Below are 113,519 nucleotides of genomic sequence, written 5' to 3'. Positions count from 1 at the left end.
CATCACTACCACCGCTGCCGCCACCATTTCCGTTACCGCCGCCGCTTCCACCATGTCCGCCTGCACCTCCGCTTCCGCCGCCGTTTCCACCGTGGCCACCGCCGCCTCCATTTCCGCCGCCACTCCCTCCATTTCCGCCGTGTCCACCGCCTCCACCATTGCCATTGCCGCCGCCTTCTTTAGCGTAAGCACTGGAGCCATGAGAAATCGAATCCGGAACCAAAACGATGGACGCCGACAGCACACCACCAATGACCATCGCCAATTAAGCCCTGTTGAACAGCCTATGAATTTACATTTTCCGTCTCCTGGTCATTACCGTGAGAAACGCCAAATCAGTCGGAAATCGGTATAAATTTTTCGGCAACTTTCTCGTGGGATTTTTTCCCACGCTTAATAATTAGACCTCTTTAGACAGTGGTTCAAGCGGCACACAGAAAAGTCGACCAGTGGTTGGCCCGCAAAAAATTTAAAAAAGACTTACAACGAGATGAGCCTTTTCAGACGGGGTAGGCACCTACCGCCATAGGCAGCAGCTAAGCTTCAAGATGAAAGAAAACTGACGATTGGAGGACGTCTATTCAAGCTCGAAGTACAGTTTGGCAAGCGCCTGCTAAATGGCCGACTGCCATTCCTCATGATCGGCAGGAAGCGGCCAGCCTCTGCCTGTTGCCAATGTCGGCGTTGGATTGCAGCCCTTCACGACAGGCAGCAACCGGCCTATAGCGGTCAGTCGACTGACTAGCCTGAGATGGTTAAGCTGGCGTGTTTTCAAGCGCAGGGCTGGACGCATGACAGAGAAATACCAAGGAAGCTGTCTATGCGCAGCCGTCAGTTACGAGCTACTCACTCCACCAAAATCAGTGAGTCATTGTCATTGCAGCCAGTGTCGCAAAGGTCACGGAGCAGCATTCGCTTCGTACGGCAGCGTTCCCCGCAAATCGCTACGGATACTTGGCGGCGCCACCAGCATCAAAACCTATGCATCCTCTGAGACGGTGTTACGCGAGTTTTGCGAGACCTGTGGATCGACGTTGTTCTGGTCACGATTTCAAGGCGAATTTACCGACTGGGTTTCGATAGCACTGGGCACGCTCGACACGTCTTTCATGCCTCAAAAGCAAAAACACATTCATGTCGACTCCGCAGCCCACTGGTACACATCACCCAGATTATGTCCCTGGGTCGACTGACAGCTACCTGCCAACCGTTACCAGTATCGATGAAGGTGGGACGGACTATCTATATTGGGTTGTGGATTCAACCGGTCGACCATCCACTCGTAACCGAGGACGATGGCCGACGCGTCAGGCTGGTGGATGTAACGGGCGATTTGCGGCGCAATTTCGAAAGCGCCAGATGAAATGCTCACGTCACCCCTAGCGCTTGACGACCCGCCGATGACAATCGGCCGGGGTCAACACCTTGCCCGCCCTGGAACGTACGGCGATGGTTTCTACCGGCTCCGACAATTCATTGTCGAGCAGCACCGAGTAGCTCTCCCCTGTGTTGAACAAGTAGCGCTCCCCCCACTGGCGCATGCTGACGACGATGGGAAACACCGCGCGCCCCATATCAGTCAGCACATATTCTTTGTAGGCACTGCCGTCGGATGCCGGCTGGATGTTGAATACGCCCAACTCCACGAGCATTTTGAGCTTGACCGTGAGGATGTTCTTGGCGAGACCAAGGCGTTTCTGAAATTCACTGAAGCGGCGAACGTCGTCGAACGCGTCACGGATGATCATTAATACCCAGCGATCTCCGATTTCTTCGAGCGTGCGGGCGACCGGGCATTCGCTCTGCGCCAGTAATTGCTGTCTGGCCATGGATCTCCTGGAAGCGAGTCAGTAGGAAGGGGGGGAAAAGTTCTAACGTCAGACAAAAATGTTTTACAAAATGTGGTTGCATTTAACAACTTCATTTGATAAAAATCAACGCGTCGGTTTCCTTTTGAAACCACATATTCCAAGGATGGAGTGATGCCGTTCAAGTCTCATGCCCCGGTAAAGATGGACATCGAAGCCGAAAAATCCAGCGGTGGGCACACGCAAGCCCCTCAAACCCGGGACACCTCCAAGCTCAGTCGCTATCAGACTTTTCTTTTTGCAATTACCTGCGCCATGGCGGTCGCAAACGTCTACTTCGCCCAGCCATTGCTGGAATCGATGGCTGCCAGCCTGTCGGTTTCGCCGGGCACGATTGGTGTCGTAGTGACCGCGACACAAGCCGGTTATGCCGTCGGATTGTTGTTCATCGTTCCGCTGGGTGATTTGCTCAATCGCAAGAAACTTATCCTTACACAAATGCTGCTGTCGGCTCTGGCCCTGTGCGCAGTTGGCCTGTCGCAGGATTGGGGCATGTTGCTCGGCGCGATGGTGCTGGTGGGCCTGATGGCGGTCGTGGTGCAAGTGGTGGTTGCCTACGCCGCTTCGCTGGCGAGTCCCGAGCAGCGTGGCGAAGCCGTCGGCACCGTGACCAGTGGCGTGGTGCTGGGGATTCTGCTGGCCCGCTTCGTCTCCGGTGCAGTGGCTGATCTGGCCGGCTGGCGCGGCGTTTATTTTGTCTCGGCCGCCCTGATGATCGGCATGGCACTGGTGCTGATGCGCACCATGCCTGCCTCCACCACGCCACCGGCGAAAGGCGGCTACTGGCAATTGCTGCGATCGGTGTGCCAGTTGTACCTGACCGAACGCACATTGCGTGTCCGGGGCACCTTCGCCCTGCTGATCTTCGCCGCGTTCAGTGTGTTGTGGACGTCGATGGTACTGCCGCTCAGCGCGCCACCGTTGTCACTGTCACACACCCAGATTGGTTTGTTCGGACTCGCCGGTGTGGCCGGTGCGCTGGCTGCGGCACGGGCCGGACGGCTCGCCGACCAAGGGCTCGGCAATCGCACCACAGGCGTCGCGTTGGCACTATTGACCTTGTCCTGGCTGCCTACGGCGTTCGTTGAACACTCATTGTTCGCCATGGTGGTGGGTGTGGTGTTACTGGATTTCGCCGTGCAAGCCGTCCATGTAACCAATCAGAGCCTGATCTTTGCCGCACGACCCGATGCACAAAGCCGATTGGTGGGCGCCTACATGTGTTTCTACTCGGTGGGCAGTGGTCTGGGTGCAATAGCCGCTACTTATACTTATGCACACTTTGGCTGGGTCGCCGTTTGCATATTGGGTGCCGCCATCAGCGCAGTCGCCCTGCTGTATTGGATCTACCTGGAACTGACTTCCAAATAACTTTCCAACATCAACAAACTTCTCGCGATCGTAAGTTAACGGATGGCGTGAAGCAGTGGGCCTGCCACACACACTTTAATATCAACCGAGGTCAGTATGGTGTTGCACACACTCACTATTGCGTCGCATCAACTTGAGTTTCAATTACCGGTCAACTCGCCTATTACCGATATCGAGTGGGAAGCCGGTGGAAAGAACGTGATCCCGCTGGGCTGCCGCGTCGGAGCCTGCGGCGCCTGTCTGATCAAAGTCAAATCGGGTCTCGAGGCGTTAAACCCTCGGGACGGCGATGAAGAAGCGTTTATCGAAGTACTGGGTTACACCGGCGAAGAATACCGCCTGGCGTGCCAGTGCCTGATAAGAGGTGAATTAGCCATTGAAGTCATTGGCTGATAGTTGCAGTTGAAGTCGGTTCATTAATTAACGCGTTAAAAACAAACCCTAAACAGAGGCTTGATTATGCTTAACCGTGTAAAGAATGTTGGCTATGGTGATCGCACTCCTTTTCTCAATGCTGCCGCGTCGTTAAATCTGCGTGGGGAAGTTGACCGGATTATCGATGCACAAGTCGAGCAATGGTACGCAACCGTGCCTCAAGCCGCTCACCTGGAAGGCAAAGATGTCAACAGCGCGTACTACAAACGTCACCTGGTCGAAACCGCATGGCGCATCCGTCTGCTGCGCGTGGCTGAAGCAAAAGCCCTGGTCGAAGTGGCCAAGGTCAGCCCGGAAGCGGCACAGATCTGGGCCCACTACGAACAGGAAGAAATGCTCCACGACGACCTGTTCATTCAGGATCTGGAACGTGTCGGCGTAAGTCGCGAAGAGTTCCTGGCCACCGAACCGTACCTGTCCACCAAGTTGCTGGCGGGCTTCTTCTCCTACCTGCTGGACCACGAAGGCCCACTGGGCGTCGTTGCCTATTCGTACCTGGTCGAGTACGTGAACGTGAAGCTCGAACCACGCAAGCTCGAAGCCCTCAAGGCGTCGGTTGGCGAGAAAAACATCATCGGTCAGGTTTCCCACTCTCACACCGATATCAACGACGACCATCCGGGTGAAGTCTGGGCCGCTCTGCGCTTCCTGATCAAAGGTGAGCAGGACATCGAAGCCCTGAAACGCTACCTGGCCGAGCATCAGAAAATTCTCGCCATGTACTTCAGCGAGCTGTACATCGACACCCTGGCCAAGCCGCAAGACAAGGCAGCTTAAGCCATGGAGCAGGCAATGAATTCAAATCGACCCGGCGTTCTGATCCTGAGCCACTGCGGCTTTTCTTTTCTGGAGGACTTGAAGGAGGAGCTGCATCGCCGCCAGCTCCGGTGTTTCGTACTGACTTCATTGCCGCTTCCGGAACACGTGCCGGCCCGCCTGGAACAGATTCAGGGCTGGGCGGACCGGCTCTACACCGCAGACTCTCACCAGTTGAGACTGGAAGATGTGAACAACGCACTCCAGACGCTGCGCAAGTCCGGCGAGCAAGTCACCTGCTGCATCAGTGTGTGGGAAGGTTATCGACACCTGATGGCCGCAGCCAACGCTGCGCTCGGAACGTATGACATTGATGCCCGACAGGCTCTGGCATTGCGCAACAAGCTTGAGGTGCGCAACCAACTGGCCGAGGCAGGATTATCGCAAGCCAATGCTTATGCATTGACTGCACCGGTGCTGGAAACACTGCAAGCGCAGAACCAGCGCTACTTCATCAAACCGATCCACGGGATCGCTTCGTATGCAGCGTTTCCGATGCGCAAGGACACCACCTGGCAAGCGCTTGAGGAACTGCGCAAGGCTTCGGTCGAGGACACGGTGTATGCCTCGGCCTTCAACGACGGCTTGCAGTTCATGGCGGAGGATTACATCGCCGGCCAGGAATTCAGTTTCGAGACGCTGTTGGTCGATGGTCAGGCGCATGTCGTGGCCGTCCATGAAAAATACGAAGTGACCGAGACTGCTGACACGGTGCTGGAAGACAGCTGCACCACGCCGCCGGCAAGCCTTGATCAGGCGCAGATTGCGGCGGGCTTGCAATGGCTGAAGAACGTGCTGGGCTGCATGGATCTCAAGTGGGGCTGTTACCACGTTGAAGCGCGTTTCACCGGGCAACACTGGGACCTGATCGAGATCAATCCGCGCGTTGGCGGCAGCTTGATTTCCCACAGCGTCGAGGCCGTCACCGGCGGCCTCAGCATGCTCTCACTGTGGCTGGATCTGCTTCTGGCCAGTCAGGACGACGCCCTGCCCCGCGAAGCGCTCGTGCAACGCCTGACCCAATTTGGCTGGCAGGCGGACGGCAGCAGCGCACAGACCACAGCGACTTTCTTCCGGGTCTATTTCGCCAAACCGGGAACGCTGAGTTCAGTCACCCTCAACGACCTGCCCCTGACGCCGGTGGTGAAACACATCCTGCTCAAAGCAGGCGATGTGATTCCCGCGCATGCCCGCGAAGTGTTTTTGGGCCAGTTGCTGTGGACGTTCGACCGAGACCGTCAGGCAACGGAACTTGAGCGTCTGGCGCGTCTTTCCGCCACGGCCCTGGACATCCAGTACGACGTTGAGAGCCATTGAAAACCCGCTGAGCAAGCGCCTGGAACAGCAATGCTGTCCATGAACAATTCCATGCATTTGAGGATGACGAACATGCCGCTGCGTGCGCCTGTATTGTTAATAGTGGACTACAACCTGAGCCGGATCGGCGATGTTCTGCACATGCGCAACTATGCGCGCCAGCAATGGGGCGCCGAGACCTGGCTGGTCCGGGACAATCCTCAGGTTCATGACCTGCAGATCAGTGACCGGGTCATCGATGCCGACCCGCTGGACCCGGATTTCGTCCCCCATGCGCTGCGTCAGTTGGGCGAGGACGCTCGCAGAATCAGTGCTGGAATGGTGTTTTCCGACAACGCGGTCGCCAGCGGTGCGGCCCTGCTCGAACAACTCGGCCTGCCGGTGGACGACGCCGAGCTGGCGCTGGGGGCCTTTGACAAACTGGCCTACCGCATTGCCGAGCGTCGCGACCGTCCCCTGCTTGACCCGCTGGGGGTCATGCTGCCGGACTTCCAACAGATCGGAAGCATCAACGATGTGCGCAATTTCGCCCTGCGCCAGGAACGCGGCTTCGTCATCAAACCTGCGTGTGAAGGCAACAATCGCGGGGTGGTGATGGTCGCACCGGGGGGTGATTGCGAGCAGGCCTTTGCCGAAGTGGCGCCCTACCTGGAGGGCGGTGTGTTGGCAGAAGCGTTCATCACCTTCACCCGCGAATACTCTTATGACGGCTTGGGCGATCTTTGGTTTATCACGGAAAAAGTCAGCGCCACCGGACGTTATCCCGTGGAAGTAGCGCAGATCCTGCCCGCCCGCCTCAGCCAGCCAGAGCGTCAGGCGATTCGTCAGACCGGCGAGCAGGTCAATCGTCTGGTCGGCCAGCGAATCGGTCCGTTTCACAACGAGATCAAACTCAGTGATGCCGATTACCAAACGGCCGTGATCGAGCCTAACCGTCGTCCCGGCGGCATGAAAATCTGGACGCTGGCGCACGCGGTACATGGAGTCGATCTGTATGCGGCGTGGGTCGATTCGGTGTTCCGCGCGTCGGTGCCGCAGGAACTGCCACCGGCAACCTGCAGCGCCGCCACGGTGATGTTCGGCGTACCCGAGGACATGATGCTCGACGTGATCGAACTGGGCGAAATCCGCACCATGGTTGATGACACGCTGACGTTGGCCGCGCAGACCCTCGACTTGGCCAAGGACGATATAGCGCTGCTCGAATGCGCCTGGATCATCGGCCAGTCACGGCTGATCCATGCAACACCCAGAGACAACAGCGACTTCGTGGCCCATGCCTGCGTCGCGTTGCATGACGCGCGCATCGACATTCGCGATCTGGTGACGGTGCTGCGTGAACAGTGGCTCACGGTACTGAACCGTCACCTGTCCGCTGCGCAATTGTTCAAGGTCGCGTCCTGACTTCTCTCTAATACGCTTTGAGATCCCCGGCATGAAAATCCTGATTCTTCACCGTGTCCCGTATCCGCGTATCGAATACCACCGCGGGATTGACCATGACTTGCACGATGTCACGTACATCGGCAAACAATCGGCGATCGATACGCTCCCCGCCGACCTGCGCTGCCACAGCGTGGTGCGAGCCGGGCTGAACAGCGCCTTCGATGAAACGCTGGCGTGGCTGGCCGAAAGCCCACAAACCTTTGATCGCGTCATTTCGATGTCCGAGTACGAATTGCTCGACGCGGCGCGTCTGCGCGAAGTGCTGAATATCGAAGGTGAGTCGTTGCAGTCGGTGACACTGGCGCGCAACAAGCTGGAGATGAAAGCAGCGGTTCAAGCCCGGCATCTGCGTGTACCGCGCTTCATGTCGCTGGAGCGCTATCTGGCGCTGCAAGGCCATGTGCCGTGGACTGGCGCAACCGTGCTGAAACCTCACAGCGGCGCGTCGAGCGTGGACGTCAGCATTCATCAGCAACCGGCTCGCGCCTTCGATGAGATCAGGCACAAGATCAGCTGTCTTGCGCTGCGCGTTGATGAGTTTCAGGTCGAAGAGTACATCAGCGGCCCGATCCGCCATTTCGACGGTCTGGTATTGAACGGTCGGGTCATCACCCTGCTGTCCAGCGAATACGTGGGCACCTGCCTGGATTACATGGAGCGCGGTCAACCGCTCGGTTCGTGGCACATCGAAACCACGGCGTCGATGCATGAGTGGGTCAGCGCGGCGCTGCAAGCGGTGCAGATTCACAATGGCGCGTTCCATCTCGAAGCGATCATGGCGGACGACGAGCCGGTGTTCCTCGAGGTTGGTAACCGGGTCGGTGGCGCGGATGTGGTCGCGACCTATGAGCTCGCCACGGGCATCCACTTGCCGTCGCTGGAATTACGCATTCACGTAGACGGCGAGCTGGACCTTTCGGCCTTCAATCGCCAGCAGCACGACCTGGGTTTCGGCTGGTTTGTGTTCCCGGGGCACACCCATCCGGAGCGCATCTACCAGGGCCTGGACGGCGCCGAAGAGTTGCGCGCGAGTGCGCACGTCGTGCAATGGAACGAACTGTCAGTGGGCGCGCTGTTGCCGGAGCACGTGACGTATTCGGCGTTCGAAGCGCCATTGGCCGGCATTGTCAAAAGCGCTGACCCCCAGCAGACCCGGGCATGGATGCAATCGTTGTTTTCACATGTGCGCCTGACGCACAACCTGACCTCTGTGGCGTGACACCGACCTCCTTCATCAAGGCAAATAATCCATGAAACCACTGCACGTAGTGTTGGCTGTATTGATAACGGCAATCTGGGGTGTGAATTTCTCGGTGATCAAACTGGGACTGGCCACCGTCGATCCGTTCATCCTGGCGGGTATCCGCTTCAGTCTCTGTGCGTTACCGGCGATTTTCTTCATCCGTAAACCCGACGTGCCGTGGCGCTACATCATCGGCTATGGCCTGGTGTTCGGCATTGGTCTGTGGGGCGTGGTCAATCTGGGTATCAAGGCCGGGCTGTCGGCGGGCATCGCGTCGCTGGTGCTGCAGTTCAGCGCGTTCTTCACCATCCTGCTCGGCGGTTGGGTGTTCAAGGAAGCGCTGACCCGCTTCCAGGTGCTGGGCATGTTGATCGCCCTCGCGGGGCTGTTGTGCATCATCAAGATCAGTGACGGTTCGGTGAGCCTGACCGGCGTGTTGCTGGTACTGGTGGGCGCGGCGTCCTGGAGCGTTGCAAACATCATTAACAAGAAGGCCAGCACCAAGGATGTCTTCGGCTTTCTGGTCTGGTCCAGCGCGTTTGCACCGATTCCGCTGTTCGCCCTCGATTACGCGGTGAACGGCAGCGCCGGCTACACCGCGTTGGTCAGTCAGGTGAACACGACTGCCGTGTTGTCGATCCTGTTCCAGGTCTATCCCAACACGCTGTTCGCTTACTGGATCTGGAACTCACTGCTCAAAACCTATCCGGTCTCCACAGTGGCGCCGCTGTCTCTGCTGGTGCCGATCTTCGGCATGCTCGGCTCGGTAGTGGTGTTCAACGAAAGTGTGCCGGTGAGCAAAGTACTGGCGGTGGTGCTGATCGTGCTCGGCCTGGCCGTCGGCCTCTATGGTCAGCGTATTTTCAACGCTATATTCGCGCGTCCTGCGCGCACTTCAATGTGAATCGATAGGGAACCGGTATGAGTCTGGGAAGACGTGATTTTATGGGCGCCACTGTAGGAGCGACCCTGATTGGAGGCAGCATGTTTGCTGGAGTAGTAAACGCACAGGTGGGTCAAGCGCCTGTCAAGGATGAAACCGTGACGACGCTTGACCCCGCCGATTGGGCGTCGGTACGGGCGCAGTTCAAGCTGTCGCCGGAGTTTGTGCACATTTCCAATTTCTTTCTGGCTTCCAACCCCAAGCCGGTACGCGATGCGATGGCGCGCCACCGCCAGGCCTTCGACGAGAACCCTTACAGCTACCTTGAAGACAATATGTTCGCCAAACCCGAAGACATGGTTTGGCGCAAGGTTTGCGCTGCGGCGGCGGAGTACACCGGTGGTCGGGCCGAGGACATCGCGCTGACCACCAGCACCACGCAGGGTCTGGCGATGATTTACAACGGCCTGAAGCTGCGTCCCGATCAGGAAATCCTGACCACCCATCACGAGTGGTATACCCACGACGAGGCCATGCGCCTGGCAGTGGTCAAATGGGGTGGGAGCATCCGTCGCATCGACCTGTACGAAGGGCCTGAGGATGTCAGTGTCGACGCGATCGTCGCGCGCATAGAAGCGGCCATCAAACCCTCGACGCGCATTCTGGCCATGACCTGGGTGCACTCGGGCACTGGCGTGCGCTTGCCGCTCAAGGACATCGGTGCACTTGTGACCCGACTCAATCGTGATCGCGCTGAAGCCGATCGGATCATCTATGTGATCGACGGTGTGCACGGCTTCGGTTGTTCCGAGGCGCAGGTGGCCAGTCTGGGCTGCGACTTTTTCAGCGCCGGCACGCACAAGTGGATTCTTGGCCCGCACGGTACGGGGCTAATCTGGGCACGTGAAGGTCAATGGGCGCAGATCACTCCCACCATCCCTACCATCATGGCCGCCGAGCCTGGCAACGCCTGGCGCCAGCAACGCGATCCGCAAGGTGAAACGCAGGCCGCCTGGGTCAGCCCTGGAGGGTTCCTGGCGTTTGAAAACCAGTGGGGCGTGATCGAGGCATTCGAGTTCGTCAAGAAAATCGGCCGCAAGCGCATCGCCGACCGCGTCGCCGAACTCAACGGTCAACTGAAAGAAGGCCTGGCGAAGCTGCCCAATGTGCACCTGCATACGCCCCGCTCCGCCGAGTTTTCCGCTGGCATCGTGTGCTGCGACGTTAAAGGCTGGGCGCCCAAGGATGTCGTGGCGAAGTTGAAAGCGCAGAAGATCATCGCCAGTGCCACACCGTATCGCCATTCGACGGTGCGTTTCTCTGCCGGGATCATCAACACCCCTGAAGATATCGAGAAAACCCTCAAGGTCATGCGCACGTTCGCCTGACACCCGGCCACCCCGGATCGACGCCAGTCTTCTGCACTGCTCAATGCGGCTGCGGGGCTGACGTCGGCCGTTCAAATTCAATGAATCGCGCGTACTCAAGGGCAAGGATCGACGACATGAGTGAACACCCAAGCACCGCAAAAGAGTTGGCCATTTTCCTGTTCTGCTCGACGGTCTACCGCCTGTTTTCCGGCGCACTGCTGGTCTCGTTGACCTGGACCATTCTCAAACAGAACGATGGCGACTACCTGCCGTTGGCCCTGGCGATTTTCTGCTCGTTCATACCGGCGTTCATCACCCCGATGATGATCAAGCGCCTGTCGCGCCACATGACCGGACGCCAGATGAGCAGCCTGTTCGTACTGTGCCTGACGGGCCTGGCGCTGATCTCCGGGTTCTCGAGAAACTTTACCCTCGGCTTGCTGATCACCAACCTGTTTGTGTGGCTGATGATCATGTCGCTCGAGGCCAGCCTGGACATGTGGTTTACCCAGCTGCAACGGGGCATGGATGAAACCAAAGTACGGCGGATCAGTGGCGCCACCACGGCCACCAGCCAGGCGGCCCTGATGATCGGTCCGTTGTTGGCCGCGGGTTTGATGCCGATTCTGACCGGCATCGGTTTTTCCCTTGTACTGAGCACCGGTTTCTTGCTGGTTGCGGGTATTTGCTTCACGCGCAACGGCCTGCCCATGGATGTTCGCGAGAAGCTCGAAGTGGCGGCTCCCGCCAGACTGCCGATGACCTTGTTTGTGCCGATGGTGCTGATCTGGCCGATTCTAGGCGCGTTCAATTTCATGCTGCCCGTGTATGTATCGAATCACGGATGGACGCTGTTTGAACTGGGTGTCCTTGATGCCGTGTTCGGCTTGGGCATGGCGCTGATCGGTGTGCTGGTCATCATCGCCAACACCGGCCGTAACCTGCTGGTTTACCTGTCGGCGCTGACTGCGCTGGCGGTGATTTCCACCACGATGTGGTGGCTGATGCCGGACACGCTGTTTCTCAAAGCGCTGAGCCTGTTAATTCTGGGCATGGCCTTTGGCGGTGCTCGTGTGCATATCCGTGTCGCGATTGCCTGCCGTTACAGCGAAGCGGCCGTCGGTTTGTACGTGAGCAAGGCAAATGCCCTGGCAACGCCGATGCTGCTGCTGATCCTCAGTCTGCAGTTGGCGATCATCGAGAACGCCTGGCTGCTGCCGTTCCTGCTGGTGACCCTGTCGGTCGTGCTGTTGCTGCAGACCTCGGCGACGCGCTTTGCCCGAGGGCAAACGCCTGTCGAAGCCATGGGTGCCTGAACGCCGTACTACAACGGCAACGGCCGATCCTGAACCACCCGCTTCATCACCAACGTCGACGTCAGTCTTTGAACATTGGGCAATGTTGAAAGGCTGTCGTCGTACAGCCGCTGGAACGCTAATCGGCCAGAAGCAGCCGCTGGACGGAGCGATATCAATTGAGTAGCTATGCTTGGTCTACTGCCGGAACTGATTGAGCAGATTGGGCTTTGCGTCGATGGTATATCAACCCCATCAGCGGTCACCCGACTGTCACAATACCCGGCCTGGTCAGGGAGAGACGACAGAACAAGGAATGCTATCCACCAAGCCCGTGAAGGCGTTATCACCCCACTTGGGGTCCATTCAGAGTCAGGCCCAAAGAGGAGTCCGCCATGACCGTAATCGATCGCCTCAGGTATTTGCGGGTCGTTCTGGTTTTGGCTGGCCTCGCGTGCCTCGCTCTCTACCCGCTTATGTTGTTCTGGCCGTCCGGCTGGGCCTGGCACGTCGGTCACTCGGACTACCCGATGATGATCGTTGGCATCTACGCCACGCTTGGCGTGTTCTTGATCCTGGCCGCGCGTGATCCATTGGCCAATCTGAGCCTGATCTGGTTCACCGTGTGGTCCAGCGCCGTACACGGAGGCGTCATGGCCGTCCAGGCGGTCACCCAGCCGGGGCAAATGGGGCACTTGGCAGGTGACGTGCCGGCGCTCTTCATCGTGGCGGTTGCCTTGGCCATTTTGACGCCCCGCTCGCAATTGGCCGCTTGGCCCCGGACACACAATGGGGCCTGAGAGCAGGTTTGACTGTCAGGATCGGGAGGAAAATCGCGTCGCAGCGAACGTTGCTAGCGTTGCTAGGGTTGCTGATTAGGAATGAACAGCACCAACCCGACCTGATACCTGGACAACGCGAGGGGTGTGATGTCCAGATTGGACATGAACCGCCGGGCATAGACGAACGAGCTTCCGAGGCTGAGCGACCCCAGAATCATGTAGCCCACGCCCCATAAATCGAGCCCGCCAGCACCGGTATTTTCCTCGCCAGTGATGTGTCCAGCTACATGCTGGGGTCCGAAATGGTCGTCGATCCTTCCCTGGCTTTCACCCTTTCAATTCGTCAGCCCACGATTGCCCTTGTCATGAAATGAAAACTCTCTGTCGTGCGATGCGAGGTGGCCGCAGCCGTTGCTGCCCTAGAGTCGGTGCAAAACAACAATGCGCCCGGAAACACGAGAGCCGCCATGAGCAGATCCACCCGAACGAGCGAGACCGCAACCCCCACCCAACGTCCCCAGGCGACCGGCCGAAAGCGTCGCGCTCGCAAGGATGGCGATGTCCCGGACAACACCCGGCAACAAGAGCTGATCGGCACGGCCGCCAACCAGACCCTGGCAGGCAATCCGCTGGTCAGCGTGCGGGCGGCGGACCTGGCCAGTTCGGCCGGCTATCTGCTCAAGGCCGTGGGCAAATCGCCGCTCAAGGCTGGCGCTCATCTGGGTGGCTACCTGAAGGCGCTGCGCGGCATCGCCGGCGGTAATTCCAGCATTGCGCCGGACCCGAAGGACAAGCGCTTCGCCGATCCGGCCTGGCAATCCAACGCCTTTCTGCGTGCCCTGCTGCAGAGCTACCTGGCCGGTCAAAGTGAGCTGACCCGCTTCATCGATTCCACCGACCTTGCCCCGCTGGAAAAGAGCCGGGCCAGGTTTGTCGCAGAGCTTCTGGCCGATGCCGTTGCACCGAGCAACTCCCCGCTGACTAATCCAGTGGCGCTGCGCAAGCTGGTGGACACCGGTGGCATGAGCCTGGCCAGGGGTATGCGCCAATTCGGCCGGGATATGTTGACCAACCGTGGACTCCCGAGACAGGTCGACAGTACGCCGTTCAAGGTGGGGGAAAACATCGCCACGGCCAAGGGCCAAGTGGTGTTTCGCAACGAGATGTTCGAGCTGTTGCAGTTCGCGCCCACTACCGAAAACATCTATGCCCGGCCCTTGGTGATGTCGCCGCCGCAAATCAACAAGTACTACGCCATCGACCTTTCGCCGGAGAAAAGCCTGATCCAGTGGATTCAGGACAGCGGCGTGAACCTCTTCGTCATCAGCTGGCGCAATCCCACCCGCGAGCACCGCGACTGGGGCTTGGCCGAGTACGCGCTGTGCCTCGACCAGGCTGTGGACGTGGCGCGCCAAATCACCGGTAGCCCGGATGTGAACATGTGGGGCTCCTGCTCGGGCGGCATCACCCTGGCCGCCTACCTGGGCTGGCTGGCGGCCCGTGTAGAAGGCCATAAGGTGGCCAACACCAGTTGGGCCGTGTGCGTGCTCGATATGCCCTCGGCGCTGGACGACACCACCCTAGGGCTGTTCACCACCCCGTCCGCCCTGCGTGCGGCCAAGGCAAGTTCTCGGCGCAAGGGTGTGCTGAGCGGCCAGGGCATGGCCCGCATGTTCGCCTGGATGCGGCCCAACGACCTGATCTGGAATTACTGGGTCAACAATTACCTGCTGGGCAATAAGCCGCCGGCCTTCGACATCCTGGCCTGGAACAACGACACCACGCGTCTGCCCGCCCAACTGCACGCGGACTACCTCGACCTGATCCAGCAGAACCCCTACAGCAACCCGGGCTCACTGGAGATTGCCGGCGAGTCGATTGACATGACCCAGGTGAAGGTGGGCGCCTATGTGGTGGGCGGCACCACCGACCATATCACCCCTTGGCAGGGCTGCTACGGCACCGCCCGGCTGTTTGGCGAGGACGCAACCTACGTGCTGTCCAACGCCGGGCACCTGCAGAGCCTGGTGAACCCGCCGGGCAACCCCAAGTCGTTCTATTACGCAGCGCCTGCTGCCGCCGAGACCCCGGAAACCTGGCTGCAGAACGCCGGGGATCGCCAGCAAGGCAGCTGGTGGCCGCATTGGCGGGAATGGATCGGGCAGCGTTCGGGCGACAGCCGGCCGGCGCCGAAGAAGCTCGGCTCGCGCAAGTACCCGCCCCTGTGCCCCGCACCGGGCACCTATGTCATGGAGCGTTGAGGCTGCTCTCTCTTCCTTGAGCTGAAACCCACGCCACCCGTGGGTTTCAGCGCTTTGCGCAGGTGAGGATCGGCCGGGCGGCGCGGCCCTTGAATCGCGGCATGCAACTGTCAGTGCTAAACGAATGCAGGCGCGCTTCAACGGAACCCTCGTCCCTGGAACTATCCGGCGCGGGAAGGTAGCCCAGGCAAATCGAGAGTCACTTGATCTGATTCGACGGATAAAGCCCGGCAAGCCGCGCTATCACAACACCCACATAAAAGACGCCTGAAAATTCTTCGACCATCACCAGTGAACGGGCGTGGTTGGTCATTGGGATAACATCACCGTAACCGGTGGTCGTGAGCGTTGTGTGGCTAAAGTAGATCAGTTTGAAGAAAGTCCCGGGCTGTCCGAAGTCGAGGTGGCCAGGGCCGAATGAACCAGCGCTGGATATCTCGACCAGCGCATAGACGAAGGACCAAACGAAGGCCAGCATGATGTACCCCGCAAGCGCGCCATGCAGCTTGTCGGCGGTAATCGGTCCGCGCATGAGAATATAGCGAAGCACGCCGCTAAACGAGACTGCAAGAGACGCTGCGTAGGCTATCCCGGCAAGGTCGAGAATCGCGATACTCCCAGCCCACAACGCCGCCCATTGAAGGCCAACCCCAAGCAATGCCAGACCCAGTTTGAAGATGAAACCCTGCCGGGTCTGCCGGGTGGCGAAAGCGCCCACGAGCAGCACGATTGAAAACAGAATGCCGAGCAACGTGCGAGCAAATATTCCTTCCTCAAGAAAGGGGAACAGGAGGATTAATCCTAGTAAGAGCAGCAATAGATAGGTACAGGGCCCTCGTCCTATTACCATCTGAGCTAAATCCTCGTCGGATTCGGCTTTATCTTGTGGATTTGTCATACCGGTTTCCCTGGCCGAAATAAATAACGCTCAAGACCCGACGCTGCACGGTTGAAATCCGCCCGGGCTTTAGGAGAGTCGGCAGGGAAATTCTAGTCGCGAATGAACATGAAAGGATTCAGCCTGACAGCTATGGGTCATAACCGCCGTTCCCGACTATTTATGCGGCCGCTCCCCAGAACTTTTCTCTATCTATCGGTCTATGTGGATAGGCACATCCGCTCGGTAAACGCGAACTCGCAGACTTCCCGCAGCCGGATGGCCACTCGTCCAATTGTCAATCAGAGGTTGTCTTCGCTCATGAAATTCCATGACCCACGGATGGTGCTCTTCGGCCTGTTCGCGTTCGCGGCGGTGGGCTCGGCATCAGCAACACAGATGAAGACCTCAACCCCTGTTTTCGCAACTGAAGTCGCAGCCGTTCAGGCTCCGGTCCAGGCTGCCGGCAACCCTTGGCCGACCTTGGCCACTATGGCCGACAAACAGCCAGGGCCGTTGCTTGCCCATGACGACCGATACTGGCATGACGGCCGTTGGCACGATCGTAGAGACGATTGGCGCCGAGACGAATGGCGGAGAGAACAGTGGCGCAGAGAGCAAGCCCGCCGGGAAGCTGAGCGCCATCGTTATTGGGAGCACCACGAGGATCGAGCCATGCGGCACCGCTACGAGGACGAGCACCGCTACTATCGTCGCTAGTGCGACCCACGAGAATCCGCCAGCAACGAATCGGACATTTGTTCTGCGCTTGCCGGGCAATTTGGCAAAGGGCGGGCGGCTCGCTCGCCCCTTCTGATGTATGGATGGACAGGAGTGCCCGTCAGGAAGCACTCCTCAGACTATGCAAGTCCGAGGAACGACAGGACAACTGCAATGACCACTACCAATCCGACGATGTAAATGATGCTGTTCAAGGTATTCACCTCTCTAACTGTAGGATCGCGCTGCGATAGCACTTTCTTGCCTCGCTATTTGAATCGACCACAGCCAGGCTCAATAGCTCATTCTTTTATTTTCGGGTGACCGCCTGAACGCTGCTGGCGACCCTGGGCTGGGTAGCGACGGTCTGGCCTGGACCGTCGCAGTGGTGGGTGAAACGTCAGTCTGCCCTGCCATTTCCAGGGAAGCCGTTCATCAAGCCATCAAGAGCGCCCGACGGAACCTGTGACCGGTAGATTCCCCAACAAGTTGAGCCCGGTACTCTTCACGAAGGCCTCGTAGTCCATGGGTTTCTCGATACGGGTTTCAGCGTTGGGCAGTACGTAGGCCCAGGCACGCCTGGACGAGGCGTCGTAAACCAGCTTGAACAGGCGGGTCGGCACCCAGACCTTGTTGGTGCCGATGGTGGTGTGGTCCGGGTCAAAGATCGGGCCGGTAAAGACAAACACATCGCCATCGGCTCGCTTGGCAAACTTCCTGACATCAGACTCGACCTTGCTCCAGATTTTCCGGTTGTTGGTCGGGTCTTGCGGCACCATGTTCGACAGCGCAAAGGATTGGGCCATTGCATTGGGGTTCGGTGCATCGGCTGCCGGGGATTGATGGCCACGGTCCACGGCCGGATGCTGGCTACGGTAGTCGCTCAACTCAGCCCGCCCACTCTTGGGGATGCGCGGGTCCGGATAGAACTGGTTGGTGCGCTCCTCCCCTTTGGCATCCTGCAGCTGGGCGGCATTCAGGCGTTCGACCACGACCAGCGGCGTCTTGCTGGTTTGCGAGTACAGCACCGCGAAATTGTCGGAACACAGCGCAAGAGGTTTCATGGTGGCGGGCACAGTGGCCGTGTTGATCGGTTTCGCCGCCGGGAACAGCTCTGCGCAGCCGTCAAACGATGCCTGTTTCTGTTTGTTTGAATAGAGGTCCAGGGCCGCGCTCTGGCTGATCGAGCCTGAGTGGGACGCTTGTTCCTGATGCTGGGCGGGTGGCTTGAGGAGATCCAGCAGACTGCGGGCTTGCGCCCCGGTCGAGAGCAAAACAAGGGCCGACAGCCCAACTGCAATTTTGCGTAGGTGCATGCTTTAAATCTTCGAATTGGATTGAGGGATAAACGTACGGCGAGTCCCGATTCACGGGGCCCTTTGCAGGCGGTTGCAGATTAAATGGCGGCGAGCATGCTTTCACTGTCCTTGATCAAAATGCCGATGCGGATCCGGTCGGTTCCGAGCAGCACGAGCGCTGGCGCTCGTGCGGGACTTATTGACCATGACAAGGCACATTAGTGCTGGGCTGCGTTTACATTCTGTTGCCCCATGCACGTCGAAGAAGGGAGTGGCAGAGAACAATCGTTTGCAGTCTTCGGTGATAGGCAGCACACGGCCCTGGCAAGCCGGGACGACGCGTCGTAAGCGCAATCAGACCTGCGCCTCGCCCGGGGACGCCGACAGCCCGTACGTCAACGCAAGTTCCAAGGCCGGTTACAAGGGGTATAACTATCAGAACAAAAGGCAGGTCATCCAGAATAATTCCACCAAAGGCAACGCCCGGGCCAGGCGCCCCAGACCTGATCGGCGCCTGCGGCGCGGAGCAATGTAATGAGTTCCAGAGCATGGCGATGGGCTCGCAAGAGTCTTCTTGGCTGTATCGAGCTGGCCTTGCTGGTCGCTCCGCTGTGCGCCAGCGCCATGTTCAAGTGCCAAGCCAGGGACGGAGCCATCAGCTACACCAGCCAAACCATCGCCACCGCCCGCTGCACTCGCCTGAATGGCATGGCGGACGCCGGTGTCGGCGCCAAGACCATGGCCCTGCCACGGTTTGTCCGGGAAGACGACACGGACGCGGTGCGGATCCGGGTGTGGACCTTCATCCACAAGGGTGTTCGTCAATATGTGAGCCGGCGCCCCGTCGGGATCTCCGCACGGGTCGATGTCCTTGAGCTCTATTACATCAAGGGCTGCTATCTGTGCATGGCGCCGAAGGATTTCAAGGTCGCCTCACTGCGCCTGGACACCCAGTCCTATCGGCGGGAGATCGAAGCCGCTTCGGATCATTATGGTGTCGACAGGGCGCTGGTCCGCGCAGTGATGCATGCCGAATCGGCGTTTCGCCCCAACGCCATTTCCGAAGCCGGCGCCCAGGGACTGATGCAGTTGATGCCCGCCACCGCCGAGCGCTTCGCCGTGGATAATCCGTTCGACGCACGACAGAACATTCGTGGCGGCGTGCGCTACCTGGCCTGGCTGCTCAAGCGCTTCAACGGCAACCAGATGCTGGCGTTGGCAGGTTACAACGCCGGCGAAGCGTCCGTGGTCGAGTACAACGGGGTGCCTCCCTACGCCGAGACGCAATCCTACGTCACCCGTGTGCAGTCCTTGACCGAACGCTATCGCAACCATCGCTAGTGCCGCAGGGCGCATGGCCCGGGATAGGTAATACGCCGGACCCTCCACGGCGGATAACGCTGGCGCGCTCGATCAATATGCCAGGCGGGGAACGGCTCAACCGAACGGCCACTTCACCGGTAGCTATCAACCCATGGCAGCCCTCGGTAAAGGGCAGAAACCGGCCAGAAGTTGTCGTTCGAACACCAAGGTTAAACGGGCTTGTTCAGCCACCATTGCAACCTTACGGTTACTAATCCTTGCTAGTCAGGACTCATGACGAAGCATCTAATGATGCCTCGTCTTGAAGCTTAGGCTGGCTTGAAACAGTACGCGGCCAGCTTGTTCCCATCAAGATCCCGCGCGTAAGCCGCATAGGCGTCAGGTGCCCAGCCTCGCGGACCCGGTGCACCTTCATCGGTGCCGCCACTGGCCAGCGCCGCGGCGTGGAAAGCGTCAATGGCGGCACGATTCGGCGCCTCGAAGCTGATGGTGACACCATTGCCCACGCTGGCCGGGGCGCCGTTCGCCGGTTTCAGAACGAAGAAAGACGGCGCGCTCTCACCCCAGATCGAACCATTCTCGTCCAGATCAGCGATGCGTTTTTGGCCCAGGGTACCCAGGACATTGTCATAGAAGCTGCGCGCTTTTTGCAGGTCGTTGGTCCCGACGGTCACATGAGTGAAAATGGTCATCTTTGTGCTCTCTTTGGTGTAGATACGGTGAGTTGATGTTGCTGGTTTTCGCGCCTTTGACTGGCCCTAACGGGCTTCGCCAATCTGTTGAGTCAGCGATCGAAATGGATAACGGTGCGGATGCTTTCGCCTTTGTGCATCAAGTCGAAGGCTCTGTTGATCTCCTCCAGCCCCATGGTGTGGGTAATGAAACTGTCCAGCGGAATTTCGCCCTTTTGCGCGTTCTCGACATAGCTGGGTAGCTCGCTACGTCCCTTCACACCGCCAAATGCCGAGCCGCGCCAGACGCGTCCGGTCACCAGCTGGAAAGGACGGGTACTGATTTCCTGTCCTGCGCCAGCGACGCCAATGATCACCGACTCGCCCCAGCCCTTGTGGCAGCACTCCAGGGCGGCGCGCATCAGATGGACGTTGCCAATGCATTCGAAGGAATAGTCCACACCGCCCTCGGTCATCTCGATGATCACGTCCTGGATCGGCCTGTCGTAATCCTTGGGATTGATGAAATCGGTGGCACCCAATTGCCTGGCAATCTCGAACTTGGCCGGGTTGATATCGATCGCAATGATCCGGCCGGCCTTGGCCATGGTCGCACCGATAATGGCGGCCAGGCCGATGCCACCCAGACCGAAGATTGCCACGCTGGCTCCCTCCTCCACCTTGGCCGTATTGATCACCGCGCCAATGCCAGTGGTCACACCACAACCGAGCAGGCAGACCTTTTCCAGTGGCGCATCCTTGGGGATTTTGGCCAGGGAAATTTCGGGAAGCACGGTGTATTCGGAGAACGTCGACGTGCCCATGTAGTGGAAGATTGGGTGCCCTTCATAAGAGAACCGGCTGGTGCCATCGGGCATCAAACCTTTGCCTTGAGTGGCACGGATTTTCTGACAAAGATTGGTTTTGCCGGAGGTGCAGAATTTGCACTCGCCACACTCCGGGGTGTAGAGCGGGATCACATGATCGCCCACCGCCAGTGAAGTGACCCCCTCGCCAACCGCTTCGACGATACCGCCACCTTCGTGGCCAAGAATGACGGGGAAGATCCCTTCGGGATCGGCACCGGACAGGGTAAAGGCATCGGTATGGCAGACGCCGGTCGCAACAATGCGTACCAACACCTCACCGGCTTGCGGCGGTGCCACATCGACTTCGACAATTTGCAGAGGCTGGTTCGCCGCGAAGGCGACGGCTGCTCGTGATTTGATCATTTTCATGATTTCCCGGACGCGAAGAGGCGCCGTTCCTGTGTAGAAGCAGTCAAGAGATGGTGTTCTGAGTGGCGTTACAGAGGGCGGGCGTCCTTGCCCTGGAGGCCGACTAGAGCGATGCCTCAATCTTTTTTGCCGCGGCTTCGTCGACCCAGGCATGCCAGATTTCCGGGTGTTCCTTGAGGAACATCCTGGCCAGCTTCGGCGATTCGATGCGTTCCCGGGTCATCCTCGCCAGGTTCTGATTCAACAAGTCGATGGGAATGTTGACCTTCTCCAGTACCGTGACCAGTTCAGGAGCCTGTTCATGAAAAGCCTTGGAGAGTCCCACCATGGTGATGACGTTTTTGTTGGCGCCGGTCTTTTCCTCCAGCCTTATCGCATCGATCTGCCCCATCAGCGGCGTCGGTGACCAGTAGTAGAACAGTACCGGTTCACCGCGTTTGTAGCTGGACAGGACAGCCGCATCCAATGCGGCACCAGTGCCTGGACGGAAATTCGTGAACGTGTTTTCAAGACCGTACTCTTTCAACATCTCGGTATTGTCCTGCTCACAAATCCAACCCGCGGGACAGTTGTAGAAACGGCCTTTGGACGGTTCCTCCGCATCGTGAAAGACACTCGCGTACTTGCTCAGGTCAGCGACTGTCTTGAGGTCGGGCGCCTGCGCTGGCCGGTTACGTTTAGCGTCCCCTTCAACGACATAGCGCGGCACATACCAGCCCTGGGTCGCACCAATGATCGGAGCGCCAACCCCGACGACCTTTCCGGCGGCCGCCGCCTTTTTCCAGACTTCGCTGCGCTCCATCCACTCTTCGCCAAACACCTGAATGTCATTGCCGGCCAGTGCGGTCTCGAGAATGATGGTGTTACCTACCAACTGATCCGTTACACAACCATAACCATCCTTGAGCACGATCATCATGATGTCGGTAAGGAGCATCCCGCTCTCCCAGTTCAGCCCGGCAAATTTCACCGACTTGCCCGACTCACACCATCCCGTGGCCTGACTTGAAGCACTACCAACGAGCAAGCCAAACGTGAGTAACGAGGCCAGCAGACTCTTCCTGTTTTTCATGATCAGACGCTCCGAATCATTATTATTGGGGGCAGCGAACTGTTGTGTGCGACACAGGAACAAACGAGTCCATCAGATTCAGTATGGACAAGTGCGTGCGCAAACACGTTAGGCGAAGGCGTGAATCAATTGCTTTTATGGTTATTGGCGAAGCTCAAGCTAATGGATCAACAGACGTACGCCCGTAGAACAACTGGCGCGCATAGGCACTGAATTCGACATCGGGCTGGTCCACGTACGCAAACACCGCGTTGAGCCTCAGTCTGTCCCCTTCCACCGGCGTGACCCGGTGCAATGAATAGCGGCCGCGGAACAATGTCAGGGTGCCGGGCACTTGTGGCAGAACCTCTACCTGCTGTGTTTGCGAGTCATCGAGAAATTGCCTGACCACGTCATAACAATCGTCGCTTTCATTGCGCAGCATCCGCACGTACTCGAAATCCCCACCGGCGCTCGCCGCCTGAAGGGACAGCGTGACGCTGAAGTCGGAACGGTCAAAGTGCCACCCCAACTCCTGCCCTGCCGTGAAGCCCTGCAAGTTAAGGGCAGCCAATGGATCGGCATGACGATAGAGCGTGTCCAGAGCCAAAACATCTTTGATGAAAGCAAGGACGTCGTCCGACCCATAGATCTGCCGGATCAAATGATCGGCAGGAATATCGGCATAGGCAACGGTGTCTTTTGCCGTGTTCATCAAGCGTCGTAGCGGATGTTGCGGATCAACGCTTTCATCCTGAGGTTTGAAATAAACCGTGTGGTTTTCCCGAAAGTGAAACATGCGCGAGTGCAGTGCAAGTGTCTGCTGCGCCATCGCGACAACCGATGGATTGCGCACAAACCCCGGAAAGATCGCAACGCCCTCTTGTGCCAGCAACGACTGACTGTGAGTGACCAGTGCGAGATAAGCGGGGCTGGTGCGATCGGTAATGGGGTAACGCTCGAGATCGACGAGATCGCCCAGGGTTAGCGCAGGTGTGAAAGGCAGGGTAGTCATTGTTGTTGGTCTCCGTTGGCTCTGCTGGATTCAGATTGCATCGGCACCAAAAACAAGTCACGCTCATAATTTTACGCAATTTTGTGAATTATTTTCAGGTCGCGTACCCATGAGACTGACGCTGGATCACTTGGTGATGTTGCAAACCCTGTCGGAAGTCGATTCGATAACCGCGGTGGCCGAACGTTTATGGCTGACACCTTCAGCCGTCAGTCACCGCATACGCGAAGCGGAGCGGCGACTAGGTGTGAGCCTGACGGAAAGATCAGGAGGAAAGCTTAGACTCAGCCCTGCCGGCGTGCGCCTGGAACGGGCCGCCAAAGACATCATCGCCATCCTCAATGAGGCTGAGTCCGAGGCCCGGTCCATGGCCGGTGGCGTCACAGCGTTTGTCCGTATGGGTGTCACCTCCTACGGCCCGTTTCGCTGGATTCCAAAATTCATCAAGCACTACTCAAGTCTTCGGCCGGACATCGAAATCACACTGGTGACCGTACCCCGTAACGACGTTTACGCGAGCCTGATGCAAGGCAGACTGGATGTATCCATTATCGATGACGGCATGGTGCCTAGCGGTGTCGCCAAGTTGCCGCTTTTTCGGGACGACTTGATTGCGATCATGGCAACCGATCATCCCCTTGCGGGAAGGAAAAATATCTATGCGGAAGACTTCAAGACTTACAACCTGGTGACGTATTCGACCGATCGCGCCAGTGGCTGGGAGTATGACCGTTTCTTCGCCCCCGCCAGCATCTTGCCGCGCCGCATGATCACGGTGGAGTTGATCGAAGCCATCGTTGAACTGGTCCGCTCAGGATACGGAATCAGCATATTGCAACGGGATTTGGTAACCCCCAGTCTTGAGCGCGGGGAGCTTGTGTGGGCGGCCCTGAACGACGGCTTGGATATCGCCTGGAACGCAATCGTTCGCCCCTCGGAACGGGAAGATAGCGAGGTCAGTAAAATGGTTACGGAGCTTGATACCTGGATTAAAAATGCAGGAAAACCTGACCGCAGTTAATCGCTGGTTAGTGCGCAAAAATGTTTTTTGGGTCGATGGCAGCCCTCGCGACAGGCAGCAACCGCCAATAGCTGACCTTGCAGGTCGACTGCCAGGGGGTAGCTTTTCCACTGCTATGCTGATGACATCTGTTTCTATACCAGAGACGAGTAGCATGGCAGCACAAGGCAAGCACTCCCCGTTCATGTTCAAGGCCGTGGCCTACTCGGCTGGAATTTTCCTTGTCGCCGGGCTTGCCATAAGGCTGCTCGACATTTACTTCGACCTGACGTTGTTGGCAGATACCACGAACTGGCTGCTACGTTTTTTGGATTGGCTTTTGCTGGAAACGCCAATGCCGAATTGGTCGCTGCTGATGATTATCGCGATTGTAATCAGCACTCTGTCTGTAGCGATTTTCTACGCCCGCATCACGGATGGAACTTACAGCGAGTTACACGAGATAGAGCGAAAAATTTACAAAAAGAACAACCCTCAGTTTCCACAACTGACAGATAACCAAACGCTACTGATGGAAGCTTTGGCCTATCATGCGAACTTCAGAAAAATTGCAAATTTAAACTCGGTTTGCAAACTTGTCTCACTCAGCACGTTAGAAGTCGAAGAAGGGCTAAAACAACTCCAAGCCAAACGTCTTGTGAAGCAAAAGGTGACAAGGGGTACGTTCGGCGCCACCATTTTTGAACTTACCTTGGCAGGCAAGGATTATGCGTTAGAGCGACTTGAGCTAACGTAGGTGTGCGCTATGACTATGGATGCGAACTCCCTATTCTCCTCACTGGATTTGATGCCCGATTCGTATTGACGACTGGTAATAGTGTCAGGCGCTGGCAGGCATTGTCCGGCCTGGCGTATACCCGCCGTACTTCCTCCCCTCCCCGTTGCACTTGAACCCGCACTGGCAAGCAATCCAGCGTGGTTGCCAACCTGTCAAAAAATTTAAGTTGCGGGGAACAGCGTGAAAGGCCGTGAGCGTCAGGATGAGTCCAAGCCAACAAACAGTGTGTTGGCTCAACTCACTACTGGAGAACACTCATGAACAGCCTGAAAACCCTTTTGATCGTGACCCTGATGACTGCGTCTGTCGCCGCAATGGCAGAAGGCGGTGGCGATACCGTGATGGCCAAAATGGAAGCTGCAAGGGCAACCGCCATGACCACGCCTCAACAGTCCGCAGCTGCCACGGCGACAGCCACGGCCAGCAATCACAACACCGCCTCCAATGACGTCTCGCGCTCAAATTGACGGCGCGCAGGCCCCGTCAATTTTGAGAAGTCTTGCGCGGTATCGGTTAAATCATCGAGGCTCAACAGGTTATGAATCTTCCAACCCCAACGACAGCCAACTACAGCATTGCGTTGGTTAACTACAAAACACTTGATCTGACGAAAACCTGTCTCACGCTGTTACAGGAAGCTTTGCGGGGCACCGGTGTTCCAGTGATTGTGGTGGATAACCACTCGGACGACGCCAGCAGCGAGTACTTGCGCACGCTGGACTGGATTCAACTGATCGAACGCAAGCACACAGGCCCCGAAGCGGGAAACATGGCCCATGGCAGGGCTCTGGATCTCGCGTTGGCACAGGTTGAAACCGACTATCTGTTTCTGTTGCACACCGATACCTTCATTTACGATCCGGCAGTCTTCGCCATGATGATCGACCAATGTACGGGTCAACGCGAAGTGGCCGCCGTCGGATGCCTGGAACAACTGGATCGTGGCGTTGCTCGCTCGGCCTGGCGCCTGGCCTCACGTTTTTGCAAGCACTACGCCCGACGAAGCCTGCAGGCGCTCGGCTTTCAGGCAAGAGCGCCGAAGCCCTATCGAGAAAGGCATCTGAAGAGCTTTTGCACGCTGTGGAATGTGGCACTCATCAAGCAACACGGCTTTCACTTTCAAATGGATGAACGTAATCCGGGTTATGAACTGCAGGATCGAATGACTGCCCTTGGCTACCAGGTGCGTTTTATTTCACCGCGAAAGATGTTCCGTTACCTGGATCACATTCAAAGCGGCACCGTCTCGGCGATGGGCGGTTATGCGCGAAATCACCGAAGGGTCCGTATGTACGAGCAGATTACCCAAGGGCAAACCCTGAGAGCCTGGTGAATGGATAGAACCGCATGTTCGAGGGCGCCGGGAAAGTATGCCTGCTCACTGCTCGACCCGGAGTATCCGATCAAACAGTCAGTGCGGTTACACCATGCGGGTGGCAGCTGTCAGTGCTAAACGAGTGAAGATGCGCTACAACAATACATAGAACCCTGAGGTCCCGGCAGGAAGCGAGCGAATGTGGATGAAACACAAACTCTGTGTTGTCAGGCTGGCCCGGTTCGCATCCGCTTCACTCATCATAGTAGCCCCCAGTGCAGTCGCCGAGGATCTCGAACCCAGGTCCTACGCCAATACGCCGGTTGGTATCAACTTCCTGCTCATGGGCTACAGCGATCTGCGGGGTAGCGTGACCGCCAACCCCTCAGTCCCACTCCAGGATGCCAAGCTCGACATCAAGACTGTCGTGTTTGCCTTTGCCAGGTCGCTGGACGTTTGGGGCCGCTCCGGGAAGTTCGATATTGTCGTGCCTGAAGCCAGATTGACAGGCTCGGCGCTGTTCGCCGGTGAACCGAAGGAACGAAATGTGACTGGCTTGATAGATCCAAGATTCCGGTTCTCGGTCAACTTATATGGCGCCCCGGCGATGTCCCTGGCCGAGTTTCCCGGCTATCAACAGGATGTGATTATCGGCGCCAGCCTCGCAATTACGGCGCCACTTGGCCAATACGACTCCAGCAGGCTGGTCAATCTCGGCAACAACCGCTGGTCATTCAAGCCCGAACTCGGGATTTCCAAGCGCCTGGGCCCCGTGACCCTGGAATTATCCGGTGCGGGCACCTTTTACACCGACAATGACCAATACCTTGGCGACCATACATTTTCCCAGAACCCGATTTACCAGGTTCAGGTGCATCTTATCTATGCCTTCAGTAACGGTGTCTGGGCCTCGCTGGATGGCACCTACTTCGCTGGCGGGAGCACCTCGGTCGATGGGGTCGGTAATCACGACTTTCAGGAAAATACACGCTATGGGGGCACCCTCTCATTGCCGTTGAACCGGAATAACTCGCTGAAGCTGTTTGCGAGTGAAGGGGCGCATACTCGTACCGGCAGCGAATACGATGCTATTGGCGTAGCCTGGCAGTATCGCTTCGGGGGAGGGCTTTGAGACTTGATAAAATTAAAGACAGAATTACAACGGCAACTAAGGGTCCGACAGACACTGCACCCGAAGCCAGTCTCCAAGACCTGCCAGTCCTTCATATTGCCAACCCTATTCAGAGGAAATACCCCCAAAAGTGGGCTGTATTACCCGCAACCTATATCTGAACCACCCATAAAACTGGTCACCCGGCAGGACTTACAGGCTGCTGGGTATTGGCATAGAGAATGCTGTGTGTTCACTAACACACTCATTGAGAGCAACTGAGCAAGCAGCACTCCCAGGGTACTTCCTATGCATGAAACAGATGCATAAAACGCCTTCTCCGGAGATTGGCTGCTCATTGTGCCATGCCATTCCAGGGAGTCACCGTCATGCGTAATGAGTCGATCGTCCTTACGTTTGTACTGATTCTTTTCATCTTTACTACTGGGACAGCCTGGAGTCTTATCGGCTTGTTCGGCGATTAAAAATAATTGGCAAGTACTGTTGTCTTCGGACTGCCTTGATGCCCTGATCAATAACAGTCCTTCCCTGCCCGCAGTAGAAGGCGGATAGACTTTCTCCCATTTCCCTAACTTCATTTTTTCGTGGGCTCTTGCCATCGGGTATCGCACTGGAACTCGAAAACCTCGGGCCCAGCACTCCCTGACAAGAGCCCGACCCGGTCATTTCAACGGGTCATGCGCAATCAATGTCTTCGGTTCCAGATACGCGCTCATCCCCCACCGGCCCATTTCACGCCCAAGGCCCGAATGCTTGAATCCACCGAAGGGGGCACGCGGTTCGTGGGCCAGGGTGTTAATGAGCACGCGTCCCGAATCGATCTGACGGGCGACGTTCATACAGCGTTCGAAACTCTTTCCCAGCACCAGAGCACTCAGCCCATAGTCCGTATCGTTGGCAATGCTGATCGCATCGGCATCATCCTCGTAGGGGATGATCGTCAGCACGGGGCCGAAGATTTCCTCACGCGCGATGCGCATCCGGTTGTTGGCATCCGTGAAGATCGTGGGCTTGACGAACCATCCGGCGTGCAAGCCTTCCGGGCGACCTTCGCCCCCCGCCAGCAAGCTCGCGCCTTCCTCCTGGCCGATACGGATGTAGCGCTGCACCCGCTCCCATTGTTTCTGACTCACCATCGGGCCGATGTCGGTGTCGGCGTTGCGCGGATCACCCGATTGAATCTGTGAGATACCCTCCTTCGCAATCCGCTCGAACTCTGCCAGCCGGCTGCGCGGCACCAGAATGCGAGTGCCCGCGATGCACGCCTGGCCGCTGTTGAGAAATCCGGCTTGCAGCACCAACGGCATGACCGCCTGGAAATCCGCATCGTCAAGCACCACGGAGGGCGACTTGCCGCCCAGCTCGAGCGTCACGCGCTTCATGGTGTCGGCGCCGGTTCTTACCAGATGCTGACCGACAGCGGATGATCCCGTGAACGAGATCTTGGCAACGTCGGGATGACGGGCGATTTCCTCGCCGACCACATCGCCCCGTCCGTTGACGATATTGAATACACCCGGTGGCAGCCCCGCTTCGTGCAACGCCCTGACCACGACCTGAGTCTGCAACGCGCTCATCTCGCTGGGCTTGATGACGGCGGTGCAGCCTGCCGCCAACGCAGTGGCCAGCTTGTTGCAGATGAAGCCCGCATTGCTGTTCCAGGGCGTGATCAGGCCGGTAACACCCACGGGCGTCAGAATGACCCTGGCCGTGCCGACCTGTTCCTCGAAATCGAACGCCTCCAGTGCATCGATCGCTTGCGCAATCACATCAGCCGGATAAGTCGCCATCCAGCGCCCGCGGACCGCCGGTGCGCCGTATTCCACGAGGACGGCTTCCAGCAGCTCTTCCTCCCTGGCCGCCACGGCCCGGTGCATGCGTTGCAGTGCCGCCATACGCTCCTCCCGAGTGGTACGAGACCAGGCCGGGAACGCAGCCTTGGCGGCTGCGATGGCACGCTGTGCGTCCAGTGCATCGCCCAGCCGAACCTGACCGATGACTGCCTCGGTGCTCGGGTTATGGAGGTCGAACCATTCCTGACCGTGTGGAATGACGAACTCGCCGTTGATGTAGATGTGTTCAATGCGTTGCATGGCAACTCCTCGCTCAAAATGACTCGCCTGAATCGAGCCTCTGTGATGCGAAGTCTAAGAAGGGTTCATTGTTCCGATAAGCTATCCTTTGGCTCATGAAGCATCCGCATTTTCAGGACAATCCATGCACAGAACAGGAATGACCGAGCTGGAAGTGGTGCTGGCCGTTGCGCGCCGCAGCAGTTTTCGTGGCGCGGCACAGGAGTTGGGCATGTCCACCACTGCCGTGAGCAGCGCGGTGGCCGGTCTGGAAGCGCGCCTGAAGGTGCGCCTGTTCAATCGTTCCACGCGCAGCGTTGCCCTCACCGACATCGGGCAACGCTATGTGGAGCGCATTGCCCCTGCCTTGGCGCAGATCAAAAGTGCCGGCGAAGAGGCCAGCGTCGGCCCCGACGAACCCAGCGGCACACTGCGCATCAATGCACCCCATGGCGCGGCCTATCTGCTGCTGGAGCCGCTCTTCAAACAGTACGCTCAGCGCTTTCCCGACGTGCGCATCGACATCGTCAGCGAATCAAGCATGGTCGACATCGTCGCCGGAGGCTTCGACGCCGGGATTCGCCTGGCAGAGTCCGTGCCGCAAGACATGATTGCCGTGGCGCTGTCAGGTGACATCCAGATGCTCGTGGTGGCAACGCCCGAGTACCTCGAGCGCCACGGCGTGCCCGAGCACCCGCGAGACCTGCTCACCCACCAGAGCATCGGCATGCGCATGGCCCACGGAGGCCTCTACCATTGGGAACTGGAGCACGACGGCCAGAAGCTGCAGATGGATCTGCCGGTGCGCTTCGTCTCCAACGAGTTGCTGGCCATCAAACAGGCTGTGATGTTGGGCCTTGGGATCGGTTTCATTTCCGAGTGGTTCATCCAGGAAGAACTGGCCAGCGGCGCCCTGGTGCCGGTGCTGAGGCCGTGGTGCCCGTCGTTTGGCGGATTGAGGCTTTACTACTCGGGCCATCGCTTCGTCCCGGCGCGATTGCGTGCACTGATTGATCTGGTGCAGGAGTTGCGACCCGAGTGAGGAACTGGAACAGGCGAACATCCGGATATCCGCCTGCTCTTGCGCGACAGGATCAGTCGCCGTAGACATTGAAGCTGAAGTATCTGCTGGCGATTTTGTCGTATTCACCTGACTGCCGGATCGCGACGATCGACGCGTTGATTTTCTGCACCAGGTCGTCCTGCCCTTTTCGCACGCCGATCGCGACACCGTCTCCGATAATGCTCTTGTCCGTTATCGGTGGCCCGGCAAACGCGTAACCAGTGCCTCGAGGCGTTTGCAGTAAACCGATATCGCCTTGAACCGCCGCCTGGAAAGATGCTTGCAGGCGACCTGTGATCAGGTCCTGAAAGATCTGATCCTGAGTCTGGTAAGACTGGATACGAGCGCCTTTCGGGGCCCACACGCTTTTTGCGTACGCTTCCTGCAATGAACCCTGGATGACCCCGACCGACTTGCCTTTCAACGAGTCGTCGTCCGGCAGAATCCCGGAATCTGTTTTTGCAATCAATGCAGACGGGGCCACGTAAATCTTGTTGGTGAAGTCCACCTGCTGACGGCGCACGGGCGTGGCGCTGAATGCCGAGAGAATGGCGTCGAACTTCCTGGCCTTCAACGCAGGGATCATGGAGTCAAAGTTCTGCTCGACCCATACGCACTTGACTTGCAGGTTCGCGCAGATGGCCTCCCCGAGGTCAATGTCGAATCCACTCAGGGACCCATCAGGCATCTTCTTCTCGAAAGGCGGATAGCTTGGGTCTACACCGAACCTCAGCGTGGGCTCGGCTTCGGCGCCGAGTGCAACGAAGAGGGATGCCAGGGTGAGTGCTGATGCAACTTTCTTGTACATGTCAAAGCCTCGCTCTACGGGGTTGATGTTTCATGCATCTTTCTTGAGAAAGCACTCGGCCAGACGGACCCAATATTCCGCGCCGCGCATGAGTATTCCGTCGTTAAAGTCGTATCGGGGATCATGGATCATGCAGCCCCCCTCCCCATCTCCATTGCCCAGAATCAGGTAACAGCCCGGCCGCTCCTGCAAGAAATAAGCGAAGTCTTCACTGCCGTTGAAGGGGGTAATGTTTTCCAGGACCTCGGCATCGCCCAGCCAGTCCCGCGCCACGCTTGCGGCAAATGCCGTCGCGGCGGGATCGTTCACCAGCAAGGGATAATCCGCGCTGTATTTGATCTCTGCCGTGGCGCCGTAACTGGTCGCTTGCGACTCGATCACGCGAGTGATATCGATCTCGAGCTGATCGCGAACTTGCTGATTCAGCGCGCGCACCGAGATGAGCATGTGTGCGCTGTCGGGGATCACATTGGACGCCCGACCGGCGTGGATCGCACCCACGGTGATGACACTCATCTCCTGGGGAGAGACGGTTCTGGACACCAGCGTCTGCAAGGCCATGATGATGCTCGCGCACACCACGATCGGGTCGACGGCCAGATGGGGCATCGCACCATGCCCGCCCTTCCCCCGAATGGTCACATCGACCTGATCGGCCGATGCCATGAAAGCGCCCGGACGGAAGCCGAAAGTTCCGGTTTTGTAGCCCGGCATGTTATGCAGGGCGAACAGCGCGTCACAGGGAAACTGCTCGAGTACGCCTTCCCTGATCATCTGGCGCGCCCCGGCCAGGCCTTCTTCCGCGGGTTGAAAAATCAAGGTGAGCGTGCCATCGAAGAGACTTCGCTTGGCCAGGGCATAGGCCGCACCCAGCAGCATCGCCGTATGGCCATCATGGCCACAGGCATGCATTTTTCCGTCGACCTGGCTGCGATAGGGAAGGTGCGTATCTTCATGGATCGGTAAGGCATCCATGTCGGCACGCAGCCCGATCTTGCGAGTTCCGCTTCCTCGGGTCAGCACCGCGACGACGCCGGTCTTGGCGATCCCTCGGGTCACTTCGTAACCCCATGAGGTCAGCCGTTCCGCCACCAGATCGCTGGTCAGGTACTCCTCGTAGCCCAACTCTGGACGGGAGTGAATCAGATGGCGTATCTGCTGGATTTCATCTTGCACTTCAAGCAGCTCAGGTAAGGGTGAGGACATTGGTGTGCTCCTACTGGGCAGACGCTGGGAAAATAAAGGATGGAAAGGTCGCGGGGCGCCAGGTTCAGCGCACTCGCATACGCCACGGCTACTTCAACCGCCCTGACAGGAACTGACCCAGACGCTCACTCCGGGGATGGGTCAATACCTCAGCAGGGTTGCCCTCTTCTTCTACCAGGCCCTGGTGCAAAAACATGACGTGATTGGAGACATGTCGAGCGAACCCCATTTCGTGGGTGACCACGACCATGGTTCGCCCTTCTTCGGCCAGCGCTTGCATGACCTTGAGGACCTCGCCGACCAGTTCGGGATCAAGCGCGGACGTGGGCTCGTCGAAGAGCATCACCTCAGGTTCCATGGCGAGGGCCCGAGCGATCGCGACCCGTTGCTGTTGTCCACCGGACATGTGGGACGGGTATTTCTTTTCAACGCTCGCGGCCAGGCCCACTTTTTCCAGGTACTTGCGAGCCCGTTCCTCTGCGTCTTTTCGGCTCAGCCCCAGCGCCTGGATGGGCGCCTCGATGACGTTTTCCAGCACCGTCATGTGCTGCCAGAGATTGAAGTGTTGAAACACCATCGCCAGCTTGGTTCTCACCTTCTGAAGCTGCCGGGGGTCCGCCACGATCATCGAACCTGACATGTCCAGCCGGGTCCTGATTTCCTCGCCGCTCACGGTGATTTTCCCGGCGCAGGGCTGCTCAAGAAAATTGATGCACCGCAGGAAGGTGCTTTTACCTGAACCGCTGGAACCGATGATGCTGATTACATCGCCGGCTTTCGCATTTAGCGAGACGCCTTTCAACACCTCGTGAGGGCCGTATTTTTTGTGGAGGTTTTCTACGTTCAGCTTGTACATCGTGCTCTCCATCAATGTGTTTGAGGCTTCAAAAACGCGAGCCAACGGGACTCACCCTTGCGGAACAACCAGACCAGCCCGAACACCATCACGGCATAGAGCACGGCAGCGACGCCAAATGCTTCGAAGGTTGCATAGGTTTCAGCGTTGACGTCTCGAGCCACTTTCAAGAGGTCGGGCACGGTGGCGGTGAACGCCAGGGTCGTGGAGTGCAGCATGAGGATGACTTCATTACTGTAGGCCGGCAGCGCCCGCCTCAACGCCGAGGGCAAAATCACCCGTTTGTAGACCTTGAACGGCGACAGGCCATAAGCCCGGGCGGCTTCGATTTCCCCATAGGGCGTGGCCCGGATGGCCCCGGCGAAGATCTCAGTCGTGTAGGCACAGGTGTTCAGCGCAAACGCCAGTAACGTGCAGTTGAAGCCCTCTCGGAAGAAAGCATCCAGCAAGGGCTGATCACGCACATAGCTCAGACTGTAGACGCCCGTGTAGAGAACGAGCATCTGGATATACAGCGGCGTGCCTCTGAAGACATAGGTGTAGAACCACACCGGCCCGCGAATGAACGGGTTCTTCGCCACCCGCGCTACCGACATGGGAATCGAGAGCAGAAAACCGATGGCGATCGAAGCGACCAACAACCACAACGTCATGGCGACGCCGGATAGCTGGTAACCGTCCGTCCACAGGTACGCTTTCCAGTATTGGGCAATGAACTCATGCATGTTCATAGGTCCGCCTTCCTCACGCCCGCCGAATAATGAATCTGCAGCCAGACGAGAACACCATTGGAGACGGTGGTGATCGCCAGGTAAATAAGCCCTCCTACCAGACTGAAGTAAAAGAGCTGCATCGTGCTTTTACCGGCGTCCTGGGTCACTTTGACGATGTCCGTCAGACCAATGATGGAGACCAATGCGGTCGCCTTGACGACCACCTGCCAGTTGTTGCCAATGCCCGGCAGTGCGTAACGCATCATTTGCGGGAACATGATTCTGCGGAACGCCTTCGCCGGCGTCAGGCCGTAAGCGATTGCGGCTTCGTGTTGACCTGCGTGAACGGACTGATACGCCCCACGAAACGTCTCGGTGAAGTAAGCGCCGTAAATGAAACCGAGCGTGATGACCCCGGCAAGAAACGGGTTGATGTCGATCTGATTAAAACCGAGTGCCTCGGTGATGTTGTTCAGCCCCATTTGCAGGCTGTAAAACAACAGCAGCATGATCACCAGATCAGGCACGCTGCGAATCAGCGTGGTATACGCCGTCGCCAGATTTCGTAGCGTTCGATTCTTTGAAAGTTTGGCAGATGCGCCTATCAAACCCAGCACGACCGAGAACAGCATGGACAGTAATGCCAGTTTGATCGTGGATATTGTCCCGTCGAGGATGATCGACCCGAACCCTTCTAGAAACATGGCTCTCGTTCCTATATGAAATGATCGTGCGCGATGGGCGCCCAGGAAAAATCTGGGGCCCACCGTTGAATTCAGAAAAAAACCGTGAACTCAGTTGTAGATGTCGAACGAGAAATATTTATCGGCCAGCTGTTTGTACGTGCCGTTTTCATGCAACGCCTTGAGTGCCCCGTTGACCGCAGTCTCAAGCTCGTCGTCGCCCTTGCGCAGCCCGATCGCAATGCCTTCACCCAGGATCTTTTCGTCTTTCACCTCTGTCTTGGAGAAGGTGTAGCCCGCGCCTTTGGGCGTCTGGATAAACCCGATATCCGCCACGGGTGCGTCCGTCAGCGTGGCATCCAGGCGACCAGACATCAGGTCTTGATACACCAGGTCCTGCGTCTGATAGGACTTGATGACGACACCACCCGGGGCCCAGGCCGATTTCATGTAGGCCTCCTGCGTGGTGCCTTGCGTCACCCCCACGTGCTTGCCCTTCAGCGACTCGACCGTCGCATCGAGGTCGCTGCCCTTTTTGACGATGAGCTTGGTCGGGGAGTTATAAAGGCGATCGGAAAAATCGATCTGCGCTTTACGTTTTTCGTTGATCGACAGCGCGGACATAATCCCGTCGAACTTCTTCGCACGCAGCGCCGGAATGATGCTGTCGAACGACGTTTCGACCCACACGCATTTGGCCTTGAGCTGGGCGCAGATAGCGTTGCCAAGATCAATATCAAAACCAACGAGGCTGCCATCTGGCGCCTTGGACTCGAAAGGCGCGAAGGTCGGGTCCACACCGAACTTTATTTCCGTCATATCCCTGGCCATGACACCGGACGAAACGACAGCCAATACCGTAGCTAACACAATCTTTTTCATATTTTTATCCTGCATAGCTAATCAATGGTTTTACATGGGATTTACGTTTTTCGATCACACACAGCCGGTGTCTGCCATTCGCCTCCTCATCCGCCAAATAGCCGGCCATCCTCACACTCGCGCCTCGGATCAGGGCTTGGACCAGAGCAACGGGAACCGCGCGTGTTCCATCCTGGCCCCGGCCGCGAGTTCAGCTTCGAGCCCCGGGAAGTCGGGGGAGGTTTTCCACTGCCGTGGCGCATGGGTAACGTCATCACCGAGGAAACGCACCGAGAACGCGCGCCGACGTCTGTTGCCCCCCACCCCACCAGAAGCATGCAATGTGAGCATGTGGAAAAACACGACGTCGCCCGGGTTGAGCTCCCAACCCAGAATGTTCCATGCACTGCGATCCGCTTCGATGTCAGGCAGGTCGCTCAAGGTGCCCTCGGGAAACCATTGGGCCTGGCTGTCCATGAAGCTACGGGGCATCAGCCAGGGCCCCAGATGCGATCCGGCGACAAACTCCAGCGTCGACTCGCGGGCGACCGGGTCAATCGGCATCCACATGCTGCAGTTCTGACGGCCATCGACGTTGTAGTACGGCTGGTCCTGATGCCAAGGGGTGCGTTGACGCGTGTTCGCTTCCTTGACCAGCAAGTGGTCGTGATAAAGCCTGGCGGAGTCACTTCCCATCAGTTGCGCGGCAACATGACCGACCCGGCTTTCGAAGATGAAGGTCTTGTAGGCATCGATGTCTTCCCAATTGCAGAAGTCTTCGAAGAACCAGCCGGGATCGTCCGGGCGGCTGGCGACCTTGGCGCGAGGGCTTGGATGTCTGAGATTTTGCTCGATTCCTGATTCCAGCAACGCCACCTCTTCTGCAGAGAACAGTTGGCGAACGCATACTGCGCCATCACGTTGAAACGCCTCCTCCGTTCCGGCGGGAAGTTTAAATGCTGAGACTTTTTCCATCTGGCACCTCTTAGCAAATACGTTACTTATTAAATGGAAATTCAATGTTCATTCGCCGCCACGCCACCGCCCAACGCGCACTGTCGACAGGCCGTTGAAACAAACCTCACCTACTTATAGTGTTGAACTCACGAGTTTCTTGTAGTGATAACGAAGATGGTCTTCTATAAAAGAAGCAATGAAGTAATGACTATGGTCATAACCCTGACGCACCCTGATCTCGAGTTCGCAACGACTGTTGCTTATCGCCCCCAGTAACGTACAGGGTTTAAGTTCTTCATCGAGGTATTCGTCGGCGCCGCCAAATTCAACGAGGATCGATAAATTCGACTGGCAACTCGCTAATAACTCAGAAGCGTCCCAAGACAGCCAGGATTGTCGATCGGCACCCAGGTAGCCCGAAAAGGCCTGGATCCCCCAGGGAGTCCTGGCGGGATTACAGATCGGTTCAAACGCCGATATCGAGAGATACTTCTGCGGGTTTCTCAATGCACAGACCAATGCTCCGTGACCGCCCATTGAGTGACCGGAAATGCCACACCGACCCGACGTCGGGAAATGGCGGTCGATCAGCCCGGGAAGCTCATTCACAACGTAGTCGTACATGTTGTAATGATCTGACCAGGGTTTTTCGGTTGCGTTGACGTAGAAACCGGCGCTTTGCCCCCACGCCCACTCCTCGGGAGCCGAGTCAGGAACTTCGCTGCCGCGAGGGCTGGTATCAGGGGCGACAATGATCAGGCCCAAGTCCGCTGCGACACGAAGCGCACCCGCTTTTTTAACGAAGGTATCTTCATTGCCCGTCAGCCCTGCCAGCCAATACAGAACAGGGAGCCGAACACCAACGTCAGCCTGCGCAGGGAGAAATACGGAAAAGGTCATCTCGCACGCCACAACGCTAGACGCATGCCTGTACTTGTTTAAATGGCCGCCAAAGGTTTTGTTGCTGGAAATAAGTTCCATAGTCATCTCTCGCGCTTGTGACAGCGCGACCGTCGACAGAACTCAGTTACCTGCCGACATCGCACTCATGCAGGCCGAGCGAACGGTCACTCGACCCTACTGCACTTTGAGGGCTCAGACGGGCCTGAAGCAGTAAGCGGCCAGCTTGTTGCCGTCCAGATCACGAGCGTATGCGGCGTAGGCATGTGGCGCCCAACCGCGAGGACCTGGCGCGCCTTCACAGACACCGCCAGCGGCCAGGGCGGCCTTGTGGAATGCATCGATCGAAGCGCGATTCGGAGCTTCGAAACTCACGGTCACACCGTTCCCTACACTGGCAGGCGCACCATTGGCAGGTTTGAGGACGAAAAAGGAAGGTGCAGCTTCACCCCAGATCGAACCGTTATCATCAAGGTCGGCAATGCGCTTGAGATTCAACTTGCTCAAGACTTCATCATAGAAGTCACGGGCTTTATTCAAATCATTAGTGCCGACACTAACGTGGGTAAAAATGGCCATGTCTACCTCTCTTGTAATTATTATTTTCATTGTCGGTCAATCTAATGAGCGCTCTGTCTCGAACGCATCATCAGTGCCTTCGCCGTCAGCGCATCCATGCCCGTTGTTAAAACATCACAAAGTTCAACTAAGTACCGTGCTGCAAACTTGTGGTTGATTCGATAAATCGGCTCAACTTCAAATTCGCCTCCGTTTTGCAAGCAGTCCTGAATCCTTCCGATCGATAACCGCCCTGCTGTAACGTGATCGCAGTATTGCTTTTCGCCTTCAATAGGAAAAGAATATATATCCTATTCTGGAGTATAAAAAAAATTGATAGGCTTCTCGTTCAGACAACTCGAGTACTTCGTGGCAGTGGCCGAGCATGGGAGCATCAGTGCGGCCGCCAGGGCGCGGCATGTCTCGCAGCCATCCGTTTCCATCGCCATCTCGCAACTGGAGGGTGCCGTGAATGACCGATTGTTCCGGCGCCAGGTCAGTCGAGGACTCGAATTGACGCCCGCTGGCACGCGCTTGCTCAGTCAGGCGAGAGACATCCTGAGCATGGCCGCGAAAATGAGCGTTCAAGCTGATTCCCAGCCTCAAGTGCTGCGCGGAAACCTGTCGCTGATCTGCTTTCAGGATTTGGGGCCGTACTATGCCCCGCGTCTGCTGTCAGGGTTCAGAAAGGCGCATCCTGAAATTGAGGTCACGCTGTTCGAAACGGATCTGGCGGGCGTTCACAGGAGCATCACCGCAGGTAAGGCGGAGCTGGCACTCACATACGACCTGGGGCTGGACCCTCTCCTTCCCCGGCAAGTGCTGGCGGAACTGACACCCTATGCGTTGTTATCGAAGGATCATCGATTGGCCACGCACGATGCCGTTTCGCTCCATGAGCTTGCCCAGGAGTGCCTGATTCTTGAGGACATCGCCCAGACTCGCGAGTATTTCCTGTCGCTGTTCTGGGCCCATGACCTTCGGCCGCGCACCCAGCAGTACACCCAGACCTTCGAAATGCAGCGAGGTCTGGTGGCTCACGGGTACGGCGTGGCGCTGTCTTGCACCCGGCCTGTCGGCGATCATTGTTATGACGGCACGCCCCTGACATGCCTCCCCGTCATCGAAGACGTATCACCTCAGCGAGTGGTTCTGGCCCAATCCCGGGTGATGCATCCATCACCGGTCGCAGAAGCCTTCGTCAACTGGGTCGCCAATGACTGGCAAGCACGACACGACTAAAGCACTGGCGAACAACCATATTCTGCAGGTGACGTGACGGCCTGGATCAATACCCGGGTTGAAGCTATACCGAAAGGGTTCAGAGTGGGGATGGCCCCTACACTCGATCAGCGACTGAGGAGAACTGCGCGGTGTCGAATCAGCTGGTCATACGCAACATGACCCGTCCCGAACTGGACGAGCTCGTCGATTGGGCTGCCCGTGAAGGGTGGAATCCCGGTTTACACGATGCCGAGCTGTTCTGGGCTGCGGACCCTGCCGCCTTCATCGCGGCCACCCGGGGCGGCGAATTGATCGGCGGCGGTGCCATCACCTCCTACAACGGCGAATTCGGTTTCATGGGGTTTTTCATCGTCCGGCCTGAATTTCGCGGTCAAGGTCTGGGCAATACCCTCTGGCACGCACGCCGCGAGCGACTCCTCGCTCGCCTGCGCCCAGGTGCGAGCATCGGCATGGACGGCGTCTTCGCGATGCAGGACTACTACGCCAAGGGTGGTTTCGTCTTCTCCCATCGCAACCTGCGTTTTCGTGCCGAGATCACCGAACGCCCGGCGACCTCGCCGGTAGACGACCAGGACATCGTCCCGTTGGCCACCTTCCCGTTCGATCAAGTTGTCGATTACGACCGCACCTGCTTCCCCGCCGCGCGCGAAACCTTCCTGAGCGGGTGGATAGCCCAGGCCGATGCACTCGCCGTGGGCTGCCGGCGCGAGGGCAGGCTCAGCGGCTATGGCGTAGCAAGGCGCTGCCGGGAAGGCTACAAGATCGGCCCCTTGTTCGCCGATGACGCCCTGGCAGCCAATGCCCTCTATGCGCGCCTGGCGGAATTTGCAGAGGGCGGCCCGTTGTTTCTCGATGCCCCGGAAAATAACCCCGCCGCGATGGCGCTCGTGCGCCAACAGGGCATGATCGAGGTCTTCGGCTGCGCACGCATGTACCTCGGCCCTCCTCCGGCGATCGCGCACGAACGTGTGTTCGGCGTCACGACTTTCGAGCTGGGCTGATGTCCACTCGCGACCTCATCGGATACGGCGGCTGCCCACCCCACCCGCAATGGCCCGGTGAGGCGCGCGTCGCGATCCAGTTCGTACTCAACATCGAAGAAGGCGCGGAATCATGCATCCACAATGGCGATGCAAGGTCGGAGGCCTGGCTGCACGAGCTGCCGGGCCGCCCCCCGCGTGTGGGGGAGCCGGACTTGAGCGTCGAGGGCATGTACGAATACGGATCGCGCGCAGGGGTGTGGCGCATTCTGCAACTGTTCAGCGCCAGAGGCTTGCCGCTGACCGCCTTCGCCGTCGGCCGGGCACTGGAGCTCACCCCGGCGATTGGCCATGCGCTCTGCGCGGCCGGGCATGAGATTGCCGGGCATGGCTACCGTTGGCTGGACTATCGCGACATGCCTGAAGACCAGGAGCGGCAACACATCCGCCTCACCCTCGACGTGATCGAGCAGATCTGCGGTAAACGCCCCGTAGGTTGGTACACAGGAAGGGTCAGCCAGAACACCCGCCGCCTGTTGCGTGAGGAAGGTGGGTTTCTCTACAGCTCGGACGCCTACAACGACGATCTGCCCTATTGGCTCCCAGGCTCGCCCGCCCACCTGGTGATCCCTTACACACTGGTCAACAACGACTTCCGCTATCTGCTGCCGAACGGTTTCGCCTGCGGTGAAGACTTTTTCCAGCTGCTCAAGGATGCGTTCGACCTGCTGTGGCAGGAGGGCGTGCAACACCCGAAGATGATGAGCGTCGGTCTGCATGGGCGGATCAGCGGCCATCCTGGCCGTGCGATGGCGCTGGCGCGTTTTCTCGATTACGTGCAAGGCCACGACGCGGTGTGGATCTGCCGGCGCGAAGAGATTGCCAGGCACTGGATAGCCCAGTTCCCCCCGTGAGTGGTCAGTGGTTCGCGCCCTTTTTTGGAATATCCAGCCACCGGACTGCGCCGGACATCAACGCCCGGCGGATGACTTATCGGGTATCGCTCGCTACCCTTACCTCCCCGTCGCCTGACGGTTTCCAGGTCAAACTCCATTTCACGCAGACGAGCATGTCATGAAATCCCCCGCAGGTTTGCTGCTGTCGGCTATCGAGCTGGACCGTGCCAGTGCCCTCCCCCTGTACCGCCAGCTGTATCTGCAGATTCGCAAACAGATACTCAACGGCAGAATCCAGGGGGGCGTGCGCCTGCCCTCGACCCGGACCCTAAGCAATGAGTTGGGGTTGTCGCGGATCACCATTCTCAATGCTTTCGATCAGTTGATTGCCGAAGGTTTCCTGGCCTCGCGCACGGGTGCAGGCACGTATGTCGGCACGGAGTGGGAAAGCCGGGGTGTCGAGGACGAGCAACAGCGCCAGCCACCGCGCCTGTCCGACCTGAGCCAGTCCATGCTGTCGCTGCGCAGCGATCATTTTCGCGGGGTGTCCTATGCCGATTGGGATCCCGCGACGCCGACCTCCTTCCTGCCCAGCCACAGTACCTATGACGAATTTCCGCAGGCGGTCTGGCGGCGCTTGATGAACCGTCATTTGCTCAAGCCAACCAAGGCGATTCTGGGGTATGGCGAGCTGCAAGGCTTGCAGGCGTTTCGCACGGCGATTGCCGAATACGTTTTCGATGCGCGGGGTATCGACTGCAGTGCCGGGCAAGTGGTGATCGTTTCCGGCGCGCAGCAAGCATTCAACCTGTTGGGCATGCTGCTGCTCAATCCGCAGGACAGTGTCTGGATGGAGGACCCGGGACACATCGCCGCACGCATTGCATTGCAAGCTCAGGGTGCCCGGGTGGTTCCGTTGCGTATTGATGAACAGGGGATCGATGTCCAGCAAGGCCTGACCGAGTGCCCTGATGCGCGCCTGGTGTTTTGTACGCCTTCGCGCCAGCATCCGTTGGGTGTCACCTTAAGTTATGCGCGGCGCCAGGCACTCATCGACTGGGCTGCGCAGCATCAGAGCTGGATCATCGAGGACGATTGCGACAGTGAGTTTCGCTACAGTGGTCGACTTCTCCCGGCACTGTATGCCATGGACCAGATGGCCCGGGTGATCTACGTGGGCACGTTCAGCAAAGTGCTCTTTCCGTCACTGAGACTGGGTTACGTGATTCTGCCGCAAGCCCTGGTCGAGCCCTTTTGCACCTTGCGCGCGGTCATGGATCGCAGCCCGCCCACACTGCTTCAGGCCACAACGGCGGACTTCATGAGCGAAGGCCACTTCCTGGGGCACATCCGCCGCATGCGTGCACTGTACAAGGCGCGCCAGCAGGCATTGATCGAACAACTTGAAAAGCAGATTGGCAGCTTCTTCAGGATCACTCCGACAGATGCCGGCATGCACCTGATCGCCTGGCTGCCCCCCGGACTCAGTGACACTGACCTCGCCCGGCAACTGGCCCGGCACAACATTCACACCTACGCCTTGAGCGACTACCGCATCAAGCATGAGCTGCCGCCCGCCCTGTTGATCGGCTTTGCCGGCACGCCTGAAAGCCAGGCCCGGGAGCGTGTCGAAGCACTGGCCCGGACCTTGCGCACATTGGGTTATCTGCCGCCGCCCCCGTGATGCGAGGCAAGTGGTCTTATCAATTAACTGATAATGGATCTATCGAGAGTTCCTGACTGGCGCGATAAAGGCTGCGCCGGTAGACCCGGTGTCTGAACCAGGAACGACGCTAATGAACAATAAGATCCAGGAACGATTCAACGCCTTGCTGAGCCATAAGGTGGTCGAACACGGTGCTGCTCCCGTGCTGACGGAGGCACTGGCCCGGCGGTTGCTTGAGCGCCTCGGGCAAATGCGCCTGTTTGCCCACGCCTACCCGCTACTGACCAATCTCACCCACGGCCGTGTCACCCCTGCCGACCTGCTGGACTTCGCCTATCGCCACGAGTTGCAAGGCCTGAGCCTGCACTTGCTCGACGGCGAAGAAAACAGCCTGAGCCAAATGTCACCCGCGCAGCTCCAGGCGTTTGCCATCAAGGCCAAAGCACTGGGGCTGGAGGTGCACCTGGAAATCAGCAGCACGCTGAAAAAGGATGTCGACCAGGTGATCGCCATCGCCAAGGCCCTGGGGGTGCGCAACATCCGTGTTTACTCCCGTTACGAGGGCACGCTGTCGCAGGTCATGGACGTGATTGAGGCCGACCTGCACTACCTCGCCCAACAGGCCGACGAGCACGATCTGTACTTTGACTTCGAACAGCATGAGGAACTCAAGAGCGGCGAAATCGCGCAACTGCTGAGCCGGCTCGACCACCCTCGCCTGCATGCCCTGTTCGACTTCGGCAACATGATCAATGCCTGCGAACAGCCCCTGCAGGCCCTGCGCAACCTGGCGCCGCACATCCGCCAGACTCACCTCAAGGGCGTGCGCATCGTCCCCGAGCACAACGGCTTCGGCCATTACGGCGTATTGCAGGGCAGCGACGAGGACGATCTGCCCAGCGCCCGCCTGTTGTTCGAACTGTTGATGCTGGGCGAAGCAACGCCACAGGTGATCGCGTTCATTCTCGAGCAGGAAAACCACTACGTGGCCCCGGCCTTCCGCCAGAGCCTTGAAGCGGCCGATCCCTTCATTGCTTACCGGGAGATGAGCGAAACGCCGCTTCCGAACGGCTACTCGCTTGAACGAATGCTGGCCGATGAACACCGCTGGGCGAACAACCAGGTGACCTATGTCCGCAGCGTGCTGGCCGAGTTTCGCACCTTGGCCGAACTGACCCTGGCCAGCCCTTCCAACGCCTGAACCTGACGACCCGATTACGCCCGGAGAACAATAATGACAACTCAAAACAAGGCCAAATGGCTCAGATTCCTGATCCTCATCCTCGGTGGCGGCACCATCTACAAGCTGGCGAACCTCAAGGACGCCTTCTATGTACCCATGCAGGAATTCATGGGCTTGAGTCACACTGAAATCGGCGTATTGCTGAGTGCCAACGCGATCATCGCGACTGCACTGTTTGTGGTGGGCGGCCTGCTCGCCGATCGCTACGACACGCGCAAACTGATCCCCCTCGGCCTGATCGGGACCGGTAGCCTGGGGTTGTACCTGGCGACCTTCCCGCCCTTCAGCAGTTTGCTGATCGTGTTCAGCCTGTTGGCCGTCTGTGCCGACTGCCTGTTCTGGCCATCGCTGCTCAAAGCCATCCGCAATCTGGGTGACGATCAGGAGCAAGGCCGGTTGTTCGGCCTGCTCGAAGGCGGGCGTGGCGTGGTGGATACGCTGGTGGCCTTTTCCGCCCTGGGCGTGTTCGTCGCCATGGGTTCGGGGGAAACCGGCCTGAAATCGGCGATCCTGTTCTACTCGGTCATCGACATCCTGGCCGGTACCCTGACCTGGTTCCTGCTCAAGGGCGGCAACGCGCAGTCAGTGGCCAAGCCGAAGAATGGCCTGGCGAACCTGATGGAAGCGATCAAGGTTCCGGGAATCTGGCTGGTCAGCCTCAACGTGTTCATGGTCTACATCGTCTACTGCGGCCTGACCTATTTCATTCCCTACCTCAAGGAAATGTACGGGTTGCCCGTGGCGTTGGTGGGCGCCTACGGCATCATCAACCAGTACTTCCTGAAGATCCTCGGCGGGCCTGCCGGCGGTTTCATTGCCGACAAGCAGTTCAAGAGCACCAGCCGCTACCTGAAGTGGGCATTCCTGGCGCTGTTGCCACTGATGGGTGTGATCATGCTGATTCCTAAAAGCCCCGGCTTCATCTATGCGGGGATGGCCGCGACCCTGTCCTTCGCCCTGATCGTGTTCTCCATGCGCGGCGTTTTCTGGGCGCCCATGGGCGAGGTCGGCATTCCCCAACACATCACCGGCTCGGCCTTCGGCATCGGTTGCCTGATCGGCTATGCACCGGGCATGTTTGCCTACGTCATCTATGGCGCAATCCTCGACCACTTCCCCGGTGAGCAGGGTTACAACTATGTCTTCACCTTGATGAGCCTGCTGGCCATTGTGGGCTTCATGGTGTCCAGCCTGCTCTATCAAGCGGTGCGCAAAAAATCCATGGCCACTGGCGGCATGAGCGCCGCGCAAGCCTGATTATCGGCATGGACGCCAGGAGAAGGAATCGTCTATCACGGCGATTCCTCCTTCCGCCCATTCACTCCTCTTCATCTATCTGGTCAAGAAAATCAACGTCATCCTCTTCGTCGTCAAAAATGGCTTGAGCGTCTTCTTCACCCCATGATTCATCATCATGGAATTCATGATCGAGCAAATGATCGTGCTCGGGCTCGGGAATATCTCGTTCTTCACTCATGACTGACCGCAACAAAAATTGAAAGAACGGATTGTATAGGCAGATCCTTTCCCTCAGTCAACGATCACGAAACGTTCATCCCCCCAATTACCTTCCCATACCGTTTGCGGAATAAAAACGCCTCCGTCCAATAACAATCGGGCCGTTCTCAGCAGGCCGCAGCTCGTCAAGCGACCGTTTCCAAGACGCAACTCTACGGTGAACTCTCCCGTGGGGTGTTCGATCGACAGTTGCTTATTATCGCCCTCAACCACACACGCCAGAACCGCCGCCACACTGCCCTCGATCAGACAGGCAACCGCCACACTGACCGCCCCGAACACGCCGATGCTGGTATGGCATCGGTGCGGAATGAAGGTACGGGTGCTCAGTGTCCCACCGACTTGCGCCGGCGCAATCAGGCACATCTTGGGCACATTGCGCTGACTCACATCGCCCAGGTTCATGCGCGGGCCGGCCTGCAAGCGGATCGATTCAAGCCGGGCTTTCAACGGGGCGTCGGCATCCAGTTGCTCAGGGGGTTCATAGCCACTGAGCCCGAGGTCTTCGGCGCTGACCAGAACGACCGGCATGCCGTTGTCGACGCAGGTGACCTCTACACCATCGAACACGTCGACAGCGTTGCCGGTGGGGAGTAGTGCTCCACAACTGGAACCCGCGATGTCCTCGAACTCAACGACCAACGGCGCACCGCAGCCGGGCACGCCGTCGATCCGTGCCTGGCCGCCATAGCTGACGGTGCCGTCCGGTGTCGGAACGTGGGCAATCGCGATCTGCCCGGTGTTTTCCATGAAAATGCGCACCGGGGTGACATCACCCGTCGCGGCCACCAGTCCACGCTCAATGGCGAACGGCCCGACACCGGCGAGGATGTTGCCGCAGTTCTGGCCGTAATCGACACGCGGTTCATCGACCAGCACCTGCGCGAACAGGTAGTCCACGTCGGCGTCGGCGCGGGCGGAGGGCTGGATGATCGCCACTTTGCTGGTCAGCGAGTCACCGCCACCGAGACCATCGATTTGCCGCGCATCCGGCGACCCCATGACCGCCAGCAGCACGCGGTCTCGAAGCACGGGTTCTTCCGGTAAGTCGCGGGCCAGGAAGTAAGCGCCTTTCGACGTCCCGCCACGCATCAGCAGGCAAGGAATACGTGTCTGGCCCATGCTCAGTCTCCGAGTTCGTCGAGACTGTCGACATAGCGCAAGCCCTTTTCCGCGAGCCGTTGGCGCATGTTGTAGATGTCCAACCCCAGTTCACCCTCAGCCAGGCGCAACGCCTTCTGCTCTTCCAGGTCGGCACGGGCGCGACTGGCTTCGACAACCTCTGCAACTTCACCGCGACGTACGATGACCACACCATCGTCATCGGCGACCACCACGTCGCCGGGGTTGACCAATTGACCGCCGCACACCAGCGGCAGGTTGACCGAACCGAGGGTCTCCTTGATCGTGCCTTGGGCACTGATGGCGCGGGACCAGACCGGGAAGCCCATCTCCCGCAGGGTATGGGTGTCACGCACGCCGGCATCGATCACCAGCGCGCGTACACCGCGGGCCTTGAGCGACGTGGCAAGCAGGTCGCCGAAGTAACCGTCGGTGCAGGGTGAACTGGGGGCAACCACCAGAACATCGCCGGGACGGCACTGCTCCACCGCCACATGGAACATCCAGTTATCGCCCGGGGCCACCAGCACCGTGACCGCTGAACCGCTGATGGCGGTGCCCCGTTGGATCGGTGTGATCGAAGGCGTCAGCAGGCCTTTTCGTCCCTGCGATTCGTGGATGGTCGCAACGCCGTAGCGCGCCAGCTCATCGACCAGTGCCCGTTCGGCCCGGGCGATGTTCCGTACGACGATGCCGGTTTTTCCAATCAGCTCACTCATGCCAGATGCTCCGTCACACGCGGGAAGATGCTTTGGTAGCCCTCGCCATAAACGATGTCACGACTGGAGGTGATCCCGACGTTGCGCTTGGCCTGCACGCCGCGTTGCAAGGCAACGCGGGTGTAATACTCCCAGAGGTGTTCCTGACCGGCCATGCACTGGATCGCCGCGTACTTCTTGTCCCAGACCGAGGTGATGTCCAGCAATACGTCGGGACGCCATTGGCATTGCTCGGGCTGATGCGGTTCGAAGCTGTAGACCGGTGGTGCGCCGATGATTTTCTCGCCCGGCTTGTAGCCTTCGGCCTGGGCGATGATGCGTGCCTCTTGCGTCAGGTTCATGGCCAGCGGGTGATCGTAGTTGTAGGGATCGTTCAGCGAGTGGCTGAGGACGAACCCGGGCTGGACGCGACGAAACACGTCCGCGAGGCGAAACAGCGTGTCCTTGTCGGCGCGCATCGGGTAGTCGCCGATGTCGAAGAACTCGACGCTGGCGCCCAGTATGTCGGCAGCCGCCTGGGCCTCTTCACGGCGGGCGACCTTGACTGTCTCTTCGCTCATCTCGCCCTTGCGCCACAGCTTGGCCGACTCGCCGCGCTCGCCGAACGACAGGCAGACGATGTGCACGTTGTAGCCCTGCTGCGCGTGCAGCGCGATAGCACCGCCCGCGCGCCAGACGAAGTCGGCAGAGTGAGCGCTGACCACCAGCGCGTTTTTCGGTGACTCGATCATTGCGGATACTCCTCCTGCGTTTCGAAAGAGCATCGCATCGTGACCCGCCGGCGGAGTAATGCGTTGCAGTGTTGGAGCCATGCGTTTTTTTTATTGCCACTCGAACGGGGCAGCGGCATAGTCCGGTTCAAACACCGATCTGCAGAGTCCGAGCGCCCATGGAATCCAGTGAACTCCCCAGCCTGATGCAAGTGCGAGCCTTCGTCCGGGTGGCCGATCACGGCAGCGTTTCCAAGGCATCCGAGGTGCTGTTCCGCGCACAATCAGTAGTGACCCGGTCGATTGGCGAGCTGGAAACCCGGCTCGATGTGCCGCTGTTCGAACGCCACGCCAACGGTATGCGCCTGACCGATTACGGTGACCAATTACTGCCGCGGGCGCGACGGGTGCTGGCGGAACTGGAAAGCGTGCCACGACTGTTAAGCGCGGCGGACAAGCGCCCGGTCGAACCGCTGTATCTGTTCCAGGCCCGGCGCCTGCAAGTGTTCGTCAAACTCTGTGAAACCCGTCATATGCAGACCGTGGCCAGCCTCCTCGGCCTGAGCCAGCCGGCGATCAGTTCAACCATCAAGGTCATGGAAAACGGCTGCGGCCACATACTCTTCGAGCGTACCCCTCGGGGTTTGCAGCCGACGCGCGTCAGCCAGGAAATCCTGTTCCCGATTCGCCGGGCGCTCAATGAATTGCGCCACATCGAAACGGACATCACCGCCATCCGCGGCACCCTGCAAGGCGTGGTGCAGGTCGGCGCCCTGCCCCTGGGCCGTTCGCAAATACTGCCCGAAGCCATCGTGCGGCTGGTGGCCGAGCACCCGCAAATCCAGGTGATCACCAATGAAAGCCCGTTCGATCTGTTGGCGACCGAGTTGCGGGCCGGCGATGTCGACTTCATTTTCGGTGCGCTGCGTTCGAACACTTACGCCAGTGACCTGACCGGTGAAGCACTGCTCACGGAGGACATGGTGGTGGTGGCGCGACGTGGTCATCCGCTCTCTTCGAAAAAGCCCCTGCACGATGAACTCGGCGCCGCCCGATGGGTGCTGCCTCGCGCCGGCTCGCCAGCCCGGCGGATGCTCGATGAGTGCTTCAGCCGATTCGGCATCGCGCCGCCACGACCGGTAGTGGAAAGCGGCGACATGGCAATCATCCGGGGGTTGTTGCTGCGCTCGGACATGCTCGCGGCAGTGTCCGCCCACCAGCTGGAACAGGAGATTGCTTCGGGCGAGTTGTGCATCCTGGCGCTGGAACTGAAACAAACCACCCGCGCCATCGGCCTGACGTATCGCAATGGCTGTTTGCACTCGCCTGTGGCGCAGGCGTTGATGGATGTGATTCGCCGGGTGATCAGCGAACAAGAGAAGCTGCTGTGTGACTGACGCGACGCCATCGCGAGCAGGCTCGCTCCCACAGGGGATTCGCGTTGCTGATGAAATTTGTGTTCCGCCACAGCCCATTGTGGGAGCGAGCCTGCTCGCGAAGGCGGTGGGTCAGTCAGCATGGATATTGGATGTGATGGCCTCTTCGCGAGCAAGCTCGCTCCCACAGGGGATTCGCGTTGCTGATGAAATTTGTGTTCCGCCACAGCCCATTGTGGGAGCGAGCCTGCTCGCGAAAGCGGTGGGTCAGTCAGCATGGATATTGGATGTGATGGCCTCTTCGCGAGCAGGCTCGCTCCCACAGGGGATTTGTGTTGCTGATGAAATTTGTGTTCCGCCACAGCCCATTGTGGGAGCGAGCCTGCTCGCGAAGGCAATTGTAAATCAGCGCGGTACTTTGCCCGCCACCGAGTAGAGCACCTGCTGGTTCCGGGTTTTCATGAACTCGTCCAGGCTCTGCCCACGCATCGCCGCGTAGACCTGCAAGTTGGGAATCCCCAGTACCGCCGCGAGTTTTTCCAGTACGAAGAAGATCGCCCCGTACTGGATCAATCCGCGCCAGTCACGACGTCGCAGCAGTTCGCGCTCCTCTTCACTCAACCCGCCTTCCGCAAACAGTACTTCCGGCGCATCGAGAAAACGTTGACGCCACTGCGGCTCGATCATGCGATGCAGGAATTTGTTCAGGCGATAGCCCTTGGCACTGCGCTCCAGGGTAAACGGATAGGTCCCTTCCAGTTTCTCGATGCCGGCCAACTGGTGCTGCATATGCTGCAAGTGCCGCGCGTTCACATCCGCCGGCACTGGTCGATCCTGGTTCTCCAGCAACAGCGTGGCGATGCCGGTCATGGACGGCAGGTAGTAGTCCTGATGCAGGTTTTTCACCGTGGCCGACAAGGCGCCACGCATGATCAGCCAGGTGATCACCTCCGAGCCTTCCATGCCGCCGAGGGTGGCGTACTCGGCATGAGTCATTTCGGTCAGGCGCACCGGGTCGTTGACCAACAGATCAATGAACTGCTCGTCCCACTGCGGGTTATTGAAACCGCAGCGCTCGCCATGCACCTGGTGGGACACGCCACCGGTGGCGACAATGGCCACCTTGAGGTCTTCTGGATAGCTTTCAATGGCCCGGCGCAAGGCCTGGCCCAGCTTGTAGCAGCGCAAGGCGCTGGGGATCGGGAACTGCAACACGCCAACCTGCAGCGGCACGATTTCCACCGGCCACTCTGGATCGCAAGGCAACAGCGCCGACATGGGCGAGAAGAAGCCGTGGTCCAGCGGCTTGTCGCGAAAGAAGCTCATGTCGAACTCATCGGCCATCAGGCTTTGGCCAATGTGCCGCGACAGCGCCGCATGCCCGCCGACCGCAGGCAGCAAACGCGGGTTACCGCCCTCGTCTGCCACCTCGTAACGCTCATCGACCCCGAGGGAGAACGCGCCATAGTGGTCGAAGAAAAACGACGTCACGTGGTCGTTGAAGACGTAGAACAACACATCCGGTTGTTGCTCCTTCAGCCAGACTTTGATCGGCTCGAAGCCTTCGAAAATCGGCGCCCAGGCCGCTTCATTCTGTTTGTCGTGATCGACGGCAAAGCCGATGGTGGGAGTGTGGGATACCGCGAGGCCACCGATGATGCGTGCCATGATGAGTTCCTGTGTTCTAGAAAAATTATTGCGCCGCAAGGGTCTGGCTGACCCGGCGCCGTGCATGACCGTTGGCCAGGATCGTCAGGGCGGCGATGAAGGCCGGCACGCTCAACAGGGCGAACAGTAACGGCAAGCCCAACCCGAGACTGAGCACCGCACCCCCGATGAGAGAACCAAAGATGGCCCCGAAACGACCGATGCCCAGCATCCAGCTCACGCCTGTGGCGCGAAAGTCCGTGGGGTAGTAGCCGGGTGCAAACGCGTTGAGTCCGGTCTGTGCACCGCTCATGCAGAAACCCGCGGCCATCACGCCGACCGCCAGCAGGCTCGACTCCAGACTGAACGCCCCCAGCAGCAGAATAGAGATGCCGCCCAATGCATAAGAGGTGGCAATGACACCGTTCGGATTACGCCGGTCCATGATCCAGCCGACCACGATCGCCCCGACCGTACCGCCGATCTGGAACAGGCCGGTAATGGTCGCCGCCCGTTCAATGGACAGGCCGCCCTCACGCAGCAAGGTCGGCATCCAGCCCATAGTCAGGTAGATCACCAGCAGGCCCATGAAATAGGTCAACCAGAGCGCCAGCGTGCCGGTCCGATAGCGTTCGGTGAACAGCATGCGCACCGGCGCTTTGTGCTGAGCCTGGGGTTCGGCGAGGGTGAAGCGTGTGGTGGCCGGGAATTGGCCGCCGAGCTTGTTCAGTACCTTGGCGATCTGCGCAGCGGGCGCATTGCAAGCCGCCAGGAAACGTGCGGATTCCGGCAGCAGCAACCAGAGGAAAGGCAACAACACCAGTGGCAGGATGCCGCCGACCAGCAACACCGATTGCCAGCCGTGCAGAGGAATCAACCACGCGGCGAACAAGCCCCCCAGCCCCGAGCCCATGTTGAAACCGGTGAACATGAGGGTAATGAACAGCGAACGGTTGCGCTCCGGCAGGTATTCGGCCAGCAGCGTGGTGGTGTTCGGCATCGCCGCACCCAGGGCCACGCCGGTCAACAGGCGCAGGGCCGCGAGCTCATAAGGATTGCGGGCGAACGCACACGCCAGGCTGAGCACGCTGAATCCGCTCACGGCAAACAGCAGCACCTTTTTGCGTCCCAAACGGTCGGCGTAAGGGCCGGCCGTCAGGGCACCGATGGCGAGCCCGACCATGCCCGCGCTCATGACCGGGCCGAAGGCGGCCTTGGAGAGGCCCCAATCCTGAATCAGCGAAGGCGCGATAAAGCCCATGACCGCCACATCGAGGCCATCGAATAAAACAATGAAGAAACACAAGCCCATGATGAGCCACTGATACCTGGCAACCGGACGGTTATCGATCCACGCCTTGATGTCGACCGTTTCGTGACTCATGTTTTCACCTTCTTATTGTTGTCGAGAGGCCGAACGGCTTGGGGATGGGGACGGCCCAGAGGCCACCCGATAGCCGAACGATGAGCGTGACTTTAAAGCCGCAGGTGACTGCGCCGCCTCTGGGAAATCCTTAATCGGGTATCTGTTTTGTTTATCGGACAGGTGCCCATAACTAAAATCGATACCTGCTTAAAGACTTCACAAACGACGCTGGGCGAGCGCTTGCCTTAAGGTCGACGCTACTGCCTTGAAGGGGTGGCGGTGATGGACTCCCTGTTGCCGCACTGACTGATAAAAACAAGGGTTTGAACATGGCCACGCGTCTCGATGACAGCGGTTTTTCCCGCCGCTCGCTGCTCCAGAAAACCTCCGTGGTACTCACAGCCGGCACCGCGCTCGGTATGCCGATCCTGAGCCAGGCCGCCTCACGCAATAACAAGCAGAGCGCAGATAAAGAAAGCACCGATCAATCATCAGGCACGGCCATGGATTCCCAACTGCTCAATCTGCTGTCGCAACCGAAGATCGATTGCCACCATCACGTGATCGACCCTGCCCAATTCCCCTATCCCGCTGACGCGACCTACCAACCGGCAGGGCCTGAGATCGGCCCGGCGGCGTATTACGAACAGGTCATGCAAGCCTATGGCATTCGCCATTCAGTGATCGTGCACCCGACCTCTGCCTATGGCTATGACAACCGTTGCCTGCTGGACACCCTGGCTCGCCACAAGGGCCGGCATAAAGGTGTGGTTGTGGTGCCGAACGACGTCACCAGCGAGACGCTCGCGCAGTACAAGGCCCAAGGTGTCGTCGGCGTGGCGCTCAATGCTGCGCTGCTGGGCCCCGAGCGTTTTCTGAACATCGACACCCTGATGGGGCGCCTGGCCGAGCTGGACCTGTATGCCCAGGTCCAGGTGAAGGACGATCAACTGCTGGCGTTGTTGCCCTTGCTTGAGCGCACGCGTCCCCGTGTGCTGATCGACCACTCCGGCCGGCCCGATGTCAGTGCCGGCTTGCAACAGCCGGCTTTCCAGGCACTGCTGTCCCTGGCGAGCAACGGACGCACCTTCGTCAAACTCTCCGGGCTGTCGCAATACTCCAGGCAGAGTTTCCCCTATGCCGATGCCCAGCCCTACCAACGGGCACTGCTGCAGGCGTTCACGGCCGAAAACTGCATGTGGGGCACGGACTGGCCGTTCCTGCGCGCGCGTCAAAGCATGGCGTTGGGCACCGTTCTGACCAACTTCGGCGAGATGTTCCCGAATGCCAGTGACCGCCAGCAGATTCTTTGGGAAACCCCAAAACGCCTGTTCGGCTTTACCGCCTGACTCAAACAGTCGCGGCTGACTCGAATCGGTAGGGTTCGGCCAAATACAGTCATTCGCCGGCGCCCGGGAAACCTCGGGCGATTCATTTTTACCTGCTGGTGCAGCAGAAATTGACAGGGAGTCTAATATTGAAATGCCATAGATCGGTCCATCCCCTATTGGCGTAACGATTTCGAGGGACCGTTGGCGTGCAGGCGGCGCCAACACCGGACCGGTGTTGGCTCAACGGATTTGAAATGGGAGGGAACCATGAGCAATCTCATCGTCACCGACGAGTCACCTGAAGCCGTTCGCCTCGTGGTCAAGGTTTACGCCTACCTGCTGCTCGCAGGATTCGCGTTTGTTCCGGCCTATCTGATTGCCTACCTGTACTTGTTTCAGGACCCTACGCTGCTATTCGAGAATCACCTGTTCCATATCATTGCGATCACGGCAGCTACCCTGGAAGGCTTGTTCGTGACTTACGTAACCTGGCGCTGCTATCAGTCATCGGGCGATCCGCTGCTGCGTTGGATGACCCTCGGGTTTCTCGGTTTTGTAATCATCTACGCGTTGCATGGCGCGTTCACCGGGCAAGCACACACCAATATTTGGCTCTTCCTTCTTTATGGACCGGCCTCTCGACTGGTCATGTCGATTCTGTTGTTGGTCGGAATGCTGTCGTACCACCGCCCCCCTGATACCGAGGAGCAACGAACGAAGGCCCGCCCGTGGTTGACCTGGATAGGACTGTTCCTGCTGGTTAACGTGGCCGTGGCGTACGTCGCGAATTCGCCGATCGCCGGCAATCCCTTGGTGCGCCTCTCGATGGAAGGTGGTGCCCTCGTGCTTTCCGCGTTGACCGTGGCAATACTCTTGCTGCGCCGTATCCGTTCGCCGCTGATGATGATTTTTGTCGTCTCGGTCTCTGCTTTCGCACTGTCATCCCTGGCCTTCATCCTTGCACGTCCGTGGAACCATATGTGGTGGCTCGCTCATGCGATCTTCGCCGGTGGATTCTTCATGTTGAGCTATGGGGTGGTGCAAGCGTTCCTCACCACGCGGTCGTTCTCGAAGATTTACAGCCAGGAGGAGTTGATGGTACGCCTTGCCGAAGCGATGGCGTATACCGAGAGCGCCCTGCAGGAGCTGCAGCGCACCAATCAGGAACTCGGGCACCTGGCGGCGACCGATCCACTGACAGGCGCTGATAATCGGCGTCGGTTCATGGAGCGGGTCGAAGTCGAAATCGGCCGGACCAAACGCGGCATTGCGCCGTTTTCCGTACTTGCACTCGATCTGGACAACTTCAAGTCCATCAACGATCGCTTTGGGCATCAGGTGGGCGATGACATCCTCAAGAGTTTCGTGGAGAAATGCCTCGATTCGATCAGGCCGTATGACGGTGTCGCCCGTGTAGGCGGGGAAGAATTCATGATACTGCTGCCTCAGACGTCACTCGAAGGCGCGCATGTTATCGCCGAGCGCCTGAGAAGCAGCGTTGCAAACAGTTCTTTTCATGGCTTGCAGCGGTCTACCGTGGTCACCGTAAGCATCGGCGTATCCCAATCGGGCCGCGACGGCGACACCATCGAGGCCATTCTGCGGGCAGCCGATCAACGCCTGTATCACGCCAAACACGAAGGCCGTAACCGTGTGGTCACGACCTTCAAGACCAGCCTGCAACCGCTGCCCTGACCAGTGTCTCGCAAGGCCGTACGTCAGGTGACTATAGTTCACGCAGCAACGGCCAGTGATGCGCCAAGCGGGTTCCCAGTGCCAATCGCCCGGGGCCCGCGACAAAAATCGTCGAGAAGACGATCAGCAACAACCAGGCAAACTGCCCTTCGGCCAGGCTCCACTCCGGATGCACCCAGATCACCGATACCGCGAGCAAAAACAGCACCGGCAAGGTCGCAAGGCGCGTCAGCACACCCAGGACGATAAACACCGGGCACAGCACTTCGGCAAAAATCGCCAGTGACAAGGTCAACCAGCTCCCCAGGCCAAACGGGTCTTCGATCACCCCCAGTTCGTGGTCGAAATGCAGCAGCTTGGGGAGGCCATGCACGGACAACAGCAGCAGGCACCCGGTGATGCGCAGCCAGCACAGTGCAACATCGGTGGCGGTGGTTGTCGTTTCAATATCAGTCGTAGACATGTTTGCCGGCCTCAAATCGGTTTCGCCAACCAGGGATAACGCAAGCAGTCCTGCCCTGCGTAATCCGGATCGAGATAGATGAAACAACGATGGATCTTCCAGTCACGGACTTCGAAAACATCGCACCAATAGCCGGCGGCCCAGTCCGGATTGCCGGCGCACCACGCGCCATCCACATGTTCGCCGTGGCTTGTGCCTTCGCACACAACGACATCCGTACCGGAAAAAACCCAATTGAAATGAGCGTAGTCATGGGTGATTGAAATCAGCCGCGCACTCAAGTCCGCAAACAATTCAGCGATCTGCGTACGTCCGGTGGCGATCCCCCATTTGGGGAAATAAACCTGTGCGTCTTCGGAAAACAACTCCAGGATATGGCGGCCATCGGGGGCGACACCGCCGTTATCAAAGGCCCTGAAATAGTCCAGGATCACTGATTTGCGATGCTCGTCACTCATCGTCATGTTGCTCAGCATGATGATTCGCTCCACTGAAATTCGCCCCGTCCGTTTCCCGTCCCTAGAATGCAAAACAGGAACAACCGAAGGCTCCCCAGAAATCCCTGAAATCATTCACCGGCACAGACGACAACCGGGCCCGTTCGTGACTGTGTGAGTGGACGGCGCAAGGACCACTGCACTGGTGCGCCCGGACAGCGGCCATCGCATTAGGCTTCCAGTGCCCTGGAACCTTGCTGACAGGTGACCAGTCCGGCATGACCGGCAGCGCGGGCGGTGCCAATTGGTCGAACTCACCGGCACCATAAACGACCTTGCCTCCCACCACCGTCAACACCGATTCGATCCACTTGATCGCCTCGTCTTCGACGCTGAAGAAATCGGCGCTCAAGGCCACGACATCAGCCAGTTGACCGACCTTGATCTGCCCTTTCTTGCCCTGCTCCGACGAGAACCAGGCGCTGCCATGGGTATACAGCTGCAACGCGGTATCCCGTGACAGACCTTGCGGATACAGCGTCATCCCGCCCACGGTTTTGCCACTGACCAGCCAGTACAGCGATGTCCACGGGTTATAGCTCGACACCCGGGTCGCATCGGTGCCGGCGCCCACGGGTACGCCTTCGGCGAGCATCCGCTGGATGGGTGGCGTGTGCTCGGCGGCCTTGTTGCCATAGCGCTCGACAAAATATTCGCCCTGGAACGCCATCCGGTCCTGAATGGCGATGCCGCCACCCAACGCCCGGACGCGCTCGATGTTTTCAGGGGTGATGGTTTCGGCGTGATCGAAAAACCAGGGGAGGCCATTGAAGGGAATGTCCCGGTCGACCTTCTCAAACACGTCGAGCATCCGCGTGATGGATTCGTTGTAAGTCGCATGCAGCCGGAAGGGCCAACGGTGCTCGACCAGATGGCGAACCACAGGTTCCAGTTCCTGCTCCATGCTCTGCGCAAGATCGGGGCGCGGTTCGAGGAAGTCCTCGAAATCGGCAGCAGAGAACACCAGCATTTCACCGGCACCGTTATGACGGAAGAAATCGTTGCCGTCGCCGGGCTTGACCAGGCTGGTCCAGCTCTTGAAATCCGCCAGTTCCTGCTTGGGCTTTTGCGTGAACAGGTTGTAAGCGATGCGTACGCTCAACTGGTCTTTATCGGCCAGTTCGCGAATGACCTTGTAGTCGTCGGGGTAATTCTGGAAGCCACCCCCCGCGTCGATGGCGCTGGTGACGCCCAACCGATTGAGCTCACGCATGAACTGGCGTGTCGAGTTGACCTGATATTCCAGCGGCAATGTCGGGCCTTTGGCCAGTGTCGAATACAGGATCATCGCGTTGGGGCGGGCGATCAGCATGGCGGTCGGATCGCCATTGGCATCTCGCTGAATTTCCCCACCCGGCGGATTGGGCGTATCGCGGGTGTAGCCGACCACTTTCAACGCGGCACGATTCAACAGCGCGCGATCATACAAATGCAGGACGAATACCGGCGTGTCGGGAGCGGCCTTGTTCAGTTCGTCCAGGGTCGGCATGCGCTTTTCGGCGAACTGGAATTCCGTCCAGCCGCCCACCACCCTCACCCACTGTGGCACGGGCGTACGCTCGGCTTGTGCCTTGAGCATGCGCAGGGCATCCGCCAGCGAAGGCACGCCTTCCCAACGCAGTTCCAGATTGAAATTCAAGCCACCCCGGATCAGGTGGAGGTGGGAGTCGTTCAGCCCGGGAATCACTGTGCGTTTATTCAAGTCAATGACCTGGGTGGCGCTGCCGCGCGTGGCCATGATGTCTTCGTCATTGCCAACCGCGATGAATTTCCCGTCTTTGATAGCCACGGCGCTGGCCGTGGGTTTCTCGCGATCAACGGTGTGAAAGCGGCCATTGATCATGATCAAATCAGCGTTCATGGTGCCTCCTGATTGTCAGCGTTTGCGATGCAATGCTTGCTGCCGTCTTCGCCGGCCAGCCGGCGCCTGCCGATTCGCGGTGCGCCGGTTTTCACCGACGCTCCCCGCCTTTATCACCACTGAGCCAGGGTGCGAACAGACGGGTCACAGGCGGCATGAACACGTACACCACCAGCAAGACGATGGTCAGCGTGATCACCACATTGCTCTGGACATACCCTCCCAGCCACGGAACCCGTGCGAACAACAGGCCCCAGCACAAGGGGACAATCAATGACAGCGGAAGGATGACCAAAAAGGTAATGCAAGCCTGTTTCCACCGGGGCGGTGGTGGCGCCTGGGTTGTCTCGGGCGTGAACCAGAACTCACGGCCCTGGCTGACTTCCAGTTGATCGCCATCGGCCAGCAGGTCTTGCACCTCGGCCACCAGTAAACGACGGTCGTCGGAGTCCAGCCAGGCTTGAAGCTTCTCCGTGCAGGTGAAACGCAGGACGCTCGTGAAGAGATGAACACCGTCTTGATGGCTGCGAAAAACATCCACCCCCAGGTGCCCTTCATAACCCTTGGCGGTATTGACGGTTTTTCGCAGCCAGTCTTCATAGGCGCTCTCACTGCCCTGCCGGGCTCGGTGCCGAACGACTAACGTGGCCACTTCATTGGCATTGAAAATGCTCATTGCGACCTCCGGGGCTGCCAGCGCCCGCGAGCCGATGCGGTCGTCAGGCAAGCTGGCAACTCCTGCCGAGCGCACGACTCACCCGAGTGCGCCTCATCCCCCTGCGGAATGAGGCGTAAATCAGATCAGTGACCTTCCGAGGCGTTGAACATCGTCTTGGCGTAAATCAAGCCCAGACCATAAGCGCCGCCATGGGCGATGGAGGTCTTCACCGTTTCGTTGTAGGTGTCGCTTCGGGCCCAGTCGCGCTGCAGTTCCAGCAGGTACTGAAGCGAAGTCATTGGCCGTGCGCCTGCCTGGACCATACGGGTAATGGCGCGTTCGTGAGCCTCATCCGAAACGTCACCGCAGGCATCACAAATGATGTAGACCTCGAACCCTTGCTCGAGCGCCGAGAGCGCAGGGCCGACGATGCAGACCGACGTCCAGAGACCGGCAAGCACGATTCTACTGCGACCGATCTTGTTCACTTCGACGGCGATCCGCTCGTCTTCCCAGGTGTTCATGCTGGTGCGATCAATGAGCGCCTGGCCAGCAAACGTCGAGGTGATTTCCTCGAACATGGGGCCTGAAAAGCTCTTTTCGGCGACGGTGGTAAGAATCGCCGGAACACCAAACTCCCTGGCGGCCTTGGAGATCAATGCAGCGTTGTTGCGAAGGGTGACGGCGTCTATGGACTTGGTGGCAAATGACATCTGTGACTGGAAGTCGATCAGGATCAGAGCGTGGTTGGATGGATCCAACAGGCCTTTACCGGGTGTTGCTTTTGCAGTTGCCATGACACTTCTCCGAATACGTTTGGGAGTGTGCATTCTCAGGGTGTGTTGGAGCCGGCGATTGTATGGATGTGCGATTTTTGAAGGTTTGTGCGCAGATAATTTGCTGATTCCCGGATCGGGGTAACGGCAGACTGAACGTTCGAATTTATGCCTTTTTTATGCGATGCCGGATGTTTTGCGAGTAGCTTCCTGTCTGGAAAAACCGCCTGGCGCCACGAAAAGGATGAATGGCCCTCACCCTTTGTTGCAACTGTCGGATCATGTACCAGACTGGATGTCAAAAACGGCCGGCACCTGCACCTGTATCCCGATTTCGAGGAAGCTTGAGCATGCATCCGATACCCGAAAAAACCACCCCCGCTACCCACACACCGTCCATCGATGAATTCTTGCTCATCCATCTGTACAGCATCGAGGCGTCTGACCCGGTCATGTTTCACTTGGCCTCTGCGGTGATGCCCATGCTCAACCAGCCGGATGAAGCCAATCGCTTTTTCATCGATCAAGTCATGATGGCCATGCAGGCGCACCTGTCCCTCCAGCAGGGTCTGAAAAGCGTTGCCGTGTCGTCGAAAGATCGAGGCTTGGCGCCCTGGCAGCAGCGACGTGCCAGGGAAATGTTGTGTGCGCATATTGTCGATGGTGTATCCGTTGAAAAACTGGCCCGTGAATGCTCCTACTCTCGCTGCCATTTCAGCCGGGCGTTCAAGCTCAGTCTCGGATCCAGTCCTCATCAGTACCTTCTGCAATTACGCGTGGACAAAGCCAGGAAGCTGCTCCTGAACCCCTCACTGAAAATTACCGATATCGCGATTGATTGCGGATTCTCCGACAGCTCGCATTTCTCCAGGGTCTTCAGTCGATGTACGGGGTTCTCACCTTCTTATTGGCGTCAGCTCAACACGGGCTTTCGATAATCCCCCAATGAGGTCCCGAATCACTTCGGCAAGAATGCCAACCCCTTCATCAATCTCCCGGGTCGTCAGGCCGGCATAACCCAGAATGAGCCCTGCGGGACGCTCGCAGGCCGATGACGCAGGGCCGGCGAACAGCGGCGCGAGCGGATAAACGCCAACCCCGCGCTCGAGAGCGGACGCCTGTAGCGCAAGCTCGTCCACGGCACGAAGTGCCGGCAGCAGCAACACGCCATGCAGCCCCGCCGCCATGCCGACCAGTTGCCCCAGCCCCGCCAGATGCTGCTCGACAGCCTCCAGCAGTGCCTTTCGTCGCCGCTCGTTCTCCCGGCGCAGGCGGCGCACGTGGCGCTCATAGGTACCGCTTTCGATCAACGAGGCCAGCACGTTTTGCTCCCAGCGCGCCGAGTGACGATCCGTCATCCGCTTGGCTTCGCGGAACACATGAACCAGCTCGCGGGGCAGCACCAGATACCCGAGCCTGAGCTGCGGCGAGAGTGCCTTGGAGAAGGTGCCGACATAAATGACCCGGGCATCGGCGTCCATCGATTGCAGCGCGTCGATGGGCCGCTGGCCATAACGAAACTCGCCGCCGTAATCGTCCTCGATGATCCATGCGCGGTGTCGGCTTGCCCACCTCAGCAGTTCCTGGCGACGAGCGATGGACAGCACGGCGCCCATGGGAAACTGGTGCGACGGGGTCACATAGGCCAACCGCACGCGATCATCGTCCGGCAGATGGCGGGTATCCAGCCCGGCGGCATCGACGGGTATGGGCAGCGCCGTCGCGCCCGTGGCCTCGAAGCTGTATCGGGCCATGCGGTAGCCCGGCTCCTCGAAAGCGAAGGCATCCTGCGGGTCAAGCAGAAGCCGGGCGCACAGGTCCACGCCCTGCTGCGAACCATGCACCACGAGAATCTGCTCCACGTCGCACACCAGGCCGCGGGCGCGGCGCAGGTAGCCCTGCAGCGCGCTGCGCAAGCGCTCTTCCCCTTCGGGCTGACCGTAATAGAGGTTCGCCTGACGCTTGACCAGTTCGGCGCGGTAAGCGCGCTGCCAACCCAGGGCCGGGAAATCCCGCGAGGCCACCGAGCCGTACTTGAAGTCGATGCGGGCCAGTGGCGAAGCGACGCTGTACGGCTCGAGGGCGGCCACTCGCTGACCGTACCGGGACAGTGCGGGCGGCAATTTCCGGCTCGACTGCGAGTCCGCTTTGACCGCCCCGGACGGGGTACTCATCCCCCGTGCCACCCGGGCGGCTTTGCCCGCCGAGGTCACGACAAAGCCCTCGGCGGCCAGTTGTTCGTAGACCGCCGTGACGGTGGTGCGCGACACGCCTAGCTCCGCCGCCATTGCCCGGGTCGACACCAGTTTCGCACCTGCGACGAGCGTGCCGTCCTCGATCTGCGCCCGCAGCCTGGCGTAGATACGGCGCTCCGTACCACGGGAGGATGCGTTGGATTCGGTTGAAAACTGGCCCATGGAGAAACCTCGAAACTGGCACTTTTTCTTGTGCAGGTCATGGTCGAGATTATGGGCTCGCATCCATCCGGAATGAATCCCCAGAGGGCCGACACCTTGGAACTGACCATCACCACCCTCCTTGTCACCTTCGCCGGGGTCTTTCTGATCTGTTTCATGAAGGGCGCATTCGGCGGCGGCTTTGCCATTGTCGGCATCCCGCTGCTGTCGCTGGTGATGGACCCGATCACGGCCGGTGGCCTGCTCGCACCGTTGTTCATCGCCATGGACCTGTTCGGCCTGCGCTACTGGAAGCCATCCACCTGGTCCAGGGTGGACCTGAAACTGCTGGTGCCCGGACTGGTCGTCGGCATCGGCGTCGGCTATCTGCTCTTTCGCGTGATGGACCACCGTGCCGTCGCCATTGTCATGGCCGTGGTCACGCTGACGTTTGTCGCTCTCTGGTTCAAGGCCGGCGGCGAAGTCAGGGTCCAACCACGCTCAAAACCCAAGGCCGTGGCCGCAGGCCTCACATCGGGCATCACGACCATGGTCGCGCACTCAGGCGGACCACCGCTGGCGATCTACCTGCTGCCGCTGGGCCTGAGCAAGCAGCTCTACGCCGGAACCACCAGTATGTTTTTCACGGTGGGCAACCTGCTCAAGGCCGTGCCCTGGCTGATGTTGGCCAAACCGACCGGCAACGTGTTGAGCCTGACGGCCATCTGTCTGCTCGCCGTACCCAGTGGTGTCTGGTTGGGCTGGCGGCTGCATGCACGGCTGGATCAACGCCAGATGTACCGCGCCTGTTATGGATTGCTGGTGGTCACGGCTTTGAAGCTTTTGTGGGATGGGGTCAGTGGCTATATCGCCTGAGTACGTGTTCGCACGTTTTTCGCTCATCGACGATGTGCAGGGTACGCACCCGCAACTATTTCAATTTCTCGATCATAGGCGTCGATTTTATTCGGCTATTGCGCGCTCTTCCCCTATGCGAAATTCCTCATCGACGTGGCAACGTTGCCACGCTCGATCGGCATGGTGCGCAACACTGCACCAACCCAATCAATCGAGGACAAGAAAATGAGTAGCGCTGCGCAGTTGCTGCACCTGCATTTCCATACATTTATCGATGACCACGAACAGTGGAAGACACTGATCGCCGATGATCTGCTGTGGGAGCTTCCCTATGCACCGGGTTTGGGTCATCCCGAACGACTGAACGGCCGTAACGAAGTGCTGGACCATGTGGGCTGGTTCGTTGGCGCGGTCGAAAATTTCCGCTTTCACGACCTGAAGATCCACGCCTTTGCCGATCCTTCCATGGCGGTGGCTGAGGTCAAGGCAGAAGGCTTGATCAAGCCTACGGGCCGAATCTATCGCCAGGACTACGTCCTTTTCTGCCGGGTAGAAAATGGCAAAATCGCCTTCCTGCGCGAGTACTTCGACCCCATTCGCGCGGCCCATGCGCTCGATGCACCGATATCCGCCGCACAGCAATAGGGATTGAAAGTCCTCGCGCTACAAACCGGCCCGGTATTCATTGGGTGTGGTATTGAACCAACGGCGAAAGGCGCGGAAGAAATTGCCAGGAGCGGCGAAGCCCAGCAGATAGGAGATTTCCTGCAGGGTGAGTTGGGGCTGCATCAAATACTGGCCGGCCAGCTCTCGGCGAGTACCGTCGAGCAGTTGATGAAAACCGGTGCCTTCCGCTTGCAGGCGGCGCTGCAAGGTACGCTCGGACATTAACATTGCCTGGGCCACCACTTCACGTTTGGGCTCCCCCTGGGGCAGCAAACGACAGAGCAACTGACGCACCTGATGGGTGATCTGGCCGTCCGAAAAGCGCGCCAGGTATTCGCCGGCGAAGCGTTCGTGCAATTGCGCCAGGGCCTCGTTGGCAGAATGCAGCGGGGTATCCAGATCGATGCGGTCGAACAACAAGGCATAGTGCCCGGCATTGAACTTCAGGGGGGCCTGGAACACCTCGCGGTATGGCGCCGGATGAGCCGGCGCAGGTCCGGCAAAGCTGACAAGGCGAGGCGTCAATGGACGGCACGCCAGCCAGCGGCAAAAGGCCAGGATATAGGCCAGCGACCCCTCTGCACTTTCCCTGGCGGAAGGCAAACGATCACCGTGAATAGCCAGCGTCAACTCATAGCCGTCCGATGTAGGGTGAAGGCTGAGATCTGCACTCTCCCCAATGATGCGCTGATAGCGGACCAGACTGGATATCCCCTCATGCAAGTTGCGGCTGGACATCAAGGCATAGCCAACCACATGAAAGGAGGATGGTCGCACCACCTGGGCCAGGTTCAGGGCAATGACGGGATTCCCCGAGGCTTCTACCGCCAGGTGCCATAGGCCCGTCATGCCATCCTGTGGGAAGCGTGCTTCGGGATCGCTCAGCGCGCAATAGTCCATCCCAAGACGTTCGAACAGGCTGCGGCAGTCGACACCGCCCATTTCCAGGGCGCGGACAATGGCGCTCGCCCAGCCGGAGGAAGTAGTACGCGGACTCATCTGCAGATTCCCACTCGATTCAGGCGCAGCCGTTTTACACCAGCATCCACACGCGAGACAACATTGACCAGCCACACCCTCCGCCGTTGTTTCTGCTGTTCACCTTAGGACGATGTAGGAGCGAGCTTGCTCGCGATGGAATCAAGAGCGCCGTGTTTAGCCAGTAAACACGCGTCATCGTTAACGACCATCGCGAGCAAGCTCGCTCCTACGTAGGTCCACATCAGGCGCGACCTTCTCGCCCCATGCGAGGACGCCGGCGTACTGGCCCAGCAATGAAATTGAAGTTTCATGAGGCATATACCTGACCGGCAAGGCGAGCAGTCTGGCTGGCAAGGAGAATTTCGTCTTTCCCCCCTCCTCACTAGACTCCTTGGCACCCCGATCAACCCCTTCTGGATCAACCACAAACAGAGGTTCACTCCCATGCGATACGTTCACTTCAACCATCGAGGTCGCGCCGTGCTGGGCGTACGCACCGCCGAGGGCGTCAAGGTACTGGGCGAAGAGACGCTGGAATCCCTGCTTGAGCGAGGTGTGAATCTGGCCACCTACGGCGCCAACGCATTGGGGCCTATTGTCGACATAGGCGAAAATGACTACCTGCCGTTGATGTGCAATCCGGGAAAAATCCTCTGCCTCGGTTTGAACTACGCCGATCATGTCAAAGAATCCGACTACGCCCAACCGGACTACCCGACGCTGTTTGCGCGTTTAAACAGCAGCCTGACAGCACACAACAAACCGTTGATTCGTCCAAAAATATCCAACGCATTGGACTACGAAGGCGAGATGGCCGTGGTATTGAAAAGCGGGGGCCGACATATCCCGAAAGACAAAGCGCTCGATCACGTCGCGGGCTATGCACTGTTCAACGACGGCTCGGTTCGCGATTACCAGTTCAAATCGCCGCAATGGACCGTCGGCAAGAATTTCGACGATACCGGTGCATTCGGGCCGGACCTGGTCACGGCTGACGAACTCCCCGCCGGCGGCAAGGGGCTGCTGCTGGAAACCCGGGTCAATGGAAAAGTCGTTCAATGCGTCAATACCAAAGACATGATCTTTGATGTAGCGACCCTCATCTCCACCCTCAGCGAAGCGCTCACCCTGGAAGCCGGCGACATCATCGTGAGCGGCACTCCGGCGGGCGTCGGTTTCGGCATGACCCCCAAGGTCTACCTCAAGCCCGGCGACGTGGTCGAGGTGTCAATCGAAGGTATCGGCAAACTGGTCAATCCGGTGATGGACGAAGCGTAACGGCAGCGGCAGCCCCCAATTCATTGCGCCCCCACTGATGCAAATTTGCATCACTCACCATGAATAACGCTGCGCGCCAGCATCAGTACCGATACTTATACTGCGCGGGCTTGGGGGGCCTCGCTCAATGATCCGCCCGGATTATCGAGCATCATCTTTTGAAGGAGTGATCGCTATGTCTGATCCCATTTATCGCGTACCGTCCCTCATGACGGCCATTGAAATCAAACAGCCAGGCGGCCCTGAGGTCCTGGTGCCGACTACGCGCCCCGTACCGACGCCAACCGCCGATCAGGTGCTGATCCGTATCCACGCGGCGGCCGTGAACGGTCCCGACGTGTTCCAGCGCAAAGGGCTGTACGATCCACCCGCTGGCGTGACGGACATTCCCGGGCTGGAAGTGTCAGGTCAGGTTGTCGCCGTGGGTTCCAACGTGTCCGACTTCCAGATCGGTGAGCTGGTGTGTGCGTTGATTCCCGGCGGTGGTTACGCAGAATTTGCAGTGGCGGACGCCTGCAACACGATGCACATCCCTAAAGGCCTGTCGCTGCTGGAAGCGGGGGCCATGCCCGAAACGTTCATGACGGTATGGCTGAACGTTTTCCAGCGCGGCAAGCTGGATGCCGGCGAGTCGGTGTTGATCCATGGCGGCGCGTCGGGTATCGGCACCACGGCGATCATGCTGGCGAAGGCATTTGGCGCTTCGAAAATCATCGCGACCGTCGGCTCGCAGGCGCATCAGGACGCCAGCCTGGCGCTGGGTGCGGACCTCGCGATCAATTATCTCGAGGCCGATTTCGTCACCGAAACGAAGCAGGCCACCGCTGGAAAAGGTGTCGATGTGATCCTCGACATCATTGCCGGCGACTACGTGCAGAAAAACTATGATGTCGCCGCCATGGACGGCCGGATCCTTCAGGTGGGTGTGATCAAGGGCCCGGCGAAGGACCTCGACGTCGTACCGATGATGATGAAACGCCTGACGCATATGGGCTCGACGTTGCGATCGCGCACCCCTGCGCAAAAGGCGACCATCATGCAGGAACTCGAGCAGCAGGTCTGGCCCCACATCGAGAGCGGCAAGATCAAGCCGGTCATCTACAAGACCTTTGCGCTGACCGACGCTCGCGGCGCTCACGAGCTGATCGATTCCGGCACACACTTTGGAAAAATTGTCCTGACGACAGGCGCCACGCTCATCGCCTGACAGCTTGGCGTTTCACCCAACCGGCAAACCTTGCCGGTTTGGTGGCGGGTGCGGAATAAGCGCATTTTTCAAGGGACAGACCTGCATGACCATCACTTGTACGCGGCGCAAACCGGCCGCGGCGCCGACTTCCCTAACTGCAGCACATAGACCCCGGCGATGATGCACGCCAGCGCCAGCAGATCATGGGCACGCAAGGGTTCGTGAATCAGCAATGCGCCGATGCCCAGTGCCACCACCGGCGGAATGTAGGTGACACCGGCGGCCTTGAGCGCCCCGAGATGCTGCACCAGAAAGTAATACAAGACGTAGGCCACACCCGTTCCCAGGATGCCGAGCCCGAACACCAGCCCGGTCAAGGCAACGGGTTGATCGGCAATCCGCCCGATCCCGTCGAGGTCAGTGCTCAACAAAAGCACCAGTAACGCCAGTCCGATCTGGTAAGTCGACAAGGCCAGGGGCGATAGATCCCTGTTCGCAAGAAAACGCCTGGCATAGACAAATGAACAGCCCAGGCTGAACGAGCCCCCGACCATGTAAAGCACGCCTTTGATTTCGATGCCGTCGCCAGCGCTGGTCCAGGGCCGGGCAATCAACAGCACGCCCACAAAACCGACCATCAGCCCCGTCACCGTCAAGCGATTGATCGGCTCCTGCCGTAAAAAAACAAAGGCCGTCAAAAATGCGAAGAGCGGAATCGCCCCGCTGAGCATCCCTGCGATCCCGGACGGGAGCAGCGCCGCGCCCTTGGCAAACGCAAGGTAATACAGCGTGGTGGCCAGCAATGACATGACCAGGAAATGATGGATGTACCGCCAGTGAGACCAGCGCAACGCACGACGCGACAATGCCAGCACCAGTACAGGAACGAAGCCGAAGAGCACGCGCAACAGAACGATCTGCGAGGGAGAAATCACCTCGGCGGCCCATTTCATGAAAATGAAATTGCTGCCCCAGATCAGTCCGAGCAGGACAAAAGCCGGATAGACAAACTTATTCATGGTGAACCTCTGCACGGGGGTTGATGCCCGAAATTACTTGGTAAAGACTGAGTCGGACAAACGATTAAAAAACTTCTATGGAGTAGAAAAACTTCAGTATGAACCGCATGCCCCCCATGAAGGCCCTGCTAGCGTTCGATGCTGCAATGAAACACAGCAGTTTTTCCGAAGCGGCAATCGAGCTTCATGTCACCCCCGGCGCCGTCGGCCAGCAGATTCAAAAGCTGGAAGAATGGCTGGGCACGCCGTTGTTCATCCGGTCTGTGCGGCAAGTGCGCCCTACCCAGGCTGCGTTGAACTATTGGGCGGCGATACAGCCCGCGCTCCTGCGGATCCAGCAGGCCAGCCACGAGTTACGTCTGAGCCAGGTGAGCGAGGTGTGGCTGTCGATGCCGCCGACCCTGGCGGCGAAATGGTTTGCTTCACGGATGGCCGACTTCTTGAGCTTCAGGCCGGACATCACCTTGCACCTGAGCGCATCGACGGCGTTGGTTGATTTCGAGCGCGATCGGGTCGATCTCGCGATTCGCTACTTTGACGGTGACGATCCGTTGCTGGACTCGACGCTGCTGTACCGCGATGAAGCCCGCCTTTACTGTTCGCCCGCGTATGCCCGCAAACTCAAGTTGAAGCGCCCTGAAGACCTGGCGCGGGCCACCCTGCTTCACACCACGCTACTTCCCCATTGGGCGCCTTGGTTCAAACGCTTCAGTCAACTGACTGACGCGCAGGTCGCTGCCATCCCTTGCCAACATTTCGATCAGTCCATTCTTGCGATAGAGACAGCACGACACGGACAAGGTGTTGTGCTCAGCAGCGCGATCCTGACGGAGGTTGAGGTGAAAAACGGCTCGCTGTGCGAACCCTTTGAAATGCGCCTGCCGGTGTCGAGGGGGTACTACCTCGTACACCCTCGCCAGATCGGGTTGCGCCCGGCCGCGGCGGTCTTGAAGACATGGCTGATTGATCGGGCCGGCAAGGAGCAGTACGGCCTGAGCAGAAAGGAGAAATGATCCCCTGTGGGAGCGAGCCTGCTCGCGAAAGCGGCGTATCTGACGCCATCTGTGCCGGATGTGCCGGCCTCTTCGCTGGCAAGCCAGCTCCCACAAGGGATCTTCATTGGCCGCAGGTTTGGTGTTCAGTGTAGGAGCGAGCTTGCTCGCGAAGGACGTCAACGATAACGCGCCCTGTCTGAATGACCGCGTTGTACGTGTGTTTTTCACGTGCAAGCTCGCTGAGTCACTTGTAGAACAATGAAACAACCATCGACCCTAGTAAAACTTGATCTCGTAGCCGAATCGCGATGCTGCGCTGACGATGTGCTGCCCCATGATCTGACGCGCCGCCGCCGCATTGCGGTCGATGAATGCCTGGACCAGTTCTTCATGCTCCCCGCGCGCCGCGTGCGGAATATTGCTGAACACCGGGCCTCGCCGCGCGAAGTTCATCGTGATCAATGCCCGCATCGGTTCGAGCACCGTGCGAATCATTGTCTCGAGATAATCGTTGCCTGACGCGGCGGCCACGGCCCGATGAAAGTCGAGGTCCGCATTGACCGTGTCCAGGGTCGGTTCGCCTTCATATTGCATACGCAGGACCGCCGCCTGAATGGTTTTCAGCTTGCCGGGCGTCATGTGCGACGCCGTCAGCGCGGCGGCCTGGCTTTCCAATACGGCCCGCACTTCGAACATGTTGCGGATCGTGTTGTCACCGTCCAGCAACGGCGCACTCTCGCGGGGTGCCAAAGGCTCCGGCGATTGGCTCGCGGCCGAAACGAAAACGCCCACGCCCTGGCGTGACTGGATCAGCCCCTGCGCTCGAAGCGTCGCGATGCCTTCCCGTACGACGTTCCGGCTGACGCCGAAGTTTTGCGCGAGAAACTGTTCGGTGGGCAAACGATCGCCCGGCCGCAGTCGTCCGGAGGCAATCTCGTCGCTCAACGAGCGGGCGATGTGCTCGGCAAGGTGAGGTCGCCGCGCGACGGGTTGCACATTCATTTCACTCATGCTCGTTCTTCCCTCTCACTTGTCTACTTAATCTACATCAGGCGACTTGTTCCCGTCAGTTAAAACTGAAGTTCTGCAACCGACATAATAATTAAAATGTTTAAAATCAATTACTTAATAGACATATAGACTAAAGCCTGAAGAAAAACACCAGTTGTTCTGTTGAAGGACAACAGGATGTCATATACGTTGTCCTCAACCTGGCGCAGGCGAAACCCGAAAATCGCCGCGACACCGTGCAACCCGCTTGAGGCGACGTCTTATGAAAATTGCCAGTATTGAAACCATTGCGCTGCGGATTCCGTTCACCACTGGAGGCAAGTCGGCCGGTGGGGTCTGGGGGCCGAAAGACCTGCAGATGGTCGATTCCCTCGTGGTTAAAATCACGACCGACGACGGCATTGTCGGTTGGGGCGAAACCTTCGGTTTCACCGCGATACCGGCGGTAAAAATCGTGATCGACACCATCCTTGCGCCCGAGCTGATTGGCAGCGATGTCACACGCCGCGAGAAATTGCAGGGCGATTTGCAGAAGAAGTTTCACGTCTTCGGTCGCAGCGGCGCGTTCATCTACGGCTTGTCGGCGATTGATATCGCGCTGTGGGACATTGCTGGCAAAGCGGCCGGCCAACCGATCTACCAGCTGCTTGGCGGCAGTGAGGCCACCTCGCTGGCGGCGTATGCAAGCCTGATCCGCTATGCCGACCCCGAGCTCATCCGCATCAATGTGCAACGCGCAGTCAACAGCGGTTTCCGCCACCTGAAGCTGCATGAGGTCGATGTCGAGGTGATCCGCGCCGCGTGCGAAGCCGCTGGCCCCGACGTGGAGATCACCCTCGACGTCAACGCCCCGTGGTCCGTGCGTGAAGCACTGGATATGACCGAGAAACTTCGCCCGCTGAATCTGCGCTGGATCGAAGAGCCGGTGTGGCCGCCGGAGAACTATTCGGGTCTGGCGACGGTGCGCAGGCACGGCGGCATTCCGGTGGCGGCCGGCGAGAATGCGTCGACGCTGATGGACTTCCAGCACCTGCTCGAAGCCGGCGCGGTCGATTTCATTCAGCCCAGCCCGGCAAAAATGGGCGGCATCACCGAACTGCAAAAAGTCTATGCGCTGGCAAACGCCCATGGCGTCACCGTGATGGTCCACGCCTTCTATGACGGCCCCGGCCTGCTGGCCGCCGTGCATGGAAGTGCCGCCCTGGGTGGTGCCAAGTCACTGGTGGAATGGCGTTATTTCGATCTCGAAGCGCAACTCTATGGCGACGCCATCATTCCCCGAAACGGACGCATCGACGTACCGCAAGGGCCAGGACTCGGCATCGAGCCGGACCCGGACGTCATTCGCGACTACCGCTTCAAACCCTGACCCATAAGCCGATTGCACCGCTGATCGAAGCCGACGCCACAGCCTTCACTGTCGGCCTCGATCAGCCATGGCGACATTCTTGATAAGAATAAATACGAGGATTGATGACATGTTAGACAGGATCGTAGGGCCCATCTTGCCCGTCGCGTTTGTGATCGCGCTGGGCTATATCGCCGGCAAGCGCGGGCGGCTCAGCCATTCGGACAGCCTGCTGATCAGCCGGCTGGTGCTCGGCTGGATATTCCCGGCGCTGCTGTTTGTCGGGATGGCCGGCACGCCTCGCGAACAGCTGTTCGACTTCAAATTCGTCGCCGCCACATTTATCGGCATCATGGGCATGTATACGATCGCACTGGTGATCGGCTGGTGGCGCTTTCGCGACCTCAAGGTGGCGACGCTCAAGGGCTTCGTCAACGGCTACCCCGACGCCGCCTTCATGGGCATCCCGATCCTCGGCGCGATGTACGGCGCAGGCAGCATCTATTCAGTACTGGTGCTGAACCTGGTCGCGAGCCTGGTGATGATTCCGGTGACGACCATGCTGCTCACCATCGCCGATGGCAAAGGCAGCGGCACCCAGGCATTCGTGTCGAGCCTGTCGGGCGCCGTACGCCGCCCGCTGATGTGGGCACCGGCCCTGGGCATCCTCCTCTCCCTGCTTCAGGTCAAACTGCCGCCGCTGGCCGCGGAATCACTCACGCTTCTGGGCAAGGCAACACCGGGCGTATCACTGCTGTGCCTGGGGCTGATCATGTCTTCCGAGAAGCTGAAAATGTCGGGTGAGGTGTGGACCAACCTTGGACTCAAGCTGTTCATTCACCCCGTGCTGATGTTCGGCGCCACTGTCGTACTGGGCACTCATGGCCTTTACGCACAACAGATGATCCTGCTGTGCGCGCTTCCATCGGCGACGATCCCGGCGATGTTCGCGAACCAGACCGGCGCCTATCAGAGCGAAGCCGCCACCTCCATCCTGGTCAGTACCGTGCTGTCGATCGTGACGTTTTCGGCGGCGATCTACCTGATTGACGGGGGACTGGCGGCAGCCTGATTGCAGCACAGGCATTGATAAAGTTCACTGCCTGGTTTTCACAGTGACCAACCTCTTGATACGGTCGTGAATCTCCTGGAGCGCATGACGAAACGGTTCATGCCGCTCACTGGTCGTCGGGCTTTCAAAGCTCCACACAATCATCGCCCGCGCCGCTTCAGCTTGCTTCCTCCAGCACGTGCAAGAGATCAACGAACTGCCCGGTCAGCTTGTGATGCCGGTCGAGGTGAATCAACGGTTGGCACCGCTCATGGGACTCACGCATCTTGACCGAACTGCCGAGATACACCGGAAGAATCGGCAACCCCTCGACGATGAGTTCTTCGACCAGGTTGCGGTGCAAGCCCGTGGTATTCACATATTGATTGATGACAATGCCTTCAACGACCAGTGACTCATTATGGTCAGCCTGAAGCTCTGCCACCTGCGCCAGCACCTGGTACAACGCCTGGCGCGCGAAGGTATCGCAATCGAATGGAATCAACACCGCGTCCGCGGCAATGAGCGCACTGAACGCATAGAAATTCATCGCCGGAGGCGTATCGATGTAGATCCGGTCGTAGTTCGGGGAAATGTCGTCCAGTAGCCGGCGCAGTTTGTTGATCTTGAACTTGGCTTCGAGCTTGGGCTGCAGGTCGGCAAGCTCGCCGCTGGCCGTGATGAGGTGAAGATTGTCGTAGGGCGTCTCGACGATCTGGGCGCGGCTTTTTTTGGCTGCCGGCCCGGAGGACAGTGTTTGCTTGAAAAAATCGGCAATGCCCACCGGGATGTCATCGCCGGTCAGACCGGTGAGGTAATACGTGGTGTTGGCCTGGGCATCCAGATCGACAACGAGTGTCCGATAGCCTTCCATTGCACTTGCAGCAGCCAGGTTGCACACAATGCTCGACTTGCCCACCCCACCCTTTTGATTGAAAACAACGCGGCGCATCATTGCCCTTCCTGTGGCAAAAGATTCCAGTGTATCGATTTGTTGCGAATCTACTGCGGTAACTTGATGAATTTTTTATTGCAGCTGTCGTGCGCCATGGCTGCAACAAACAGAAGCTCTGCTACGCTCTGCGAATCCACTCACAAGCGAGGACGATGATGTCTTTTGTCGACGATTTCGTGGCCAAGATCATCTCCCTCGAAATCTCCCTCTATCACGCTCGCGCTCGGTTGCAAGCCAACAGCGACGGCGAAGCCCTGCACGACCTGAGGATCGCGGTTCGCAAAGTTCGAAGCCTTTTGCGTCCGCTGCGCAACATGCCGGAGGTTGCAGCGCTGAATCAGGCGGCGGCTGAAGTCGGCAGCGTGACGACCCCCACGAGGGATCTGGAGGTCATCATCGGTGAACTGCAGAAAATGGGTTATCCGCACCAGGCGATGAGTCGCAGCGCATCCCTGACAGAACAGTATCGCAAGATCGTGGCCAGCCCGGAGCTCGACAAACTGTTTGGCGAACTGGATCGGTGGCCTGAGTTGTTCCGGACGGCCGAGAGAGCCGGCGAGCTGGCCGATGTCAAACGCCAGGTTCAGAAAGCCCTGAAGAAAAGAATCACTCAGTTGATCGCCGGTCTGCGGGACAAGGATTTTGACCGGCACGAACTGAGGATCATTGTGAAAAACGCGAGATACCTCACCGATGCGTTTCCGGCATTGTCACCGCTCAAGGCTAAATCCAGGGCTGAACTGAAGTCGGTACAAGCGTCCCTTGGCTCGTGGCACGATCATCATCAATGGTGCCTGCGGGCCGAATCCGAACCGGATCTGCTCGACATCGCACCTGACTGGCAAGTCGCATCCGAACAGGCGCTGGCCGATGCCGAACTGAGGCTGGCATCGCTGCTTGATCACCTTGAGAAAGACCTGACGAATTCAAAAGGTTAACGCCGCGCCCCTTGTAAGTCGGGCTCGAAGGCGATCAATGGGTGCAACCCTTGATGGAAGCCCTTCGAGAATAAAACTTGCCGGATTTTTTCAATCCAGCCTATGCGACGAATGACACTGAATTACACCGCTGGTCACAAGCGCGACGAAAACACCGTACTAGGCTATTACGGGCGCCTTGAACGGTACGCGGGATTCGATCCAGTCGTTAAAGGGTTTCCTTGAACCGTCCAGGCTAAAAGTTGGGGGGTTACTCACGAAGGTCCTGTTGTTTTGCCCTCGATACTGGGGCGACCTGCAACACGGATCGGAACCAGAGAAAGGAAAACCCTTATGAACAGGTTCTCGCACCGCCCCAGGTTTTACCTGGCATGCTCATTGTTAATGGCAATCAACGTTGCCCAGGCAGCACAAACCGAAAAACCCAACATCCTGTTTATCGTCTCCGACGACACCGGCTACGGTGACCTCGGCCCTTATGGCGGCGGTGTCGGTCGAGGCATGCCGACGCCCAGCATCGATCAACTGGCGGCAGAAGGCACCACCTTCTATTCCTTCTATGCCCAACCCAGCTGCACGCCGGGCCGGGCCGCGATGCAGACCGGGCGCATCCCCAACCGCAGCGGCATGACCACGGTGGCGTTCCAGGGTCAGGGCGGCGGATTGCCGGCGGCTGAGTGGACACTGGCCTCCGTGCTGAAAACCGGTGGTTACGAAACCTATTTCACCGGCAAATGGCACTTGGGCGAGGCCGACTACGCACTGCCCAATGCGCAAGGTTACGACGTCATGAAATACGCCGGCCTTTACCACCTCAATGCCTACACCTACGCCGATCCCACCTGGTTCCCCGACATGGATCCGGAGACCCGCGCCATGTTCGCCCAAGTGACCAAAGGCGCGTTGTCCGCCAAGGCGGGGGAAAAGGCGGTCGAGGAATTCAAGATCAACGGACAATACGTGGATACGCCGGTGGTGGATGGCAAGCCGGGTGTGGTCGGGATTCCGTTCTTCGACAGCTATGTCGAGAAAGCGGCACTGGAGTTCCTCGACAGCGCGGCCAAATCCGACAAGCCGTTCTTTATCAACGTCAACTTCATGAAAGTGCATCAACCCAACCTGCCCGCTCCGGAGTTCGTCCACAAGTCGATCTCCAAGACGAAGTACGCCGACTCGATCGTCGAGCTCGACACCCGTATCGGGCACATCATGGACAAGTTGAAAGCGCTGGGGTTGGATAAGAACACCCTGGTGGTTTACACCACCGATAACGGCGCCTGGCAGGACGTTTATCCGGATGCCGGTTACACGCCATTCCGGGGCACCAAGGGTACGGTGCGCGAAGGGGGCAACCGGGTGCCGGCGATCATGGTCTGGCCCGGCCAGATCAAGGCGAACGCCAAAAACCACGACATCATCGGTGGCCTGGATCTGATGGCGACGTTCGCCTCGGTAGCCGGGATCAAACTGCCGGAGAAAGATCGCGAAGGTCAGCCGATCGTCTTCGACAGCTATGACATGACCCCGGTGTTGAAGGGCACCGGTCCCGATCCACGCAAAGAGTGGTTCTACTTCACCGAAAACGAGCTGTCCCCGGGAGCTGCCCGTGTGGGCAACTACAAAGCCGTGTTCAACTTGCGTGGCGACGATGGCGCCCCGACAGGCGGCCTGGCCGTGGACACCAACCTGGGCTGGAAAGGCGCTGCGAAATACGTGGCGACGGTACCGCAGGTCTTCGACCTGTATCAGGACCCACAGGAGCGCTATGACATTTTCATGAGCAACATCACCGAACGCACCTGGACCATGGTTCCGATCAGCCAGGCCATCGACAAGCTCATGAAGACCTACGCCAAATATCCGCCTCGCAAGATGCAGAGCATGACCTATGACGGCCCGGTTGAAATTTCCAAGTACCAGAAATTCCAGTCGGTGCGCGAAGACCTGCAGAAAGAAGGTGTGAACATTCCGATCCCTAACTGACCCTGAGGGCGTGGCAGCTTCGCTCGGGGCTGCCACTGGCTACTGGTGCCCAGACGGGCTTGTGAAAATCCCGGATCAGCCCGCGCGCCCTCCCTTATACCGGCGAAATCGTCGCCAGCACGCCAATCAAAATAGTCAGCACCAGAAAGCCACCCAGAAAAATCGCCATCTTGCCCATAAGGCCCCCTACACATTGAGTTTGCGGTGCACCGCGGTTTCAGGCGCGGAACGTGTCGTAATTGTGCGACGCAAACTGAGTGCATTACAGAGGCAGAAAGCGCTGAAAAATACGGATCAGATGGAGAATTCGTCCGGGAAAACGCGTCACTGTAGGAGCTGGCTTGTCGGGTCGCCGCATCGCAGCGAAGACGGTGGCACAGGCCACAGCAATCCCGCTGACCGTCACCGGTTCAGCGGGTTTTCTTTATTGCGGATCAACGTGATCCAGCACTCGATTCACCGACAACTCGGCGAGAGAAATCATCTGCTGAATCCCCAGGGCCAGATTGCATTTGGGGCCTTCGAGGATAAACGCCAGTTCACTGGCCATGACACTGGCCGAGGCCAAGGTTTCGCACGCGTGAACCAGGAGGGTTTCGTTGTTGACGTCGGGGGCGATGGTGAAGATGGGATTGGGGCGGCGTTCGGCCATGGCTGGCTTTGGCGGGGGGGTCAGTGGATCGGTATCAGTGCTGTCGTCCGCGTCCGGGGGATTCGGAGTTACCTTGAACATTGTGAAGCTCCTATGAAAGTGAGCCTCTCCCCATCTGCTACCACGCTAATAGGGAGACGACTGTACACGGGGTGGTAGACCGGTCATAGGAACCCGGCAGGCCGAAGCCTCCCATGCACAGCCGCCACAAAGCAGCCAGCAAAAAACGCCCTGAGGCGTTCTGGGACCTATGACAACACCGGGCTACCACACCCGTTCGCTGAAATGGCAGCGACGGCGGGAAGGTTAACGAGAGGGCCTGGCAAGCGCAAGTCTGGATGGTGCGCGTTATCGTTGACGTCCATCGCGAGCAGGCTCGCTCCTACAGGGGAACGCGTTCATCCGCAAACTCAGGTTGGCTGTGAGGCCGCCATCGCTGCGATGCGGCGCCCCGACAAGCCAGCTCCCACAGTGGACGGTGTACATCTGCTTCTCACCACTCAACAGGCCGAGCGTTAGCTCGCCTGCCGCTTTTGATTTTGATCCACCCGCCCCTTCGGGAGGCTGAGTGGAGGTGTTCATCCGGGGAGTGGCGCGAAGCGCCGTTCGACGCAGTCGAACACGCTGCATGTAGGTGCAGCGAAGCCAACCGGAGGGCAGTGTCCCCGGATGGATGCCGGAGCGAAGGAACCCCGAGCCTTGGCGAGGGGCCGGACGCTGGGGCGAGACCTTTGGTTCCTTTGGGGCGTTTGCCAAAGGGACTCGCCGTAAGGGCGAAACCATAAGTGGCCGTTACCGCAGCAATGGATATGTACTCGGTCAGCATAGAGACAGGTCGGCTGTCAGGCCGCCTTCGCTGGCAAGCCAGCTCCCACAGGTACCGCGGTGAGCACATGAAAACTCATATAGCCCACCCACAAAAAAGCCCGCTGACCGTCACCGGTTCAGCGGGCTTTCTTTTTGCCTTTCAGTCAGTCCCACCGCAATGGCGGGACAACCGAATTACAGCGCCATATCAGCCGCTGCACTCTCTTTCACTGGCTTGGCCTTCTCAGCCGGAGCAGCCGGAGCCGCCACCTGGCCAATCACCGGCGGCGCAGGCAGTTCCAGCACCTTGGCGGTGTAGGCCCACTCCTCGGCCACTTTCGCCGGGTCGTTGTTCAACTGGGTGCCGTAGCTCGGGACGATCTTGTGCAGTTTTTCCTGCCACTCAGGGGTCGCGACCTTGTCCTTGAACACCTTCTGGATCACGGTCAGCATGATCGGTGCAGCGGTCGATGCGCCTGGGGACGCGCCCAGCAGGCCGGCGATGCTGCCGTCTTGCGAAGCGACGATTTCGGTGCCCAGTTTCAGCACGCCACCGGCGGCTTCGTCACGCTTGATGATCTGCACGCGTTGGCCCGCTTGCCACAGGCGCCAGTCTTCGGCCTTGGCGTTCGGGAAGTATTCCTTCAGGGCGTTGAGGCGGTCTTCATCCGACAGCATCAGTTGGCCGGCCAGGTACTCCACCAGCGGGTATTCCTTGATGCCAACCTTGGTCATCGGCCACACGTTGTGCGTGGTGGTGGTGGTCAGCAGGTCCAGGTACGAACCTTCTTTCAGGAACTTGGTGCTGAAGGTGGCGAATGGGCCAAACAGGATCACGCGCTTGCCATCGAGCACGCGGGTGTCCAGGTGCGGAACCGACATCGGCGGTGCGCCAACAGAGGCTTTGCCATAGGCCTTGGCCAAGTGTTGCTCGGCGATGGCCGGGTTATCGGTCACGAGGAACGAGCCGCCTACCGGGAAGCCTGCGTATTCGCGAGCTTCAGGAATGCCTGACTTCTGCAGCAGGTGCAGGGCACCGCCGCCGGCACCGATGAACACGAACTTGGCGTCGGTTTCGGTTTTGCTGCCGTCTTTCAGGTTTTTGTAGCTGACGCGCCAGCTGCCATCCTGGTTCCGGGTGATGTCCTGCACTTCGCTGGACAGCTTCAAGTCGAATTTCGGTGTGGTTTGCAGGTGGGCAACGAACTGGCGGGTGATTTCGCCGAAGTTCATGTCGGTGCCGAGCGGGCTCCAGGTGGCCGCGATTTTCTGGTTCGGGTCACGCCCTTCCATCATCAGCGGAACCCACTTCTTGATCACAGCCGGGTCTTCGGAGTACTGCATGCCGGCGAACAGCGGGCTCGCTTGCAGGGCTTCGTAGCGCTTTTTCAGGAACTTGATGTTGTCATCGCCCCACACAAAGCTCATGTGCGGTGTGGAGTTGATGAACGAACGCGGGTTTTTCAGCACGCCTTGCTGGACCTGCCACGCCCAGAACTGGCGGGAGATCTGGAAGGCTTCGTTGATTTCAACGGCTTTAGGGATCGAGACCTTGCCGTTTTCGTCTTCCGGCGTGTAGTTCAGCTCGGCCAGGGCGGAGTGACCGGTACCGGCATTGTTCCAGCCGTTGGAGCTTTCCAGGGCGACGCCGTCGAGGCGCTCGATCATTTGCATCGAAGTGCCGGGTTCCAGCTCATTGAGCCACACACCCAGGGTTGCACTCATGATGCCGCCGCCAATCAGCAGCACATCGACTTTCTTGGCTTCTTCAGCCTGGGCTGTCGTGATCCCCAACGACAACGCCAGCCCCAGCAGGGCTGTGTTCACTTTCTTAAACATCTGTAACACCTTTGATAAAACGTCATCCGCCCTTTTGATCCCTATCCCACAGGCCCCGTGCTTCACGGCATTCAGGCAAATGTCGTGGGTGCCTGGTCATAAGTTTCGCAGGGTGGGCACACAAGGCCGACGAACTGCATCGACCCCAGTTATATGTCCCTACTGAACTGACTTTTTATCTTTTTTGGCTTCAGCTACTTGAGCGACAGTGATTCCGTTGGCGCATCTCGAGGACGCGCAAACTGAATAGGTCAAACCAAGTTGGGGCGAAGAATATCACGACACGGCAAACCCGCGCGTCTGTTCACGACTGCTTGGTCCAGACACTGATCTGTCGCCAGCCCCTCGATCCTGTAGGAGCCGGCTTGCTGGCGAAGGCCAAGGCGAGTGTTGTATCGCATTTGAGGACGCTTTCGCTGGCAAGCCAGCTCCTACAGGTCACGGCGAACGGGCGACTATACTCAGGGGTCTTCAGTTGAGCCTGTGAGGAAAAGCCATGAGCGACAAAGACGATCTGCGCAAATATTCCTCAGAAGTGGTCGATGGCGTCGAAGCCGCACCGGCCCGATCCATGCTGCGTGCCGTGGGTTTTACCGATGAAGACTTCACCAAGCCGCAGATCGGCATCGCCTCGACCTGGGCGATGGTCACGCCGTGCAACATGCACATCGACAAACTGGCGATCGAGGCCGAAAAAGGCGCGAATGCCGCGGGCGCCAAAGGCGTGATCTTCAACACCATTACCATTTCCGACGGCATCGCCAACGGCACTGAAGGCATGAAGTATTCACTGGTGTCGCGGGAGGTGATCGCCGACTCGATCGAGACGGTGGCCGGTTGCGAAGGCTTCGACGGGCTGGTGACCGTGGGAGGTTGCGACAAGAACATGCCGGGCTGCCTGATCGGCATGGCGCGGCTCAATCGCCCGTCGATCTTCGTCTATGGCGGCACCATCCGCCCGGGTGCCGGCCACACCGACATCATTTCCGTGTTCGAAGCCGTGGGCCAGCACGCGCGCGGGGACATCAGCGAGATCCAGGTCAAGCAGATCGAGGAAGTGGCGATTCCCGGCCCCGGTTCCTGTGGTGGCATGTACACCGCCAACACCATGGCCTCGGCCATCGAAGCACTGGGCATGAGCCTGCCCGGTTCCAGCTCCCAGGACGCCGTCGGCAGCGACAAGGCTTCGGACAGTTTCCGCGCCGGGCAGCAGGTCATGGAGCTGCTCAAACTCGACCTCAAGCCACGGGACATCATGACCCGCAAGGCCTTCGAAAACGCCATTCGCGTGGTGATCGCCCTCGCCGGCTCCACCAATGCCGTGTTGCATCTGTTGGCGATGGCCCACGCGGTGGATGTTGAATTGACCCTCGACGACTTCGTCGAACTGGGCAAGGTGTCGCCGGTGGTGGCCGACCTGCGCCCCAGCGGCAAATACATGATGAGCGAGCTGGTGGCCATTGGCGGCATCCAGCCCTTGATGAAGCGCATGCTCGCGGCCGGCATGCTGCACGGCGATGTGCTGACCGTCACCGGCAAGACCCTGGCGGAGAACCTCGAAAGCGTGCCCGACTACCCCGCTGGCCAGGACGTGATCCTGCCCTTCGACCAGCCGATCAAAAAGGACTCGCACCTGGTGATTTTGCGCGGCAATCTCTCGCCCACCGGCGCGGTGGCCAAGATCACCGGCAAGGAGGGCCTGCGCTTTGAAGGCACGGCGCGGGTTTATCACGGCGAGGAAGGCGCACTGGCCGGCATTCTCAATGGCGAAGTACAGGCCGGCGATGTGATCGTGATTCGCTACGAAGGGCCCAAGGGCGGGCCGGGTATGCGCGAAATGCTTTCGCCCACTTCGGCAGTGATGGGCAAGGGGCTGGGCAAGGATGTGGCGCTGATCACCGATGGCCGTTTTTCTGGCGGCTCCCATGGCTTCGTGGTAGGGCACATCACGCCGGAAGCCTTTGAAGGCGGGCCGATTGCGTTGATCGAAGACGGCGACAAGATCACCATCGACGCCGAAACCCGGCAGATCACCGTGGATGTGTCGGACACCGAACTGGCGCAGCGCAAGACCCGTTGGGTACGCCCCGAATCCAAATACAAACGCGGGGTGTTGGCCAAGTATGCGAAGACGGTGTCCAGTGCCTCGGAGGGGGCTGTGACTGATAAGTATCTGTAGGAGCTGGCTTACCAGCGAAGGCGTACTCTGGAACGCCGCAAAATCCAATGGTCCCTTCGCGGGCAAGCCCGCTCCCACAGGGTTTCAGGGTGATCACAAAACTGTGATTCACCCAGATCACTGTAGGAGCTGGCTTGCCAGCGAAGGCGGCCTTGAGAGCACTGAAAAACTGATGGCCCCTTCGCCGGCAAGCCGGCGCCTACAGAGTCTGCATTTCACGAATCACAATCGAAACCGATCCACCGACTGCGACAGTTTTCCAGCCAACGAAGACAACTCATCGGTCGTCGAAGCCGTCTGCCCTATCACCTTGCTGGTGCCTTCGGACATGCCGGCAATCATCTCCACCTGATGGGCGATTTCGTTGCTCGCCAGGCTCTGCTCGCCGATGGTGCGGCTGATGTCGTTGACCAGTTGCGTGGTATTGAGCGTGGCGTCGAGGATTTCGCGGATGGCGCGTTCAACATCGGCGGTCACCGCCATGCCTTTGTCGACCTGGGCCACGCCCGCCTCCATGCTGGTCACCGCCTCGCGGGTGCTCTGCTGGATGCGCGAGACCATGGCGGCGATTTCCTGGGTGGAGGCGCTGGTGCGTCCGGCGAGGCTGCGCACTTCGTCGGCCACCACGGCAAACCCGCGCCCCTGCTCACCGGCGCGGGCGGCTTCGATGGCGGCGTTCAGCGCCAGCAGGTTGGTCTGATCGGCGATGCCCTTGATCACCTGGATGATGCTGAAAATCGCTTCGGAATCCTTGTCCAGCGTACGAATCACCTGCGCCGATTGCTGCGCCGAACGGGCGATGCCGTCCATGTCGTTGACCACCTGATGGATCACCCGCCCGCCATCCTTGGCCAGCGCCTCGGCCTGGTTGGCCATGTTCAGCGCGCGCTCGGCATGCCGGGTGATTTCCTCGATGCTCGCGGTCATTTCGCTGGCGGCCGCGGCCATGGTGCTGGCCGCGACGCTTTGTTGCTGGCTGCTGCCCGCGACTTCGTGGCAGCCGTTGCTCAATCGTTCACTCATGCCGCTGACGCCATGGGCGTTGCTGCGCACCACTTCGATCATGCCGCGCAAATCCCGCTGCATGGTGGCCAGGCTGCGAATCAATTGACCGGCTTCGTCGTTGCGCTGGCTCTCGACGATTGGCTCGCCGAGATTGCCGTGGGCGATGCTTTCGGCAATGCGGCTGGCGGTCTGCAACGGCCCCAAGATGCTGACAATGGCCGAACGACCCAGCACCAGCAGGAGCAGCAGGCTGACGATGAGCACAACGCCGACCGTGAGGTTGGCATTGCTGATGGCCTGCGCCGTGCCCTGGCTGGTGTGCTGGGTGTTGTTTTCAATCAGCTCGCTGAGGGCCGCCATCTGGTTTTCCAATTGGCTGAACGCGCTGTTGAAGGTGCTCAATTCCTTTTGCGCGGCCTCGGGGTTTTCCAGGGCCAGGCCAACAATGCGCTCGGCGGCACTGATGTAGGTATCGAGACTGGGCTTGATCTGGTTCAGCGCGGTTTTCAGGGTGTCGTTGACCGGCAATTTGAGGTTTTCGCCGAGCACTTCACGAAAGTGCGCGGTGTGCTCCTCGATGGAGCTGCGCACCTCGGCCTTGCTGCTGGTGCTTTTGCCCAAGCCCACCAGCATCGCCGACAGCACATCGGCGCGCAGCGCATCGTGCATCATGTCGGCCTCAAGATGATTGCGCAGTGCGGTCATGCCAACGTCGTTGGCCTGCACCGCCCCCGCCATCTGGCTATTTCCCAGGTAACTGACCATGCCCATGATCAATGCGGTGAGCACGCCGGTGCCGATCAGTAACAGTAAACGCAGTTTTATGGACACTCTGTGGTTCCTCTTTTCGCACGTCTATCGTTTGGGTGGCTTCATCATCCTAAAGAAAGCCCATTGCTGAAGAGGTTATCGGCGGGTCACGGCGGTTACTGAAAGCCTGCAACCGGGTTTTACGGTTTTTACGACATGCGGTAGGTGTCGTCTTCCATCAATCCCCTGCCCGCCATCTTCCATTTCAGGGGAAATCTGATAGGTTGTACGACAACCTACAACAACAAGGAAACTCCCATGAAAAAAGTCAAAGTGCTGATCGGCTTTCTCTGCCTGTTCAGCGGCTATGTCGTAGCCGCGTCCTCGTCGAGTGACAAGGATGTCGCGCAAGCCGTCGACCATCTGACCGACGCCATGCTGCACAAGAACATTGCGCAACTTCAGGCATTGACCGCCGAGAACCTGACCTACGGGCATTCCAGCGGCAAGATCCAGGACAAGCAAGCCTTCATCGCCGACATCGAAACCGGCAAAAGCGCGTTCAAAACCCTCGAGATGCAGAACCAGACCATCACGGTCTCCGGTGATGTCGCACTGGTCCGCCATCACTTTTCGGCCCAGGCCCTCAAGGGTACCGAAGTGGTTCCCACCGAAATCGAGAACTTGCAGATCTGGCAGAAGCAACACGGGAAATGGTTACTGGTAGGACGACAAGCATTCAAATTCTGATGTTGGTTTAACTGTCAGATAGCGTTGGACGGGCTCTCCTGTGGGAGCGAGCCTGCTCGCGAAGAAGCCGTGTCAGTCAATATTTTTGTCAACTGACACACTGCTTTCGCGAGCAGGCTCGCTCCCACAGGGGGGGAATCACACTACTGCGACCTCCACCCTCCCCCCGTTCAACCGCACCGGCCACACCCGCAAACGCTGTTGCGGGTACTCCAGGCAACTGCCGTCCTCCAGGCGAAAGTGCTGCTTGTAGATGGGCGAAGCCACCACCAGCTCGCCCTTGATGCTGCCGACCAGGCCGCGACCGATGACATTGGCCCCCGATTGCGGGTCGTGGTTGTCGATGGCGTAGAGGTTTTTGCCCTCGATGCCCGGCAGGTAGAACAGCGCCACCTGCGCACCGTCCAGCCACACCACCACGCCAGAGTCGTTCACCAGATCCTGCTGGCTGCACACCGATTGCCAGGTGGCAGACAAACCGGTTTCAACGCGTTGGGTATTGGACTGATTCATCAGACGTTCTCCTCGGTGACAGGGATCAGGTTGAGTTCGGCGGCCATGATCGGGCGCCGTTGGCCGCGTTCCTGGACAAAGTGGATGTCCGGGTCCGGGCGTTTGTCGTTGACGAAGGTACGGAAGCGCTTGAGTTTTTCCGGGTCTTTGAGGGCATTGGCCCACTCGCATTCATAACGATTGACCACCAGTTGCATCTGCGACTCCAGTTCAGCACCCAGGCCCAGGCTGTCGTGGATGATCACGTCCTTGAGGTAGTCCAGGCCGCCCTCCAGGCTTTCGCGCCATACCGAGGTGCGCTGCAGCTTGTCGGCGGTGCGGATGTAGAACATCAGGAAGCGGTCGATGTAGCGGATCAGCGTCGCATCATCCAGATCGGTGGCGAACAGTTCGGCGTGACGCGGGCGCATGCCGCCGTTGCCGGCGATGTAGAGGTTCCAGCCCTTCTCGGTGGCGATCACCCCCACATCCTTGCTCTGTGCTTCGGCGCACTCACGGGTGCAACCGGACACCGCGAACTTGAGCTTGTGCGGCGAACGCAGGCCCTTGTAACGGTCTTCGATCGTCAGGGCCATTTGCACGCTGTCCTGCACGCCGTACCGGCACCAGGTGCTGCCGACGCAGGATTTCACCGTGCGGGTCGATTTGCCGTAGGCGTGCCCGGTTTCAAAGCCGGCTTCGATCAATTCGCCCCAGATGTCCGGCAACTGATGCAACTGTGCGCCGAACAAATCGATGCGCTGGCCGCCGGTGATTTTGGTGTAGAGGTCGTATTTCTTCGCCACCACGCCGATGGCGATCAGCTTGTCGGCGGTGATTTCGCCACCGGGAATGCGCGGCACCACCGAGTAAGTGCCGTTTTTCTGCATGTTGGCCATGAAGGTGTCGTTGGTGTCCTGCAACGGCACGAGCGACGGGTCCATGATCGGCTGGTTCCAGCACGACGCCAGGATCGAGCCCACCGCCGGCTTGCAGACATCGCAACCGGTGTGCCCGCGACCGTGCTTGGCCAGCAGCTCTTCGAAGGTGATCACCCCTTCTACCCGCACCAGCGCATACAGTTCCTGACGGGTGTAGGCGAAATGCTCGCACAGGCTCTTGTCGACGCTGACGCCACGGGCAATCAACTCATGCTCGAAGACTTGCTTGAGCAGCCCGGCGCAACCGCCACAACCGGTGCAGGCCTTGGTCTGCGACTTGAGCAGGCCGAGGTCGGTGCAACCGCCGTCGATGGCCGAGCAGATGGCGCCCTTGGTCACGTTGTGGCACGAACAGACCGTGGCCGATTCCGGCAAGGCGCCTGGGCCCAGGGTCGGCGCACCTTCGGACGACGGCAGGATCAGGCCGGCCGGTTCGGCCGGCAAGGCAATCGCGTTCTGCATGTATTGCAGCAGGGTGTCGTAATAGCTGTTGTCGCCGATCAGCACCGCACCGAGCACCTGCTTGCCACTGGTATCCACCACCAGGCGCCGATAGCTGGCCGTGGTCTCGTCGATGAACTGATAACTGCGGGCGCCCGGGGTGTGGGCATGGGCATCGCCGATGGAGCCGACATCGACACCCAGCAACTTGAGCTTGGTCGACATGTCGGCGCCGCGGAACGGCTCGGCAGCGTCGTCACACAGGCGCGCGGCGACGCTGCGGGCCATCTGGTAGCCGGGGGCAACCAGGCCGAACAGACTGCCGTTCCATGAAGCGCATTCACCGATGGCGTAGATGTTCGGGTCGCAACTCAGGCAGGTGTCGTCGATCACCACACCACCGCGCGGGCCGATCTCCAGCGCACATTGGCGGGCCAGCGCATCCTGGGCACGGATACCGGCGGAGAACACTACCAGGTCGGTTTCGAGGAACTCGTCGTTTGCAAAATTCATCCGATAGCGGTACTGCTCCCCCGCACTGATCGATTGCGTGGCGCGGGACAGGTGCACGCCGACGCCCAGCCGTTCGATCTGTGCCTTGAGCGCCAGACCGCCAAGATCATCCAATTGCACCGGCATCAGGCGCGGCGCGAATTCCACCACGTGGGCTTCAAGGCCCAGGCTTTTCAGGGCGTTGGCGGCTTCCAGGCCGAGCAGGCCACCACCGACCACTACACCGCGCCGGGCATTGGCCGCCGCGGCACGGATGGCATCGAGGTCTTCAAGGGTGCGGTAGACCAGTCGCGAATCGCCTTCGGCACCTTCAATCGCTGGCACGAACGGATAAGAACCGGTGGCCATGATCAGTTTGTCGTAGGCCACGCAACCCTGGGCGGTGATGACTTCGCGTCGTGCGCGGTCGATTTCCAGCACCGGCATACCCAGGTGCAGCGTGACGCCGGGCGTCTGGTACAACGAGGCGTCACTCAGCGCCAGCGATTCGGCATCGCGACCGGTGAAGTATTCGGACAGATGCACACGGTCGTAGGCGCGCATCGGCTCTTCGCTGAAAACGTGCAGACGATAGCGCCCGAGGGCGCCGCGCTCGATCAACTGCTCGACACAATGATGGCCGACCATGCCATTGCCGATCACAACCAGCGTTTGCAGCTTGTTCAACGTGGCTACAGTGCAATTCATAAATGACCCTGCTCGTTCAAAAAGCAAAAAAAAACGCCTGAAACCTTGCGGTTCCAGGCGTCTTTGCCTGTTCTCTTGCGGTGTTGAAACCAGACGGCCATGCCCGGTCCACCGATATTGCCCACGACCTGTGCGGTTGATCGATCGTCGTTGACCGAGCGGGCTGTCCGCCTAGTTAGATGGACTTGAGGGGGTCTTTGCAGGGTTTGTGCCAGTGTATGGATCAGGGCTGGGAAGACGTTGATTCAGGCGGGTTTGATGCGATTGGCAGGGCATGAATGGCACGCAGGTGGACGAACAAATCGCTGCGCGCTGGTGCACGTTATCGGTCTTTGCGCTTTATAAAAGTGCACGCAAATTCAGGTCCCCCAAAAAACCTGTGGCGAGGGAGCTTGCTCCCTCGCCACAGGTTTATTGGTGTTTTATACATCCATGGACAACATCAACCTTTCAGCAGCACCGCGTATTGCACTTGCCCCGGCCAAACCGCGCTTCCTGGCGCTCACGGAAAAACGCCTCGTAACTCATCACCGGCTCACCCGGAGATTTGAGCGCCATTTGCGCGACGTAGTTGTCGTAATCGGGAACGCCCACCATTAACCGTGCGCTCTGGCGGAAGAAACTGGCGGCCTGTTGCAATTGACGGAACATGGCAATGCTCTCAATGGGTATTGGACGCCGCCATGGAACCCCACGAATGTATCTGCAATGTGTCAGCGCGCGGTTCCTTTGTATTTTCGTGTAGACAAGCCCCCGCGACCTTTTGGCGCAGGACCTTCGGGCGACCGATTAAGCGCGATTGGGCAACAGTTTGTTAACATCCCTGCGCTTTTTTCCGCCTGATGCGTCAGGCACTGTGTTTTTTCTGTCGCTACACAGGAAGCTTTATTTCCATGAGTACGTTGTATTCCCGTCGCACGGTCCTGCAGGGCATGAGCCTGCTGAGCCTTGGCCTGCTCGCCGGTTGCGATGGCAGCAGCAAGCTGTCGTTCAAGTACGGCAAGGACCTGAGCGACAAGATCATGGGGCGTAACTTCAAGCTCAAGGACGCCGACGGCGAAACCCGGATGCTCGGTAGCTACCGGGGCCTGATGCCGATGATTTTCTTCGGGTTCACCCAATGCCCGGCCGTCTGCCCGACGACCCTGGCCCGTGCTGCCCAGGCGAAGAAACTGATGGGCCGCGATGGCGACCGCCTGCAGGTGATCTTCATCACCTTGGACCCCGAGCGCGACACCCCGCAAATGCTCGACAAATACGTCAAGGCCTTCGATCCCAGCTTCGAAGCACTGTCCGGCACACTGGAAGAAACCGCCGCCGTTGCCAAAGAGTTCGGCGTATTCTTCGAGAAAGTGCCGAGCGGCGACACCTACACCCTGTCCCATACCGCGACCAGCTACGTATTCGACTCCCGAGGCAATCTGCGCCTGGGCCTGTCCGCGTCCCTTACCGCTCAAGAGTGCGCAGAAGACCTGCTCACCGTCATGGAGGTCTGCTGATGACTTCGTTGTTCCCGAACCGTATTAAACAGCTGGCGCTGGGCCTTTCCCTGATCGGCCTGGCCTGGCAGGCGTGCGCGCAAACCCAGGTCAGTGACGCCTGGGTCCGCGCCACGGTGGCCGGTCAGCATTCGACCGGCGCCTTCATGACCCTGCAGGCCGATACGGACAGCAAGCTGCTCAGCGTGCAGTCGCCCGTCGCCAAGACTGCACAGATCCACGAAATGAGCATGAAAGACGATGTGATGCGCATGGGTCAGGTCGAATCCGTGGCGTTGCCGGCCGGCAAGCCGGTGAGCCTAGGCCCCAACGGCTACCACGTCATGTTGATGGACCTGACGGCCCAGGTAGCAGAAGGCAGCAAAGTGCCCCTGACCCTGACCGTGGAAAACGCCAAGGGTGAGAAAGAGACGATCAAGGTCGAGGCCGAAGCCCGTTCGCTCGGCGCGATGGACCACGGCAGCATGGATCACAGCAAGATGGATCACAGCAAAATGCAATGAGGGTCTGATGGCCTCGCTCAACGAGGCCGTTCACTGATGGGAGGTGCGCACCATGACGACGAACACCGAAACCGCCATCCTCGCCGGCGGCTGCTTCTGGGGCATGCAGGATCTGTTGCGACGCTACCCGGGCGTGCTTGCCACGCGGGTCGGTTACTCGGGCGGCGATGTGCCCAATGCCACCTACCGCAACCACGGCACCCACGCCGAGGCGATCGAGATCGTCTTCGACCCGCAGCAGATCAGTTATCGGCAGATTCTCGAATTCTTCTTCCAGATCCACGACCCGACCACCAAAAATCGCCAGGGCAACGACCTGGGGACGAGCTATCGCTCGGCACTCTATTACCTGAGCGATGAACAACGACAAGTCGCTGAAGACACCGTTGCGGACGTCGAAGCTTCCGGCCTCTGGCCCGGCAAGGTCGTCACCGAGATCGAGCCCGCCGGACCGTTCTGGGAAGCGGAGCCTGAACACCAGGATTATCTCGAACACTACCCCAACGGCTACACCTGCCACTTCATCCGGCCAAACTGGACGTTACCCAAACGCGGGTAATCGCTAACCCCCTTCCTCTGTAGGAGCTGGCTTGTCGGATCGCCGCACCGCAGCGAAAGCGGACTGTCAGCCGACACATTCATCGCTTGAAAGAATGTTTTCGCTGGCAAGCCAGCTCCTACAAGCGGGGGGTTACTCAAGGCAGGTAGCCGCGCTGGACCCAGACCCGGCGGTCAATGGCCTGTCGTAGTCGCTCACGGCTTTCGGTCCAGACCTGCGGGTCGACCGAGGTCGTCGAGCGCATCAGGTCGAGCATGGCCGAATGGGCGGCCCGGTATTCAGCCAGGGCATCGCTGGCCTTGATTTTCAACCGCTCGCTGTCGGTCATTTCCATCCGCCGCAAGGCCAGTATCGCCTCGTCGGTGATCAGCGGACTCAAGGTCAGTTGCGGGCGGTGAGGCGCCACGAATGGCTGGGTCTCCAGGACGATTTCCCGGGCTCGCAATGAGCCCCACTTCAACGCGCAAGCGAGCGGTTCGCGGAAACTGCGGTCCTGAAACCCTTCGAAAACCGCGCCACCACCGGCGTCGTAGACGCCAATAAAGACTTGGGTCATCCCCGCCGGCGTGATGCGCGCCTGCACTTCAATCTGACGACCGTCGTTCAACTCGTCTTCATAAGTTTTTGCGGGCAAGCGTTTATTGAGCCATAACCAGTACTGTGCGCCTCTGCGTCGCATTCATTGCCCTCCCCGGTTTAATCACCGAGTAAGGCACAGGAAGGCGCTGTCCGCCATGCCATCGGTCGTTCAAAAAAAGGGGAAGTGGATGGGCCGCCGCACATTCAATCATCAAGATGCCATTGAGGATCTAGACTTCATCAATGGCGGGATAGATCACCCGTCAGTTCAATCAGAAGGCCAATAAAAACAAGGAAATTCACCTTGAACATTTCAACCCTTTGCCTCCTGGGGGGCCTGCTGGTTTCCGCCGGGGCGTGTGCCAACGGAGTCATTCCTGTCCTCGAACTGGACTTCACCCGGTCGGCCATCGAGACCCTGAAAAAACACGGCATCAACGATGCCTGCATCATCGCCGCCGGCAACCCCGGCGCGTTCACTTACTGCCGGGAAGGCTCGGCAACGCTCTGGAAGTATCAGGCGCTGGACCTGGATCAACAGGCAACGCCCCTCAAGGGCACCCGCCTGGCTTCACTGGCTGACGGACTTATCTCCATCGCTGAATTCAAGAGCCCTGCCTGCGCGACAGAGGCGCCCAAGCCGCTGATCCAACCGGCGATTACCCGCGGGGTCGTCATCGGCCTGATCGCCTTGTTTCTGTTCATTGGCTTGCACTACACGTACAAGGCAACCATGGATGGTTTCTTCGTTCGTACGGTGTATTCGGGCACCCACCTGCAGCGATCCACCGGCTCCATGAGTTCGAGTCGCTCGAGTCGTTCCACGACGAAAGCCTTGGGCGCTTTTGCCATCGCCGCGGCGGTGGCATTCATTTATTTCGGCTACCCCGCTTTGTGACCCACATGGCCGACAGCGAACCGGCCATTGCAAACCCGGCCTCCCCCACCCAGGCCGGGGTCGCCCTGGCGACGGCGGTCGCTCTTGTGATGGTGTCCGGCATTGCGCCCCTTGATTCAGTGGACTGGCTGCTGGAGAACGTGGTTCCCATCACGGTCATACTGGCGCTGTGCGCCGGACTGCGGCATCGACGCCTGTCCTGGCAGGCTTACCTGGCGGTCCTGCTGCTGCTCGGCATTCACGAACTCGGTGCACATTTCACCTATGCCAAGGTGCCTTATGAGCAATGGGCGCACGCGCTCACCGATCACTCGCTGAACGCGGCGTTTGACTGGAAGCGCAACCAGTATGATCGCCTGGTGCATTTGAGCTATGGACTGCTGATCGTCATCCCGCTGCGGGAAATGCTCTGCCGCCAGACACCCTTGCGCGGTGGCTGGTTGGCGCTAATGGTGCTGAGCCTGGTCCTCGCGACATCGGCATTGTACGAACTGGTCGAATGGATCGGCGGCGAGTACCTGGGGGACGATCAGGCCGAGGCGTTCGTGGCCACCCAGAAGGATATCTGGGACTCGCAGAAAGACATGGCCCTGGCGTTCCTCGGGGCACTTATCTGCCTGGTATTGCGCGCCGCCCTGAAGTTCAGGCATTGATCAACCGATCAGGCTGCACCGGCAAAATAACTCGAACTCGTTCCAGGGTGCTCTATCCAATGTGAAGACACTGGAGGAAAACACCATGAACAACGACGACCGTGCCAAAACCGTCGAACCCTTCGCGACCATTCCCGGTGAGTCCGAAAACCGTGACCCCGACAATGCTGATGAGACCCTGCCCTCCTCTCCGGCGCCATCCGATGAGCCGGAGGCCGATGAGTTCCAGCGCAAAGTCGACGAGATCGAGCGAAAGGTGGCCGATGGCAATTGAGCCAATGGACCGGTGACAGAGCAAAAGACTACGCGTGAACCTGTAGGTGAAAACAGGGAACTGCACACAAGCTGCCGATCAGCCGCCGTACGCATTTGAAGTGGCCACGGCGCTTTCTTTTTACACCCGCTATTTGCACCCGCAAGGAGGAACTCACCATGATCGCTTCATTGACCGGCATGAAACCGGGTGAGCGCTACATCATCGAAAGCGTCGAGCGTGCCCATCATTTCCCGGGCTTCTTTCTTGACGGAAAGTATTACCTGGAACCCGAGTTACAGACCGCCGTCGGCTGGCTCGAAGGTCAGCAGTTCCTGTATGACCAACTCGATCCGACAGGAGAGCCGGTGTTTCCCGGCCGGGTCGCCGGCACCATCGAAGACCTGACATTGACCCTGGCCGATGGCGCGCGTCTGACGTTGAGCGAGGCGCCTTTCTGCGCCCAGGCAGACCTGCCCATGCCAGTGGTCGATATCCGCCCTGTCCAAGGATATGTGCAACGCCCTTCACCACTGCTGGTGGCTGCTGCAGCGTTATTGTTTGGCGGTTGCCTGCTGGCGTTGAATCGCTTTCGAGGCCGTAACCGCCATCACTGAAAACCGGTTCCTGAGGTCACTCCTTTGCGAGCGGGCCGGGCAGCGCGGCACCCTGCTGGAAGATCACGGTCTGCGCCGGCATCGGTGCCGGGAAGCCGGCTTCGCCGAGGGCATCCTTGATGATGCGGTTGGTGTCGAAATACACCTGCCAATAGTTTTCGTTGTGGCAGTACGGACGCACTGCCAATACCGGACCGACCAGATTGAACTCCAGGATCTCCACGTCTACCGCAGGCGTCTCAAGCACATTGGGGATGGCGGCGATTTTCTCTTTCAGCAACGCCGCGGCCGCTTTCCAGTCGGCGGCGCCGGACAGCTGCGCCTTGAGCTCGACACGACGGAACGGATTGTGGGTGAAGTTCTGGATGTTGTCGCTGAAGATCTTGTTGTTGCCGACCAGGGTCAGCACGTTGTCCGGCGTGTTGATCGCGGTGGCGAACAGGCCGATCTCGGTGACAGTTCCGACGACCCCGCCCGCCGAGATGAAATCGCCGACCTTGAACGGACGCAACACAATGATGAAGGCGCCAGCCGCCAGATTAGCCAGCAACCCCGACCAGGCCATGCCGATCGCCAGGCCGACGGCGGCGAGCAGTGCCGCGAACGTGGTGGTCTGCATGCCAAGGAAACCGAGGATGGCGATCACCAGGATGATGTTCAACGTCACGGTGATGGCCGAGCCAACATAGCGCAGCACGGTCGGATCGACTTTCTGCTTGCCCAGGGCTTTTTGCACCATGCCAACGGCAAAACCGATCAGCCAGCGGCCGACGATCCAGAACGCGATGGCGCCCAGAATCTTGACCGCGAAAGCCACGCCATAGGCCTGTATGACGGCTATGAGCGCGTTGAACTTCTCGGTGGTTACATTAACGATGGTCTCGTCCATGGCGCTGGCTCGCAAATGAGGGTTGACCTCAAGACGCTAGCACAGCCGGCGCGGGCCGCCAGTCGATTGGATTTTGTGCATTGCCGATCAGTTGAGCCTTTGAACACTGAAAACTTTGTGGGAGCGAGCCTGCTCGCGATGGCGGTGTGACAGTCGACGTTGATGTCGACTGACATTTCGCTATCGCGAGCAGGCTCGCTCCCACAGGTTTTGTGCTTACCCGAACTCAGTGCGGGGCGCGGGGGATGGTCTTGAGCAGGTCTTCGGGACTGATGTGGCCGACCACTGGCTGCGTGCTGCCCGGCAGCGGCAGGTCAAGGATGTGGCCCTTCATCTTGCCGATCACGTGCATCTCGCAAGGCTTGCAGTCGAACTTCAAGGTCAGCACTTCATCGCCGTGAATCAGCTGCATCGGCGCTACCTTGGTGCGCACACCGGTCACACCCTTGGCCTGTTTCGGACAGAGGTTGAAGGAGAAGCGCAGGCAATGCTTGGTGATCATCACCGGCACTTCGCCAAGTTCTTCATGGGCCTCGTACGCCGCGTCGATCAGCTCGACCCCGTGACGGTGATAGAAATCCCGGGCCTTCTGGTTGTACACGTTGGCCAGGAACGACAGGTGCGACTCCGGGTACACCGGTGGCGGGTTGGTCTCGGCCTTGCGGCCACCCCGTGGGTGTGCCAGCAGGCGGGCCGCCGTCAGCGCTTCGATCACTTCGCGGCGCAAGGCCTTGAGCTGCGAGTTGGGGATGAAGAACGCCTGGGGAGCATCGAGCTTGATGTCGGTGGCGTGGTATTCGGTGGTGCCCAGTTGACCCAGCAGGTCGCGCAGTTGCTCCAGCGCTTGTTCCGGCTTGTTGGCCAGGCCGAACGGACCGTCCAGGGACACGCTGGCGCTGACGCCCTCCTCGCTGGTGGCGGTCAGTTGCAGGCGCTGTTCGTCCAGGCGAGCCACCCAGGCCAGGCCGATGCGACGTTCGGCGGAGGTCTTTTGCAGGGCTTGCTGCCAGTTGTGATCCAGGTTGCGGTTCAGCGGATGATTCGGGCGCAACGAGTGCAACCCTTTCGGCATCTCGTTGGGCTCGACGCGGTAGCGATAGCGCTTCTCGCCGTCCTCTTCGAACTCGCCTTTGGGTTCGGCGATGTTGGTCCGCCAGCCCACGACTTCGCGCTTGACCAGCACGTTGAGGCCATCGCCGTTGGACAACGGCTCCTGGGTAACCACGATCAGGTCGCGCTTGCCGACTTTTTCCACCACACCGACCGGCAGGCCGGTGAAGGTCGGCGAGTCAAAGGCGCCGATATCGATCTTGCGGTCGCTGACGAAATAGTCGGTGCTGCCACGGTGGAACGTCTTGTCCGGGTCGGGCACGAAAAAGTGTGCGGTGCGGCCGCTGGAAGCGCGGGCCAGGTCCGGACGGTCTTCGAGAACCTCGTCCAGGCGCTGGCGGTAATAGGCCGTGATGTTCTTCACATAACCCATGTCCTTGTAGCGCCCTTCGATCTTGAACGAACGCACGCCGGCTTCGACCAGGGCACGGATGTTGGCGCTCTGGTTGTTGTCCTTCATCGACAGCAGGTGTTTTTCGTAGGCGATCACTCCGCCTTTTTCGTCCTTGAGGGTGTACGGCAGGCGGCAAGCCTGGGAGCAATCGCCACGGTTGGCACTGCGTCCGGTCTGCGCGTGGGAAATGTTGCACTGGCCGGAGAACGCCACACACAGTGCGCCGTGGATGAAGAACTCGATCGCCGCGTCGGTCTCGTCGGCGATGGCACGGATTTCCTGCAGGTTCAGCTCGCGGGCCAGGACCAGTTGCGAGAAACCGGCCTGGTCGAGGAACTTCGCCCGCGCCAGGGTGCGGATGTCAGTCTGGGTGCTGGCGTGCAGCTCGATCGGCGGGATGTCCAGTTCCATCACGCCCAGGTCCTGGACGATCAGCGCATCGACGCCGGCATCGTACAACTCGTGGATCAGCTTGCGGGCCGGCTCCAGCTCGTTGTCGTGCAGGATGGTGTTGATGGTGGTGAACACCCGGGCGTGGTAACGATGGGCGAACTCCACCAGGCCGGCAATATCGCTCACTTCGTTGCAGGCGTTGTGGCGGGCGCCGAAGCTCGGGCCGCCAAGGTACACGGCATCGGCGCCATGCAGGATGGCCTCGCGGGCAATGGCGACATCGCGGGCGGGGCTGAGCAATTCCAGGTGATGCTTGGGCAAGGACATATATTTTTTTAGTCAGGCTGTCACGGTCGAGGTGCGCATTGTAGCGGCGAAATGCCTGACGGGCACCCGTGTGCTGCCGGGTGGTGCTGGATTACCCAGATCCTTGTGGGAGCTGGCTTGCCAGCGATAGCGGTGTGTCAGGCGACATCAATGTTTGATGTGCCGACGCCATCGCTGGCAAGCCCGCTCCCACAGGGTTATGCGTATGACCTGTGAATCAGGCCTTGGCCGCCATGGCGACGACTTCCACCTTCATGCCTTCGACGGCCAGGGAGGCCACGCCTACGGCGGCACGCACCGGCCATGGCTTGGCGAAGTAGCGCTTGTAGACTTCGTTGAACGCGGCGCGGTCGGCCATGTCGGTGAGGTAGATGGTCAGGTGCATGACGCGATCCATGGAGCTGCCTGCACGTTCCAGTGCGACCTTGAGTGCTTGCAGGGTGCATTCGCACTGCAGGGTGATGTCGCCCAGTTCCAGGCTGCCGTCGGCGCGGGTCGGGATCTGAGTGGACATCAGGATGCCATTGAACGCGGCGACGTCGGAGGAGATGGAGTCCTGGTCGGGATCGGGTGTGAAGACGATGTCTTGGTTGGCCATGGGGCACTCTTGTTTGGGGAGGTAAAGGGACGCAGTTTACCAGACGCCCCCGCGACCATCGCTAAACCAGCGGCTGATGACTGGTCACGCAGTGGATACCGCCGCCACCGGCGGCAATGGCATCGATGTCGAGCTGCACCACCTCACGGTCCGGGTAGAGTTCAGACAGCAGGTCGAGGGCCTTGCGATCGGCCGCCTTGTCGCCAAACTCAGGCGCAATGATTGCCCCGTTGATCACGAAGTAGTTGATGTAGCCGGCAGCAAAATCCTGATTGCCGCGGTTGAACTTGCTCTTGCGCGGGTTCAGTGGCGGCGACACGGTGTGCACCTGCAACTTGCGCCCATCGGCATCCGTGGCGTTCTTGAGAATCTCCAGATGCGCACGGGTGACCTGGTTGTCGTAGGACCCAGGGTCGTTGTCGAGGTTGGCGATCACCACACCCGGCTTGACGAATCGGGCATAGAAGTCGACATGGGCGTCGGTGATGTCCTTGCCCTTGATGCCCGGCAGCCAAATAATTTTGCGCAGGCCCAGGCGCGCCTTCAGTTCTTGCTCGACCTCGGCCTTGCTCCACTCCGGATTGCGATTGGCATTGATCCAGCTGCTTTCGGTCATGATCCCGGTGCCGTGACCGTCCACTTCGATACCACCACCCTCGCCCACCAGTTCGCTGCGGATATGATCGGCTTCTTCGCGGCGGGCAATCAGAGCCGCCACTTGCGCATCCTTGCCATGCCGCTGTTTGTTGCCCCAGCCGTTGAAGTTGAAATCCACCGCACCGAGTTCGCCTTTGCCATCAACCACAAAATTGGCGCCGATATCACGCATCCAGATGTCGTCGAGCTCGGTGATGACGTAAGTGATATTGGCACTACCGCAATGCTCTTCGGCCAGATCCCGCTCACTTTCGCGACAGAACACGGTGACCGGCTCATAACCGGCGATGGCCCGCGCGATCCGGCCGAGGGCGGCTTGCACGTCCGGGGTGAAGTCTTCCCAGATGGCGTCCTGTGCGCCAAAGGCGATGAAGGCCTGTTGATGTTTGTCGCCTTCATCCGGCATGTACCAACGGCCCGTACTGGAGGCCAGCACTGACGGGCCAAAGCCCAGGAAAGCAGCTCCCACACCGGCGACAACCGATGCCTGTTTGATGAATTCGCGACGCGTCGACATGCAATGGTTCCTGAAAATGAATAAAAACCCGGCCAACAACACCGGACCTGTAGGAGCAAAGCTTGCTCGCGATAGCGCCGGGTCAGTCAATGATGATGTCGACTGACACATCGCTATCGCGAGCAAGCTTTGCTCCTACGGGGTCAGCGCTGATTTCACTGGCCGGTAGCGGTCTTGAACTTGGTCCAGGTGCGCATGCGCGCCCGCATGTCAGCCTGGGGAATGTCCTTGCCGGGAATCAATCGAGCATAGGTAGCTTCATCGATGTAGATGTCCGGGTTGTCGCGCATCGTTGCATCGACGTTGGGACGGGCCTTGGCATTCGACGTTGGATAGCCGGTGAAGTTACTGATGGCCGCCATGTTCTGCGGGCGCATGACGAAGTTGATGAACGCATAGGCGTACTCCGGATGCTTGGCATCGACCGGAATCGCCATGGTGTCCATCCACACCGTAGTGCCCTCACGGGGAATGCGGTACTGGAACCGGGTTTTCTTGCCGGCGGAATCCGAGGTGCGCTGGGCCTGGGTCATGTCCCCGCTGTAGCCGAGGGACAGGCACAGGTTGCCGTTCACCAGGTCAGTCACCGGTTGCGACTGGAACTTGCGAATGTACGGCCGCAACCCGGCCAGCAGTTCGCCCGCCGCCTTCAGGTCTTCGGGCTTGGCACTGCGCGGCTCGCGACCGAGGTAGTTGAGCACCACCGCCAGCACTTCGTCCGGCGAGTCGATCATCGAGATGCCGCAATCGGCAAACTTTGCGGCCAATTCAGGCTTGAACAACATGTCCAGGCTGTTGACCGGGGCATCCGGCACACGCTGCTTGATCTGCTCGTCGTTAAAAGTCACGCCGATGGTGCCCCAGGTGTAAGGGACGGTGGCCTGGCTCGAATGCTCATATTGCCTGCGCAGTTTTTGCAGGCCGGGCTCGATGTCGGCCAGTTCCGTGAGTTTCGAGCGGTCCAGCGGCTGCAGGCTACCGGCACGCACCAGGCGCTCGGCCACGGTGTCACCGGGGAAGATCAGGTCATAACCGCTGCCACCGGCCAGCATCTTGGCTTCCAGCGTCTCGCTGCCATCCATGACGTCATAGATCACCTTGATCCCGGTTTCGGCGGTGAACCGGCTCAGGGTGTCCTCGGCAAAATAGTCGGCCCAGTTGTACAGCCGCAGGGTTTTCTCCTCGGCGTGCAGCGAGGTCACCGCGCAGGTGATGGCCAATCCCAGGACGACGGGCAACCGTCTATTGAAAGTACGCATGTCAGACCCCTTGAGTATTCCAGCGTGCATTGAGGTGGCGACCGTCCTGGCTCAACAGTGCTCCGTACATGTCCGGACGGCGATCGCGGTAGATGCCCCAGCTCAGGCGTTCTTCGCGCATGGCCGCCAGGTCGAGGCTGTGCACCAGCACGCCCGTGCTGTCACGGTCGGCCTCGGCGAGCAATTTGCCCTTGTGGTTACAGATGAAGGACGAGCCGTAGAAACTCATCTGCAAGGCTGGATCGGTAGTCGCCGCTTCACGACCGACGCGATTGGAGGCCACCACCGGCAGGATGTTGGCGGCCGCATGACCGCGCATGGTCATTTGCCAGTGGTCGCGGGAATCCAGGCTGGCGCAGCCGGGTTCCGAGCCGATGGCTGTAGGGAACAACAGCACTTCAGCACCCATCAAGGCCAGGCAGCGAGCCGTCTCGGGAAACCATTGATCCCAGCAGATGCCCACGCCGATACGCCCGAATGCCGTGTCCCAGACGCGGAAACCGGTGTCGCCCGGGCTGAAGTATTCCTTTTCCTGGTAGCCAATGGCGTTGGGAATATGGGTCTTGCGATACACCTCCAGCAAACGCCCATCGGCATCGGCCACGCACAAGGAATTGAAGTAAGCATTGCCGGCCTTCTCGAACCAGCTCAGCGGCAACACCACGCCCAATTCCCTGGCCAGCGCAGCGAAGCGCTTGAGCACGGGGCTGTCGCGAAACTCCTCGGCCAGTGCCAAATGCTGGTGACTTTGCTCGATACAGAAATACGGCGTGGCAAACAGCTCCTGCAATAGGGCATCAACCCTCCACCGGCCAGGCCGGCTGTTGCTGAGTAATGCAATGCACGCCGCCACCGCCATGGGTCAGATGATTGATGCGCACCGGCACCACCTCTCGCCCCGGGAACGCCTTGCCCAACACCTCGGCGGCCGCGTGGTCGGCTTCAATGCCGTAGGCCGGCATGATGATCGCGTCGTTGACGATGTAGAAGTTGGTGTAGGACGCGCAGAACACTTCCGCTTCCGGGTCCACGGCATCGCTGGCTTCATACAGCTCGATCATTTCGAACTTGCGTCCCTTGGCATCAGTCGCCAATTCCAGGGCACGGCGGTTCTCTTTGGCCACTTCGGCATACACCGATTGCCGGTCATGCGTGGCGTCCACCAGCAACACACCAGGGCGGGCGAATGCGCACACACCATCGACATGGCCGTCGGTCATGTCGCCGGTGACGTAATCGGGATCACCCGGCAACCAGATGGTCTTTTTCACGCCCAGCAGACGCGCAAAGATCTCCTCCATCTCAGCCTTGTTCATGCCCGGGTTGCGATTGGGGTTGAGCAACACCGACTCAGTGGTGATCAGCGTGCCTTCGCCATCGACGTGAATGGCTCCGCCCTCATTGCTCAGATGCGTGCCAAAGCACGGCAAGCCCAGATGATTGAGCGCGCGCCGCGCCAGGCCTTCGTCCAGATCATGGGCCGACTTGCCGCCCCAGGCATTGAAGCGCCAGCTCACCCCGGCCAGGCCTTGCTGCGGGTGACAGACGAAACTCGGTCCGGAATCGCGGCACCAGCTGTCGTTCACCGGCAACTCGATCAGCTCGATGTTCGGTCCACACAGGGCTTTGGCGCTGGCTACGGCAGACGGATCAACGACCATTTTCACCGGTTCGAAACGGGCAATGGCGTTGGCCACGCCCGCGAAATCTTCTTGCACCTGGGCCAGGGTCACGCGCCAGCCCGACTCCCAGAGCGCCTGGTTGTGCGGCCAGACCATCCAGGTCGCGGCGTGGCGGACCCACTCCGCAGGCATCATCCAACCGGTGTTTAGATTTTCGTTCTGCAGCATGATAAAAAGCCCCATTAGTTAAGCCATTGTGTTCAACAAAAACTGCCTTGTTGGTCTTGGCTTGCATGCTACGGCTGTAAAAACGGGCAAACAAACGATGGATTTTGCAGAGAAGTGATTAGAGGAACTTATCAATATGCTGAAGCACTGGCCGCCACTGAGCACCCTTCGCGGCTTCGAAGCCGCCGCCCGCCTGGGCAGTTTTCACAAGGCAGCCGCCGAGCTGCACCTCACCCAGTCGGCCATCAGCCAACAGATTCGCAGCCTTGAGGCATACCTCGAGCAACCCCTGTTTTTTCGCAGCGGGCGCAGTGTCAGCCTGACCGACGCAGGGCATGATTTGCTCAGCACCACCCAGGCCATGCTGCAACAACTGTCCGTGGGCATTCGCCGTCTCGGGCAATACCAGAAACCCAATCAACTGGTACTCAACACCACCCCGGCGTTCGCCCGCCACTGGCTGCTGCCACGCCTGGGGGATTTCCGTCGTCGGCATCCGCAGGTCGATCTGTGGATCTACAGCACCAATGAAGTACCGGACATGACCACCCAGACCATCGACATTGCCGTGCGCGATGACATCAGCTCCCAGGCTGAGTGCAGCTTCAAGGTGCTGTACGCCGACCGCCTCTACCCGGCCAGCCACCCGGACCTTTTGGCGCAGCCGCAGGCACAGCGCACCACCCTGCACGGCGAACGGGAAATGGATTGGAGTCATTGGGCGGTGGAGGCCGGCATTGATGTCGGCCAGCAGGATCAGGGGCTGAACTTCTCCGACCCCGGCCTGCTGCTCGACGCCGCGTGCGCGGGGCTCGGTATTGCGCTGGTGAGCCAGCTGCTCAGCCGGCAGGCTCGTGCCACCGGCCTGTTGCAGCCGCTGGTGGAGCAAACCATTCGTGGCCCGAACTGGGCCTTGCTGACCCATCGAGACAGTGAGAGCAACGCGCGAGCATTCAGTGAGTGGTTGGTCGAAAACCTGGAGGAGACATAACCCCTGTAGGAGCGAGCGTGCTCGCGATGGTCGTTAACGATAACGCTGGCTGCCTGACACCCCACGGTGCTTGTGCCTCCATCGCGAGCAAGCTCGCTCCTACAAAGAGCATGCGCGTCAGTGACGGGACATCAGGCCGTGCAGGACACCGAACCGCAAACCCGGCTCGGAAGGCGTCATGTGGGTGATGCCGAAGACCTTGAATGCCGCCAGCATGAGCACCAGGCCGCCCGGCAGGATGCTCAGTCGATGGGCGGGCAACCCCGCCAGCCGCAGCTTCTTGACATGCCCGATCTCCAGCAGGCGCAACGACAATCGCAACAGGCCGCTGTAGGTAATGCCCCGTTGGCCGAAATCGTTCAACCCGTTGGCGTTGAGCACTTTGGCCAACATGCGCGCAGTGCCTGAAGAGCCGATGGTCTGCTGCCAGCCCTTGGCACGATAACGCCGGGCCACCTTGTCAAAGGCCAGCGTGGCGACGCGCTCGGCTTCGAGCAGCGCCTGGGCCGTTATGGCGCCGCCCGCAAAGTAGCGCGTACCGAAGGTGCCGCTGCCGATGGCAATGCTTTCGGTGACCAGGGGTTGCGCGCCGCGTCCCAGAATCAACTCGGTGGACCCGCCACCGATGTCCACCACCAGGCGCATGCTGTCTGCCCCGGGAATCGTATGGGCGACCCCGGCGTAGACCAGGTGGGCTTCTTCCTGCCCGGAGATGACGTCGATACGGAACCCCAGGTGGCGTTCCGCGCTGGCCAGGAACAATTGAGCATTGTCCGCTTCACGCACGGCACTGGTCGCGACTGCCCGTACTCGCCCGGCTTCGAAGCCGCGCAATTTCTTGCCGAAACGCGCCAGCGCCTGCCAGCCCCGATCCAGCGCCATTTCGTCCAGCCCCCCGCCTTGAAACCCCTCCGCCAGACGCACGGGTTCACGCAGGGTTTTCACTTCCTGGATCATGAACTGTCGATTCCGTTTGACCGGCTGGCCAATCATCATGCGAAACGCATTGGAGCCCAGGTCAACGGCCGCAAACAGGGAGGCGTCTCCTTTCATGGTAGGGATTCCTGGCAGTTTCATCAGCCCCTGGACGGAGTTCCAAGGGGCGCTAAAGGCGGTTTGCGCCGATCCTGCCATGGGGTTGGTGACACCCTGATGACAGCCGGACAAATTCAGTTACCTTCTGTCCACCATCATCTGTCCGTCACCACGCCGTCACACGCACGGGCCTAGCATGGCCACTTCCATCTTCGTCGGGAGTGATGACCATGCCGCTGACCAACGACACCCTGTTGCAACGTATTCACCGCGAACTGCTCGATCACAGTGACGAAGAGCTTGAGCTGGAGCTGCTGGAGGACGATCACGACCTCGAAGCGCTGTTCGACGATCACCTCGGCGACAGCCCCGAAAAGCAGGAACGGCGCCGCTATTTCAGCGAGCTGTTCCGTCTGCAGGGTGAACTGGTGAAGTTGCAGAGTTGGGTGGTGAAAACCGGGCACAAGGTGGTGATCCTGTTCGAAGGACGCGACGCGGCGGGTAAAGGCGGTGTGATCAAACGCATCACGCAGCGGCTCAATCCCCGGGTCTGCCGGGTCGCCGCCCTGCCCGCGCCCAATGATCGCGAACGCACCCAGTGGTATTTCCAGCGCTACGTGTCGCACCTGCCGGCCGCGGGCGAAATCGTCCTGTTCGACCGCAGTTGGTACAACCGCGCCGGTGTCGAGCAAGTCATGGGGTTCTGCAACGCGGACCAATACGAAGAATTCTTTCGCACCGTGCCCGAGTTCGAACGCATGCTCGCGCGCTCCGGCATCCAATTGATCAAATACTGGTTCTCGATCTCCGACCAGGAACAGCACCTGCGCTTTCTCAGCCGCATCCATGATCCGCTCAAACAATGGAAACTCAGCCCCATGGACCTGGAGTCCCGCCGGCGCTGGGAGGCCTACACCAAGGCTAAGGAAATCATGCTCGAACGCACCCATATCGCCGAAGCGCCGTGGTGGGTGGTACAGGCCGACGACAAGAAGAAGGCACGGCTCAACTGCATCCATCACTTGCTTGGACAAATGCCCTATGAAGAGGTGGAACTGCCGGTGATCGAACTGCCGGAGCGCGTGCGCCAGGAGGATTACTCGCGCAGCCCGACGCCACCGGAAATCATCGTGCCGCAGGTTTACTAACCCTGTGCGAGCGAGCCTGCTCGCGATGGAGGCACAAGCACCGCGGGGTGTCCGTCAGCCAGCGTCATCGTTGACGTCCATCGCGAGCAGGCTCACTCCTACAGGTTTTTTGCCTCAGGGATCGACCTGCCCCATCAGTTCAGCCACCGATTCCTGGCGTTTTGCATAACGCTGGGCCAGCACCGCACAGACCATCAGCTGAATCTGATGGAACAGCATCAGCGGCAGGATCAACACGCCGATGGTGCTGCCGGCGAACAGTACCTGGGCCATCGGCACGCCAGTGGCCAGGCTTTTCTTCGAACCGCAGAACAGGATGGTGATGCGGTCTTCCTGATTGAAGCCAAAGGCTTTGCCCAGCACGCTGGAGGCGACCAGCACCAGTCCCAGGACCACACAGCAGGCCACCACCAGCCCCGCCAGGTCCCGCAGCGGAATCTGATGCCAGATGCCTTCGTTCACCGCTTCGCTGAACGCGCCGTAGACCACCAGCAGAATCGAGCCCTGGTCAACGAACTTCAGCCAGTGCTTGTTACGCCCCACCCAGGCGCCGATCCAGCGCCGCGCGATCTGCCCGGCAATGAACGGCAGCAATAATTGCACGCTGATCTTCACGATGGCATCGACGGTCGAGCCGCCTTCGCCGCGCACATTCAGCAGCAGGGTCACCAGCAACGGTGTGAGGAAAATCCCGAACAGGCTGGAGGCCGCCGCGCTGCAAATTGCCGCCGGAATGTTGCCGCGGGCCAGGGACGTGAAGGCAATCGCCGACTGCACCGTGGCGGGCAGCGCGCAGAGGTAGAGCATGCCCATGTACAGGTCAGCGCCGATCATCGGTGACAGCACCGGCTTGAGCGCCAGCCCGAGCAGCGGGAACAGCACGAAGGTCAGGCTGAACACCAGCAGATGCAGGCGCCAATGGCCGGCACCGGCGATGATCGACTCACGGGACAGCTTGGCGCCATGCAGGAAAAACAGCAGGGCAATGGCGACGTTGGTCAGCCAGCCAAAGCCCACCGCCACCTGCCCGCCGGCAGGCAACAAACTGGCGATAAGCACCACGCCGATCAGGGCCAGGGTGAAGTTGTCGGGCAAGAAACGTGGGCGAGTCATCGGGGTCATCCGGGGTTGCCAGGAATGTAGCCTCGACTCTAACGCCCATCGCGGTTGCCGGCTAACGCTAGTAAGCCAGTAGATAGCGCCTAACGGACAAGTCCCCCCTTGTAGGAGCAAAGCTTGCTCGCGATGACGGCAGCGCCGCCAACATTGATGCCAGCTGAACCACCGCTATCGCGAGCAAGCATTGCTCCCACGTCGGATCGCTCGTACAGGAGTTCAGCCCCATTTCATCGCCGTTCGACCAGAAACCCGTTCAAGGCTCTTGCACAACCTATATTATGGTATACCATCATACGCACAGACACCTTCCATCCTGATACGGAGCAGCCCATGAGTTTCGAAATCCGCAAGATCGTCAGCTATGTCGAAGAGACCTTCATCGAAGGCGGCAAGGCCACCGATAAACCCGTGACCATGGTCGGCCTGGCTGTCGTGATGAAAAACCCCTGGCTGGGCAACGGCTTTGTCGAAGACCTGAAACCGCAAATCCGCGCCAACTGCTCCGACCTCGGCGCGCTGATGGTTGAACGCCTGGTGGGCATCATCGGCGGTGCCGAAAAAATCGAGGCCTATGGCAAGGCTGCCGTGGTCGGCGCCGACGGCGAAATCGAACACGCGTCCGCCGTCATCCATACCCTGCGCTTCGGCAACCACTACCGCGAAGCGGTCAAGGCCAAGAGCTACCTGAGCTTCACCAACAAGCGCGGCGGCCCGGGCACCTCGATCCAGATTCCGATGATGCACAAGGACGACGAAGGCCTGCGCTCGCACTACATCACCCTGGAAATGCAGATCGAAGACGCGCCACGCGCCGACGAAATCGTCGTGGTCCTGGGTTGCGCCGACGGCGGCCGCCTGCACCCGCGCATCGGTAACCGTTACATCGATCTGGAAGAGCTGGCGGCCGAAAACGCCCAGTAACACCGGCTCGGGCAACTACAACAAAAAGGTATGCAGGAGCGCTCCATGATTCGGCTCACCGCTGAACGCACCCCGGCTGGAACCAGTTACCTGGCGACCGGCCAAGGCCAGCCCGTGGTCTTGATCCACGGCGTGGGCCTGAACAAAGAAATGTGGGGCGGCCAGATCGTTGGCCTGGCCACGAAATACCGCGTCATTGCCTACGACATGCTGGGGCATGGTGCCAGCCCGCGCCCGGAAAGCGGCACGCCCCTGCTCGGCTATGCCGACCAGTTGCTGGAGCTGCTCGATCATTTGCAATTGCCCAAGGCGGCGGTGATCGGTTTCTCCATGGGCGGGTTGGTGGCGCGGGCTTTTGCCCTGCATTACCCGCAACGCCTGCAGAGTCTGGTGGTGCTCAACAGTGTGTTCAATCGCACCGCCGAACAACGCGCCGGCGTGATCGCCCGCACCAGTCAGGCCGCCGAACACGGGCCGGACGCCAACGCCGAAGCGGCGTTGTCACGCTGGTTCAGCCGCGAGTACCAGGCGGCCAATCCGGCACAGATCGCCGCGCTGCGCCAGACCCTTGCGCAGAACGATCCGCAGGGTTACCTGACCACTTATGAGCTGTTCGCCACCCAGGACATGTACCGCGCCGATGACCTGGCCAACATCCAGGTGCCGACGCTGGTCGCCACCGGCGAACTGGACCCGGGCTCGACCCCGGACATGGCCGAGCAACTGGCCCGGCGCATACCCGGTGCGACCGTTGCCGTACTCGCCGAACAGCGGCATATGATGCCCGTAGAATCGCCGCGCCTGGTCAACCAGCTGTTGCTGGAGTTTCTCGACACTGCGCACTCCCGACAAAACCATATAAAGGGGATCGTTGCATGACACTCGCACGCTTCCAGATGTGCATCGGCGGTGAATGGGTCGATGCCCTCTCGGGCAAGACTTTCGAAAGCCTGAACCCCGCCCTGGCACAAGCCTGGGCTGAACTGCCCGATGCCGACGAAGCCGATGTCGAGCGCGCCGTGCAGGCTGCGCAGACTGCTTTCGACAGCCCGGCCTGGCGCGGTTTGACTGCCACCGCACGCGGCAAGCTGCTGCGGCGCCTGGGCGACCTGATCGCCGAAAACAAGGAACAACTGGCACAGCTGGAAAGCCGCGACAACGGCAAGCTGATCCGCGAAACCCGCGGCCAGGTCGGCTATCTGCCGGAGTTTTTCCACTACACCGCAGGCCTTGCGGACAAGCTTGAAGGCGGCACCCTGCCCCTGGACAAGCCGGACCTGTTTGCCTACACCGTGCACGAAGCCATGGGCGTGGTTGCGGCGATTATTCCGTGGAACAGTCCGCTGTACCTGACCGCGATCAAACTGGCCCCGGCCCTGGCCGCGGGCAACACCATCGTGATCAAGCCGTCCGAGCACGCTTCGGCGACCATTCTCGAACTGGCGCGCCTGGCCCTGGAAGCCGGCATTCCTCCGGGCGTGGTCAACGTCGTCACCGGTTACGGCCCAAGCACCGGCGCGGCCCTGACCCGCCATCCGCTGGTGCGCAAGATCGCCTTCACCGGCGGCGCGGCCACGGCACGGCATGTGGTGCGCAGTAGCGCCGAGAACTTCGCCAAGCTGTCGCTGGAGCTGGGCGGTAAATCGCCGAACATCATCTTCTCCGATGCGGACCTCGACAGCGCGATCAACGGCGCCATCGCCGGCATCTACGCCGCCTCCGGACAAAGCTGCGTCTCCGGCTCGCGCCTGTTGGTGCAGGACGAAATCTACGATGAGTTCGTCGGCCGCCTGGTGGAACGCGCCCAGCGCATCCGCATCGGCAACCCGCAGGAAGACAGCAGCGAAATGGGCCCGATGGCCACCGCGCAGCAACTGGCGGTGGTCGAAGGCCTGGTCGCCGATGCCATTGCCGAAGGCGCGCGCCTGCGCCTGGGTGGCAAACGTCCGGCCAACCTCGGTGACGGCTGGTTCTATGAGCCGACGCTGTTCGAGTGCGACCGCAACTCGATGAAGATCATGCAGGAAGAAGTGTTCGGCCCGGTGGCTTCGGTCATCCGCTTCAAGGACGAAGCCGAAGCGCTGGCCATCGCCAACGACTCGCAGTTCGGCCTCGCCGCCGGCATCTGGACCCGCGACCTGGGCCGTGCCCATCGCCTGGCCCGGGACGTGCGCTCGGGGATCATCTGGGTCAACACCTACCGCGCCGTGTCGGCCATGGCGCCCATCGGCGGTTTCAAGAACAGCGGCTATGGACGCGAAAGCGGCATCGATTCGGTGCTGGCCTACACCGAGCTGAAAACGGTGTGGATCAACCTCTCCCAGGCACCCATGCCTGACCCGTTTGTGATGCGCTAGGAGTCCTGCGAAATGATCGAACCCGGCATTTACAAAGACGTCATGAGCTCGTTCCCGTCCGGCGTCACGGTGGTCACCACCCTGGACCCGGCCGGCGGCATCGTCGGCATTACCGCCAGTGCCTTCAGTGCGCTGTCGATTGATCCGGCACTGGTGCTGTTCTGCCCCAACTATGGCTCCGACACCTACCCGGTGCTGCGCGACAGCAAGCAGTTCGCCATTCACCTGCTGTCCGCCGACCAGACCGCCGAGGCCTATGCGTTCGCCGGCAAGGGCAAGGACAAAGCCAACGGCATCGACTGGCATTTGAGTGCGTTGGGCAACCCGATACTGGCCAACGCCACGGCCATCATCGAGTGCGAACTGTGGCGTGAATACGATGGCGGCGATCACGCCATCATCGTAGGCGCAGTGAAGAACCTGATCCTGCCCGAGCAGCCGGTGACACCGATGATTTACCACAAGGGCAAGCTGGGGCCGTTGCCCACACTGGCTTGAGAGAACAATGCAAAACCCTGTGGGAGCTGGCTTGCCAGCGATAGCGGTAGATCAGTCAGCATTGATGTTGACTGTGATCAAGTCATCGCTGGCAAGCCAGCTCCCACAGGGGCTGAGTTGAGGCAAACGACATGAGTAACGAAAAGTACGAACAGGGCCTGAAAATTCGCACCCAGGTGCTTGGCGAAGCCTACGTCAACCGCTCCATCGAGAACGCCGACGACTTCACCCGCCCCTTGCAGGAGATGGTCACCGAGTACTGCTGGGGCCATGTCTGGGGCCGTGAAGGCTTGTCGCTCAAGGAGCGCAGCATGATCAACCTGGCCATGATCTCGGCCCTCAACCGCCCGCACGAACTCAAGCTGCATGTGCGCGGCGCCTTGCGTAACGGCTTGAGTCGTGAGCAAATACGCGAAATTCTGCTTCAGGTCGGCATTTATTGCGGGGTCCCCGCTGCCGTAGACAGCTTCCGGCTCGCCCGTGAAGCCTTCGCCGAAGCCGATGCCGAGGCCTCCAGTTAACCCTCGGCTGTTTGATCTGAACGCGCGCGGTCGATGCCCGTTCTGCAAGGACAGCCATCTTTAGAGCGTACCCCATGAAACGCCTGCCACTCGACGACAGCTTCAAGGTCAATCGCAACCCCGTTACCCTGCGCGAAATCGTGCTGGATAAACTGCGAAGCGCCATCATGAACTTCCAGCTTTTGCCGGGAGATCGTCTGGTCGAACGCGATCTGTGCGATCGCCTTGGCGTGAGCCGCACCTCGGTACGCGAGGCCTTGCGTCACCTGGAGTCCGAAGGGCTGGTGGAGTTCGCCGACGCCAAGGGGCCGCGAGTCGCCATCATCACCCTGGCCGATGCCGTCGACATCTATGAACTGCGTTGCGTGCTCGAAGGCCTGATCGTCCAGTTGTTCACCCTGCGTGCCAAGGCCAAGGACATCAAGGCCCTGGAAAAAGCCCTGGAGGTCAACCGCCAGGCGCTGAAGGAAGGTGAACTGCAGCAAGTCATCGACTCCGTCCAGGGTTTCTACGACGTTCTGCTTGAAGGTTCCGGCAACCACGTCGCGGCCACGCAATTGCGCCAGCTGCAGGCGCGGATCAGTTACTTGCGCGCGACCTCGGTGTCCCAGGAAAACCGTCGCGGCGCCAGCAACCAGGAAATGGAACGCATGGTCGAGGCGATCAAGAGCGGCGATCCCCTGGCCGCCCACCAGGCCTGCGTCGACCACGTCCGCGCCGCCGCCACCGTCGCCCTCGATTACCTCAAGCGCCAGCAGGAAGAGACCGGGGCAATCCCCGAGATCACCCAGCCCATCGCGCTCAAAGAACCGCGCATAGGCCGCTGATCATGTTCAGCCCGAGCTTTTGTCCAAAGTGCGGCGGCCATGACCTCGGGTCACAGCTGCCGCCGGGCGATACGCACGAGCGCCTGATGTGCCGTGGCTGTGGCTACATCCACTACGTCAATCCGAAAATCATCGCCGGCTGCATCATTGAGCAGGACGGCAAGTATTTGCTGTGCCAGCGCGCAATCCCGCCGCGCCCCGGCACCTGGACACTGCCGGCAGGCTTCATGGAGGCCGGCGAGACCACCGAGCAGGCAGCGTTGCGCGAGGTCTGGGAAGAGAGCGGCGTACGGGGGGAAATCCTCTCGCCCTACTCGATCTTCAGCGTGCCGAAGATCAGCGAGGTGTACATCATCTTCCGCGCCATCGCCTTGGAAATCACCGGTCAGTTCGGACCGGAAACCCTCGCCTGCAAATTCTTCGCGCCCGAGGACATTCCCTGGGACAGCATCTATTACCCGGCCATCCGGCAAATCCTCGAGCGCTACATCGAGGAACGCCAGGCCGGGATCTATGGCATTTACATCGGCAACGACGACAGCGGCAAGATTCACTTCATCCGTTAGTTTGACCCTGCACACCCTGTGGGAGCAAAGCTTGCTCGCGATAGCGGCGGTCCAGTCAATATTAATGGCGAATGACCCACCGCTATCGCGAGCAAGCTTTGCTCCCACAGATAATCAAACCGGCGCCACCCCCTCGACGATAACAATCTCCGCCCGCCCCGCCCCCTCACGGTGCCGCTTCGCCTCCTGATACTCCGGCGACCGGTAACAGGCCAACGCCTGCTCGTACGAATCAAATTCAATCACCACATTGCGTTGTGCCGCCGGCCCGCCTTCCAGCGCTTCGCTGCGCCCGCCCCGGGCCAGCATCCGCCCACCGTACAAGGCGAAAGCCGCCGGCGCCCGCTGGGTGTATTGGCTGTATTGATCGGGATCGGTGACATCCACGTGAGCAATCCAGTACGCCTTCATAGTGACCTCCTCAGTATTCTGTATTATGGTATACCACACTATATTTCCATCAAACACTGAGAGTCCAGCATGGCCTTCAACAGCATCGAAGAAATCATCGAAGATTATCGCCTCGGCAAAATGGTGCTGCTGGTGGATGACGAAGACCGGGAAAACGAAGGCGACCTGCTGCTGGCAGCGGACTGCTGTACGGCCCAAGCCATCAGCTTCATGGCCCGGGAAGCGCGTGGCCTGATCTGCCTGACCCTGACCGACGAACATTGCCAGCGCCTGGGCCTTGAGCAGATGGTGCCGAGCAACGGCAGTGTGTTCAGCACCGCGTTCACGGTGTCCATCGAAGCGGCCATCGGTGTGACCACCGGCATTTCCGCCGCCGACCGGGCCCGCACCGTGGCGGCTGCCGTCGCCCTTGGGGCAGGCCCGACCGATATCGTGCAACCGGGCCACATCTTTCCATTACGTGCCAAAGAAGGCGGCGTGCTTACCCGCGCCGGCCATACCGAAGCCGGTTGCGACCTGGCACGCCTGGCCGGCTTCACCCCGGCGTCGGTGATTGTCGAAGTCATGAACGACGACGGCACCATGGCACGCCGTCCGGACCTGGAAGTGTTCGCACGCAAGCACGGGATCAAGATCGGCACCATCGCCGACCTGATTCACTATCGCCTGAGCACTGAACACACGGTCCAACGCATTGGCGAACGTGAGCTGCCGACCGTGCATGGCACCTTTCGTCTGATCACCTTTGAGGATCGCATCGAGGGTGGTGTCCACATGGCCATGGTCATGGGCGACTTGCGCCGCGATGAAGCGACGCTGGTGCGCGTGCATGTGATCGACCCCCTGCGCGATCTGGTCGGCGCCGAATACAGCGGCCCCTCCAATTGGACCTTGTGGGCCGCGCTGCAACGGGTGGCCGAAGAAGGTTGCGGCGTGGTGGTGGTGCTGGCCAACCATGAATCCTCACAGGCGTTGCTGGAGCGTGTCCCGCAATTGACCCAGCCGCCACGGCAGTTCAGCCGCTCACAGTCGCGGATCTATTCGGAAGTAGGCACCGGTGCGCAGATCCTGCAGAACCTGGGTGTTGGCAAGCTGCGGCATCTGGGTCCGCCGCTGAAGTATGCGGGGTTGACCGGGTATGACCTGGAGGTGGTGGAGAGTATTCCGTTTACCGGTTGATTCCCTGCGGGAGCGAGCCTGCTCGCGAAGGCGCCAGGACAGCCAATAAAGATGTTGGATTTACCGGCCTCTTCGCGAGCAGGCTCGCTCCCACAGGGGATGTTGTTAGTCCTTCAAAAACCACATTTGCCAGATAGCCGGTACGGCAAAATGCTTGCACAAAGTTTGGAATACCATAATATGATATTCCATAGACCGGACAGTCACAGCGACTCGATGGACCTGTTGCTCCCGATAGGCGGGCACTGAAAGCCCCGCTCATAAACACAACAATGAGGGCGTGAAAATGGTGTTGAACAAACGTGTATCCGCCGTGCTGTTCGCGGGTCTGCTCAGCGTGACCAGCCAGGCCTTGATGGCCGCCGAAAGCGTCAATTTCGTCAGCTGGGGCGGTAGCACCCAGGATGCGCAGAAACAGGCCTGGGCCGACCCGTTCAGCAAGTCCAGCGGCATCACCGTGGTTCAGGACGGCCCGACCGACTACGGCAAACTCAAAGCCATGGTCGAAAGCGGCAACGTGCAGTGGGACGTGGTCGATGTCGAAGCCGACTTCGCCTTGCGCGCCGCCTCCGAAGGCTTGCTCGAACCCCTCGATTTCAAAGTCATCCAGCGCGATAAAATCGACCCACGGTTTGTCTCCGATCATGGCGTCGGCTCGTTCTTCTTCTCCTTCGTGCTCGGCTACAACGAGGGCA

Annotated in this window: 111 protein-coding genes and 3 pseudogenes (2 of these 114 running past the window's edge); 59 read left to right on the top strand and 55 right to left on the bottom strand. The window is 59.4% G+C overall.

Translation table 11 applies throughout. The features are described from left to right. Positions 1-165 carry the 5' portion of a hypothetical protein gene (locus BJ917_RS12335; RefSeq protein WP_157755723.1) on the bottom strand. It extends 330 nt beyond the left edge of the window, so only the first 165 of its 495 coding nucleotides appear in the window; the start codon lies at positions 163-165; the stop codon falls past the left edge of the window. 626 nt (positions 166-791) lie between these two features. On the opposite strand from BJ917_RS12335, the gene BJ917_RS12330 reads away from it, so the two are divergent. Beyond that, on the top strand, positions 792-1,193 hold the full coding sequence (locus BJ917_RS12330) for a GFA family protein (protein WP_121103477.1): 402 nt from the start codon (positions 792-794) through the stop codon (positions 1,191-1,193). Positions 1,194-1,210: 17 nt separating this feature from the next. On the opposite strand, the gene BJ917_RS32300 is transcribed toward BJ917_RS12330, so the two are convergent. Continuing rightward, positions 1,211-1,372 carry a hypothetical protein gene (locus tag BJ917_RS32300; RefSeq protein WP_256658544.1) on the bottom strand — a complete coding sequence of 54 codons (162 nt, stop codon included), beginning with the start codon at positions 1,370-1,372 and terminating at the stop codon, positions 1,211-1,213. 7 nt (positions 1,373-1,379) lie between these two features. Further along, positions 1,380-1,829, bottom strand: coding sequence for a helix-turn-helix domain-containing protein (locus tag BJ917_RS12320; RefSeq protein ID WP_096510414.1), 450 nt, complete (start codon positions 1,827-1,829; stop codon positions 1,380-1,382). Positions 1,830-1,982: 153 nt separating this feature from the next. Between BJ917_RS12320 and BJ917_RS12315 the strand changes: the two genes are divergently transcribed. The 9 genes from BJ917_RS12315 to BJ917_RS12275 all read left to right on the top strand — a co-directional run bounded on the left by BJ917_RS12315 (position 1,983) and on the right by BJ917_RS12275 (position 12,065). Beyond that, on the top strand, positions 1,983-3,239 hold the full coding sequence (locus tag BJ917_RS12315) for an MFS transporter (protein WP_121103476.1): 1,257 nt from the start codon (positions 1,983-1,985) through the stop codon (positions 3,237-3,239). A 96-nt stretch (positions 3,240-3,335) separates the two neighbouring features. After that, positions 3,336-3,632 carry a 2Fe-2S iron-sulfur cluster-binding protein gene (locus tag BJ917_RS12310; protein ID WP_121103475.1) on the top strand — a complete coding sequence of 99 codons (297 nt, stop codon included), beginning with the start codon at positions 3,336-3,338 and terminating at the stop codon, positions 3,630-3,632. A 66-nt stretch (positions 3,633-3,698) separates the two neighbouring features. Beyond that, positions 3,699-4,451 carry a hypothetical protein gene (locus tag BJ917_RS12305; protein ID WP_096510412.1) on the top strand — a complete coding sequence of 251 codons (753 nt, stop codon included), beginning with the start codon at positions 3,699-3,701 and terminating at the stop codon, positions 4,449-4,451. Between the two features lie 15 nt (positions 4,452-4,466). Next, entirely contained in the window at positions 4,467-5,807 is a 1,341-nt protein-coding gene (locus BJ917_RS12300; protein WP_096510411.1) for an acetyl-CoA carboxylase biotin carboxylase subunit family protein, read from the top strand. Positions 5,808-5,879: 72 nt separating this feature from the next. Continuing rightward, entirely contained in the window at positions 5,880-7,211 is a 1,332-nt protein-coding gene (locus BJ917_RS12295; protein ID WP_096515332.1) for an acetyl-CoA carboxylase biotin carboxylase subunit family protein, read from the top strand. Between the two features lie 31 nt (positions 7,212-7,242). Beyond that, positions 7,243-8,472: an acetyl-CoA carboxylase biotin carboxylase subunit family protein gene (locus tag BJ917_RS12290; protein ID WP_096510410.1), complete on the top strand. Its 1,230-nt coding sequence runs from the start codon at positions 7,243-7,245 to the stop codon at positions 8,470-8,472. 31 nt (positions 8,473-8,503) lie between these two features. After that, positions 8,504-9,400, top strand: coding sequence for an EamA family transporter (locus tag BJ917_RS12285; protein ID WP_096510409.1), 897 nt, complete (start codon positions 8,504-8,506; stop codon positions 9,398-9,400). A gap of 137 nt (positions 9,401-9,537) precedes the next feature. Then, complete coding sequence (locus tag BJ917_RS12280) at positions 9,538-10,767, top strand: aminotransferase class V-fold PLP-dependent enzyme (RefSeq protein ID WP_256658543.1); 1,230 nt, start codon at positions 9,538-9,540, stop codon at positions 10,765-10,767. Positions 10,768-10,883: 116 nt separating this feature from the next. Then, positions 10,884-12,065 (top strand): hypothetical protein, encoded by a 1,182-nt coding sequence (locus BJ917_RS12275; protein ID WP_121103474.1) that lies wholly within the window; start codon positions 10,884-10,886, stop codon positions 12,063-12,065. An 8-nt stretch (positions 12,066-12,073) separates the two neighbouring features. Here BJ917_RS12275 and BJ917_RS12270 read toward each other — a convergent pair. Then, a pseudogene (locus BJ917_RS12270) lies at positions 12,074-12,184 on the bottom strand (AsnC family transcriptional regulator); the annotation flags it as partial. A gap of 255 nt (positions 12,185-12,439) precedes the next feature. Between BJ917_RS12270 and BJ917_RS12265 the strand changes: the two are divergent. After that, positions 12,440-12,844, top strand: a complete 405-nt coding sequence (locus BJ917_RS12265) for a DUF6632 domain-containing protein (protein ID WP_121103473.1) — start codon at positions 12,440-12,442, stop codon at positions 12,842-12,844. A 62-nt stretch (positions 12,845-12,906) separates the two neighbouring features. Here the strand turns inward: BJ917_RS12265 and BJ917_RS31890 are convergent, their stop codons facing one another. Beyond that, the gene (locus tag BJ917_RS31890; RefSeq protein WP_157755693.1) at positions 12,907-13,044 is read right to left on the bottom strand and encodes a hypothetical protein; all 138 of its coding nucleotides are present in this window, start codon (positions 13,042-13,044) and stop codon (positions 12,907-12,909) included. Between the two features lie 249 nt (positions 13,045-13,293). Here BJ917_RS31890 and BJ917_RS12260 point away from each other — a divergent pair, with 249 nt between their 5' ends. Next, positions 13,294-15,087, top strand: coding sequence for an alpha/beta fold hydrolase (locus BJ917_RS12260; protein ID WP_121103472.1), 1,794 nt, complete (start codon positions 13,294-13,296; stop codon positions 15,085-15,087). Positions 15,088-15,286: 199 nt separating this feature from the next. On the opposite strand, the gene BJ917_RS12255 is transcribed toward BJ917_RS12260, so the two are convergent. Beyond that, a complete protein-coding gene (locus BJ917_RS12255) occupies positions 15,287-15,985 on the bottom strand; it encodes a potassium channel family protein (protein WP_096510405.1) in 699 nt (232 codons plus the stop codon). A 300-nt stretch (positions 15,986-16,285) separates the two neighbouring features. Between BJ917_RS12255 and BJ917_RS32295 the strand changes: the two genes are divergently transcribed. Beyond that, positions 16,286-16,684 carry a hypothetical protein gene (locus BJ917_RS32295; RefSeq protein ID WP_121103521.1) on the top strand — a complete coding sequence of 133 codons (399 nt, stop codon included), beginning with the start codon at positions 16,286-16,288 and terminating at the stop codon, positions 16,682-16,684. A gap of 443 nt (positions 16,685-17,127) precedes the next feature. Here the strand turns inward: BJ917_RS32295 and BJ917_RS12245 are convergent, their stop codons facing one another. After that, positions 17,128-18,000, bottom strand: a complete 873-nt coding sequence (locus BJ917_RS12245) for a DNA/RNA non-specific endonuclease (RefSeq protein WP_121103471.1) — start codon at positions 17,998-18,000, stop codon at positions 17,128-17,130. Positions 18,001-18,516: 516 nt separating this feature from the next. On the opposite strand from BJ917_RS12245, the gene BJ917_RS12240 reads away from it, so the two are divergent. Further along, complete coding sequence (locus tag BJ917_RS12240; RefSeq protein ID WP_121103470.1) at positions 18,517-19,323, top strand: lytic transglycosylase domain-containing protein; 807 nt, start codon at positions 18,517-18,519, stop codon at positions 19,321-19,323. A gap of 290 nt (positions 19,324-19,613) precedes the next feature. Here BJ917_RS12240 and BJ917_RS12235 read toward each other — a convergent pair whose 3' ends face one another. The 4 genes from BJ917_RS12235 to BJ917_RS12220 form a co-directional block, all read right to left on the bottom strand. Continuing rightward, entirely contained in the window at positions 19,614-19,997 is a 384-nt protein-coding gene (locus BJ917_RS12235; RefSeq protein WP_102669643.1) for a VOC family protein, read from the bottom strand. Between the two features lie 92 nt (positions 19,998-20,089). Continuing rightward, entirely contained in the window at positions 20,090-21,208 is a 1,119-nt protein-coding gene (locus BJ917_RS12230; RefSeq protein WP_121103520.1) for an S-(hydroxymethyl)glutathione dehydrogenase/class III alcohol dehydrogenase, read from the bottom strand. Positions 21,209-21,317: 109 nt separating this feature from the next. Further along, on the bottom strand, positions 21,318-22,286 hold the full coding sequence (locus BJ917_RS12225) for an ABC transporter substrate-binding protein (protein WP_121103469.1): 969 nt from the start codon (positions 22,284-22,286) through the stop codon (positions 21,318-21,320). Positions 22,287-22,440: 154 nt separating this feature from the next. Next, positions 22,441-23,280 (bottom strand): hypothetical protein, encoded by an 840-nt coding sequence (locus tag BJ917_RS12220; protein ID WP_121103468.1) that lies wholly within the window; start codon positions 23,278-23,280, stop codon positions 22,441-22,443. Positions 23,281-23,389: 109 nt separating this feature from the next. Here BJ917_RS12220 and BJ917_RS12215 point away from each other — a divergent pair, with 109 nt between their 5' ends. The 5 genes from BJ917_RS12215 to BJ917_RS12195 all read left to right on the top strand — a co-directional run bounded on the left by BJ917_RS12215 (position 23,390) and on the right by BJ917_RS12195 (position 27,526). Then, positions 23,390-24,301, top strand: a complete 912-nt coding sequence (locus BJ917_RS12215) for a LysR family transcriptional regulator (RefSeq protein WP_121103467.1) — start codon at positions 23,390-23,392, stop codon at positions 24,299-24,301. Between the two features lie 154 nt (positions 24,302-24,455). After that, positions 24,456-25,037, top strand: coding sequence for a hypothetical protein (locus tag BJ917_RS12210; RefSeq protein ID WP_096510401.1), 582 nt, complete (start codon positions 24,456-24,458; stop codon positions 25,035-25,037). 299 nt (positions 25,038-25,336) lie between these two features. Next, positions 25,337-25,546 carry a co-regulatory protein PtrA N-terminal domain-containing protein gene (locus BJ917_RS12205; protein ID WP_096510400.1) on the top strand — a complete coding sequence of 70 codons (210 nt, stop codon included), beginning with the start codon at positions 25,337-25,339 and terminating at the stop codon, positions 25,544-25,546. 71 nt (positions 25,547-25,617) lie between these two features. Continuing rightward, positions 25,618-26,412, top strand: coding sequence for a glycosyltransferase (locus tag BJ917_RS12200; RefSeq protein ID WP_121103466.1), 795 nt, complete (start codon positions 25,618-25,620; stop codon positions 26,410-26,412). A 181-nt stretch (positions 26,413-26,593) separates the two neighbouring features. Further along, a complete protein-coding gene (locus BJ917_RS12195; protein ID WP_121103465.1) occupies positions 26,594-27,526 on the top strand; it encodes a transporter in 933 nt (310 codons plus the stop codon). Between the two features lie 662 nt (positions 27,527-28,188). On the opposite strand, the gene BJ917_RS12190 is transcribed toward BJ917_RS12195, so the two are convergent. Then, positions 28,189-29,619: an aldehyde dehydrogenase family protein gene (locus BJ917_RS12190; RefSeq protein WP_121103464.1), complete on the bottom strand. Its 1,431-nt coding sequence runs from the start codon at positions 29,617-29,619 to the stop codon at positions 28,189-28,191. A 124-nt stretch (positions 29,620-29,743) separates the two neighbouring features. Here BJ917_RS12190 and BJ917_RS12185 point away from each other — a divergent pair, with 124 nt between their 5' ends. Then, positions 29,744-30,640, top strand: coding sequence for a LysR family transcriptional regulator (locus BJ917_RS12185; RefSeq protein WP_177435583.1), 897 nt, complete (start codon positions 29,744-29,746; stop codon positions 30,638-30,640). A gap of 52 nt (positions 30,641-30,692) precedes the next feature. Here BJ917_RS12185 and BJ917_RS12180 read toward each other — a convergent pair whose 3' ends face one another. The 9 genes from BJ917_RS12180 to BJ917_RS12140 all read right to left on the bottom strand — a co-directional run bounded on the left by BJ917_RS12180 (position 30,693) and on the right by BJ917_RS12140 (position 38,224). Then, on the bottom strand, positions 30,693-31,469 hold the full coding sequence (locus BJ917_RS12180) for an ABC transporter substrate-binding protein (protein ID WP_096510395.1): 777 nt from the start codon (positions 31,467-31,469) through the stop codon (positions 30,693-30,695). Between the two features lie 30 nt (positions 31,470-31,499). Continuing rightward, positions 31,500-32,675, bottom strand: coding sequence for a M20 aminoacylase family protein (locus tag BJ917_RS12175; RefSeq protein ID WP_121103462.1), 1,176 nt, complete (start codon positions 32,673-32,675; stop codon positions 31,500-31,502). Between the two features lie 88 nt (positions 32,676-32,763). Further along, positions 32,764-33,531: an ABC transporter ATP-binding protein gene (locus tag BJ917_RS12170; RefSeq protein WP_121103461.1), complete on the bottom strand. Its 768-nt coding sequence runs from the start codon at positions 33,529-33,531 to the stop codon at positions 32,764-32,766. A gap of 11 nt (positions 33,532-33,542) precedes the next feature. Next, positions 33,543-34,256 carry an ABC transporter permease gene (locus BJ917_RS12165; RefSeq protein WP_096515325.1) on the bottom strand — a complete coding sequence of 238 codons (714 nt, stop codon included), beginning with the start codon at positions 34,254-34,256 and terminating at the stop codon, positions 33,543-33,545. 2 nt (positions 34,257-34,258) lie between these two features. Then, entirely contained in the window at positions 34,259-34,948 is a 690-nt protein-coding gene (locus tag BJ917_RS12160) for an ABC transporter permease (RefSeq protein WP_096510392.1), read from the bottom strand. Positions 34,949-35,038: 90 nt separating this feature from the next. Continuing rightward, the gene (locus tag BJ917_RS12155) at positions 35,039-35,809 is read right to left on the bottom strand and encodes an ABC transporter substrate-binding protein (RefSeq protein ID WP_096510391.1); all 771 of its coding nucleotides are present in this window, start codon (positions 35,807-35,809) and stop codon (positions 35,039-35,041) included. A gap of 129 nt (positions 35,810-35,938) precedes the next feature. Beyond that, entirely contained in the window at positions 35,939-36,763 is an 825-nt protein-coding gene (locus BJ917_RS12150; protein ID WP_121103460.1) for a phytanoyl-CoA dioxygenase family protein, read from the bottom strand. 114 nt (positions 36,764-36,877) lie between these two features. Next, positions 36,878-37,732 carry an S-formylglutathione hydrolase gene (gene fghA, locus BJ917_RS12145; protein ID WP_121103459.1) on the bottom strand — a complete coding sequence of 285 codons (855 nt, stop codon included), beginning with the start codon at positions 37,730-37,732 and terminating at the stop codon, positions 36,878-36,880. Positions 37,733-37,840: 108 nt separating this feature from the next. Next, positions 37,841-38,224 (bottom strand): VOC family protein, encoded by a 384-nt coding sequence (locus BJ917_RS12140; protein WP_096510388.1) that lies wholly within the window; start codon positions 38,222-38,224, stop codon positions 37,841-37,843. Between the two features lie 312 nt (positions 38,225-38,536). Here BJ917_RS12140 and BJ917_RS12135 point away from each other — a divergent pair, with 312 nt between their 5' ends. The 6 genes from BJ917_RS12135 (at position 38,537) to BJ917_RS12110 (ending at position 45,490) form a co-directional block, all read left to right on the top strand. Beyond that, the gene (locus BJ917_RS12135; protein WP_096510387.1) at positions 38,537-39,445 is read left to right on the top strand and encodes a LysR family transcriptional regulator; all 909 of its coding nucleotides are present in this window, start codon (positions 38,537-38,539) and stop codon (positions 39,443-39,445) included. Positions 39,446-39,576: 131 nt separating this feature from the next. Next, positions 39,577-40,449 (top strand): GNAT family N-acetyltransferase, encoded by an 873-nt coding sequence (locus BJ917_RS12130; protein WP_096510386.1) that lies wholly within the window; start codon positions 39,577-39,579, stop codon positions 40,447-40,449. Next, positions 40,449-41,342: a polysaccharide deacetylase family protein gene (locus BJ917_RS12125; RefSeq protein ID WP_121103458.1), complete on the top strand. Its 894-nt coding sequence runs from the start codon at positions 40,449-40,451 to the stop codon at positions 41,340-41,342. Before BJ917_RS12130 ends, BJ917_RS12125 begins: the two co-directional genes overlap by 1 nt. A 160-nt stretch (positions 41,343-41,502) precedes the next feature. After that, entirely contained in the window at positions 41,503-43,008 is a 1,506-nt protein-coding gene (locus BJ917_RS12120) for a PLP-dependent aminotransferase family protein (RefSeq protein ID WP_121103457.1), read from the top strand. A 112-nt stretch (positions 43,009-43,120) separates the two neighbouring features. After that, complete coding sequence (locus BJ917_RS12115; protein WP_121103456.1) at positions 43,121-44,191, top strand: sugar phosphate isomerase/epimerase; 1,071 nt, start codon at positions 43,121-43,123, stop codon at positions 44,189-44,191. 33 nt (positions 44,192-44,224) lie between these two features. Next, positions 44,225-45,490: an MFS transporter gene (locus tag BJ917_RS12110; RefSeq protein ID WP_096510382.1), complete on the top strand. Its 1,266-nt coding sequence runs from the start codon at positions 44,225-44,227 to the stop codon at positions 45,488-45,490. 61 nt (positions 45,491-45,551) lie between these two features. Here BJ917_RS12110 and BJ917_RS32020 read toward each other — a convergent pair whose 3' ends face one another. Genes BJ917_RS32020 through galB form a run of 4 tightly spaced genes read right to left on the bottom strand, consistent with a single transcriptional unit; the run spans position 45,552 to position 48,323 of the window. Next, positions 45,552-45,710, bottom strand: a complete 159-nt coding sequence (locus BJ917_RS32020) for a hypothetical protein (RefSeq protein ID WP_172901588.1) — start codon at positions 45,708-45,710, stop codon at positions 45,552-45,554. Positions 45,711-45,763: 53 nt separating this feature from the next. Further along, positions 45,764-46,873 (bottom strand): 4-oxalomesaconate tautomerase, encoded by a 1,110-nt coding sequence (locus tag BJ917_RS12105; protein ID WP_121103455.1) that lies wholly within the window; start codon positions 46,871-46,873, stop codon positions 45,764-45,766. A gap of 2 nt (positions 46,874-46,875) precedes the next feature. Beyond that, positions 46,876-47,592, bottom strand: a complete 717-nt coding sequence (locus BJ917_RS12100) for a 4-carboxy-4-hydroxy-2-oxoadipate aldolase/oxaloacetate decarboxylase (RefSeq protein ID WP_121103454.1) — start codon at positions 47,590-47,592, stop codon at positions 46,876-46,878. Beyond that, positions 47,589-48,323, bottom strand: coding sequence for a 4-oxalmesaconate hydratase (galB, locus tag BJ917_RS12095; protein ID WP_096510379.1), 735 nt, complete (start codon positions 48,321-48,323; stop codon positions 47,589-47,591). The genes BJ917_RS12100 and galB overlap by 4 nt, the downstream gene beginning before the upstream one ends. A 158-nt stretch (positions 48,324-48,481) precedes the next feature. On the opposite strand from galB, the gene BJ917_RS12090 reads away from it, so the two are divergent. Further along, entirely contained in the window at positions 48,482-49,699 is a 1,218-nt protein-coding gene (locus BJ917_RS12090; RefSeq protein ID WP_121103453.1) for a LysR family transcriptional regulator, read from the top strand. Positions 49,700-50,083: 384 nt separating this feature from the next. Here the strand turns inward: BJ917_RS12090 and BJ917_RS12080 are convergent, their stop codons facing one another. Next, positions 50,084-51,346: a gallate dioxygenase gene (locus BJ917_RS12080; protein ID WP_121103452.1), complete on the bottom strand. Its 1,263-nt coding sequence runs from the start codon at positions 51,344-51,346 to the stop codon at positions 50,084-50,086. A 25-nt stretch (positions 51,347-51,371) separates the two neighbouring features. After that, positions 51,372-52,709, bottom strand: a complete 1,338-nt coding sequence (locus tag BJ917_RS12075; protein ID WP_121103451.1) for an aromatic acid/H+ symport family MFS transporter — start codon at positions 52,707-52,709, stop codon at positions 51,372-51,374. 311 nt (positions 52,710-53,020) lie between these two features. Here BJ917_RS12075 and BJ917_RS12070 point away from each other — a divergent pair, with 311 nt between their 5' ends. After that, positions 53,021-54,040, top strand: coding sequence for an amidohydrolase (locus tag BJ917_RS12070; protein WP_177435581.1), 1,020 nt, complete (start codon positions 53,021-53,023; stop codon positions 54,038-54,040). Positions 54,041-54,289: 249 nt separating this feature from the next. Continuing rightward, entirely contained in the window at positions 54,290-55,717 is a 1,428-nt protein-coding gene (locus BJ917_RS12065; RefSeq protein ID WP_096510375.1) for a diguanylate cyclase, read from the top strand. Positions 55,718-55,748: 31 nt separating this feature from the next. Here the strand turns inward: BJ917_RS12065 and BJ917_RS12060 are convergent, their stop codons facing one another. The 5 genes from BJ917_RS12060 to BJ917_RS12040 form a co-directional block, all read right to left on the bottom strand. Continuing rightward, the gene (locus BJ917_RS12060; RefSeq protein ID WP_096510374.1) at positions 55,749-56,180 is read right to left on the bottom strand and encodes a DoxX family protein; all 432 of its coding nucleotides are present in this window, start codon (positions 56,178-56,180) and stop codon (positions 55,749-55,751) included. A gap of 11 nt (positions 56,181-56,191) precedes the next feature. After that, positions 56,192-56,656 (bottom strand): nuclear transport factor 2 family protein, encoded by a 465-nt coding sequence (locus BJ917_RS12055; RefSeq protein ID WP_096510373.1) that lies wholly within the window; start codon positions 56,654-56,656, stop codon positions 56,192-56,194. Between the two features lie 43 nt (positions 56,657-56,699). Continuing rightward, complete coding sequence (locus tag BJ917_RS12050; RefSeq protein ID WP_121103450.1) at positions 56,700-58,538, bottom strand: amidohydrolase; 1,839 nt, start codon at positions 58,536-58,538, stop codon at positions 56,700-56,702. 91 nt (positions 58,539-58,629) lie between these two features. After that, positions 58,630-59,214: an antibiotic biosynthesis monooxygenase gene (locus BJ917_RS12045; RefSeq protein WP_121103518.1), complete on the bottom strand. Its 585-nt coding sequence runs from the start codon at positions 59,212-59,214 to the stop codon at positions 58,630-58,632. Between the two features lie 125 nt (positions 59,215-59,339). After that, the gene (locus BJ917_RS12040) at positions 59,340-59,993 is read right to left on the bottom strand and encodes a hydrolase (protein ID WP_096510371.1); all 654 of its coding nucleotides are present in this window, start codon (positions 59,991-59,993) and stop codon (positions 59,340-59,342) included. Positions 59,994-60,322: 329 nt separating this feature from the next. Here BJ917_RS12040 and BJ917_RS12035 point away from each other — a divergent pair, with 329 nt between their 5' ends. Continuing rightward, positions 60,323-60,910, top strand: coding sequence for a helix-turn-helix domain-containing protein (locus BJ917_RS12035; protein ID WP_158602482.1), 588 nt, complete (start codon positions 60,323-60,325; stop codon positions 60,908-60,910). Here BJ917_RS12035 and BJ917_RS12030 read toward each other — a convergent pair. Continuing rightward, on the bottom strand, positions 60,869-62,389 hold the full coding sequence (locus BJ917_RS12030; protein ID WP_177435580.1) for a PLP-dependent aminotransferase family protein: 1,521 nt from the start codon (positions 62,387-62,389) through the stop codon (positions 60,869-60,871). The genes BJ917_RS12035 and BJ917_RS12030 overlap by 42 nt on opposite strands. A gap of 96 nt (positions 62,390-62,485) precedes the next feature. Between BJ917_RS12030 and BJ917_RS12025 the strand changes: the two genes are divergently transcribed. Both BJ917_RS12025 and BJ917_RS12020 read left to right on the top strand, forming a co-directional pair. After that, positions 62,486-63,244, top strand: coding sequence for a sulfite exporter TauE/SafE family protein (locus tag BJ917_RS12025; RefSeq protein ID WP_254007474.1), 759 nt, complete (start codon positions 62,486-62,488; stop codon positions 63,242-63,244). A gap of 207 nt (positions 63,245-63,451) precedes the next feature. Then, complete coding sequence (locus tag BJ917_RS12020; RefSeq protein ID WP_121103447.1) at positions 63,452-63,871, top strand: nuclear transport factor 2 family protein; 420 nt, start codon at positions 63,452-63,454, stop codon at positions 63,869-63,871. Between the two features lie 18 nt (positions 63,872-63,889). Here BJ917_RS12020 and BJ917_RS12015 read toward each other — a convergent pair whose 3' ends face one another. Then, a complete protein-coding gene (locus BJ917_RS12015; protein ID WP_121103446.1) occupies positions 63,890-64,891 on the bottom strand; it encodes an AraC family transcriptional regulator in 1,002 nt (333 codons plus the stop codon). Positions 64,892-65,317: 426 nt separating this feature from the next. On the opposite strand from BJ917_RS12015, the gene BJ917_RS12010 reads away from it, so the two are divergent. Together BJ917_RS12010 and BJ917_RS12005 are read left to right on the top strand one after the other, a co-directional pair. After that, entirely contained in the window at positions 65,318-66,151 is an 834-nt protein-coding gene (locus BJ917_RS12010) for a fumarylacetoacetate hydrolase family protein (RefSeq protein WP_121103445.1), read from the top strand. 208 nt (positions 66,152-66,359) lie between these two features. Next, positions 66,360-67,358 (top strand): NAD(P)H-quinone oxidoreductase, encoded by a 999-nt coding sequence (locus BJ917_RS12005; protein WP_121103517.1) that lies wholly within the window; start codon positions 66,360-66,362, stop codon positions 67,356-67,358. Positions 67,359-67,450: 92 nt separating this feature from the next. Here BJ917_RS12005 and BJ917_RS12000 read toward each other — a convergent pair whose 3' ends face one another. Continuing rightward, a complete protein-coding gene (locus BJ917_RS12000) occupies positions 67,451-68,359 on the bottom strand; it encodes a DMT family transporter (protein ID WP_096510363.1) in 909 nt (302 codons plus the stop codon). A gap of 98 nt (positions 68,360-68,457) precedes the next feature. On the opposite strand from BJ917_RS12000, the gene BJ917_RS11995 reads away from it, so the two are divergent. Beyond that, positions 68,458-69,372: a LysR substrate-binding domain-containing protein gene (locus tag BJ917_RS11995; protein WP_096510362.1), complete on the top strand. Its 915-nt coding sequence runs from the start codon at positions 68,458-68,460 to the stop codon at positions 69,370-69,372. A 258-nt stretch (positions 69,373-69,630) separates the two neighbouring features. Here the strand turns inward: BJ917_RS11995 and BJ917_RS11990 are convergent, their stop codons facing one another. Further along, a complete protein-coding gene (locus tag BJ917_RS11990) occupies positions 69,631-70,365 on the bottom strand; it encodes a FadR/GntR family transcriptional regulator (protein ID WP_096510361.1) in 735 nt (244 codons plus the stop codon). Positions 70,366-70,627: 262 nt separating this feature from the next. Between BJ917_RS11990 and BJ917_RS11985 the strand changes: the two genes are divergently transcribed. Next, on the top strand, positions 70,628-71,734 hold the full coding sequence (locus BJ917_RS11985; protein WP_121103444.1) for a mandelate racemase/muconate lactonizing enzyme family protein: 1,107 nt from the start codon (positions 70,628-70,630) through the stop codon (positions 71,732-71,734). Positions 71,735-71,843: 109 nt separating this feature from the next. Beyond that, entirely contained in the window at positions 71,844-72,785 is a 942-nt protein-coding gene (locus BJ917_RS11980) for an AEC family transporter (protein WP_121103443.1), read from the top strand. Between the two features lie 157 nt (positions 72,786-72,942). Here BJ917_RS11980 and BJ917_RS11970 read toward each other — a convergent pair whose 3' ends face one another. Further along, entirely contained in the window at positions 72,943-73,716 is a 774-nt protein-coding gene (locus BJ917_RS11970; protein WP_121103516.1) for a ParA family protein, read from the bottom strand. Between the two features lie 179 nt (positions 73,717-73,895). Here BJ917_RS11970 and BJ917_RS11965 point away from each other — a divergent pair, with 179 nt between their 5' ends. Then, a complete protein-coding gene (locus BJ917_RS11965; RefSeq protein ID WP_256658541.1) occupies positions 73,896-74,657 on the top strand; it encodes a CHAD domain-containing protein in 762 nt (253 codons plus the stop codon). 384 nt (positions 74,658-75,041) lie between these two features. Beyond that, complete coding sequence (locus tag BJ917_RS11960) at positions 75,042-76,640, top strand: arylsulfatase (protein ID WP_372237719.1); 1,599 nt, start codon at positions 75,042-75,044, stop codon at positions 76,638-76,640. A 424-nt stretch (positions 76,641-77,064) separates the two neighbouring features. Here BJ917_RS11960 and BJ917_RS11955 read toward each other — a convergent pair whose 3' ends face one another. Continuing rightward, positions 77,065-77,373 carry a DUF6124 family protein gene (locus BJ917_RS11955; protein ID WP_177435579.1) on the bottom strand — a complete coding sequence of 103 codons (309 nt, stop codon included), beginning with the start codon at positions 77,371-77,373 and terminating at the stop codon, positions 77,065-77,067. Between the two features lie 921 nt (positions 77,374-78,294). Further along, the gene (mqo, locus tag BJ917_RS11945; protein ID WP_121103439.1) at positions 78,295-79,938 is read right to left on the bottom strand and encodes a malate dehydrogenase (quinone); all 1,644 of its coding nucleotides are present in this window, start codon (positions 79,936-79,938) and stop codon (positions 78,295-78,297) included. 496 nt (positions 79,939-80,434) lie between these two features. Between mqo and ilvD the strand changes: the two genes are divergently transcribed. Then, positions 80,435-82,117 carry a dihydroxy-acid dehydratase gene (gene ilvD, locus BJ917_RS11935; RefSeq protein WP_121103438.1) on the top strand — a complete coding sequence of 561 codons (1,683 nt, stop codon included), beginning with the start codon at positions 80,435-80,437 and terminating at the stop codon, positions 82,115-82,117. Between the two features lie 222 nt (positions 82,118-82,339). Here ilvD and BJ917_RS32690 read toward each other — a convergent pair whose 3' ends face one another. Together BJ917_RS32690 and BJ917_RS32685 are read right to left on the bottom strand one after the other, a co-directional pair. Further along, positions 82,340-83,065, bottom strand: a complete 726-nt coding sequence (locus BJ917_RS32690) for a methyl-accepting chemotaxis protein (RefSeq protein WP_372237718.1) — start codon at positions 83,063-83,065, stop codon at positions 82,340-82,342. 132 nt (positions 83,066-83,197) lie between these two features. Continuing rightward, a pseudogene (locus BJ917_RS32685) lies at positions 83,198-83,953 on the bottom strand (MCP four helix bundle domain-containing protein); the annotation flags it as partial. 237 nt (positions 83,954-84,190) lie between these two features. On the opposite strand from BJ917_RS32685, the gene BJ917_RS11925 reads away from it, so the two are divergent. Next, complete coding sequence (locus BJ917_RS11925; RefSeq protein ID WP_121103436.1) at positions 84,191-84,622, top strand: nuclear transport factor 2 family protein; 432 nt, start codon at positions 84,191-84,193, stop codon at positions 84,620-84,622. Between the two features lie 138 nt (positions 84,623-84,760). Here BJ917_RS11925 and nirD read toward each other — a convergent pair whose 3' ends face one another. The 3 genes from nirD to BJ917_RS11910 all read right to left on the bottom strand — a co-directional run bounded on the left by nirD (position 84,761) and on the right by BJ917_RS11910 (position 88,347). Beyond that, the gene (gene nirD / locus BJ917_RS11920) at positions 84,761-85,135 is read right to left on the bottom strand and encodes a nitrite reductase small subunit NirD (RefSeq protein WP_121103435.1); all 375 of its coding nucleotides are present in this window, start codon (positions 85,133-85,135) and stop codon (positions 84,761-84,763) included. Then, positions 85,135-87,696: a nitrite reductase large subunit NirB gene (nirB, locus tag BJ917_RS11915; RefSeq protein ID WP_121103434.1), complete on the bottom strand. Its 2,562-nt coding sequence runs from the start codon at positions 87,694-87,696 to the stop codon at positions 85,135-85,137. The genes nirD and nirB overlap by 1 nt, the downstream gene beginning before the upstream one ends. A 450-nt stretch (positions 87,697-88,146) precedes the next feature. Then, positions 88,147-88,347, bottom strand: a complete 201-nt coding sequence (locus tag BJ917_RS11910; protein ID WP_096510345.1) for a YbdD/YjiX family protein — start codon at positions 88,345-88,347, stop codon at positions 88,147-88,149. Positions 88,348-88,589: 242 nt separating this feature from the next. Here BJ917_RS11910 and BJ917_RS11905 point away from each other — a divergent pair, with 242 nt between their 5' ends. Genes BJ917_RS11905 through msrA form a run of 3 tightly spaced genes read left to right on the top strand, consistent with a single transcriptional unit; the run spans position 88,590 to position 90,257 of the window. Continuing rightward, positions 88,590-89,195, top strand: a complete 606-nt coding sequence (locus BJ917_RS11905) for an SCO family protein (protein WP_096510344.1) — start codon at positions 88,590-88,592, stop codon at positions 89,193-89,195. Continuing rightward, on the top strand, positions 89,195-89,698 hold the full coding sequence (locus tag BJ917_RS11900) for a copper chaperone PCu(A)C (protein ID WP_096510343.1): 504 nt from the start codon (positions 89,195-89,197) through the stop codon (positions 89,696-89,698). Before BJ917_RS11905 ends, BJ917_RS11900 begins: the two co-directional genes overlap by 1 nt. 52 nt (positions 89,699-89,750) lie before the next feature. Next, the gene (gene msrA, locus BJ917_RS11895) at positions 89,751-90,257 is read left to right on the top strand and encodes a peptide-methionine (S)-S-oxide reductase MsrA (protein ID WP_121103433.1); all 507 of its coding nucleotides are present in this window, start codon (positions 89,751-89,753) and stop codon (positions 90,255-90,257) included. A gap of 136 nt (positions 90,258-90,393) precedes the next feature. Here msrA and BJ917_RS11890 read toward each other — a convergent pair whose 3' ends face one another. After that, positions 90,394-90,936 carry a hypothetical protein gene (locus BJ917_RS11890; protein ID WP_121103432.1) on the bottom strand — a complete coding sequence of 181 codons (543 nt, stop codon included), beginning with the start codon at positions 90,934-90,936 and terminating at the stop codon, positions 90,394-90,396. Positions 90,937-91,140: 204 nt separating this feature from the next. Between BJ917_RS11890 and BJ917_RS11885 the strand changes: the two genes are divergently transcribed. From BJ917_RS11885 to BJ917_RS11870, 4 genes are all read left to right on the top strand, one after another. Continuing rightward, positions 91,141-91,734, top strand: a complete 594-nt coding sequence (locus BJ917_RS11885) for a hypothetical protein (protein WP_121103431.1) — start codon at positions 91,141-91,143, stop codon at positions 91,732-91,734. A gap of 5 nt (positions 91,735-91,739) precedes the next feature. Continuing rightward, a complete protein-coding gene (locus BJ917_RS11880) occupies positions 91,740-92,387 on the top strand; it encodes a DUF2238 domain-containing protein (protein WP_121103430.1) in 648 nt (215 codons plus the stop codon). Between the two features lie 85 nt (positions 92,388-92,472). Further along, positions 92,473-92,661, top strand: a complete 189-nt coding sequence (locus BJ917_RS11875; RefSeq protein WP_096510338.1) for a hypothetical protein — start codon at positions 92,473-92,475, stop codon at positions 92,659-92,661. Positions 92,662-92,819: 158 nt separating this feature from the next. After that, a complete protein-coding gene (locus BJ917_RS11870) occupies positions 92,820-93,257 on the top strand; it encodes a short chain dehydrogenase (RefSeq protein ID WP_121103429.1) in 438 nt (145 codons plus the stop codon). 16 nt (positions 93,258-93,273) lie between these two features. Here the strand turns inward: BJ917_RS11870 and BJ917_RS11865 are convergent, their stop codons facing one another. The 7 genes and pseudogenes from BJ917_RS11865 to BJ917_RS11835 all read right to left on the bottom strand — a co-directional run bounded on the left by BJ917_RS11865 (position 93,274) and on the right by BJ917_RS11835 (position 101,251). Beyond that, positions 93,274-94,146, bottom strand: coding sequence for a mechanosensitive ion channel family protein (locus BJ917_RS11865; RefSeq protein ID WP_096510336.1), 873 nt, complete (start codon positions 94,144-94,146; stop codon positions 93,274-93,276). 226 nt (positions 94,147-94,372) lie between these two features. Next, entirely contained in the window at positions 94,373-96,370 is a 1,998-nt protein-coding gene (locus tag BJ917_RS11860) for a U32 family peptidase (RefSeq protein ID WP_096510335.1), read from the bottom strand. Between the two features lie 217 nt (positions 96,371-96,587). Next, entirely contained in the window at positions 96,588-96,968 is a 381-nt protein-coding gene (locus tag BJ917_RS11855) for a RidA family protein (RefSeq protein ID WP_096510334.1), read from the bottom strand. A 61-nt stretch (positions 96,969-97,029) separates the two neighbouring features. Continuing rightward, on the bottom strand, positions 97,030-98,142 hold the full coding sequence (locus BJ917_RS11850; protein ID WP_121103428.1) for an agmatine/peptidylarginine deiminase: 1,113 nt from the start codon (positions 98,140-98,142) through the stop codon (positions 97,030-97,032). A gap of 155 nt (positions 98,143-98,297) precedes the next feature. Next, complete coding sequence (locus BJ917_RS11845; RefSeq protein ID WP_121103427.1) at positions 98,298-99,401, bottom strand: extracellular solute-binding protein; 1,104 nt, start codon at positions 99,399-99,401, stop codon at positions 98,298-98,300. A gap of 1 nt (position 99,402) precedes the next feature. Then, a pseudogene (locus BJ917_RS11840) lies at positions 99,403-100,194 on the bottom strand (nitrilase-related carbon-nitrogen hydrolase); the annotation flags it as partial. A 4-nt stretch (positions 100,195-100,198) separates the two neighbouring features. Then, complete coding sequence (locus BJ917_RS11835; protein WP_121103513.1) at positions 100,199-101,251, bottom strand: agmatine/peptidylarginine deiminase; 1,053 nt, start codon at positions 101,249-101,251, stop codon at positions 100,199-100,201. Positions 101,252-101,387: 136 nt separating this feature from the next. On the opposite strand from BJ917_RS11835, the gene BJ917_RS11830 reads away from it, so the two are divergent. Next, complete coding sequence (locus tag BJ917_RS11830; RefSeq protein WP_121103426.1) at positions 101,388-102,242, top strand: LysR substrate-binding domain-containing protein; 855 nt, start codon at positions 101,388-101,390, stop codon at positions 102,240-102,242. Between the two features lie 117 nt (positions 102,243-102,359). Here the strand turns inward: BJ917_RS11830 and BJ917_RS11825 are convergent, their stop codons facing one another. Beyond that, a complete protein-coding gene (locus BJ917_RS11825; RefSeq protein ID WP_096510328.1) occupies positions 102,360-103,295 on the bottom strand; it encodes a phosphatase in 936 nt (311 codons plus the stop codon). A 212-nt stretch (positions 103,296-103,507) separates the two neighbouring features. Between BJ917_RS11825 and ppk2 the strand changes: the two genes are divergently transcribed. Further along, complete coding sequence (gene ppk2, locus BJ917_RS11820) at positions 103,508-104,425, top strand: polyphosphate kinase 2 (RefSeq protein WP_096510327.1); 918 nt, start codon at positions 103,508-103,510, stop codon at positions 104,423-104,425. A 114-nt stretch (positions 104,426-104,539) separates the two neighbouring features. Here ppk2 and BJ917_RS11815 read toward each other — a convergent pair whose 3' ends face one another. After that, complete coding sequence (locus BJ917_RS11815; RefSeq protein ID WP_121103512.1) at positions 104,540-105,538, bottom strand: bile acid:sodium symporter family protein; 999 nt, start codon at positions 105,536-105,538, stop codon at positions 104,540-104,542. Positions 105,539-105,874: 336 nt separating this feature from the next. Here BJ917_RS11815 and BJ917_RS11810 point away from each other — a divergent pair, with 336 nt between their 5' ends. The 7 genes from BJ917_RS11810 to BJ917_RS11780 all read left to right on the top strand — a co-directional run bounded on the left by BJ917_RS11810 (position 105,875) and on the right by BJ917_RS11780 (position 111,234). Continuing rightward, positions 105,875-106,465, top strand: a complete 591-nt coding sequence (locus BJ917_RS11810) for an amino acid synthesis family protein (RefSeq protein WP_008019719.1) — start codon at positions 105,875-105,877, stop codon at positions 106,463-106,465. 45 nt (positions 106,466-106,510) lie between these two features. Then, complete coding sequence (locus BJ917_RS11805; RefSeq protein ID WP_096510325.1) at positions 106,511-107,344, top strand: alpha/beta fold hydrolase; 834 nt, start codon at positions 106,511-106,513, stop codon at positions 107,342-107,344. Further along, the gene (locus tag BJ917_RS11800) at positions 107,341-108,822 is read left to right on the top strand and encodes an aldehyde dehydrogenase (RefSeq protein WP_121103425.1); all 1,482 of its coding nucleotides are present in this window, start codon (positions 107,341-107,343) and stop codon (positions 108,820-108,822) included. Before BJ917_RS11805 ends, BJ917_RS11800 begins: the two co-directional genes overlap by 4 nt. Before the next feature lie 12 nt (positions 108,823-108,834). After that, positions 108,835-109,320 (top strand): flavin reductase family protein, encoded by a 486-nt coding sequence (locus BJ917_RS11795; RefSeq protein ID WP_096510323.1) that lies wholly within the window; start codon positions 108,835-108,837, stop codon positions 109,318-109,320. A 131-nt stretch (positions 109,321-109,451) separates the two neighbouring features. After that, positions 109,452-109,841 carry a 4-carboxymuconolactone decarboxylase gene (gene pcaC / locus BJ917_RS11790; protein WP_096510322.1) on the top strand — a complete coding sequence of 130 codons (390 nt, stop codon included), beginning with the start codon at positions 109,452-109,454 and terminating at the stop codon, positions 109,839-109,841. 74 nt (positions 109,842-109,915) lie between these two features. Further along, the gene (locus BJ917_RS11785) at positions 109,916-110,668 is read left to right on the top strand and encodes a GntR family transcriptional regulator (protein WP_121103424.1); all 753 of its coding nucleotides are present in this window, start codon (positions 109,916-109,918) and stop codon (positions 110,666-110,668) included. A 2-nt stretch (positions 110,669-110,670) separates the two neighbouring features. Then, positions 110,671-111,234 carry an NUDIX hydrolase gene (locus BJ917_RS11780; RefSeq protein WP_096510320.1) on the top strand — a complete coding sequence of 188 codons (564 nt, stop codon included), beginning with the start codon at positions 110,671-110,673 and terminating at the stop codon, positions 111,232-111,234. Between the two features lie 114 nt (positions 111,235-111,348). On the opposite strand, the gene BJ917_RS11775 is transcribed toward BJ917_RS11780, so the two are convergent. Next, complete coding sequence (locus tag BJ917_RS11775; RefSeq protein ID WP_096510319.1) at positions 111,349-111,645, bottom strand: DUF1330 domain-containing protein; 297 nt, start codon at positions 111,643-111,645, stop codon at positions 111,349-111,351. Positions 111,646-111,714: 69 nt separating this feature from the next. On the opposite strand from BJ917_RS11775, the gene ribBA reads away from it, so the two are divergent. Together ribBA and BJ917_RS11760 are read left to right on the top strand one after the other, a co-directional pair. Beyond that, positions 111,715-112,824 carry a bifunctional 3,4-dihydroxy-2-butanone-4-phosphate synthase/GTP cyclohydrolase II gene (gene ribBA / locus BJ917_RS11770; protein WP_096510318.1) on the top strand — a complete coding sequence of 370 codons (1,110 nt, stop codon included), beginning with the start codon at positions 111,715-111,717 and terminating at the stop codon, positions 112,822-112,824. A 286-nt stretch (positions 112,825-113,110) separates the two neighbouring features. After that, positions 113,111-113,519 carry the 5' end (the start) of an ABC transporter substrate-binding protein gene (locus BJ917_RS11760; RefSeq protein WP_121103422.1) on the top strand. 617 nt of this gene lie beyond the right edge of the window, so 409 of the gene's 1,026 nt are visible here — the first part of the coding sequence; its start codon is at positions 113,111-113,113; its stop codon lies off the right edge, out of view.

It is taken from the genome of Pseudomonas sp. WPR_5_2 (assembly GCF_003634475.1).
Classification (GTDB): domain Bacteria; phylum Pseudomonadota; class Gammaproteobacteria; order Pseudomonadales; family Pseudomonadaceae; genus Aquipseudomonas; species Aquipseudomonas izuensis.
This window is presented reverse-complemented; position numbering and strand designations above follow the sequence as displayed.

Coding starts and splice junctions, on each gene's coding strand:
- BJ917_RS12110 (WP_096510382.1), top strand. CDS start 44,225: ATGACAACTCAAAACAAGGCCAAATGGCTCAGATTCCTGATCCTCATC.
- BJ917_RS11835 (WP_121103513.1), bottom strand. CDS start 101,251: ATGCTGCAGAACGAAAATCTAAACACCGGTTGGATGATGCCTGCGGAG.
- BJ917_RS12305 (WP_096510412.1), top strand. CDS start 3,699: ATGCTTAACCGTGTAAAGAATGTTGGCTATGGTGATCGCACTCCTTTT.
- BJ917_RS12235 (WP_102669643.1), bottom strand. CDS start 19,997: ATGACCATTTTCACTCATGTGACCGTCGGGACCAACGACCTGCAAAAA.
- BJ917_RS12310 (WP_121103475.1), top strand. CDS start 3,336: ATGGTGTTGCACACACTCACTATTGCGTCGCATCAACTTGAGTTTCAA.
- BJ917_RS12300 (WP_096510411.1), top strand. CDS start 4,467: ATGAATTCAAATCGACCCGGCGTTCTGATCCTGAGCCACTGCGGCTTT.
- BJ917_RS12315 (WP_121103476.1), top strand. CDS start 1,983: ATGCCGTTCAAGTCTCATGCCCCGGTAAAGATGGACATCGAAGCCGAA.
- BJ917_RS12010 (WP_121103445.1), top strand. CDS start 65,318: ATGCGATACGTTCACTTCAACCATCGAGGTCGCGCCGTGCTGGGCGTA.
- nirD (WP_121103435.1), bottom strand. CDS start 85,135: ATGAATCAGTCCAATACCCAACGCGTTGAAACCGGTTTGTCTGCCACC.
- BJ917_RS12120 (WP_121103457.1), top strand. CDS start 41,503: ATGAAATCCCCCGCAGGTTTGCTGCTGTCGGCTATCGAGCTGGACCGT.
- BJ917_RS12180 (WP_096510395.1), bottom strand. CDS start 31,469: ATGTACAAGAAAGTTGCATCAGCACTCACCCTGGCATCCCTCTTCGTT.
- BJ917_RS32295 (WP_121103521.1), top strand. CDS start 16,286: ATGAAATTCCATGACCCACGGATGGTGCTCTTCGGCCTGTTCGCGTTC.
- BJ917_RS12035 (WP_158602482.1), top strand. CDS start 60,323: ATGCATCCGATACCCGAAAAAACCACCCCCGCTACCCACACACCGTCC.
- pcaC (WP_096510322.1), top strand. CDS start 109,452: ATGAGTAACGAAAAGTACGAACAGGGCCTGAAAATTCGCACCCAGGTG.
- BJ917_RS12260 (WP_121103472.1), top strand. CDS start 13,294: ATGAGCAGATCCACCCGAACGAGCGAGACCGCAACCCCCACCCAACGT.
- BJ917_RS12175 (WP_121103462.1), bottom strand. CDS start 32,675: ATGTCCTCACCCTTACCTGAGCTGCTTGAAGTGCAAGATGAAATCCAG.
- BJ917_RS11925 (WP_121103436.1), top strand. CDS start 84,191: ATGAAAAAAGTCAAAGTGCTGATCGGCTTTCTCTGCCTGTTCAGCGGC.
- BJ917_RS12170 (WP_121103461.1), bottom strand. CDS start 33,531: ATGTACAAGCTGAACGTAGAAAACCTCCACAAAAAATACGGCCCTCAC.
- BJ917_RS12330 (WP_121103477.1), top strand. CDS start 792: ATGACAGAGAAATACCAAGGAAGCTGTCTATGCGCAGCCGTCAGTTAC.
- BJ917_RS11875 (WP_096510338.1), top strand. CDS start 92,473: ATGAACAACGACGACCGTGCCAAAACCGTCGAACCCTTCGCGACCATT.
- BJ917_RS11805 (WP_096510325.1), top strand. CDS start 106,511: ATGATTCGGCTCACCGCTGAACGCACCCCGGCTGGAACCAGTTACCTG.
- ppk2 (WP_096510327.1), top strand. CDS start 103,508: ATGCCGCTGACCAACGACACCCTGTTGCAACGTATTCACCGCGAACTG.
- BJ917_RS11955 (WP_177435579.1), bottom strand. CDS start 77,373: ATGTTCAAGGTAACTCCGAATCCCCCGGACGCGGACGACAGCACTGAT.
- BJ917_RS11855 (WP_096510334.1), bottom strand. CDS start 96,968: ATGGCCAACCAAGACATCGTCTTCACACCCGATCCCGACCAGGACTCC.
- ribBA (WP_096510318.1), top strand. CDS start 111,715: ATGGCCTTCAACAGCATCGAAGAAATCATCGAAGATTATCGCCTCGGC.
- BJ917_RS11890 (WP_121103432.1), bottom strand. CDS start 90,936: ATGCGACGCAGAGGCGCACAGTACTGGTTATGGCTCAATAAACGCTTG.
- BJ917_RS12220 (WP_121103468.1), bottom strand. CDS start 23,280: ATGACTACCCTGCCTTTCACACCTGCGCTAACCCTGGGCGATCTCGTC.
- BJ917_RS32020 (WP_172901588.1), bottom strand. CDS start 45,710: ATGAGTGAAGAACGAGATATTCCCGAGCCCGAGCACGATCATTTGCTC.
- BJ917_RS11980 (WP_121103443.1), top strand. CDS start 71,844: ATGTTAGACAGGATCGTAGGGCCCATCTTGCCCGTCGCGTTTGTGATC.
- ilvD (WP_121103438.1), top strand. CDS start 80,435: ATGAGCGACAAAGACGATCTGCGCAAATATTCCTCAGAAGTGGTCGAT.
- BJ917_RS12190 (WP_121103464.1), bottom strand. CDS start 29,619: ATGCAACGCATTGAACACATCTACATCAACGGCGAGTTCGTCATTCCA.
- BJ917_RS12045 (WP_121103518.1), bottom strand. CDS start 59,214: ATGAGCATTTTCAATGCCAATGAAGTGGCCACGTTAGTCGTTCGGCAC.
- BJ917_RS12290 (WP_096510410.1), top strand. CDS start 7,243: ATGAAAATCCTGATTCTTCACCGTGTCCCGTATCCGCGTATCGAATAC.
- BJ917_RS11860 (WP_096510335.1), bottom strand. CDS start 96,370: ATGTCCTTGCCCAAGCATCACCTGGAATTGCTCAGCCCCGCCCGCGAT.
- BJ917_RS11910 (WP_096510345.1), bottom strand. CDS start 88,347: ATGTTCCGTCAATTGCAACAGGCCGCCAGTTTCTTCCGCCAGAGCGCA.
- nirB (WP_121103434.1), bottom strand. CDS start 87,696: ATGAATTGCACTGTAGCCACGTTGAACAAGCTGCAAACGCTGGTTGTG.
- BJ917_RS12225 (WP_121103469.1), bottom strand. CDS start 22,286: ATGAAAAACAGGAAGAGTCTGCTGGCCTCGTTACTCACGTTTGGCTTG.
- BJ917_RS11850 (WP_121103428.1), bottom strand. CDS start 98,142: ATGTCGACGCGTCGCGAATTCATCAAACAGGCATCGGTTGTCGCCGGT.
- BJ917_RS12040 (WP_096510371.1), bottom strand. CDS start 59,993: ATGGCAACTGCAAAAGCAACACCCGGTAAAGGCCTGTTGGATCCATCC.
- BJ917_RS11905 (WP_096510344.1), top strand. CDS start 88,590: ATGAGTACGTTGTATTCCCGTCGCACGGTCCTGCAGGGCATGAGCCTG.
- BJ917_RS11990 (WP_096510361.1), bottom strand. CDS start 70,365: ATGAGTGAAATGAATGTGCAACCCGTCGCGCGGCGACCTCACCTTGCC.
- BJ917_RS12255 (WP_096510405.1), bottom strand. CDS start 15,985: ATGACAAATCCACAAGATAAAGCCGAATCCGACGAGGATTTAGCTCAG.
- BJ917_RS11775 (WP_096510319.1), bottom strand. CDS start 111,645: ATGAAGGCGTACTGGATTGCTCACGTGGATGTCACCGATCCCGATCAA.
- BJ917_RS11870 (WP_121103429.1), top strand. CDS start 92,820: ATGATCGCTTCATTGACCGGCATGAAACCGGGTGAGCGCTACATCATC.
- BJ917_RS12230 (WP_121103520.1), bottom strand. CDS start 21,208: ATGATCAAATCACGAGCAGCCGTCGCCTTCGCGGCGAACCAGCCTCTG.
- BJ917_RS12015 (WP_121103446.1), bottom strand. CDS start 64,891: ATGAGTCCGCGTACTACTTCCTCCGGCTGGGCGAGCGCCATTGTCCGC.
- BJ917_RS12030 (WP_177435580.1), bottom strand. CDS start 62,389: ATGGGCCAGTTTTCAACCGAATCCAACGCATCCTCCCGTGGTACGGAG.
- BJ917_RS12075 (WP_121103451.1), bottom strand. CDS start 52,709: ATGAGTCACGAAACGGTCGACATCAAGGCGTGGATCGATAACCGTCCG.
- BJ917_RS12265 (WP_121103473.1), top strand. CDS start 12,440: ATGACCGTAATCGATCGCCTCAGGTATTTGCGGGTCGTTCTGGTTTTG.
- BJ917_RS12115 (WP_121103456.1), top strand. CDS start 43,121: ATGAACAATAAGATCCAGGAACGATTCAACGCCTTGCTGAGCCATAAG.
- BJ917_RS12160 (WP_096510392.1), bottom strand. CDS start 34,948: ATGTTTCTAGAAGGGTTCGGGTCGATCATCCTCGACGGGACAATATCC.
- BJ917_RS12295 (WP_096515332.1), top strand. CDS start 5,880: ATGCCGCTGCGTGCGCCTGTATTGTTAATAGTGGACTACAACCTGAGC.
- BJ917_RS12200 (WP_121103466.1), top strand. CDS start 25,618: ATGAATCTTCCAACCCCAACGACAGCCAACTACAGCATTGCGTTGGTT.
- BJ917_RS12140 (WP_096510388.1), bottom strand. CDS start 38,224: ATGGCCATTTTTACCCACGTTAGTGTCGGCACTAATGATTTGAATAAA.
- BJ917_RS12125 (WP_121103458.1), top strand. CDS start 40,449: ATGTCCACTCGCGACCTCATCGGATACGGCGGCTGCCCACCCCACCCG.
- BJ917_RS11815 (WP_121103512.1), bottom strand. CDS start 105,538: ATGACTCGCCCACGTTTCTTGCCCGACAACTTCACCCTGGCCCTGATC.
- BJ917_RS11880 (WP_121103430.1), top strand. CDS start 91,740: ATGGCCGACAGCGAACCGGCCATTGCAAACCCGGCCTCCCCCACCCAG.
- BJ917_RS11780 (WP_096510320.1), top strand. CDS start 110,671: ATGTTCAGCCCGAGCTTTTGTCCAAAGTGCGGCGGCCATGACCTCGGG.
- BJ917_RS12195 (WP_121103465.1), top strand. CDS start 26,594: ATGTGGATGAAACACAAACTCTGTGTTGTCAGGCTGGCCCGGTTCGCA.
- BJ917_RS12090 (WP_121103453.1), top strand. CDS start 48,482: ATGGAATCCAGTGAACTCCCCAGCCTGATGCAAGTGCGAGCCTTCGTC.
- BJ917_RS12215 (WP_121103467.1), top strand. CDS start 23,390: ATGAGACTGACGCTGGATCACTTGGTGATGTTGCAAACCCTGTCGGAA.
- BJ917_RS12320 (WP_096510414.1), bottom strand. CDS start 1,829: ATGGCCAGACAGCAATTACTGGCGCAGAGCGAATGCCCGGTCGCCCGC.
- BJ917_RS12210 (WP_096510401.1), top strand. CDS start 24,456: ATGGCAGCACAAGGCAAGCACTCCCCGTTCATGTTCAAGGCCGTGGCC.
- BJ917_RS12005 (WP_121103517.1), top strand. CDS start 66,360: ATGACGGCCATTGAAATCAAACAGCCAGGCGGCCCTGAGGTCCTGGTG.
- BJ917_RS11845 (WP_121103427.1), bottom strand. CDS start 99,401: ATGCGTACTTTCAATAGACGGTTGCCCGTCGTCCTGGGATTGGCCATC.
- BJ917_RS11960 (WP_372237719.1), top strand. CDS start 75,042: ATGGCAATCAACGTTGCCCAGGCAGCACAAACCGAAAAACCCAACATC.
- msrA (WP_121103433.1), top strand. CDS start 89,751: ATGACGACGAACACCGAAACCGCCATCCTCGCCGGCGGCTGCTTCTGG.
- fghA (WP_121103459.1), bottom strand. CDS start 37,732: ATGACTATGGAACTTATTTCCAGCAACAAAACCTTTGGCGGCCATTTA.
- BJ917_RS12065 (WP_096510375.1), top strand. CDS start 54,290: ATGAGCAATCTCATCGTCACCGACGAGTCACCTGAAGCCGTTCGCCTC.
- BJ917_RS12070 (WP_177435581.1), top strand. CDS start 53,021: ATGGCCACGCGTCTCGATGACAGCGGTTTTTCCCGCCGCTCGCTGCTC.
- BJ917_RS11970 (WP_121103516.1), bottom strand. CDS start 73,716: ATGCGCCGCGTTGTTTTCAATCAAAAGGGTGGGGTGGGCAAGTCGAGC.
- BJ917_RS12105 (WP_121103455.1), bottom strand. CDS start 46,873: ATGGGCCAGACACGTATTCCTTGCCTGCTGATGCGTGGCGGGACGTCG.
- galB (WP_096510379.1), bottom strand. CDS start 48,323: ATGATCGAGTCACCGAAAAACGCGCTGGTGGTCAGCGCTCACTCTGCC.
- mqo (WP_121103439.1), bottom strand. CDS start 79,938: ATGTTTAAGAAAGTGAACACAGCCCTGCTGGGGCTGGCGTTGTCGTTG.
- BJ917_RS11795 (WP_096510323.1), top strand. CDS start 108,835: ATGATCGAACCCGGCATTTACAAAGACGTCATGAGCTCGTTCCCGTCC.
- BJ917_RS12020 (WP_121103447.1), top strand. CDS start 63,452: ATGAGTAGCGCTGCGCAGTTGCTGCACCTGCATTTCCATACATTTATC.
- BJ917_RS12150 (WP_121103460.1), bottom strand. CDS start 36,763: ATGGAAAAAGTCTCAGCATTTAAACTTCCCGCCGGAACGGAGGAGGCG.
- BJ917_RS11825 (WP_096510328.1), bottom strand. CDS start 103,295: ATGAAAGGAGACGCCTCCCTGTTTGCGGCCGTTGACCTGGGCTCCAAT.
- BJ917_RS12285 (WP_096510409.1), top strand. CDS start 8,504: ATGAAACCACTGCACGTAGTGTTGGCTGTATTGATAACGGCAATCTGG.
- BJ917_RS12165 (WP_096515325.1), bottom strand. CDS start 34,256: ATGCATGAGTTCATTGCCCAATACTGGAAAGCGTACCTGTGGACGGAC.
- BJ917_RS11865 (WP_096510336.1), bottom strand. CDS start 94,146: ATGGACGAGACCATCGTTAATGTAACCACCGAGAAGTTCAACGCGCTC.
- BJ917_RS12205 (WP_096510400.1), top strand. CDS start 25,337: ATGAACAGCCTGAAAACCCTTTTGATCGTGACCCTGATGACTGCGTCT.
- BJ917_RS12055 (WP_096510373.1), bottom strand. CDS start 56,656: ATGCTGAGCAACATGACGATGAGTGACGAGCATCGCAAATCAGTGATC.
- BJ917_RS11830 (WP_121103426.1), top strand. CDS start 101,388: ATGCTGAAGCACTGGCCGCCACTGAGCACCCTTCGCGGCTTCGAAGCC.
- BJ917_RS12000 (WP_096510363.1), bottom strand. CDS start 68,359: ATGAATAAGTTTGTCTATCCGGCTTTTGTCCTGCTCGGACTGATCTGG.
- BJ917_RS31890 (WP_157755693.1), bottom strand. CDS start 13,044: ATGATTCTGGGGTCGCTCAGCCTCGGAAGCTCGTTCGTCTATGCCCGG.
- BJ917_RS11785 (WP_121103424.1), top strand. CDS start 109,916: ATGAAACGCCTGCCACTCGACGACAGCTTCAAGGTCAATCGCAACCCC.
- BJ917_RS12060 (WP_096510374.1), bottom strand. CDS start 56,180: ATGTCTACGACTGATATTGAAACGACAACCACCGCCACCGATGTTGCA.
- BJ917_RS11985 (WP_121103444.1), top strand. CDS start 70,628: ATGAAAATTGCCAGTATTGAAACCATTGCGCTGCGGATTCCGTTCACC.
- BJ917_RS12185 (WP_177435583.1), top strand. CDS start 29,744: ATGCACAGAACAGGAATGACCGAGCTGGAAGTGGTGCTGGCCGTTGCG.
- BJ917_RS12240 (WP_121103470.1), top strand. CDS start 18,517: ATGAGTTCCAGAGCATGGCGATGGGCTCGCAAGAGTCTTCTTGGCTGT.
- BJ917_RS11900 (WP_096510343.1), top strand. CDS start 89,195: ATGACTTCGTTGTTCCCGAACCGTATTAAACAGCTGGCGCTGGGCCTT.
- BJ917_RS32690 (WP_372237718.1), bottom strand. CDS start 83,065: ATGGCCGCGGCCGCCAGCGAAATGACCGCGAGCATCGAGGAAATCACC.
- BJ917_RS12155 (WP_096510391.1), bottom strand. CDS start 35,809: ATGAAAAAGATTGTGTTAGCTACGGTATTGGCTGTCGTTTCGTCCGGT.
- BJ917_RS12080 (WP_121103452.1), bottom strand. CDS start 51,346: ATGGCACGCATCATCGGTGGCCTCGCGGTATCCCACACTCCCACCATC.
- BJ917_RS12100 (WP_121103454.1), bottom strand. CDS start 47,592: ATGAGTGAGCTGATTGGAAAAACCGGCATCGTCGTACGGAACATCGCC.
- BJ917_RS12245 (WP_121103471.1), bottom strand. CDS start 18,000: ATGCACCTACGCAAAATTGCAGTTGGGCTGTCGGCCCTTGTTTTGCTC.
- BJ917_RS11800 (WP_121103425.1), top strand. CDS start 107,341: ATGACACTCGCACGCTTCCAGATGTGCATCGGCGGTGAATGGGTCGAT.
- BJ917_RS11995 (WP_096510362.1), top strand. CDS start 68,458: ATGAACCGCATGCCCCCCATGAAGGCCCTGCTAGCGTTCGATGCTGCA.
- BJ917_RS12275 (WP_121103474.1), top strand. CDS start 10,884: ATGAGTGAACACCCAAGCACCGCAAAAGAGTTGGCCATTTTCCTGTTC.
- BJ917_RS12050 (WP_121103450.1), bottom strand. CDS start 58,538: ATGAACGCTGATTTGATCATGATCAATGGCCGCTTTCACACCGTTGAT.
- BJ917_RS11810 (WP_008019719.1), top strand. CDS start 105,875: ATGAGTTTCGAAATCCGCAAGATCGTCAGCTATGTCGAAGAGACCTTC.